A 115,343-nucleotide genomic window follows, 5' to 3' on the forward strand; every position below is an offset into this window, starting at 1 on the left:
TCCTGATTCCACTAATTCCTGTATGGCTTTGTCCAAAATCACGGAGTTACTTGCATCTACTTCACCCAAAAGGGTTAAGATGTCAAATTGAGTTTCTTTTGATTTTTCCAATCGAAGCATGTTCGTGCTTTTCGTTTTCTTTATTACTATTCTTTTTTTCCAAACTTGACTACCATAAGTGAATAATCATCATCAATCATGCCGTCGCCGCCGACAAAAGCGTGAAGTGAATCGATCAAAACTTGTTGAATTTGTCTTGGAGTTTTTTCGCAATTGATTTCAACCAAGCTTTTGATTCGTTCAAAGCCAAATTGGTTCCCTTTTTGGTTTTTCGCTTCCACCACTCCGTCAGTAATCAGTACCAGGATGTCACCGGAATTGAATCCGAAGGTTCTTTCCTGAACGTGATTCTCGTAAAGCTTGTTTCTTAAAATTCCCAAACCCAGTCCGTCAAACATCAGGAATTCAGAATTTTTCTCTTTTGCCCTGTAGAGCAGAGTGGGTACATGCCCTGCCCTGGAATGATTGATAGTTTGGTTTTCGGTATTGATCAGAAAGATCGAAGCAGTGATGAAATGGTTTCTCTCAAGGCATTTGCTAAGTGCCGAATTTGCACGGATCATAAACTCCGCAGGACTCAATTCCAGTTGAATCAAGCTGTGGAAAACCCCCTTCATTTGGGACATGTGAAATGCAGCAGAGGTTCCTTTACCCGATACGTCTCCGATGATTAATACATATCTGTTTTCGTCCAGTTTATAGGTATCGTAGTAGTCCCCCCCAACCTCATCTGCTGCATTGGAATAGGCACAAATGTCAAAGGAATCGGGATGGTCAAGACGGGTCGGCAGTAACGCTTTCTGAACCCTTTGCGCAATTTTTAGCTCTTCTTGGTAGCGTTCATTCTGGATAGCCTGATTGAGTAATCGGTGATTTTCAACGGCTATGCAAGCCTGTCGGGCAAAGGTGCTGATGATGTTGATCATCTCTTTGTTGAAGCCGTCTCGGACTTCTTTACATAGGACCATTCTTCCTATGGCGGATTTATTGATGATCAATGGAACCAATAAGGCGGATTCGTATCTAGGATGCTCCAGTCGAATGGCTAAAGGCAATAGTTGGTCTGGTTTTTCTACAGCAGCCCATTCCTGAGCTGTTTTTTGGGATCGGATCCAATCTGAAATTTCTTTTTTGGTCCATTCATCCAAAAAGCGAAGTTGGTCAATCCCGCCAAGGTGTTCTTCAGGATTCATTTCCAGCCAGGCGGCATCGGAATAGGAAGCACTCATGCAGGAATCCATTAAGATATCCAACACTTGCTCCTCATTTTCTTCAGGCTGTATGGATTGGCTTAATCGTTGAAAATTGATCGCCTCTGTAAGTTTTTGCTCAAATACTGAGGAGGTTGGCAAATTGAATAAAGTGACCAAAAAACTAAAAAGAGCATATACAAAGATGAACCCAAAAAGGGCCATCAAAAACAGGTTGTCGGTCAGATTGATTTGGAATCGATCCTCATTTCCGTAGGCGAGAAGTCGGTTGAAAAGGTATCCCGTGCTAAGCAGAATCAAAGAAAGAAAAAGGAGAGATTTCCATTTTTCTTTGAAGGTCAAATAGGGGATCCATTTTAAATTTCCCGAAAGAACAATGGAAATGATCAACAAGATCACCAGTCCGAAAAGAAAGCTGTAGTCGAAGTTGTTTTTGTTGAAAAACACAAAAAACGTAGCTACCAGCATGGCAAATTCAAATGCCTGCCATTGCTTTACCACCTGTTTGTTTTTCTGATAAAGAATCAAATGTTTCCAAAGAATGGTCGTGGAAATCAAAAAGAGGGTAGTAAGAGCAAAATTGACGTGGTAGAAAAAGTTTTTCAAAAAGGGCTCTGAGCCAATTTTGGTTTCTGCAAGAGAGGTATAAAAGAGTTGGGTAAGCAATCCGAATGCGGTGGCAAAAAGACCGGTGGAAGCCCCTCTCCAAATGAGATTTAAAAAGTCTCCCTGAATATTTTTTCCGATGGAATAGCTGTAAAAACCATAGAGCGTAAAGAAGAAAAGAATTTCCAAAATCCAGGTTATCTCTTCAGAAATGCCCGAATCAAGCTCATTAATTATTCCGAAGATCCTGACCAAATCAACAAATAACAGAGCTAACCATACGAATATGGAGAGCAGTAAACTGAGTTTGCCGATATGGATTGTGGGGATCTTTACCATCGGGATGCTTTCGCAATAATACTCAAAGTCAACCAATCCTGACCCTATGCCAAATCAAGCTGCTCGGAGAATAGTTGTTAAAAATTATCAAAATAAAACTAAAGGAATATCAAGTCGTCTACGATTCCTTTTCCGATTTTTTCTTCTATCAGAGAAAGTACTTTGGAGCGGTTTAGCTGAAGTTCTTTTTTGATTGGTCCTGAGGTGATTTTCACCAGCAGCTTTTTTTCTTTGATGAAAATATTGCCCGTACGGTCTGCGATGGTTTTACCCACTAGTTCTGGCCAGGAATTAATCAGAAGCTTTTCCTGAAATTTATCCTCAAGCCGGTAAGTTTTAAGAAGATCTTTGAACGCAGACTCCAGAGGAGCAGCTTCCTTCTTTCTTCCATAATTGGGGTCGTATTTCATCACTTTATAAATTGATTTTCAAAGGTCAAATCTCCGCTCGCTAGCCTTCATATTGCCATGGACCATCCCCCTTCTGTTTGAGAAGAGGTTTTTGTGGGTAATTCACAAGATCAAATGAAAAGTTCTACGGCCAAACTGTCTGCTAATAATTTGCCTTTTCGGGTTAAAGATAGGACTTTGCCTTGGGCTATCAGCCAGCCCTCTGATTCTAATTTTTTAATGGCTTCCGATTTGATTTGCCAGAGATCAACATGATGTCGGTCTAGGATCGACGCTGTGTCCAATCCCCAAATGGTGCGAAGTCCTGTCAAAATCTCTTCATTGATTCGATCTTCCTGCTCCATAGGGTCCAATTCAAATGGGATGGATCCAGAAAGTAATGCTTTCGTGTATTTAGCATTTGAAGAGGGATTATATCCCCTGTTTTTCCCGTCAAATGAATGGGCACTCGGTCCTATACCCAAATAAGGGATTCCCTTCCAATAGTTGGAATTATGCAGAGAAAACTTCCCCGGCTTTCCAAGATTGGAAATCTCATAGTGTATATATCCTGCCTTTTCGGCCTGTTCTTGAAGCCATTCAAATTGTTCGGCAATAAAGTCTTCGTCAGCCGGAACAAACCTCCCCTTGCTGGCCCAATTCCCCAGAGCGGTTTTTGGCTCTACGGTAAGCGCATAGGCCGAAATGTGCCCGGGATCTTGGCGAAGCGCTTCTTCCAGATCCTTTTGCCAAAGACTATGATCCGGGAATGGAAATCCATATATCAGATCGATTGAAAATTTTTCAAATCCCCCTTTTCTTCCCAATCTGATTGCCTTAAGGGCTTCATCCACCGTATGTGTCCGATTGTAGGCTTTAAGGATTTCTTCTTGAAAACTCTGAATTCCCAAGCTAAGCCGATCTATGCCCATGGATTTCCAAGCCGAAATTTTTTGGTCTTTTAAGTCGTCCGGGTTGGCTTCAAGGGTGATTTCTGATTTTTTTCCCGGGAAAAGGTCGAATATTCTTCCCAAGATAGTCTCCAACTGTTTTTCAGGAAGTAAAGAGGGGGTTCCTCCCCCAAAGTAAACCGTATCTACGGGTATTCCATTTAGGTAGTCTTTTCGATACTCTATCTCTCTTAGGATGCATTCCGTCATCTCTTGAATTTTCCCAAGATTGGTAGTAAAATGAAAATCACAATAATGGCATGCCTGCCTGCAAAATGGAATATGTATGTAGATGCCTGCCAAGGTAATTCAATTAACTTGCGAATATAACTATTCCTAATCGCTTACTTTGAGAGCACTGTTCCTACTTTTATTGGTGTGGTTTTCGTTTGGCATCAGGTATTGTCTGAGTCAACAAGTTTTTTGGGTTCAGTGGAAGGAAGGAACAGAAGCACCGTCAAAGTTTTCTTCTTTATCCTCTCGATTGGCCGCCCTACATTTTTCTGACTCGATTCAGAATGCCTTGAAGGATAAGGGTTTTCTTCAACTGGAAGCTAAGGAGTTTTCATCCGAGGACACTTTCAAGATCAACATTGAACCAGGGCTTCTTTTTTTTTGGAAAGAAGTCAGGCGGGGAAATGTGCCTGAAGATCTTTGGCTTAAGTTAGGCGTTCCCGGGAATTCTTACCAGGCGCCTTACCATTGGATGGACCGATTGATCAGCTTGGCGGAGGAAAAGGGATATCCTTTTGCGAAAGTAAGCTTGGATAGTGTCCGTTTGGAAGGCAGTTTTCTTTTCGGTCTTTTTGATTACGAAGAAGGGCCTTGGATTACTTGGGATAGTTTGGAGGTTTCAGGAGACACCAAGACCCAAAGAAGATACCTTCAGCAATTCTCAGGACTTGTCCCAGGAGCCTCGTTTTCCCAAACAGCCTTGGAAAAATCCATCCAGAAGATTCGGAGGTCTCCTTACTTTTCTTTGGCTTCTGTACCACAGCTAAATTTTCAAACTAAAAATGCAAAGCCGTCTTTCGAGCTGAAGGATCGAAAAATCAATGTGTTTGATGGAATTATAGGGCTGATTCCCAATCAAAATCAACCCGGGACCATGTTAATTACCGGAGAGCTTAATTTGGCCTTATACCATTTGGGAGGTAAAGGGCGAGATTTCTCAGTGCAATGGCAAAGACTCAACATTCAGTCTCAAACACTGGAGATTAACGCGAAAGAATCTTTTCTATTCAGATCCCCTCTTGACCTCCAACTGGATTTTTCACTGTTGAAACAAGACAGTTCTTTCGTCAATCGAACCTTCCAGGTGGATTTCGGATATCGGCTTTCAGATACTGGGTATTTAAGATTCTTCAACCGAAGACAATCCGGGGATTTGATTGGGAATAGTGATCAGACTGCCTCTCTGCCTCCGGCATTAGATTACCGATGGAACCAATATGGCCTCGGCGTGATGTTCGATTGGTTGGATGATCCTGTCTTTGCCCGGAAAGGAGTTAAGATCATTTCAGAGTTTTCACTTGGAAATAAGCGAATTGTAGAAAACACCTCCATTCCTGAAGAATTGTATCAAGGTTTGGAATTGGCCTCTCCCCAATATCAGGGATCGCTGAGTGTAGAAAAGCATTTGTATGTAAAGCCATTCTGGGGAATGTGGCTTCGGGGCTATGGATCTTTCATGAAAAATGAAAACCTGTTTCTGAATGAATTTTTCCGATTTGGCGGTTTGAAAACAATCCGTGGGTTCAATGAAAAATTTTTTTTTGCTGACAGGTATGCTTTTCTAAATCTGGAGCAGCGTTTTTATGTGGGTCAGAATTCTTATCTCATGGTTTTTGGAGATTTGGGAGTGTTGCAAAATCCCTACTTTTCCCCGAAAATAGACCGTCCTGCTTCTTTTGGAATGGGGCTTAATTTGGACACTGACGGAGGATTGTTCAGTTTTGTATTCGGCTTGGGGCAGTCAAATGCCCAGCCTTTGTCATTTTCCTATTCCAGAATTCATTTTGGGTATTTGGCTAGGTTCTAGATTGGATGTTTGCTGAGATGTTAAGGTTGATTTTAATTTTCTTTTTTCTGACCGCTGCTACTTTGGGATATTCCCAAGTCTTGGAGAATTATGACCAAGAGTGGACCACTTCGGAAACGAAGTCTTTTGCGAGCAGAAAAGAACAGTATAATCTAAATCTAAACATTGCCACTTTTCCCGAATCCTCGGTAAGGTTTGAGATTCCCGCTCAATCCACCATTTTCTTGGAGGGAAAACTTTGGAGGCTGTTCCAGAAGGATACGATTTTTTCTGTTCCGTTAGCAGACCTCAAGCATGAGTTTGGTAAAGACACCGTGGAAGTAACTCTAGTTAATGATCAAATCAGATCCCGAAGCTTGCCTTTAAAAATTACCAAGGTAATGAATGCTGGCAGGGAGGATATCAGCTCTGTGGTCAAAGCCTCCCAAAGTGGTGAAGTTTCCAGATTTATTCCACAGCCCATTGAGGATTTTTATTTTACCTCTTTGGTGGGGATTTTATTTCTTCTCGCGATATACAGAATGGCTTATCCGTATTTGCTCGGGGTATTGTTACAGCCTTTGGCAGTGATCAACGCAGAAGATTTTTCTGAGAGTGGGAGTTTACAAAAGTTCTTTTCATTTGACATACTCTTCTATCTGCTTATCGTAGGTATGATGATTTCTCAGATTGCAGTGACTGGAATACTTATTTTCAGAAGGGATTGGCTGGAGGGATGGATAGGTTGGGAGTATTCCTCTTTGATTTTACTTTGGCTGGCAGGTGCATTTTTGATTTTGGTATTGACCATACTAAAATTTATTGCGATTCGGATTATCAGCTACCTGTTTGACCTTGGGAAATCCGAATTTGCTCATTTTTTCTATCTATTAAGGCTCATTGTTTTTGGATTTTCAATTATGATATTGGTAGGATCCTATTTCGTTGTCAACAATTTTTCAGGACTTACTACTGTTTTTGAAGGAATGGTTTCCGGTTTCTTCTGGTTTTATGTGATAGGTGTGTCAGGACTCTTTTTGATCATGGTGAATCGGTTGAGTTTTAAGAAATACCATTTATTTACTTACCTTTGCATTGCTGAAATGGTACCTTTTTTAATCCTCTCCAAATGGATAATGGTGCTAGTTCAATGATGTTTTGAACCCACTAATTAAAGGAAAGACTAGCATGAGTGCAGCTCCAAAAGATCGCTTTAAGCCAGTAAAAAGTATCCTAGTTTCCCAACCCAAACCAACAGACGCGAATTCCCCCTATCTGCAGCTTGCAGAAAAGTATAAATTGAAGATAGATTTCAGGCAATTTATCAAAGTTGAGCCTGTGCCGCCAAAGGAGTTTAGAAAGCAAAAAATAGACATCCTAAAGCACACAGCCATCATTTTTACCAGCAGAAATGCTATTGATCACTTTTTCGCGATCTGTAAAGAATTCAAAATAGAAATGCCCGCTGAGATGAAATATTTCTGTATTTCTGATCAGACTGCGCATTATCTCCAGAAATATATTGTAATAAGGAAACGCAAGCTATTTGTAGGCCAAAAAACGGCTGAAGATTTGTTCGACTACTTCAAAAAACATAAAAACGAGAAGTATCTTTTTCCTTGTTCGGATATTCGTAAGGATGATATTCCTGGATATTTTGAAAAACACGGTATTTCTTTCACGGAGGCCATTATTTATCACACTGTAGCTGCTGATCTTTCAGATTTGGCAGATGTGAAATATGACATACTTGCTTTCTTTAGTCCTTCTGGTATCAAATCGTTGAAACAGAATTTCCCTGATTTTGTACAAGGTAATACGCGGATTGCTGCATTTGGCCCGACCACAGCCCAAGCAGTCCGAGATATGGGCCTTATTTTGGATATAGAAGCGCCCATGCCCAATGCTCCAAGTATGACCGGTGCACTGGAGCTTTATATCAAAAAAGCCAATAATTTGTAATTCTTAGAATCATTTTCTGTGGTTTTTCAGTTTAAATTCCTACACTAGTTTAAATTTGATCAGACCATAGCCAAATGACTAATAGAAGCCCCTTGGATATTTTTTTCAAACTTACACTGACATTGACTTTGCTTTTTGCTTCAGGGATGGTTTTTGCCCAGCAGGATGCACAGTTTACCCAATACATGTACAATGGAATGTTTTATAATCCAGCCATGGCTGGGAAAGAAGGAGGCTATCGTTTTTCTGCCCTTCATCGATCTCAATGGCTAAATTATACGACGAGTTCTGGTACTGGAGGAGCTCCCATTACTCAATTGATCACTGCGCAAGGAAGATTGGATTCCAAGAATGTGGGCTATGGGTTGACCATTGTCAATGACAATATTGGAGCAACATCTAATTTAGAAATCAATCTTCAGGGCAGTTATCACAAAAAAATTAAGCGTGCAACCCTCAGTATTGGAGGATACGTCGGGATGTTTTCAAGTTCTCTTGACTATGGAGAGCTTATAGTTGTCAATCCGGAACCGAATCTCCCTCAATCAGGAAAAGAAAATCAAATGGCACTTGATTTTGGAGCAGGGGCCTTATTGGACAGGGGGAATTTTTATTTGGGGTTGAGTGCCAAGCACCTAAATCAGCCAACTTTTGACTTTGGGGATGCTTCTTATGAAAACCAGTTGAGAAACCATAGTTACTTGCTTTTTGGTTACAGAGTCAGGCCGATAGGTCAATTGAGAATTGAACCAAGTTTCTTATTAAAAGCCGTAGGATTTAATAATTTTTCCTATGACTTGAGCGTTATGGCTACTCACCAGAATAGGATTAATGGAGGCCTTGCTTATAGAGGAGAGGAATCGGTATCGCTGATTTTAGGATACAGTTTGCTAAAAGATAATTCCTTGAAACTGGGGTATGCCTTCGATCTGGTAGTAGGAGGTTTAGAAGCGAAATCTCCTACCTCTCATGAACTGATGCTTCGGTATACATTGGTAGATGTAAGTCGAGAAGTAGAAAGAGTGATTCAAAGGACACCGAGATTCAGGTATTAAACCTTTAAGATAGAAGGTTAGGATGGTTAAGGGTCTCTTCTACGTTTGATTTACAAAAAGGTTTAAAATTGGCAGGTTATTTGCTTTGTTGGCCTTAATTCTGTTAAATTTCGAGTTCTAGATTATTTTAGATTGGGGAAAAATTTGATGATTTAAAAAACGTCATTTATGTATAAAAAAATGAAACTCCGTTCAGTTCCACTCATTTTGAGCCTCGCAATAATAATATTATTGCCGGGTTGTGGACTTTTTAATAAGAAGGGTTCGGCCAGTGAAAAGGCAAACAGAAGGGGCGAAGTGACCGGAGTTCCGAAGAGAGCGAGCTGGCAACAGAACCTTCCTATCGATATGGTTCCTGTGAAGGCTGGTACTTTTTGGATGGGACAATCTGATGAAGATATTGCTTACACTCAGTCTTCCATGAACAAGCAGATCACTATCTCTGAATTTTTCATGGATAAATATGAGGTCTCCAACAACAAGTACAGACAATTTTTGGAGGCAGTGAAAAATGGAGAGCTTGCCACAGGTACTCCAACGACGCTTAAAGATCCTCCTACTTTAAATTATGATGAATTAAGGCCAGACACCACAGTTTGGTCTACGAGCTTTTCTTACCACTATGGAGATCCACTAATGGAGTTTTATTTTGATCATCCGGCTTTCGACAATTATCCGGTTGTTGGGGTTTCCTGGGATCAGGCTAAAAAATATTGTGAATGGAGAACCTACCACCTTAGGGCAAATGATGAATCTGACTTCGATGTTCCTGCCTTCAGATTACCTACTGAAGCCGAATGGGAATATGCTGCCAAAGGAGGAAAAGATGTCGCAAAATACCCATGGGGTGGTCCTTATTTGAAAAATAAGAGAGGATGCTTGATGGCAAACTTTAAGCCCGGAAGAGGTAATTACATTGATGATGGCTTTGCTTACACAGCTCCAGTAGATGTTTTCGCCCCTAACGGCTTCGGCCTTTATAATATGTCAGGTAATGTTGCGGAATGGGTGTTGGATGCTTATAAAGCAACGGCTAGAGTTGATACTTGGGATCTTGATCCAGTATATGATGATCCAAATGAGCCTAGAAAGCTTGTTCGCGGAGGAAGCTGGAAAGATATTGCCCATTATCTAGAAACTTCAACAAGAGCCTATGAATATCAGGATGTAGCTCAGGCACATATCGGTTTCCGAACTGCAATGACCTTCATCGGAAGATCCGGCTCTATGGATGTAAAGTCCTCCAAGAGAACAAGAAGATAAAATCAAAACAAAAACCTTAACCTTAATTCTACAATTACAAAAATGGCTAGCAAAGGCAACTTCTTTTATTCCAGCGTCATGCCCAAAATCTACGGTATTGGTGCAGCTGTCGTTATTCTTGGTGCAATGTTTAAAATCCTTGATTGGCAAGGTGCAAACCTCATGATCGGTGTAGGTTTGACAACCGAAGCGATCATTTTCTTCCTTTCTGCATTTGAACCAAGACAAGAAGAAATGGATTGGAGCAAAATCTATCCTGAGCTAGCAGAAGGTGCCCCTGCTAAGAAGTCCAAAGGCGATGACGTATCTGCCAAATTGGACGATATGCTTTCTAAGGCTAAGATTGGACCTGAATTGATTGAAAGCCTTGGCAAAGGAATGCAAAACTTGGCTACATCGGCTGAAAAAATGGGTAACTTGGCAGATGCTGCCGTGGCTACCAACGAATATGCAAGTAACGTGAAATCTGCCGCCAAGACCTTGGCGGATATGAACGTGTCTTATGGCAAAACAGCTGCTGCATTGACAGAGATGTCTTCAGCTTCTCAGGATGCCAAAGCTTACCATACTCAAATCCAAACTGTGACTAAGAATCTTTCTGCGCTGAATGCAGTGTATGAAATGGAGCTTCAGGATGCCAATAGTCATGTGAAGACACTAAACAAATTCTACAGCAGCATGTCCACGGCAATGGCTGGAATCACTGAGGCTGGAAAAGAGACTGAAGCCTTTAAAAATGAATTGGCTAAGTTGAATCAAAATGTAAGCTCTCTTAACAAAATCTATGGTGGAATGCTTTCTGCCATGAAAGGTTAATCCCAATCTCTCACATCTAGAAAAGAACAAACAGTAAGATGGCAGGAGCTAAAGAGACACCTAGACAGCGGATGATCGGGATGATGTACTTGGTTTTGACGGCCCTATTGGCCCTCCAGGTAAGTAATCAGATCCTCCAAAAGTTCGTCCTTCTCAATGACGGGATGGAGCGGACTTCAAGAAACTATATTCTGAAAAATGAATCCACAGTAGGTTCTATCGAATATACCGTGCAGCAACAAGGCAACAATGAGAAAGATGTGCCTAAAGTAGCCGCTGCTAAAAAAGTAAGAGAAGCTACCAAAGAAATCTATGATTATTTGGAGCAACTCAAGCAAGATCTCATTGTGCAGTCAAATGCTAAAAATGAGGAAGGTAACTTTGTTAATGCCTCCCTTAAAAATACCGAAGTTCCAGGCAATATGTTTGCGAACAATGGAAAGGGAGAAGAAATGAAGCAGAAGCTCAACGAATATCCTCAAACTATTCAAGGGATTCTTTCAGGTATCGGCATTACCGATTTAACCTTCCGACCAATAGCTAGAGATGCCGCTGAGATTGATCTTTTTGCCAATGATAGAGAAGCAAGAAATAAAAGCTTTGTGGCTTTGAACTTTGTGAAATCTCCTGTTGGTGCTGTGATCGCTTTGATTTCTCAATACCAGAATGAAGTACTGAATATTGAAAGTGAGTCCTTGACCACAATAGCCAATACTATCGGATCGTTCTATTTCAAAGCTGATATTACAGAAGCAAAGATTTCTGCCGTATCTAATGTAGTTGCAGCAGGTACCAAGTTTGAGGGTACCATGTTCATTGCTTCTTCTTCCTCATCTGCTGTCCCTACGATGACCTTGGATGGTCGTGCAGTTCCGGTAGACGAAAAGGGCTTTGGTAAAATTGAATTCACTGCTACTCCTGCAGGCCAATACGATGATAAAGGTTTGGCCCGTAAGGTCCTGAAAGGTGAGATTGTCACCAATGTAGGTGGTGAAGACAAGGTATTACCTGTAGAATATGAATATTTCGTTGCTCAGCCTGTAATCAAAGTATCCTCTGAAGTTGTTCAGCAGCTTTATGCAGATTGCGCTAATGAATTGATGATTGAAGTACCTGCTCTAGGAAACACTTATTCTCCTGAATTTAATGTTTCCAACGGTCAGCCTATCAAGGGCAATAGACCTGGACAGGTGACTATCATCCCTGGTGCTTCCGGTAAAGTAACCATCGGTGTAAGCAGCGGTGGTAACAAAATCGGTGATGTAGCCTTTGATATCAAGCCTGTACCTGCACCTACTATCAGAGCGGTAGGTTCCAATGGTTCAGAACTAGACATGAGCCAAGCTCAACCTATTAATGTGTTGAGCGGGATGAAGATTGTGGCTAAACCTGAACCTACTTTTGCCAGAACAATGGCAAAAGATGCAAACTTTGAAGTAACAGGTGGAGAATTGATCCTGTTGAGAAGTGAAGTTCCAAGAGCAACTGTTCCTATTGGATCAGGTATGAGATCCTTGTTGGAAAGTGCTAGACCTGGTGATGACATCGTGGTTAGGGTTACACAAGTGACACGTACCAACTTCAGAGGGAATAAGATCAACTCAGAACAAAGAGAAATCCTTCGAATTCCAATTAAATAAAAGGGGTTCGATATAAATAAACTTCCTATGAAACGATTTGTGCGACACATCTTTTTGGTAATGCTAATTGCCTTCGGAATTAGCGACCTGTCTATTGCACAGGTAGCCACTTCTGTGAATCCTTCCGGATTTGGGGATCGTCAATTTGCAATAGACACCGTATTATCTGCCAAGCGGATCCGTGAAGATGATAAGATGTATCAAATCTCGGTTTGGAGACGAATAGACTTGAGAGAAAAATATAATCTTTCGCTATACGGTTCAGGTGATAATAAAGCCAATGGAATCGTCAGTCACATCTATAAAGCTGTCGTTGACGAAAATGCACTTGAAGTGTTTGCGGATGAAAACTTTACCAAGCCTCTTTCAATTGCTGAGTTCCAAGACAATTACTGGATTTCTGCGAATGGGGATTCCATATTTGTAAAGCAGCTGTATTACATCGATTTCAAGGAAGATTTTGTTTTTGACCGTCATCACTCTGATTTGGTTTTTGATATCAAATACATTGAACTGGTGATGCCTTCTGTTACCAATGCCAATGCAGGTCAGAAGACTATCGCTTACATCCGATATAAGGACTTTGTCAATTACTTCAAAAATCATCCTGAGGCACGCTGGATCAATTTTCAAAATATATCCAAAAGCTTGACCTATGATGAAGCATTTGAATCAAGGCTCTTCCGATCGGTCGTAAGGAGGTTTACTAATCCTGACGAAGCGCTTATAGCTGATTTGGTGAAAGCAGACCATCCAAGTCCGGAAATGCAAGCCTACATAGATGCGTTGGCTTTTGAATACAAATTGTTAGAATTCGAAAATTCCCTTTGGGAATGGTAAAAATAAAAGGGGCTTAGGCCCCTTTATTTTTTTCCTTCCAATCGATCAGGGCTTTTGCCCTAGCGCTTCCTATCACTTCTGCGAGTTGCTCTTCGGTTGCTTCTTTAATTTTTTTTACGGATTTAAAATGTTTCAGCAGTCGGTCTGCGGTATTCTCACCGATTCCCGGTATGGCAGTAAGCTGAGTCCCAAAAGCATTTTTGCTTCGGACCTTTCGATGGAAGGTGATCGCAAAACGGTGTGCTTCATCGCGTATTCTTTGGAGAAGCTTTAAGCTTTCCGACTTTTTATCGATGTGAATAGGATAGGAATCCCCAGGAAAATAAATTTCTTCCAATCGCTTTGCTATTCCGATAATGGGCATCTTGCCATAAATTCCGAGCTCCTGTAAAGCTTCTACCGCCGAGGAAAGTTGTCCTTTTCCCCCATCTATGACCACAAGTTTGGGCAGTGTTTTTTCTTCTTCCAGTAGTCTTTTATATCGCCTAGTTACGATTTCCTTCATGCTAGCAAAGTCATTTGGCCCTTCCACCGTTTTGATATGGAAATGCCTGTATTCTTTTATTGCTGGCTTACCGTTGAGAAAGCATACCATGCTTGCCACAGGACTTGTCCCTTGAATGTTGGAGTTGTCAAAACATTCGATATGATCCGGAATTTCCTGTAGGCTCAGGTCTTGTTGGAGCTGCCTGATAACTCTGTCTTTTTTATCCTGATTCAGTCCCTGTAGAAGTGCCTTTTCTTTTTTGTAATAAAGAGCATTTTTCAGAGACAACTCAATTAGTTTCTTTTTATCTCCGATTTTTGGAACGGTCAAGTTCAATCCTTCTATTGGGTTTTCAGGTTCGATGTTGACGAGGATTTCTTCCGCATCACTTTGAAATTGATCTTGCAACCTGATTAATGCGGTGATCAAAAGTTCTTCTTCGGTTTCATCCAATCTTTTTTTCAATTCCACATTTTTTGAGGTGATCATTGCCCCATTTTTAACCCTCATGTAATTGACGTAGGCATTTTTTTCGTCTGAAACCACCGTGCAGACATCCAGATTGGCAATAGAAGGATTGGTAATGAGAGATTTAGCTTGGTATTTTTCCAGCAAATCCAGCTTTTCTTTCATTTTTTGAGCCTTTTCAAATTCCAGGTTTTCTGCAAAGGCCTGCATTTCTTGCCTGAAGTAGGATTTGGCTAATCCCAAATTCCCTTTTAGGATATGTTTGGCATGTTCCAGATCTCGTAGATAGGCCGATTCCATCTGTTTTCCTACACAGGGACCTTGACAATTACCGATGTGGTATTCCAAACAGACCTTATATTTCCCCTCATTGATTTTCAAATATGAAAGATCCAGGTTGCAGGTACGGATGGTGAAGAGTTCCCTGATCAAATCAAGGACATTATTCATCGCTTTGACGTTTGCGAAAGGTCCAAAGTAAGTCCCCCTTTTTGGGATCAGTTTTCTGGTCGGAAAGATCCTTGGAAAGCTTTCTTTGGTGATAAGGAGGTAAGGGTAGGTCTTGTCATCCCGAAGTAAGATGTTGTATTTAGGCTGGATTTTTTTGATCAGATTGTTTTCCAGAAGCAATGCATCCAATTCTGAATCTACAAGTGTGATTTCGATTCGGACGATTTCCTTAACCATTCTTCTGGTTTTAAGATTCACTCCCGTGTTTTTGTTGAAATAACTGCTGACTCGTTTTCTTAGGCTCTTTGCCTTGCCAACATAGATCAGTTCATTTTCTGAATTGAAATATTTATACACTCCCGGATGGTCGGGTAGGGATAAGTGATCTTCCGGTAGAAAAGAGGAGGATTGCATGGCCTAAAATTAGAAAAATAGATTTTTTGCTTTGCAGATACTGCTTTTAGATTTTAGACACAAGACACAAGACACAAGACACAAGACACAAGATTTTTTTTTGGTAAACTGTAAAAAAACAGCCCAATAGTTGGGCTGCTTAGGATGGGTTCAGTATGAGGCTTGTTGATTAAAAATCATTCTTTTTGGCATCATAATCAAAGTCTGCAAAACGCTGACTTTCCTGCTCGTATTTATCGCAGTTGATCTCGATACTTAGAGGTCTTTCAGGTCTTGGAAATGGACCTTTAGTATAGCCAAGGCTTGGGTCTGCATATACTTTGGCCATGTACTTCACCCATATGGGTCTGGCAGTCCTTGACCCTTGACCAGCAATCCAGCTTCGGAAGTGGATCGCACGATCGTCACCTCCTACCCAAGTTCCGGATACCAAATCTTTGCTGATACCCATATACCAACCGTCAGAGGCATTTTGGGTGGTTCCTGTTTTTCCTCCCAGTTCATTTCCTTCTCTCAACGTCCAAGGTACCCCTTGGCTGGTTCCATCTTCTTCTTCAAAACCACCTCTTAGCATATACGTCATCAGGTAGGCGTGTTCTTCGCTCATGGCCGGTTTTTTCCTAGGTGTAAACTGTTGGATGACGTTCCCGTTTTTGTCTTCGATTCGGTCAATGTAGTATGGCGTGGTATGTTCGCCTTTATTAACGAAGGTTCCGAAAGCACCCACCATTTCGAAAATGGAAACGTCGTTTACACCCAATGCCAAGGAAGGTACTTCTTCCAAATCACTGGTGACTCCCAGTCTTCTTGCTGTTTCAATAACAATTTTTGGACTCAATTTTTTCATCATGTAGGCAGTGACGGAGTTGACCGATTGAGCCATTGCCTTTCTGATGGTCATTTTTTCATAGGAAAATTTCCCGTCTGCATTGGAAGGGCTCCAGGCTGGCTGTCCGGGGATGTAAACTTCTACGGGCTGATCGATCACCGAATAACAAGGGCTGTATCCATTCTCTATGGCAGCTGCATAGACAAAAGGTTTGAAGGTGGAACCTGGCTGACGTTTCCCTTGCTTGACATGGTCAAACTTGAAATACTTGTGGTCAATGCCTCCTACCCAAGCCTTTACATGGCCGGTATGTGGGTCCATACTCATAAAGCCTGTCCTGAGAAATCTTTTATAATATCTCATGGAGTCCATCGTACTCATGAGCGTATCCCGTTCTCCTTCCCAGGAAAAAACCCTCATTTTTTTCTTCTCATTCAGTTTGATATTGATCGAGTCGGTATTGTCTCCATATCGGGCTTTTAGAAGGCGATAGGCTTCGGTTCGTTTTACAGCATCCTCAATAAAGTTTGGAATGACCTGCCAATTTTCATCGATCCAAGGATCTCTGTTCCCCATGTCTCTATAGAATGCCTTTTGGAGTTCAGACATGTGCTCCCGTACTGCTTCTTCTGCATAGCGCTGCATTCTGCTGTCCAGAGTCACATAAATTTTTAATCCATCCCCAAATAGGTCATAGGAAGATCCGTCGGATTTCAGATTTTCTTTTGTCCATTTCAGCAGATCTGCTTTTACAATCTCTCTGAAGTAGGTGGCCAAACCTTGGTTTTGGTTTTGCACCCGATAATCGAGTTCTATGGGTAGCTTAGAAATAGAGTCATATTCCTCTTCAGTAAGCAATTCGCTTTTGAGCATTTGACCCAATACTGTATTTCTTCTTCTTAAGGAATTGTCCGGATTGAAAACTGGGCTGTAATAGGTCGGGGCTTTGAAAAGGCCCACTAAAACGGCTGATTCTTGGATGTTTAGTTCTGCCGGGGTTTTATTAAAGAAGGTCGCAGCAGCAGTCTTGATACCGTAAGCATTTGAACCAAACTCTGAGGTATTGAGATAGAGGGTCAGAATTTCATTTTTGGTGTAGGCACGCTCCAGTTGGGTAGCCACGATCCATTCTTTTGTTTTGATGATCAGCATCCGTAGACCAGGCACTGAACTTAGAATCCCCTGACTGGCATCGTTACGTGTTTTGAACAGGTTTTTTGCCGTCTGTTGGCTTAGGGTGGAACCTCCGCCCGCATCTTGGCCCAATAAAATGGACTTGACAAAAACGCGAAGCATGGCCGTCATGTCTATTCCCGAATGATCTTCAAATCGTACATCTTCGGTTGCAATCAAGGCATTGACCAAGTTTGGAGATAGTTCTTCAAAGTTGACAGGGCTTCTGTTTTCTCGGAAATAGGTTCCCAAAAGCACTCCGTCTGCAGAGTAAAGTTCGGATGCTAATTCACTTTCGGGGTTTTCAAGAGCTTTGAAATCTGGAAGTGCTCCGAAAAGCCCCAGGAAATTGATACTAACCATCCAAACAAACAGGATGAACAGCGCCAAGCCTCCGAAGAATGCGATCCAGAGGTATTTGATTGTTTTACCGGCCCAAGAAGCTATGGAGGGTTTGGTATTTTTGGACATAAATTACTGATAAATAGTCCTGAAGAAGAGTAGGTATTCCTCCAGGTTTTTGGTTTTGTTTAGGGTTTGAAAGTTCTCGATCGAGATAAAGAAGGATTTAGATTTTGCTTCTTCAGTAAGACCTGTGGACTTAAACTCTTCCGAAAATTTCTTATAGTATTCCAATGCTTTTTCTGAATTGGCAAATGGACTGATGATATAGATGGAGTTTTCCTGATTCATGTTCATATTTCCAGTCCGCAGGCGGGCATTGCTAAAAGCTTGCGCATGGAAATTCTCCAGATCACCCAGCAAATTTTTGGCCGCTTCTACTTCTGATGGAGTCAAAGCGATGACAAAAATATGCGTTTGTGATTCATTAATCTTATAAGGTGAATCTGCGGGGACCTCCGGTCTTTTTTCTTCGATAATATTTTCGTTTACCGCAAGGGCAGAATCCCCTTCAGCCTTATCCTCTTTTTCCAAAGAAGCCAACTCTTCTTCACTCAGTAGGGGGCGAAGCATAATTCTTGCCAAATTTACTAATTCAGGATCTTTGGTGTTTTGGATATAAGCCTCGAGCTTGGATTTGTATCTATCCCTACTCTCGATTTTTCCGGTGACCATAATATCCAAAAGGAGCAATTTTTCGGTATTTCTTGTCAAAGGATATTCTTCGAGTGTGGTGATGATCAGCTTTCTTGCCTGATCATATTGCCCTCCATAATAGGCTTGATACGCCTCTTCGTATCTTTTAGAAGATTCAAGGTAGGCCAAATTACCCGAGGCCGCATCCGGATTATTAACCGAAAAAGTATAAGGTGACTCTGGATATTCCCGGTTTAATCGCCCCACATATTGCTGGCTATTCCCCCCTACTTCCTTTTGTCCCAAATAGAGTAAATAATAAGCTTCTGGCTTTTTTATGGTATTGGGGTAAAGAATGATAAGGGTTTCCAGATTATCGATGCTGGATTGAGTATCCTTTAGGTCAAAGTAGAGCAATTTTCCCAACTCGAAATACGAATCTTCCAATTGATTATTGATCAAATCGAGCTGTTCGGGAGAGTTTGGTATTTGGGCAAGCAGGCTTTCCAAGGAAGGAAGACTGGCCAAAATCGAGCTTTCTGACATCGAGGAAGAATCAGGCTTAGTGGCCTGTGGAGAGCTTTGTCCTGAAGTTTGAAACAAGGCAGACCGCCTTCTCCAGTTATCTTGCAGGGGGCGGTTTCCCCATGTTCTGCTGAATTCAATCGCCCCTTGTTGCATAGCGGCCCCATTGTCAAAATAAAAACTGGATCCGGTGTTTTTTCCGCTGAATGCCAGCAAATTATCAAAAATATTGGCGCTTTTGGGCTGAGACTTTTGTGCGGATTCTTTGATCAATCGTTCCTCTTCAGAGGCTAAATAGGCTTCCATCCGCATCCGTTGCTCCATCTCACCGAGAGAGGCTAGGTTAACCAAGCTATCATTGAGTTGGATTCGCTCATAATGAAACACAAATTGGTCCAACGTGCTCTTTTGATCCTTTATTTGAATTGCTACAGGATCTTCCTCTTTGATAAAGGTAAGTGCACTGTCGAGATAGTATTTGGTAGCCCGGTAATCTTTAAATTCATTGAGGTTAATCTCTGCGAGTTTCTGATAGATGTAGCCCTTTAGCCTCGGGTTTGACCCCGGTTCTTTGGCCGCTTGGTGGAGAAGCTGAACTGTGAGCGGAGTATCTCCCTGTTTTTCTTCAAAAAGGGCCTTTTCGTATACGACCACATCTTTTAGATCCTTGTTTTTGGGATCTTTATACAGATCATCGTAGTAATTCCTGACTTTTCGAAGATCTTTGGAGGCATTGAGCTCGGCTACTTGCTGTGCGTATAAAGTGGCAAAGAAGCTACGTTCATAAGGAGGATTTCCATCGAGGGCCTTTTTATAGTAATCGTAAGCTAAGGCATCCAAACCTTCTTTCTGATAACGCTGGGCAAGGATAAAATGAATTCTTGACAAGTCTTTTTTGTCTGTTGCATATTCCGAAGCCCGATCCAAAGCACCGATGACACCGTTTTGATCGGAGCGCATTTCGTAGTAATAAGCTAAGGTTTTGAAAAGCTCAAATCGGTTTTCCTCATTGATCTCTGTCTCCTTCGATAAGTAATCAATCGTAAAATTCGCATCCTCAGTGGCTCTTTGGTCCACGTAGAGGCGAAGCAGGCTGATAAGGGCTTTGTGCCTCAAGTCTTTGTCTTTGCTTTGGCTATTGACATAGCGGAAAGCATTTTTTGAATCGTCAACTTGAGCTTGGAGGTAATCGATTTTTCCGATGAGGTAGTAGCTGTCGTCCACCCATTTGGATATACGGTGCCAGTCGATTGCCTTGGATGAAAGCTCTCGGGCAGAATCCAGTTTGGCCTTATTTTGTCGGATGGTGGCCGAATCAATTGGAATAAATACAGGCAATACCTGCGTATAATCCTCTTTGTAATTCGACTTTACCTGATTTTCTACTTCTTTGATTTTAACATCTGCCAAGTAATAGGCATTGAAATGAGAGGTGAGATTGTGAAATGCCCGATTGGTAAAGGTGTTTCGCTCGGAGGAACATGCTCCTAAAAAAATGAATATTCCTATTCCAAGTAGGACGGCTGTTTTTCTCATTTATGAATTTTCCTTATCAAGGTACCAAAATAGGGCTTTTACTGTACTTACCGAACGAATTGCCCGAGGGATTATTCTTCAATAGAAAAAGGCGAAGACTATTTTGAAAAATTTAACTTTGAAAATCATGACTTCACCTCGCTCTCCCAAATCCCCCAAAGAAAATGGTACTCCAACTTGGGCAAAGTACATGGGGCTTTCTTTTCAGCTGTTTGCAGTGATTGGAGGTGGTACGGCATTGGGTTGGTGGATTCAGCAGAAGAGTGCCATGAAGTTCCCCTTGTGGTTGCTTTTGTTTTGTTTCGGATCTATTCTATTGGCATTTTATCAGCTTTGGAAGTCGATGCAGCAGGATAACTAGCTCAAATTCAAAAAAGGAAGTACTTTTGAGCTTTCATAAAAGCCGGGATAATGAAAATGCGAAACAACTTTCATGTCAGATTTTTTCTGTTCACACTTTTGGTCGTTGGAGTGGTATTGGTCTTCCAAGAATTGCTGCCGAAAACTATCCATAAGGATATTTTTATCATTCTGGGATTCATCGTGGGCTTATCCTACTTGGTCAGTGCATTTGCTCTTTGGCTATACAAAAAATCTCCAGAAAATTTCCTTCAAATCAAGCTTCTCGGAATGGTTATCAGGATTCTGAGCTCTTTGGGCTTCATCGCTATCCTGGTAGTTATGGGTGTGGAAAATATTATTTTGTTTATTGCCAATTTCTTTATTCTTTTTTTGTTCTACCTGATTTTTGATATCTACACCTTTATTTCTAACTTGCGCCCGATTTCGAAGTAGCCCTCAAAAAAACGAGTTGATGACGCGCAAAATTCTGGTTCTAAGTCTTTTACTTTCAGCATTTTTGCTGAACTTTTCGGCTGTAGCTTTCGCGGCTGGTTCTGAGACTGAGGAAGGTAAAGAAGATCCTACCGGTTTCATCATGCACCATATCAAGGATTCGCATGAATGGCATTTTTTCAACATCGGTCATACGCACATCACCCTTCCTTTGCCGGTAATTACGTATGCTTCTGACAGAGGTTTGGAATTTTACAAATCTTCGGACTTTCAAAATCACGAGACGCACAAATTTGGCAAAGAATACGCGCACAATGGCATTTACATCGACGAGCACGAGCATTTAGGCCGGGTGGATGGAGGTTCTATCTTGGACTTCTCCATTACGAAGAATGTCGCTATGATGCTGATCGTAATTGCCTTAGTACTGTACTTGGTGCTGTCTGCTGCAAATCACTACAAGAAAAACGGGGCTGTGGCACCGAAAGGTGCTGCTTCAATTATCGAACCAATCGTGATTTTCGTCCGTGATGAAATCGCTCAGAAAGCCATCGGTCCAAAATACATGAAGTTTGTGCCATACTTGTTGACACTATTCTTCTTCATCTGGATTGGTAACTTGTTGGGACTACTCCCGGGCGCAGCTAACTTGACCGGAAACATTGCCGTGACCTTCACTTTGGCAATGCTGACGTTTATCATTGTCAATGTAAACGGAAATAAGGACTACTGGAAGCACGTGTTTGCTACTCCCGGGGTACCTGTGGCTTTGTTGCCGATCATTGTGGTGGTAGAATTTATCGGCTTGTTTACTAAGCCTTTTGCCTTGATGGTTCGTCTTTTTGTGGCGATCACTGCCGGTCACATTGTGATTTTGGCTTTCATTGCTCTGGTCTTCATTTTCGAGTCTTACGCGATCGGGGTGGTATCCACGCTGATGGTGACCTTTATCAATATGATCGAATTGTTGGTGGCCACGATTCAGGCGTATGTATTCACGCTGTTTACAGCGATGTACATCGGCGGTGCAGTGGCTGAGCATCACCATGACGATCATCATTAATTAGAAATTTCTTTGTTCAATTTATAAATCTAACGTTTATGTTAACTTCTATCTTGTTGTCTGCTGGATTGGCTCTTATGGGTGCTGGTATCGGTGCAGGAATTGTTGCGATTGGCGCAGGTCTTGGTATCGGTCGTATCGGTGGCCAGGCAATGGAATCAATTGCTCGTCAGCCAGAGGCTGCCGGTAAGGTTCAGACTGCCATGTTGATCATCGCGGCTTTGATCGAGGTAGTTTCCCTGTTTGCAGTAGTAGTTTGTCTACTTATTGCATTGAACGCAGGTGGTCTTACCTTCTAAGAACAAATGAATGGGGATTGGCGCTAGGCCAATCCCCTCACTTTTGAACAAAAACGAAATTAATCCTCCCTACCATGGATCTGATTATACCTAGTGCCGGTCTGATTTTCTGGCAACTCTTCGGCTTCTTAGCCCTTTTGTTTATCCTGATCAAATTTGCCTGGAAGCCTATGTTGGCCACCTTGGCGGAACGTGAGGCAAGCATTGATGGAGCGCTGAAGGCAGCTGAGCAGGCTAGAAATGAAATGGCAAACTTGAAGGCAGAAAATGAAAAACTCCTTCAGGAAGCAAGACTGGAGCGAGATACCATTTTGAAAAAAGCTCAAGAGGCTTCTGCCAAAATGATCGAAGACGCCAAGATTGAAGCGGGCAAGCAAGGTGCTCAAATGATCGAGACTGCTAAAGCAGTCATCGAGACTGAGAAAAAGGCTGCCTTGACTGAAGTCAAAAATCAAGTAGCTGCCTTGACTTTGGAAGTAACTGAGAAATTACTTCGCAAGAAATTGGCTGACGAAAAGGCTCAGAAAGAGCTTGTGGATGAATTCGTAAAAGATATTAAGCTTAACTAAGCCCTCATGTCAAACCAAAGAGTTGCATATGCTTATGCCAAATCTCTGATGGAATTGGCCATCGAAAGAGGTCAGTTGGAAGAAGTCTATCAGGACTTTCTTCACCTGGCTAAAATGGCCCGTTCAAACAGAGACCTTGAACTTGCCATGAGAAATCCCATCGTGAGTTCAGACAAAAAGCTAAAGATTCTAAAGACTCTCTATGAAAAAAGAGGGGCTACTCAGGCGACCTTGTCTTTCTTCGAAATTATCTGCCGCAAGAACAGAGAAGTAATTTTGGCGGATATCGCAAGAGAATTTCAGGTTCAGTATCAGATTCATAGCAACATCCAAGTGGCTGAGGTGACTACTACTTTTCCTTTGGATGATAAGCTTAGAGCGGAGTTTTCCAAGATTGTGTTGGAGATCACCGGAATGAAAGAAGTGAAGCTTACAGAAAAAATAAATCCAGAATTGATCGGTGGCTTCATCTTAAGAGTTAATGACCGTCAGCTGGATGAATCCTTAAGCAGTAAATTGAAAGCGCTTAGAGTTCAATTTGCCGAAAATCAATACCAAAGTAAAATCTAAAAAGCATTAATAGACGATAACATGGCAGAAGTAAGACCTGATGAAGTTTCGGCAATCCTGAGAGAACAACTCGCGGGTGTCAGAACTGAAGCCGAACTTGAAGAAGTAGGTACAGTCCTCCAAGTAGGGGACGGTGTAGCTCGAATCTATGGACTTTCCAAAGCCCAAGCTGGTGAATTGCTCGAATTCGACAATGGAATGAAGGCAATGGTACTCAACTTGGAAGAGGACAATGTAGGTGCCGTATTGTTTGGAGATTCCAAAGAAATCAAAGAAGGCGATACTGTAAAGAGAACTAAGAAAATTGCTTCTATCAATGTAGGCGAAGGCATGCTTGGTCGAGTAGTGGATACCTTGGGTAACCCAATCGATGGCAAAGGCCCTATCACAGGAGAGCTTTATGAAATGCCTTTGGAGCGTAAAGCACCTGGGGTAATCTATCGTCAGCCTGTAAACGAGCCGCTTCAGACAGGTATCAAGTCTATCGATGCGATGATTCCAATCGGTCGTGGTCAGCGTGAACTTGTCATCGGTGACCGTCAGACAGGTAAGACTGCTGTGGTAATCGACACGATCATCAACCAAAAAGAATTTTACGATAAAGGCGAGCCTGTATTCTGTATTTATGTAGCCATCGGACAGAAGGCTTCTACAGTGGCAGGTATCGTTTCTGCCTTGGAAAAAGGCGGAGCTCTCCCTTACACCGTAGTCGTAGCTGCCCCTGCTTCTGACCCTGCACCTATGCAGTTCTTCGCTCCGTTTGCAGGTGCTGCGATCGGTGAATTCTTCCGTGACACCGGACGTCCTGCTTTGGTGGTTTATGATGACCTTTCCAAGCAGGCTGTTGCGTATCGTGAAGTGTCTCTTTTGTTGAGAAGACCTCCGGGACGTGAAGCTTATCCGGGTGACGTATTCTACTTGCACTCAAGATTGCTCGAAAGAGCTGCTAAAATCAATAAATCTGATGCCATTGCCCAGCAGATGAACGATCTTCCTGAATCTATTCGTCCTCTGGTTAAAGGTGGTGGATCTTTGACTGCACTCCCTATCATCGAAACTCAGGCAGGTGACGTTTCTGCCTACATCCCGACTAACGTAATCTCTATTACCGATGGTCAGATCTTTTTGGAGACCAACCTCTTCAACTCCGGTATCCGTCCTGCGATCAACGTAGGTATCTCCGTATCCCGAGTAGGTGGTAACGCGCAGATCAAATCGATGAAGAAAGTAGCGGGTACTCTGAAGTTGGATCAGGCACAATTCCGTGAATTGGAAGCGTTTGCTAAGTTCGGTTCTGACCTAGATGCTTCTACGAAGCGAACCATCGAAAGAGGTCGCCGTAATCAAGAAATCCTGAAGCAGCCTCAATATGCTCCGGTTTCCGTAGCCCATCAGGTAGCGATCATCTACGCTTCTACCAGAGGCTTGATGGACAGCGTTCCTGTGGAGAAAGCAAGAGCATTTGAGAAAGAATTTTACCACCTTCTTGATTCTACTTATCCAGAAGCACTTCAGTTGATTCTGAAAGGAGATATCGACGGTGCCGGAAAAATCCTGGCGACAGCAGCTGCTGAATTGGCTCCGAAATACGCTAAATAATCGAAAAGTACCGGTGAGGTCATCCTCACCGGATATCTATAAGTACAAAGCAATCACTGATGGCTAACCTCAAGGAAGTAAAGCAAAGGATCAACTCGGTGGTCTCCACACAGCAGATCACCAAGGCCATGAAAATGGTGTCTGCCGCCAAGCTGAGAAGAGCTCAGGACAAAATCATTCAGATGCGTCCTTTTTCTCAGAAGTTGACCGCTATTCTTAACAATGTATCGGCTGCTTCCGAAGGAGCAACTGATCTCGTGTATGCCCAAAAGCGGGAAGTGAAGAAGGTGCTTTTGATTCCGGTCACTTCTGATAAAGGTCTTTGTGGGGCTTTCAATACCAATGTGATCAAGGCAACCAACTCTGCGATTCGAGAGCAATTTTCAGGGGTAGAAGTATCGATCATGCCGATCGGTAAAAAGTCTTTTGAATACTTCAAGAAGACAAAATATCCGATCATAGATCAGTTTTCCAACCTCTTCCACGACCTTGCCATCGACAATATCCGAGAGGCAGCCAATCATGTGATGGATGCTTTCGTGGCCGGAGATTTTGATCAGGTGTTTTTGGTGTTCAACGAATTTAAAAACGTGGCCACCCAAATTATCCGTACCGAGCAGTTTTTGCCGATGAGCGCTGAGGAGTCTGTGGTGAAGACCACCACTGAAACGGACTATATTCTGGAGCCATCCCGTGAGTTTATCATTCAGGAATTGGTGCCCAAGGCCTTGAGAGTGCAGTTTTACAAGGCTATACTGGAAAGCAACGCTTCCGAGCACGGTGCCCGTATGACTGCTATGGACAAGGCTACCGAAAATGCCGGTGATTTGCTGAAAGAATTGAAATTGATGTACAACCGTACCCGTCAGGCAGCCATCACCAACGAGATCCTGGAGATCGTCGCAGGTGCCGAAGCCCTAGGCGGAAAGTAACCAACAATAGATCCCAAAAGAAGACCACGGCTCAAAAGGCTGTGGTTTTTTTGTGGGGTTTTTCTAAATTGATCTAAAGGTTTTAATAGAATGGTCAATTTACCCGAGGATAGTTTACTTCCTATTCAATTTTTATCGGCAACATTTAAGAAGACGTCTGCCACTTATAAGTATTATTGGTTCCTTTCTTTGCTTCAATTGTTGGAGGAAGAAGGGTTGAGAATTGAGAAAAGAAAAATTTTTTCTCGAATGTTATCCAATGCTTGGTATACTGTCAATTACTTCAAAGTTTCTTTTGGAAAACAAGACAAGATTCAGGAATCAATTTCTTTCTTCCATCGGGAAAGAGGAATTCCAGTGGATTTAAATCAGAATCAGGTATGGAATCTTCTTCTTTCTCTAAAGGATTTCAAATCGGCATCGACGCTTTCCCATTTCGATAATCAAGTTCCTCATTGGTTCCTTTCACCTTGGTTTCCAAACTTGAAAAGAAATCAGATTTATTTATACACACGTGATCCAAAAAGAAAGAGCCTATACTTTTTGGATTCTGAACACATCGAGATTAATCCTGATTGGGTTGATTATCTATTGAAAAATTCAGCAATTCTGAAAAGCTTCTGCTTTTGGAATTTGAGTCTTTTTTTGCAAAAGCACAATCCCAATGTTCCTGATATTCCGAATAAGCTTATTAAGCCGATCAACAGGAGTAATCTCAATAAAAACAAAGTGGAGTTTTGGAATCTCTATTTTGATGAGGTAGAAGAGCACAGGTGTATTTATTCCAATTTGACACTTACCAAAGAAAACTATGTTTTAGATCACTTTGTGCCCTATAACTTTGTTTCCCATAATTTAAACTGGAATTTAGTTCCAGCTCATTCATCCACCAATTCGTCCAAAAGTGATAAGCTTCCAAGGCTGGAGCGATTTTCGATCCTTTTTTTGAAATTCAAAAGAGAAGCTTCGAAATCGTTTTGAAGGCATCCCCAAAATCTAAGTTTATTGAGGAATACCTCACCATTTTTCCATCAATTGATGGTTTTCTTGATGAGAAGCATGGAAAACAAAGATTCAGAGAAACACTTCAACCATTGATTACCATTGCTCACAATAATGGGTTTGAGTTTTATGGGCAAGAATGAAAACCAATTTTCCCACCTAACCGCCAAAGAGCGGGATTCCCTTTCTTTTCCTGCACGAATTGTGAAGGAAAGAGGTCTATTATTGGGCGAAGTGTTGGATTTTGGATGTGGATTTGGGAAAGATGTAGAGATTTTGGGGCAACAGGGAGTTAATATCCTAGGCTATGATAAGCATTATTTCCCCCATTTTCCTGAGCAAAAGTTTGATACCATCATTTGCTTTTATGTACTGAATGTACTCCTTCCTGAGGAGCAAGCATTGGTCTTGATGGAAATTTCTGCCTTACTCAAGCCTTCAGGAAAAGCCTATTTCGCAGTCAGAAGAGATCTTGTCTATGAAGGATTTCGAACGCATAAAATCCATCAAAAACCGACTTTTCAAACCAATGTTGTTTTGCCTTTTCGGTCAATCTTCAAAAATGACAGTTGTGAAATTTACGAGTTTCAGCAATACAACCAAGTTCCAAAATCATATTCAGGTTGTCCATTTTGTAATCCGGAATCCAAGGCTGAATTGATATTGGAATCAGCTCAAGCCTATTCCATTTTGGATAAATTTCCTGTCAACCCCGGACATGCCCTTATTATTCCCAAAAGGCATATTGCTGACTATTTTGAGTTAAGTTTCAAGGAGCAATCCTCCTGCTTGTTTTTGCTCAATGAGGTGAAGAAAAAAATCCAAAAGCGCTTCAATCCTGAGGGGTTTAACATTGGAATCAACATTGGAGAAAAAGCAGGACAGACTGTTTCCCATGTTCATATTCATTTGATTCCACGATATGCTGGTGATGTGGACGATCCAAGAGGAGGAGTGAGGGGCGTGATCCCGGAAAGGAAGATGTATTGACCTGAGAAACTTTTCCAAAGAAAATTCACTGACAGCTACACTTATTTGAACTCGACATTGCAGAACTCTTGAAAATAATTCTGGAAAAGTGAGCTGATTTTATATTCCTAAGAATGCGATTAACCAAAAGTAATTTACTAAAAGTTAATTGAGGCTTAGTTCAAACCTGGCAGGTCTTAAAGACCTGCCAGGTTTTTGACTACGTACCCCATCCCACTTAAAGTCGAATCCTTCTCGCCACTACAGCCGCCATGATGCGGAGGCCTTCGGTGTTCGGGTGGACCCCGTCAGGAAGGAGTTCGGGTTTGTCCATCAGCGGGGTGTAGAGATCAATCAGTTCTGCGCCGGATTTTTGGATGATTTCCATCAGCATCAGGCGCTGTTCGTTGTTCATCACCTCGGGATTGATGCCAAAGTTGACTCGGGTCACAGGCACGGGCATCACGACATAGACTTTTCCATCCTTGGGCATGTGGGCCCGAAATTCTGCGATCAGGTCAAGATAGTCTTTCACAAAATCGGCTTTGTGGGCCCAGTTTTGAGGTTTGGAGTCGTTGGTGCCTAGCTTGATGACGACCACATCGGGTTGGAAGTCTTTGACCTGCTGGAATTGGGGTTCGTTCCAATAAGGATAGTCTCCTTTTTTGAGAAGGGTACGACCGCTGACACCGAAGTTTTTGACCTCGTAGGATTCCCCGAGCAAAGCGGCTACCTGAAGAGGATAGGAATCGGGATTGTCCCGGCCGGGTCCTTGGGTGATGCTGTTGCCAACGAAGGCAACTTTGATGGGTCTTTGGGAAAAAGCAGATAGACTGGCCAAAAGTGCCAGAAAAAGGAGAGAGAGTTTACGCATGGTTTTTTGGGCTTTGAAGGGGGAAATTGGTGAATTTTTAGGATTAAGACTAACCGCTGAAATTTTAACCGCCAAGGTCTCAAAGTAAAAATGAGAGGGCTCGAAGATTTTTTAACCGTGAAGGACAGGAAGGGGAGAGGGATCGAAGGATTCTTTTTTTTACCGCGGAGACACAGAGGGCGCAAAGTAATTTTTTACCACAGAGGAAAAAGAGAATTAGAATAAGACATTTTTTGAACCTCAGTCTTTTACGTTTCATAGACTTTTTTCAAGAATTCAGAGGTAAAGCTGACGTTTTTTGGGGGATAACCTTTGAGGTTTTTATAACCTCGAAGGTTTATGTTTTGACTCATCTAAGTGGCGCAGAAGAATTAATAACCGCCAAGATCTCATAGTAAAATTGAGAGGGCTCAAAGAGTTCTTTTTTTACCGCGGACTTGACTATCGGAGGTTGGGACGCAGAGATAATTTTGCAAAAGACCACCCACGAAGGGGAAAGATGGATTAGAATTGGGATTAATGAAACTTCCATCCTGACTTGTAGGATTTGCCTTTTCGAGTTCACAGAGATAAAAATCTTACGATTTTCTTCAGAATTGAAATCATCATTGGGGCCCCTGTAAGGGTCAAACTTCAAAATGGCCCGGAGTTTCAACCCCGGGATTGAATTAGAAAGTTAGAATGCAGCGCTGGATTCCGATTTTGATTTGGAAAACAAAACTCGATTCCAGCGCAATGAAATGGGAACCTTGGCAATGAACAATCTTCAGATTCAATGATCAAGGAAAAAGGATTATGAGGTATTTGTTTAATAATTGCAGATACGAAAATCCAAAAGAAATATATGTGCATCTCCCTTTTTGGAAGACAAGTCTGTGGCAATCCCTCACTTTTTAAAATTCCCTCGTAATTTCGTCCATGGCCTTTTTGCAAAAGATGCTTCAAAACCTTTCCTGGCTTTCACTTGACGTGGTAGTCGGAGCGATGGCAGGGATGTATTTCTTCATGGAGCTTTTTCACGCCAGTTTACAATGGCCGGCCTATGCACTGCTAGCTTTGGCCGTGTGGAGTATCTATACCCTGGACCATCTGATCGATGTGCGAAACCTTCCCCATACATTAGCACCTCGTCGGGTTTTTCACAAAAAGCTTCAAAAGACCCTCTGGATTTTGCTTGGAGTGGCCACTATTGGTGGTGCTGTCGGAGCTTTTGCTTGGTTTGGATGGGGGAAAGAACTTCAACTGACCATCATTTTAGCGCTTTTGATTGTGGGTAGTCGGGTGATGATCCGAAAAAACGGTCCCGGCTGGATGAAGGAATTTTCGATTGCGGTTTTTTACGTAGTCGGGATTGTTTGGCTGCCACTTCTTAGGGCGGAGTCAGTGGACATTACCTGGGTTTCTCTACTTTTTTTGCCAGGATATATGTTGCTGGCTTTTCTGAATCTGTTGATGCTTTCCTTTTTGGATCGGGACGAGGATATGAAGTCAGGCTTTTTTTCGGTGGCTAGCACGATGCCTACCCTAAAAATCATCCAACTTATCCGTCAGCTATCTTTTGGCCTTATTTTTCTTTCCTTAGGGGCATTTATCCTATTGCCTTCGTTTTATCGCCCGTTTTCTTGTGTCGTGCTCCTGATGGCATTAGTCCATTACCTTACTTTTTTCCAAAATGGCTTAGCTGTTCATCAGAAAAGGCAACGAATGGAATTGGCTTTTTGGATCCCTTGGGTGCTCTTTCTACTTTGAGCTTACCTTTTTTGCGAAGCATCAGGATCAAATCTGACAAAAATGGCCAGCCAAATCGATCGGCTTAACCGATACGTCAGGGGTAAACCCAAGAGTACCACGGCAGTCAATAGACTTAGCAATACCGTCAAAGAGTAATCGGGATAAACAATGGTCAAAGCCACCCAAGCTGCAATAAATAGTGCCGTATTGATCGCATAGCTGACAAACATGGCCCCAAAATAGAATCCGGGTTCGGGTTCGAAAGATTGCTCACAATGAGGACAGTGGGAATGCATCTTAAAGAGACTTCCCGGGCGAAGGATACTTCCGCTTTGAAACAGGTTTCCTTTGCGGCAGCGGGGGCAACGGAAGGTAAATATACTTTTTAGCATGGGGAATTATTTTCCGGCTTTGGTGATGATGGTGCGGATGAGTTGGTCGAAATAGGATCCGTTTCCAGGGCCATACCAGTTCATTTCCCTCACTTCATGAAAGTGTTCGTCATAGAGTTCATCGGGAGTGATGTAGCCGATATAGCCCCCATTGAATACAGTAACGATTAATTTGAGTCCATGCTGGTCGGCAAGCTTTTCCCACTCTTCATAGAAGACTCCGGACAATTCCCCACTGGAGGCGATGAACAAAATCCGTCCCACCTGAGTGATGTCCAAATGTGCGTTGGTGTCACCGACCAGGTAGTTGAATACCCAAGGCCTGATTCTCAACCCGTCCGAGATTCTCAGATGGGGCTCCCGAAGGGAAATGTCACATCTTGAGTGTAGGATTCTCGGAATTTTGTTGGAGGCAAAATTGGTCATACGCAGCCAAATGACAGAGTCCAGTGCCGCAGCGTATTCTTCTACTTTTTCGGGGGTATTTCCTCTGGATTGTGGTCGATGGCTTCCCACTGTACCCGCTGCAAAAAGTGCAAAGTCATAGTCTCGCTCCTCCATCTTTTGGGTGAGGTATTTGGGATAATCTCCCGAAAGTCCCATGAACTTCGAGCTGAGGCAGGTGGCATGGGCGGAATAGGTAAAGAAAACTGCCTTTTTTCCATCCTTTTTGGTGAAGATGACTTGACGCACAAAAGGGTCATACGGTCCGTCTTTGACAAATCGGTTGGAGACGAAATCAGCGGCTTTGGTTTTGCGAAAGCTCATGGAGGCTGAATCCTCAGAAGCCACTGCTTTCTGAAGTGCCAAAACACTTTTATCTACCAAAAGATCTACCATTTTTTGGTCAAATCCCCCAAATGCCAATTCCCCTACAGGTCCGGGCATATAGCCACCCAAGCCTGAATGGGTATGTGTTGCAGTAAAAATGACCTGATCTGTGGGAAGTCCGATTTTCTTGATTCCTGCTTCTACTGCCTCGGCCAAGGCAGGATGTACGATCAGCAATTCAAAATTGAGCCAAGCGATCCGGGTTTTGCCATTGCTTAGGGTGATGGCTTTGACAAAGCTGGAATCTTGGACAAACTCATAAGGTCCTCTCGGGGCGTAGCCCACGAGATCCACAGGTTTGGGTGGGGTGACATTGGCTTTGGCCCAGCCTGCAAGCCAGATTTCTCCTTCCGAACCTTGCCAAGGCGTGGTCGAAAGTCTGTTGAAGGTTTCCCGGTAAAAATCTTGCTCAGCAATCGGACTTCGGTCTACTGTCGTGATCGTGGCTATTGCGATCAAAAGAATCACTCCGAGGAAGTAGGCAAGAAATTTAAGTAGGCGAGACAAGGGATTTACGATTTACGAATGACGATTTTAGATTTAAAACACTTGCTTGTACTTCAGATATTATCGCGGAAATCAAATCTCCTTGAACTTTTAAAAGTGAACTTGAATCTCTAACCTCGGTGCCCTAAGAGTGGCCTAACTCGCGGATATCAACTCGACCCTTGAACGACGAACTCCGAACCTCGAATTCTGAACTCCGAACAGGTCAGTACTCAAACGTCCCATGCGAACTCTGAATCGTGACTTTTTTGCCTTCGTGAGGTTCCACTCGGCCGATGATTTGAGCTTCGACTCCGTAGGATTCGGCGATGTCGATGATTTCCTCTGCGTATCGCTCATCCAGATATACTTCCATACGGTGGCCCATGTTGAAGACTTTGTACATTTCCTTCCAATCCGTGCCGCTTTCTTCCTGAATAATTCGGAACAAAGGAGGAGTCTCGAACAAGTTGTCTTTGATCACATGGACATTGTCTACAAAGTGCAGTACCTTGGTCTGTGCTCCTCCGGAACAGTGTACCAAGCCATGTATATTCGGACGCATGTAATTCAGCACGTCCACCATGATAGGTGCGTAGGTTCGGGTTGGGGACAGGACCAATTTACCCATATTCACCGGTGCGCCTGGTGCAGGGTCGGTAAGGTTGTACTTGCCGGTGTAGACTAGGTGATCCGGAACAGATGGATCGAAGCTTTCGGGATACTTAGTTTTCAAGACCTTGTTGAAAACATCGTGACGGGCCGACGTAAGACCGTTGCTTCCCATGCCGCCGTTGTATTCGGTTTCGTACTTGGCTTGACCAAAAGAAGCAAGTCCTACGATCACATCTCCTGCTTGGATTTTGTCATTGGAGATGACTTCGTCCCTGCGCATGCGGCAGGTCACTGTACTGTCCACGATGATGGTGCGTACTAGGTCACCTACGTCAGCAGTTTCACCTCCTGTCAAGACGACATTTACCCCGTTGTCACGTAGCATTTGGAGGACTTCCTCGGTGCCTTGGATGATGGCGGAAATGACTTCGCCCGGTACGAGATTTTTGTTTCTTCCTATCGTGGATGAAACCAAAATATTATTGATCGCGCCTACGCAGAGCAGGTCATCGGTATTCATGATAATGGCGTCCTGGGCGATGCCTTTCCACACGCTAAGGTCACCGGTTTCTTTCCAATAGAGATAAGCCAAAGAGGATTTGGTACCCGCTCCGTCCGCATGCATAATGTTGCAGAAATCCGGATCGTTGCCAAGGGTGTCTTCGACGATTTTGCAGAAAGCCTTGGGGAAAAGGCCTTTGTCCAGTTTGGAGATCGCGTTGTGGACGTCTTCTTTGGATGCGGAAACACCGCGCTGCATGTAGCGCTCGTTCATAGCGGAGGAAAGATTTGGTTGGGGCAAAGGTAGCCAATTGAGAAATTGAAAGAGGGAAATATTTGAAAATTGTGGGATTGGAGCTTCTTCAAAGACCTTGGACTTTAGAAACAAGATATTACACCAGTCTTCTATGCTATAGTTTGCACAGATTTTTTAATTGAGAATTTCAAAACTTCGAGAACCTTCGAAAGGATCAAATACCCTTTTAATGTGGTAAATCGTCAACCGTAAATTTGTGCACAACAAAGTCGAAGCATTTTAAATCAAAAAAGGCCGGTTGCCCAGCCTTTTCGATCTTTCCAGTATTACTTTTTCCCTACCAAGATCAAATCCTCTTGAGGGCTAATCAGGTATCTTGCGCCATCCGCAGTCACGACGGCCATTTCTTCAACGGAGATGGTTTTTTCTGTACCATCAGGTTGCTTCCAGCAGTGGAATCCATCAAAAGCGAAGACCATTCCTTCTTTGAGCAGTTTTTGTGCTGCTGGTCTAGGTTGAGGAAGTCGTGCGCCTCCCAAGTTTGGACCCACGTCATGGGCCACATAGCCTACCGGATGACCGGTGCTCCATGGTACATAGAGCGAACCTGCTGCATCCATCAGGTCACGCTGTGCACGGTCTACATCTTCGCCTTTGACACCGGGCTTCATCGCACCAAGTGCGGCACGGCTACCGGCTTTTCCATTTTCCCAATACTTCTGAATGTCAGCAGGCGCGGAAGTCTCTCCTTCCTTCAAGACATAGGCAAATCGCTGGATGTCTGACACCCAGATTCCATAGAGCTTTACTCCAAAATCGGTCTGAATGACATCACCGGGCATGATGACTTTGTCTGTGGCATGGGAATGACCACGGTCTGGACCTGAGTTTACGTTGGGATTTTGGTCGGGATGCCAAGCGTCAGTGACACCATACTCCGCCATTTTGGCTTTGAGGAATTTGGCTACGTCCGCGTCGGTAGTTTTTCCGGGTTCAATCATCGCATAAGCTTCATGCTGGAAATCGGAAGCCAATTGGGCAGCTTTGGTTAGGATTTCTACTTCTTCAGGAAGCTTAATGGAGAGCCATTCGTAGACCAATTCATCAGAGGAAATCAACTTTTTTTCATCCGAACCCATCAACGAGGCAAGTTCTTGGTACTGACTGTGAGTAATCCCGTCAGCCATTTCATTGCTGGATGAGGTGTTGATGGCTACTTTCTGGAAGCCTTTGGATTTGATGAAATCCACGGCTTTTGCCAGGGCAGATTCTCCTCTAGGTACTCGCTCTACCTTTTCATGAATGTCCAAGTCATCCAGTGCAGTGGCTTCTCCTTCTGGGGAGAATACTAAGGAGTGGAAGCCACTTTCGTCATTGTAAAATAAAAAAGCAGCCGTGCCGCTGGCATTTTCACCACCTACATGGGTAGCGATAGGATCGTTGTAATTTTCCCTACACACGACCAGCCACACGTCCACTCCCGCGTTTTTCAGCGCTGTGGGAAGGAGTTGGTTGATTCGTTTTTTTCGGATTTCCGGCCAGGGATTTTCCCCCCAATAGGTTACGGGATCAATTTTTTGCTGGGTTTCCGTGTTTGGTGCGGAAGTGGGTTGACAGGCCCAAAGTGCCGCCAAAAGGCTAAAGAGTAGAAGTTTTTTTTGCATAGATAAACTGTAAATCTTCGGTAAATTAAGCAGGATTTTGACATGCAAAAAGCCTGATTCATCCTTGCAACATACTTTCATTCGGAAATCGAAGCATAAAAATCTTTTATTTTGAACAAAAACACGGCTGAAGCGTGTTAGAAGTCGAAACTGCCTTATCCCGGCTATCAATGAAAATAGGTATTGTCTGTTATCCCACCTTTGGTGGGAGTGGTGTAGTGGCCACCGAACTTGGAAAAGGTCTTGCCAAAGTGGGCCACGAGGTTCATTTCATCACCTATAAGCAGCCCATGAGGTTGGATTTTTTTAGCGAAAATCTATTCTATCACGAAGTGGATATCAAAAGCTATCCGCTTTTTGAATTTGCCCCTTACGAGCTTGCCCTGGCCAGTAAAATGGTCAGCGTGGTGAAATATGAAGGCTTAGATCTGCTACATGTTCATTATGCCATTCCACATGCCTCGGCTGCTTACATGGCTAAGCAGATTCTCAAGACTGAAGGGATTCATATCCCTGTGGTGACGACATTACATGGTACCGATATTACTTTGGTTGGGAAAGATCCGAGTTACGAACCCGTGGTGACTTTCTCTATCAATCAATCCGATGGGGTGACAGCCGTTTCTGAAGACTTGAAAAAGGAAACTTTCGAATACTTTGATATCAAAAGGGAGATCGAGGTGATTCCCAACTTCATAGATTTGGAGCGATTTAAAAAGCAACGAAAAGAACATTTCAAGCTTGCTATTTGTCCTCATGGCGAAAAGCTGTTGGTTCATACCTCCAACTTCCGAAAGGTAAAAAGGGTAGAAGATGTCATACAGGTTTTTTACAATATCCGAAAGGAAATACCCGCCAAGCTTCTGTTGGTAGGCGATGGACCTGAACGAGACCGAATGGAACGACTTTGCCGTACTTTGGGCACTTGTGATGACATTCGTTTCCTCGGTAAATTGGAAGCAGTGGAAGAAGTGCTTTCCGTGGCGGATTTGTTTTTAATGCCTTCTGAGAAAGAAAGTTTTGGATTGGCAGCCCTGGAGGCCATGGCCTGTGAGGTTCCTGTTCTCTCTTCCAATGCAGGAGGAATTCCTGAGCTTAACTTGGATGGGATTACCGGATTTGCCTGTGAGGTGGGTGATGTAGAGGCTATGACCCAAAAGGCCAAGTTTATTTTGGCTGATGAAAATCTGCCTGGTTTTAAAGAGCGCGCATTGGCTCGTGCAAAAGAATTTGACATAGATCAAATTCTTCCCAAATACGTCGCATATTATGAGAAAACCATTGCGACTACGTGGAGTACAGTCTGATTTAATGACCTAAATCAGTTGAAAGAATATTCTTTGGTTTTTGTGAAACCCTTACCTTTGCGCTGCAGTTTATCGATGGGAATTAAAATATTGGAAAAATGCAAGCAACTGTTAAACCAACTACGAGCATGAAAAAGATTGGAAGATTGGATAAGCCAGACAACTTTGGTTCTGCCAAGATGTTCTCTAATCCAATACTTGAGAAAATCTCAAGAACCCACATAATGGTTCCGATTACGCTGTTTTTTGCGATATCCTCTGTATCATTTTACTATGCGTTGACCACCACAGCGATAGGTTTGGGTGTAGGATTGTTGGTGTTATTGGCAGGGTTGTTTGCCTTCACCTTTGTAGAGTACATGATGCATAAGCATTTTTTCCACATGGAACCTGATACTCCACTCAAGGATAAACTACAATATACCGTTCATGGAGTACATCATGATTATCCAAAAGACAAAGACCGGTTGGCCATGCCTCCTTTTGTAAGTGCTGCTTATGCTGCGATTTTCTATTTGGTGTTTAATCTGATTATGGGAGATTATGCCTTGTATTTCCTTCCCGGGTTTCTGATAGGCTATGCCGCTTATTTGGGAGTACACTACATCGTACATGCCTACAATCCTCCAAAAAATTTCTTCAAGGCACTTTGGGTAAATCATGCCATCCATCACTACAAAGATCCGGATACCTCCTTTGGGGTGAGCTCTCCACTTTGGGACTACTTGTTGGGCACCATGCCGAAAAAAGACTAAACCAAGCCTCCCTTCGGGGAGGTTTTTTGTTTCCTTTGGGCCACGAAGACTCAAAGACACTAAGAATTCTAGAAAATGGATTTTGAAAGGAATCCTTCGAAATTTATTATTCGATGTTCTTCATCCGAAATTTAAAAACGATGAATATCGAACTTCGAAAGTCGAATATCGAAGATTGACAGAACCCTGAACACCGAACTTCGAACCTCGAACAACTTAAAATCCAGCAGCTTAATAACTAATACCCCATCTTTTTGCCTTAGCGTCTTTGTGGCAAAACTTGAAATATGACAACAGTATCCATCATTGGACTAGGCTGGATAGGGGAGCCTTTGGGGTCTCACCTTCTGGAAAAAGGCTTTCAAGTCCTAGGCTCAACGACTTCTGCCGAAAAACAGGAAAAACTCAGCCAAAAAGGACTCCAAGCCATCCGATTTACCCTCAATCCTCATCCTGAGGGAGTTGGGTTTAATTTACTTTTTCAATCTGAGGTGTTGGTGGTCAATATACCTCCCCGTACCCGCATTGGAAATGGGGCTTTTCACTTGGAGCAAATCAAGTATTTCAAAAACTTAATCGACAATTCCCCTATTCAGAAAGTGATTTTTGTCTCGAGTACAGGAATTTATCCGGAATTGACATCTGAGGAAAAATACGCAGAGGATTTTCCTCTTTCAATTGAAAATACAGGGAACGACACGATTTTTCGTGCGGAGCAACTGATGGAAAAGGACCGAAAATACGACTTGAGCATTGTACGTTTTGGAGGATTGATGGGAGAGGACCGGATTCCGGGGAAGTATTTTTCAGGAAAAGAAAACGTGGCAGGCCATACCCGGGTCAATTTTATCCACCGTCAAGATGCTGTGCGGATGCTGGCTTGGGTGATGGAAAAAGAACTTTGGAATGAGATCTTCAATGGCGTGGCACCTATTCATCCGCTGAGAAAAGAGATTTACGAGAAAAACGCCCTAGATCTCGGCATTGTCCCGCCTGCCAGCTACCAACACGAACCGGAAGGCAAAGACCGATTGATTGATTCCGGAAAGATTTTGAATTCTGGATTTGAGTTTGAATTTCCGGATCCTTTGGAGTTTAAATACAGTTGAAACACGGTTGAAATACTTTTGAAATAAAGCTACCTGCGGTAGCGAAATATTTTTGTCACTAGCTCCTCTGGACTTGAATTTTCTAGGTAGTTATTTCTCTTTTTTCGCCCGACCAAGGAGGGCTTATTTCCACGGTATTTCATTCATCCTGTCTACGTTTTATTTCGCGAAACATCTCTCAACCACACTATCTCCATCCAATCTTGCGACCGCAGGGAGCCTATTTCTATGGTATCTCGTGCAACATATCTCTTTTTCTATTCTGCCAACTGCGACTGCCTACTGCTTACTCTTTTTTCAGCTTTCTGACTTCAACTTTACAGATTAAAAGATAGCTCTGCAGATATTTTTAATGATATCGCCTGCTGGGATATCTCGCGACCGCAGGGAGCTTATTTCTATTGTATCTCGTGCAACCTATCTTTTTACGAATTCTGCCTACTGCGACTGCTATCTGCTTACTCTTTTTTCAGCTTTCTGACTTCATCTTTACCGATTAAAAGAAGCTGTGCAGATATTTTTAATGATATCGCCTGCTGGGGTATCTCGCGACCACAGGGAGCCTATTTCTATGGTATCTCGTGCAACATATCTCTTTTTCTATTCTGCCAACTGTAACTGCTTTCTGATCACTTTTACCTTCTGCCTTCGTGTCTTTGTGGCAACCTTCAAATGCCATCTTGTCACTTTTTTACACTTGGAACGGGCATTGATAGGCTCACTTCGTCAACATTTTGTAACTACTAAACCGATTTATACCATGCAGGAAAAAGGCACGATCTCGATCCATACCGAGAACATTTTCCCGATTATCAAGAAATTCCTCTATTCCGATCACGAGATTTTCCTTCGTGAGCTTGTTTCCAATGCGGTAGACGCTACGCAGAAAATCAAGAGACTGGCCACTCTAGGTCAGTATAAAGGCGAGTTGGGAGACATCACGGTGGATGTTTCTTTTGATGAGAAAAAGAAAACCATCACCATCTCTGACAAAGGTCTTGGGATGACCGCAGAGGAGATCAAAAAGTACATCAATCAAATCGCCTTCTCCGGCGCGACTGAATTTGTGGAGAAATTCAAAGACGCCAAAGACGCCAATGAGATCATCGGCAAGTTTGGTTTGGGTTTCTATTCCGCCTTTATGGTAGCCAAAAACGTGGAAATCCACACGCTTTCCTATCAGGACGGCGCAGAACCAGCCATTTGGACTTGCGATGGCAGCACCGAATTTGAAATCAAGAAAGGAAAGAAAAAGGAGCGTGGTACCGATGTGATTCTCCACATCAACGAAGAATCTGAAGAATTCCTGGACAAGTGGAAGCTTCAGGGCATCTTGGACAAATACTGCAAGTTCCTTCCTGTGCCGATCAAGTTTGGCACCAAAAGCGAATCCGTAGAAGATGGTGTGGACAAGGACGGAAACAAGAAGTGGAAGTCTGTGGAGGTGGACAACATCATCAACACCACTTCCCCAATCTGGACCAAATCTCCGAGCGACCTGAAGGACGAAGATTACCTCGCATTCTACAAGAGTCTGTATCCGATGGGCGAGGATCCGCTTTTCTGGATTCACCTCAATGTGGACTACCCGTTCAACTTGACCGGGGTGCTATATTTCCCGAAAGTGAAGAATGAATTCGAGCTTCAGCGCAATAAAATCAAGCTTTTCAGCCGTCAGGTATTCATCACCGATGAGGTGAAAGACATCGTGCCGGAATTTTTGATGCTGCTTCACGGGGTGATTGATTCTCCGGACATTCCGCTCAACGTATCCCGAAGCTTCCTGCAGGCCGATGGCAACGTGAAGAAAATCAACAACTACATCACCAAGAAAGTAGCCGACAAGCTGTCCGAACTTTTCAAAAAAGACCGCAAGGCCTATGAAGAAAAGTGGAATGACATTGGCCTGTTTGTGAAGTACGGCATGATCTCCGAGGAGAAATTCTACGAAAAAGGAAAAGAATTTACCCTGCTCAAAAACACCAAAAACGAGTATTTCACCCTAGACGAATACCGTGACAAGGTAAAGGCAATTCAGACTGATAAGAACGAACAAACTATTTTCCTTTACGCCACCGACATCAACAAGCAGGATAGCTTCATCGACTCAGCGAATAAAAAGGACTACGATGTACTCGTGCTTGACTCTCCGATCGACAGCCACTTTATTCAGCACATCGAGACTAAGATCGAGAAGACGCAACTCAAGCGTGTGGATGCCGATGTGGTGGAAAAGCTCATCCAAAAAGACTCCACCTATGCCAATCTCCTGACCGAAGATCAGAGCAAATCCGTGAAGGAACTCTTCGAAAAGGCGATCAACAACAAAAACTACAGCGTGGAGATCGAAGGCTTGAGTCCTGAGGAAATGCCCGTGACCATCACCATGGAAGAGTGGATGCGTCGTATGAAAGATATGGCGCAGACCGGAGGCGGACCGATGAGCTTCTACGGCAGCCTGCCCGACAGCTATAAAGTCGCCATCAACGGCAACCATCCCGTCGTGGACAAAATCCTAAAAGCGGAAGGGGAAGAAGCCCAACTGAAACTAGCCAAGCAGGCCTTCGATTTGGCCTTGTTGTCTCAGGGCTTGCTGACCGGCAAGGATCTGACTGCCTTTGTGAAGCGAAGTGTGGAGATGATCTAACTGACCTTTGGGGTTTTAAAAAACCCCAAAGGTCTTATATAACTTTAAACCTTCGAGGCTTCAAAAACCTCAAAGGTTTTCCAAATCCCCGGCGAGCAGTCGGGGATTTTTTTTGTATACAAAAATGCAAGATTTCAAAAGGAAAAAGTGGTCTAATAGACTGATTAATAGATATATAAAAATTAGTTATAGATTTCAAAAAGAAGTTTTCTATTTGAAAATCAGTTAGTTAGTTATGTAAATGAAATTTCTTTAGTTAAAGGTTTGACAATTTGAACTTGGGCAGGTATGTTTAGTTCAAGTTCTACGCGCGGCGGGCTTTTTAATCAATTTGTTAAACTTTAAAAATTTAGAAATCATGAGAAAAATTGCATTCATTGTTTTGGCGTTCGCTTTAGTTACGTCTTCACAAGTTTTTGGTCAAGCCTCTTTACCAGGAGATGAAGGAGGGCCCAGAGAATCACCTGAGCAACGCCGCTGCCCAGATGGAAAGATTAAGACCGTGTGTGAACCACATGATTACCTTGGTTGTGGTGATATTAAAGGTTGTGCATGAATAAGTTGAATTTTAATATTTGGGAGGAATTTAATTCCTCCCAAATTAGACTTTTGCTTCTATCACTGCTGTTATTGATTTCCTGTGAAGTTAAAGATTTAGAAAGAAGGAGAAATGAGGTAATCAATATCGAAATTGATTTGGATTCATTTAAAGAGGGTAAATTATCTGATTTATATGATAGTATTTATTATGTATTATTGAAGCCAGATTCCATCAATTTCTTAGCCGATCCTTATAAAGTTAAATTTTATAAAAATTTAATTTATATTAGAGACGCATTTCATAATTCAATTTTTGCCTATGATCAAAAAGGAAATTTTCAATACCGGATAAATAGTACAGGAAAAGGTCCCAATGAATTCTTTACAATGGACGATTTTTCTATAAACCGTGATACCATTTGGATTAAAGATGGGGTACTAAAAAAAGAGGTGGCCTTTAGTTTAACAGGTCAATTTCTATTGGAAAAAGCTAATGTGTTTAAAAGAGCAATGTTTTATAAGGGAAACAATTTCAATTTATATTATTTAAATAATGATCCTGAATTTGATTTTAGAATATTAAGAAAAACTGCTCACGAGGTAAATCCGTACATTCTACGGCCAGAATACTTGATTAATAACATCTTTAGCGATCCTGTAGGATTTCAATCCAACAAGGATATGGAAGTGTATTTTAATTTGCCTAATGATTATAGTGTTTTGAAATTTGATTCATTGGGATTTCTTGATACCCAATATGTCTTTGATTTTGGAATTAAAAATTTTAAGTTCGAGGATAGATTTAAATTAGGTGAAGGTATTGATCATTTTGATTATTCCGAAGAAAATGGATTAGTTGAGAGTATCACATCCTTTCTTGTTTTAGACAAAAATTATATTATCTATATTAGAAGGAATGACCAAAATAAAGAATATATCCTATTCAATCAAGAGTTTTCTCAGTCCTACAAAGGAAAAAATTTAGTTAATGATTTAGATTTCACTCCTTTGAATGAGATGCCGTGGTCTTCAACTGGAAAAGAAGTAGTTTATTTAATGAATACCAGCAAATTTATGTCGATGAGCAATTTGAATGAGATAAAAAATAAACCTGGGTTGAAATCCAATTTAAATCATTTTTTGAATGAAAACTCATCAAATCTTACAGAAGAAAATTTTATTCTTGCTTTTGCTAAAGTTAAATCAAAGTTTAATAATTGATTTTCTCTAAAGAGAAGATCTACATTTATAATGATTGCCTTGCTGCAATGTCCTGACTTCCTTTGTGAAGCGAAGTGTGGAGATGATTTGATGTGAGAGACCTTTGAAGTCTCAAAGACCTCGAAGGTTTTGATATTTACTTAAACCTTAAGGGTTTTAAAAACCCAAAGATTTTCCAAATCCCCGGCGAACCATCGGGGATTTTTATTTCCCCACTTCCGTACTAGGCTATTCCGATTTTTCGGTTATTTTTGATCATGCTTTCCAAAAAGACCAAGTACGCCCTGCATGCCCTCACTTACCTCGGTAAGCATCGGGAAAATAAGACTGTCCTGATTCAGGACATTGCTGAGGTGTACGGGATTAGTACTCACTTAAAAAGTATTTGACAGTTACAAGTTCGCGATCAACGGTAACCACCGTCTGGTAGATAAAGTACTGAAAGCTGAGTCTGAAGAGGAAAAAGAGCGACTGGCAAAACAGGCATTTGATTTAGACTTGCTTTCTCAAGGTCTTCTGACTGGCAAAGACCTGACTTCCTTTGTGAAGCGAAGTGTGGAGATGATTTGATGTGAGAGACCTTTGAGGTTTCTAATCTGGATAGCCATCGGTACCCGAAAGTCTTTTTTCACCCTGACACTTCGACTCCGCTCAGTGTGACTAGAGTCGAAGGGTTTTATTTGGAAACTTCGATGTTCCCAAAACCTCAAAGGTTTTCCAAATCCCCGGCCTTGGTCGGGGATTTTTTCATTATCTACTAGTGTAGGCAAGATAAAGTTTCACTGCTATTTTTACTTCAACATTATAATCATTCCATTTATATCGGTTGACCCAAAGTATACCTTTTGATTCTCTTTGACTATTAGATGAAAAGCACTTTGCAATTGTTCCTTTGGCTTTTTTGGGGCCTTACTTCCTGCAATTCTCCAGTACCTGAGAATTCAGAAAGAAGCTTGAGCATTTCTATAGAACCCAAATTCATTTCCACAGGAAATTCCCTAGCTCAGTTTTACTTTTTCAACCAAGTCCGAAATGATTCACTTTTGCTGTTTAATGCTTTTCACCATTCGGTAGAGGTGGTGGATTTGGGCGTCGATTCGCTTGTTGGCCGCCTTCATTTGCATAGTGAGGGTCCAAATGCAGTCAATGACATCAGAGCCTTTTATTTTCATAATCGGGATTCCATTTTTCTATCAGAGGAAAATTTTTCTGTAGCGCTGGTCAACTCCAAAGGCGAATTGAAAAATAGGTACACTGACTTCCTGTCAAGCTTTCCTACAGAGGAAAAAGATAAGGTCTATTCCAATAGTCCTTCCTTGGAGTTTGCTTCCCAGATTCTGTATGATCCTTCTCAACAGGAAATACTACTCTATTTCATGCCCTTCGATCAGCCGGAAAAGAAACGAATCTTTGCTGCCTATTCTTTGGAGAGCGGAAAATCCAAATCCTTACCGATTCACCTGCCTGAGCAGTATTGGGATAAAAAATTGGACCTCAGCAAGTTGTTTTTGACTTCAGGCATGGTAGATAAATCGGGATTTACTTACCTCTTTTCCGGTAGTCCGTTTGTTTTCCGATACGATTTCCAAACCCAGAAAGTAACTTCAGCTGAAGTTAATCCTCCTTGGGATAAAGTAAAGGCAGATGATATTCCTTTTGATCCTATGAGCTCAGAGCAAAAACAGGACTTTATGAAGGAGAATCCATTTTACTATAAAATCTACTTTGACCCCTATCGGAATCTGTATTATCGACTGAGTAGCCCACCAAGGCCAAATGCCACAGAGTCGGACTTTCATTATGTCAATTACAATACCATTTGTGTTACTGTTTTGGACAAAGAGCTTCAGGTGTTGGATCATCTTTTTCTCCCTAAAGAAAATGTGTACAACGTCGGATTCTCCTTTGTGACTTCAGAAGGGCTTTGGATCAGCTACAATGGAGCAAATCAAGATGACGAGAACTGGATCAAAGGAGATTTGATCAAATTGGATCAGGGGATGAAATGATTTAAATACTACCTATCTCTCTAAAGATTTTGAACTGTTGGAGGGTTTATCTCCCCACTCCCGTACTAGGCTATTCCGATTTTTCGGCTATTTTTGATCATGCTTTCCAAAAAGACCAAGTACGCCCTGCATGCCCTCACTTACCTCGGTAAGCATCGGGAAAATAAGACTGTCCTGATTCAGGATATTGCTGAAGAACATGGCATTTCGCATAAGTTTCTCGAAAATATCCTCCTAGAACTCCGAAAGGCCGGCTACCTCGGCAGCAAAAAGGGAAAAGGCGGTGGCTACTACCTGATCAAAGAACCCAAAGACATTCCGCTCTCCCGGGTTATTCGACTGCTCGACGGGCCTATTGCCCTGCTTCCCTGCGTCAGTCTCAACTATTACGAACCCTGTGCCGAATGCAAGGATGAGTCCCATTGTGGAATCAACAAAGTTATGGCTCAAGTTCGTGATGAGACTCTTAAAATACTGGAAAACAAAACCCTACAGGATATTTTAGAGGGAGAATAAAAATTTTTGTCTATTTACCCTATAAAAAACATAGGGAATATATACTTTTGCTTTTCCATCCCGTATTAGCCTTTATGATTTTAGATTCATTCGCCAAAAAGCTCTTCTCCTCCAAGCCCGGAAAGGACAGCAATGCTAAAAGCTTGCTGAAGTCGATTTCCTGGAGAATCGTCGGTACCTTCGATACGATTGTGATTTCTTACTTCGTTACAGGACAGTTGGTGATGGCGGTATCCATAGGTTCGGTGGAAGTAGTATCAAAAATCCTTCTTTACTACCTGCACGAGCGGGTTTGGGAAAATGTAACCAAAGAAAAATCTAATGAGCCAGCCACAGAACTTGTTCGATCTTGAATCTCAGCTTGCTAGTGTGAGCGCTGGTGCTGGTTTGGCTTTGATCGCTGAACTATTCCCAGATAAGGTGGTGTTTTCGACCTCTTTGGGCCAGGAGGATCAGGTCATTACGCAATTGATTGCCTCTCAAAACTTGCCTATTCAGATCTTTTCTTTGGACACCGGAAGACTGTTTCCGGAGACCCTGGAGCTATTGTCCAGAACTGAGAGCAAATACAAAACCCGGATCAAGGTTTACTACCCGGAGACGGCTTCGGTTGAAAGATTGGTTGCTGACATCGGGATCAATGGGTTCTATGAGTCAGTTGAAAACCGGAAATCCTGCTGCTTTGTCCGAAAAGTGGAGCCTTTGAAGCGTGCTTTGGCAGGGAATGCCGTTTGGGTAACCGGACTGCGAGCCGAGCAAAGTGCCAACCGGAGTGAGATGAAGCGGATCGAGTGGGATGAGGCCAATCAGATCATTAAATACAATCCGCTATTGGATTGGACCTTTGATCAAATGATCGACTATATTTCCGAGCACAAGATTCCGTACAATCCGCTCCATGATCAGGGATTTATCAGCATCGGATGCGCACCTTGCACACGAGCGATTCTTCCCGGTGAAGATGCCCGAGCCGGCAGATGGTGGTGGGAGGATTCGAAGAAGGAGTGTGGGTTGCATGCCAAATAAGACACAAGATTTTAGACACAAGACATTAGACACAAAGACTTCGAGTTGACGTCACTGCGAGGAGGCACGACGAAGCAGTCTCCAAATCAGGAAAATAGTGGCTGAGATTGCTTCGGGGCCGCTAGAAAATTAAAAATGGATTAAGTATCAGCTTGGCCCCTCGCAATGACGGCCAAGCGCATAAATAAAAATCGTATTTCCTATGAACCTATTTATACCTAACCCCAAAGAGGCAGAATCCATCTACATCCTGAGGGAAGTAGCGGCGCAGTTTGAGCGTCCGGTTCTGCTTTTTTCCGGGGGAAAAGACTCGATTACCTTGGTGAGGCTGGCTCAAAAGGCCTTTTTCCCTGCCAAAATCCCTTTCCCTCTCCTCCATGTGGACACCGGGCACAATTTCCCTGAGACCATTGAATTCAGGGATTGGCTGGTCAAAGAATTGGGACTGGAACTGATCGTGAGAAACGTGCAGGACTCCATCGACCAAGGCAAAGTTCGAGAAGAGCGCGGTCGTTATGCCAGCCGAAATACGCTTCAGACGACTACGCTTCTAGATGCAATCGAAGAGTTTAAGTTTGACGCTTGCATCGGTGGTGCAAGAAGGGATGAGGAGAAAGCCCGAGCCAAAGAGCGCGTGTTTTCCGTCCGAGACGACTTCGGTCAGTGGGATGAAAAAAACCAGCGTCCTGAGCTATTCGACATGCTCAATGGTAAAATCCATGTGGGCCAAAATGTCCGCGTGTTTCCGATTTCAAACTGGACTGAACTGGATGTATGGGAATATATCCGCACCGAAAATATTGCGATTCCAAGTATCTACTTTGCCCATAAGCGTGAGGTCTTTTTCAGGGATGGTTTGATCTGGACTGCGAATGAACATGTCTTCCGCGAAGCCCATGAAGAGGTGGTAGAACGAATGGTCAGATTCCGAACTGTTGGCGACATGACCTGTACTGCAGCTGTACTTTCAGAAGCGACTTCCTTGGATGATGTAGTAGCTGAAATCCGGGAATCTACCATTTCCGAGCGCGGTGCCCGTATCGACGACAAGCGATCGGAGGCAGCGATGGAGACGAGGAAGAAGGTCGGATACTTCTAGGCGTCATTGCGAGGGAGGAACGACCGAAGCAATCTTAATAATTAGGAAATACGATAGAAATAATTCCCGCAAGCGGGACGAAATACTCGGTTAAACTGAGGATAGTATTTCGCCGAACGCAGTGAGGCTTATTTCAACCTATTTCCACCGTATTTCAAAAAGAAGAAAAAATGGACATACAAGGCAGAAAACTCATCAAAATCGCTACCGCTGGTTCGGTGGATGATGGCAAAAGCACCTTGATTGGGCGATTGCTTTACGATACGCATTCCCTGACCACAGATAAGATCGAGGCCATCGAGCGCAGCAGCAAGCAGCGGGGATACGATTACCTGGACTTTTCACTAGCCACTGATGGCCTGGTTGCGGAGCGCGAGCAGGGTATCACCATCGACGTGGCTCATATTTATTTCAATACCGATAAGACCAACTTCATCGTAGCGGATACTCCCGGACATGTGGAGTACACGCGAAACATGGTGACAGGAGCTTCTACTTCGCAGGTAGCCATCATCCTGATCGACGCCCGCAAAGGCGTGATCGAGCAGACTTACCGCCACTTTTTCATCAGCAATCTTCTTCGTATCAGCCATGTGGTGGTTGCGATCAACAAGATGGATTTGGTGGAGTATAGTGAAGATGTGTTTTTGAAAATCAAGGCAGATTTCGATGTCTTGGTCGGTAAAAGTGACTTTACTGAGGAGCAGATCACTTTTATTCCTTTGTCCGCTTTGAAGGGAGAAAATGTGACCCGAAAGTCTGAACACATGCCATGGTATGTGGGAAATACCTTACTGGATCACTTGGAGGTACTGGAGCCTGAGGATTTGCAGGAAAGTGCCGCAGCGAGATTTCCGGTGCAGTTGGTCATCCGTCCCAAAACCGAGGCCTACCATGATTTCAGAGGCTTTTCTGGAAAGCTCTATGGTAACACCCTTCAAGTTGGTGATCGAGTTACAGTGCTGCCATCAGGAAATGAATCCACCATCAAAAGCATCCACTTCTTTGATCAGGAGTTGGAAAGTGCTGCTCCGGGTTCCTCTATCGTACTTACGCTAGCGGATGAAGTAGACTGCAGTCGCGGCGATATGATCGTGAAAAGTGGGGAAGCTCCAAGTAGCGAAAAATCAATTTCAGCCACCATTTGCCAAGTCAACAGCAAAGCCTTGAAAGTCGGAGGGAAATATATCCTGCAGCATGGCATTAACCGGGTTTTGGCCAAAGTCGATCAGATCGAAGCTAAAATCCATACGGATTTCTCAGGAACCGAAGAGGCTGAGCAACTGAAATTAAATGATATTGGCAAGGTGCATTTCAGACTCAGTAAGCCGATTCATTTCGATTCCTATCACCAGTCCAAGTCAAACGGAGCCTTTATCCTGATCGATGAGGGGACTTTTGATACGGTGTCGGTGGGATTTATTGAGTAGATGCTAGAGGCTAGACGCTAGATATAAGACTTCGATAGATACTTATGTAGTTTCTTGATCTTTTCCGTGAGTGAGGACACTCACGGGGGAAAAGAGTAACAAGACTTTAGTATCAAGTATCAAGACTCTAGACTTCGATATTCATTATTCGTTGTTCGACATTCGATATTCTAAATTTTAAAATGTCGAATGTTGAACGCTGAACTTTGAACATCGAACTAAAAAAAACCAGCCCTGACCTTGGTCTTGGCTTTTTCTCATAACCTTAAACCTATTATCCCTATAGGGAAAAAATTAGCCTATGCAAAGCTTTCGAACAGAACTGGAGAATCCCATAGTAGAACGGGATATCATCGAGTTGGAGCGCAAAATCGCCCTTTTCCGGGAAGGAAAAATCGATGAGGAAAAATTCCGAAGTCTTCGCCTTGCTCGTGGAGTTTACGGACAGCGGCAGCAGGGCGTGCAAATGGTGCGAATCAAGCTCCCTTATGGACGGGCTACTTCTGCGCAATTACGGCGCATTTGCAAGGTTTCGGAGGAATATTCCATCGGTCGTCTTCATATCACCACCCGTCAGGACATTCAGATTCACTTTGTGAGCTTGGATAGAACTCCTCAGCTTTGGGCAGAGTTGGAAAAGGATGATGTTACACTTCGAGAGGCCTGTGGAAATACGGTAAGAAATGTCACCGCTTCGGAGACTGCCGGTATCGATCCAAAGGAACCGTTTGATGTAACGCCCTATGCCGATGCGACCTTCCGTTATTTTTTGAGAAATCCGGTCTGCCAAGAGATGGGACGAAAGTTCAAAATGGCTTTTTCTTCCTCCGATGAAGACACCGGTTTGGCTTATATGCACGATTTGGGCTTTATCCCAAAAGTCAAAGAAGTCGATGGAAATCAAATTCGAGGGTTCAAAGTGCTTTTGGGTGGAGGACTGGGTTCGCAGCCACGCCATGCCGATTTGATCACGGAGTTTTTGGAGACCGATCAGCTGATTCCGTTCATCGAATCAGTCTTGCGGATTTTTGACCGACATGGAGAGCGGGCAAGAAGAAACAAGGCTCGGATGAAGTTTTTGATCAAAGAGATCGGCTTGGAGGCGTTTTTGGATTTGGTAGAAAAAGAGAAAAAAGCACTTCCGTTCAAGAGCTTTCCCCTCGATTTTGAAAACTATGAGCTTGGAAAAAGCCTTCCAAATCCACCCTCCGTCGAGATCAATCAAGCTGATTTGGGATTGGATTTCGAACTGTGGAAGCTAACCAATGTGCTGCCGCAAAAGCAGGCTGGGTACGTTTCCATTGGGGTTCGCGTGCCTTTAGGGGATTTTTACCTGGATCAAGCCAGACCTTTGGCTGATTTGGTGGAAAAGTATGCTGCCGGAGAAGTGCGTTTTACCCTTCGACAGAATATTTTGATCCGCGATGTGCGGGAGGACCTGGTGCCCTTTTTTTATCAGGAATTGAAAAAAATCAACCTCGCCAAGCGAGGATACAATTCCCTCGGGGACATCACTGCTTGTCCGGGTACCGATACCTGCAACTTGGGCATTGCGAGCTCGACGGGAATTGCCAAGGAATTGGAAAAAGTCATCGAGCAGGAATATCCACAGTATCTTAAAAACCAAGATTTGGTCATCAAGATTTCCGGGTGCATGAATGCCTGCGGACAGCACAATATGGCGCATATTGGCTTCCAAGGCATGTCCATGAAAGCGGGTAAAACCGTCATTCCTGCCCTTCAAGTACTCTTGGGTGGAGGAAATCTAGGCGATGGCAACGGCCGATTTGCCGACAAAGTGACTAAAGTTCCCAGCCGTCGCGGGCCTCAGGCACTGCGGGTATTGCTTGATGATTTTGAGAAAAATGCAGGTGGAAAAGACTTTCTCAGCTATTACGATCAGCAGGGGCAGATGTATTTCTATGATTTGCTGAAGGATCTCAGCGATGCTTCCACGGTGACGGAGTCGGATTCAGTGGATTGGGGACATCAGGAGGCCTATGAAGTAGCTGTGGGTGTTGGTGAATGTGCCGGAGTGGTTATTGACTTGGTGGCGACTTTGCTTTTGGAAGCTCTGGAAAAACTCGATCATGGTCAGGAAGCCCTCGAACAAGGTCGCTGGTCCGATAGCATCTACCATCACTATGCGGGGTTGATCAATGCCGCAAAGGCCCTTTTGCTCAGCGAAGATGTGAGCACGAATAGCTATGCGAATATTATCAGCTTGTTTGATGAAAAGTTTGTAGAAACCGGCAAAATCCAGCTGGAAGGCACCTTTGCCGAAAAGGTTTATCAGATCAATCAGCACGAACCAACTGAGGAGTTTGCCAAAGCTTACGCTAAAGAGGCCATGGAGATCTATAGCCTGCTGAAAACCTATCGGGAAGAGGAGGTCGAGGCATGAGAACGTCGATTAATCCCAAAGTGACCCTAGTCGGTGCAGGTCCCGGTGATCCGGAACTGATGACTTTGAAAGGAATCCTGGCGCTGAATACCGCCGATGTGGTTTTGTATGACGCCTTGATTGATCCGGTGTTACTGAAGCATGCGCCGGCTACTGCCTTGAAGATTTTCGTGGGAAAACGAGTGGGCAAGCACAGCACTCCTCAGGAAGACACCAATCAACTCTGCGTCGAACTCGCCCGAAAACATGGACACGTGGTTCGCTTGAAAGGTGGAGATCCTTTCGTCTTCGGTCGGGGAGGAGAAGAAATCGAGTACATCGAGGCCTTTGGTATTCCCACGGCCGTGGTTCCCGGAATAACTTCGGCGATAGCTGTTCCGGCCAATGCAGGAATTCCGGTTACGAAACGTGGCATCTCCGAAAGTTTCTGGGTAGTGACAGGGACCACTACAGCGGGTGAACTTTCCCGAGACTTGGCACTTGCGGCTCAGTCGACAGCTACGGTGGTGATCCTGATGGGTACCAAAAAATTGGGAGAAATCGTAGAAACCTATCGAAAGGTAGGTAAGGCCCATTTACCTGTAGCGATCATCCAAAGCGGAACCACCCGAGAAGAAAAAATCACGGCCGGTTTTATCCATGATATCGAGCAAAAGGCATTGGAAAACCAAGTCGAAGCCCCTGCGGTGATCATTGTTGGAGAAGTCGTGAGGGAAAGTATGAGATTGGCCGAGGTGTATCGGGAAGTGGTGAAAATGGAAATGCGGTAGAAAATTTCCTTTGTGAAATACCATGGAAATATACCTCGCGGTGCTCGGTGAAATAGGCCTTTGGTGAAATACGCTTTGCGAAATAAAACTCACTTCGTTCGTCGAAATAGGTGCGGCTACGCCTCACGAGATACAGTCTCAACCAAAATATTTCGGTCGACGAAGTCGAGCTTATTTCTAATGTATTTCAATTGTATCTGAATCAGTCTTGCTTCTTCTCTCTAATTTCTTGACTCTTAAAAAATGAACCATCTCTATCCCATATTCCTCAAAGTTCACGAACTCAACGTCCTCTTGGTCGGTGGGGGTTTTGTGGCAACCGAGAAATTGGAATTTCTGCTTAAATCGAGTCCCAAAGCTCAGGTGACAGTAATCTCCAAGATGTTCAGACCGGAATTTTTGGAATTGGCCGAAGGAAAAGAGACCGTCACGCTGATCGAAGATGTGTATCATGAAAAATATCTGGGCGGAAAGCATATCGTGATTGCTGCGACGGATGATAAAGCCGTCAACCGACAAATCCGCGATGAGGCCAAGGAACGCTTTCTGCTCGTCAATGTAGCCGATACACCAGAACTCTGTGATTTTTACCTCGGAGGTATTGTAACCAAAGGCAATCTGAAAATTGCTATTTCCACCAATGGAAAATCTCCAACTACCGCCAAACGCCTTCGTCAATTGTTGGAAGAAGTGCTGCCGGAGGAAATCGATGATTTGCTTGAAAATCTAAATGCTTACCGGGCTACGCTCAAGGGTGACTTTGAGTACAAAGTGAAGGCGATGAATGAGATTACGGAAGGCTTGGTGAGGAAAGAGGCACAAGATGCAAGACATTAGACACAAGACTTTAGTATCAAGTAGCTAGTATCGAAATCTTGGTGAGGGGTAATTTTCTTCTGGGCAGTTGCGCTTGGTACCAATTCACTCCTATTGAATTTGGCAGAAAATCACAGGTTAAGTTCCGATTATGTGATTTTTTCCACGTTTTCGGAAGATAAAATGTGATTTCCACCATTTCACTATTCCTCGAGAGCCAAAAATACCATTGGATTTTTTTGGTCTTTCATATACAGGTAAAGCTTATTGGACTCGATGGTGTAGGACTCGACCGCCAATAAACTGTTCTTGATTTTATTCTCAAATTCTAAGATGGGAAATGTCTTATTCCCAATTCCAGGATCATAAACCACATTTTCTGGAGAAAAATCAATCCTCAGATTTCCTTCCGAATCAGCCTCATAACAGCCATCAATCTGATGGTCAAACGAACGGAAACTGAATGCAAGCAAATCTTCACATCCAATTAAAGGAGATGATTTTTCCCCAAGTTGAAGGGTAATTTTAAAGACATTTTCATAATCCTCACCACTGAGCGTAAACCTTGCTGTTCTAGCCAAACAGGTCAGATTGTCAAAAGAAGAACCTTTTTCAGCTTGAAAAGCCACAAACTCCCATTTTGAAGTCAGGTTATAGGAACCAATTTTATCCGTCAAGTCAAAACAGCAAATGTCTTTTGGATTGCACTGAATCTTCTTAGCAATCGGCTCGGGTAGTTCCTCCTTGGGTATTTCGAATGCCGTCTCGCAGGAAGCGAGAAAAAGCAAGATCGGGAAGAGGCAAAAAGCGAGTTTCATGATGAAGGAAGTGATCTCGATTTTCATTTTCGGTGGAAAAGGTTACCCACAGAAGACAACTGCATTCCTTAAAGTACTACTAATCCATTATTTATCAACCAGTTTCACAATAGAAATTAATTTTTAAAACGAAAAACCGAACCTCGAAGTATATGGCTGAAGTCCCTTTTCCGGTTTTTTATTTCCCTGAGTTCCTGTAATTTTGGGCTTCCTAAAAAACGCATCAATTATCTAATTTATGGCATATTTATTTACCTCAGAGTCAGTGTCTGAGGGTCATCCTGACAAAATCGCTGACCAAATCTCTGACGCCCTGATCGATAATTTTTTGGCCTTCGATCCCAATTCCAAAGTTGCCTGCGAAACACTCGTGACCACCGGACAGGTAGTCTTGGCAGGAGAAGTGAAATCGGACATCTATCTTGATGTGCAAAAGATCGCCCGCGACGTGATCAATCGAATCGGCTATACCAAAAGTGAATACATGTTTGAAGGCAATTCCTGCGGGGTTCTTTCTGCTATTCATGAACAGTCTGCTGACATCAATCAGGGTGTGGAGCGTAAGAATCCGGAAGACCAAGGTGCCGGAGACCAGGGGATGATGTTTGGATATGCCACCAATGAAACTGAAAATTATATGCCTTTGGCTTTGGATCTGTCTCACATGATCCTTCGCGAATTGGCTGCCCTTCGCAGAGAAAATAAGGAGATTACCTACTTAAGACCTGATTCCAAATCTCAGGTGACCATCGAGTACAGCGATGACAACGTGCCTCAGCGTATCGACGCGATAGTAGTTTCTACCCAGCACGATGACTTCGACGCGGAAGATGCCATGCTGGCAAAAATCAAATCCGATATCATCAACATTTTGATTCCAAGAGTAAAGGCGAAATTGAAGCCTGAGCTTCAGAAACTCTTTACTGACGAGATCACCTACCACATCAATCCAACCGGCAAGTTTGTGATCGGTGGTCCTCATGGCGATACTGGCTTGACCGGCAGAAAAATCATTGTAGATACTTATGGTGGAAAAGGAGCTCACGGTGGAGGAGCCTTCTCCGGAAAAGATCCTTCCAAAGTGGACCGCTCGGCAGCCTACGCTACCCGTCATATTGCCAAAAATATGGTGGCTGCAGGTGTTGCAGATGAGATTTTGGTGCAAGTTTCCTATGCAATCGGTGTGGCTAAGCCCATGGGGATTTATATCAATACCTATGGTACGGCCAAAGTCAATATGACCGACGGCGAAATTGCCAAAAAAGTAGAGTCAATATTCGATATGCGTCCCTATGCGATCGAACAGCGTCTAAAGCTAAGGAATCCTATCTATGAGGAAACTGCTGCTTATGGCCATATGGGAAGAAAGAACGAGATTGTCCGCAAGACTTTCTTCTCACCCTACAGAGAATCTGTGACCAAAGAAGTGGAACTGTTCACTTGGGAAAAGCTAGACTACGTGGATAAAATCAAGGCTGAATTTGGTCTTTAAAATCAAAAGCCCCGGAGAGATTCGGGGCTTTTTTATGAGTAATAAGCCAAACAATAATTTTTTAGGAGGAGATTTTCGAAAATCTCAACCGACTCTGGTTTCTTTCGTTATATTAGGAAAATTCCATTTTTATGAAGGCGCTCTCATTATTGTTTCTGATGGTCATGGCCAATTTTGCCTTTGGACAGGAAATTCGTTTTCGGGACAACTTTTTTAACAATCCGGTATTCTTTGTGGAGGGGGAAAAAGTCAGCAGAGGTTCCGTTTCACAACTCATGAAAGAATATCCCATAGAGAAAAAAGATTTTGATGAGGGTCTAAATCAAATGGTGATTGGTACTTCTCTAAAAGTAGCTGCTTTTGGAGTCTTGTCAGGTGGTCTAGTCTACTACTTGGCAAACATAGATGAACCAAATTCCTGGCAAGTACCTCTAATTACTTCCGCAACTGCATTGGTCCTTAGTCAGGTAGGCCATTCTTTGCGAAAGAAAGGGTATAATCGTGTAAATTCCTCGATTTACCGATATAATTACCTGATTTCAAATGAAGATAAAGCCAAGCTGAGTTTGGTTTTGACAGGAGGAGGACCGAGTTTGGTTTATAGATTTTAAGTTTGGAAATCAAGCCTGAAAAGGAACACCTCCACACAAGAGTTTTAGTGATCATCAGAGCTCTATACATATTTTTCTGATGGATATCCGTGAATAGCCTTTTACAGAAAATTATTGATTCATGAAAAAACACCTTTTTGTTTTCTTCCTTATTGGTTTAGCATGGTCGGCAAGCGCTCAGGACCTGCCTTTTTTAAGAGTGGATGTCAGGCAAAATTTGCTCACACAAAAAATAGATATTTTGGACGGTCCTAGACCACTAAGCAAAAATGAGGTGATCACAATCCTTCAGACAAACCCAGAATCATTGGCGATCTATGAAAAGGCAATGAGAAAGCAACAGATAAACACCGCACTTGCTGTGGTTGATTTGGGTTTATTGGTAGGAACAACGGTGTTGATTTTTACTCCACAGCAGCAGTCATCTACTCTTAGCAATTTGTTTTGGCCCATTGCAATAGGAACTGCTGCCGTAGGAATAGTTTCAGGGGTGTTTAGGCGTGAGGCACGAAATCTTACCCGTGACGCCATTGATACCTACAATTTTGGAAATAAGAATTTCTCCCCTCCTGTTTATTTTGAAGAAAACAGAATGGATCAGCCTATTTTTTCGGTTAAGATTCCATTTCGATAATCACCTTTCCAGCATCAACCAGCCTTTCGGGTCCACCATAGGCGGGTTTTTACTTTTTACCTGGATTGCTTTTTTACCGACAGGTACTCGCTGTGTTCCTTCAGATGTCTCTATTTCCAAGGGTAGCTCGAAATCAATCCCCTGAAGAGAAATCAAAAATCCGTCTTTTCCCTTTTTGCTGACTTTCAATTTGGGGATGGAAGTGGTATAGAGATACAAATCGAAGAATCCCTGAAGGTCTTTTCCAGTGTAGCTTTGAATAAAATCAGTAAAGTCCTTCGTGCTTACCTGATTGAGGTAAGTGAAGCGCTCATCCATCACAAAGGCCTTTATCGCAGGGAAGAACAGCTCATCCCCCAATACACCTCTCAAGGCATGAATGACCAAAGCTCCTTTGGTATAAATCTCGGGGTGATAGGCTTCTTCTTCTGTAGAATTTGGGGGACTGACGACCGGTTTGGCGTGGGGGATATTTCTTGATTCGTTTTTTACCTTGGTAAAATAGGCCTCCGGCCCACCATGCTCCCAATAAAACAGCCAATCCCCATAGGCAGTCAAACCCTCATGAATCCACATATCTGCCCAGTCACTCACCGAGACTTTGTTGCCAAACCATTCATGACCGAGTTCGTGATGAAGTAACCAATCGTAGTTAACCTTGCCCATCGGCACAAACTGGAAGTTATTCCCATAGGCATTGATCGTCTGATGCTCCATGCCCAAATAGGGTGTTTCTACCACGGCGATTTTATCTTTTGGGAAAGGGAAAGGTCCGAAGTATTTCTCCAGCGTTTCTGTGCTGACTTTCAGAATTTCCAGAAGCTCTTTTGCTTTTGCTCTATTCTCCTGCAGTACCCAAACTTGCATGGGGATCACTTCTCCCGCAACGGACTGGAAATTCACTTTTTCCTCATGAAAAATCCCCATGGTAAAATTGATGTTGTAATTGCTGATCGGGTAGTCGGTTTGCCAATGGTAGGTTACTTTTTGTCCTGTCTCTTGGCTATCGATCAGGCGCCCGTTGGAAGCTACAAAATAGGGTTTGGGAGCGGTGAAAATCAGATCCACTCCTTCGCTAGGTTCGCTGGAAGGATGGTCCAAAGCCGGCATAAAGACCTTCGCACCTTCTCCTTGGCAGGAAAGTCCCATCCAATGGTTTTCAAGTTGATCTTTTTCCCAGGTAAAGCCGCCTGTCCAAGGAGGATTTTGGGCGATGGGTGTTTTTCCGCTATAAAAAATTTGGACCTGATCGCAGGTACAATCCACCGGTAGGATATCTAGTAGATCATTTTGATGGATGAATTTGACCTCCTTGCCCTCCATCAAAACTTTGCTAACCTTATACTCATCGATGAGCTGAAAGCGGAGTGTGTCGAGTTTTTCATCGGTTGAAAAAGTGATGGTATTGGAGCCTTGTATGCTTTGAGATTCGGGCAGGAGTTCCAGTTCCAGGCGGTAATGAAGGATTTTCATTTTTGCCTGGAGCGGGTCCATTGGACCTCCCCAATCCCAATTTTGGGCAAAAGCTCCAGACCAACAGCAGATAAAATAGAAAATAAAAGTCAGCTTTTTCATTCTTGCGTTCTTGCTAAAGTTCATAACGGATTTCGTGAAGAGGTACGCCAAAGTCCTCTGAGGCTTTTTCGGATACTTTTTGGAAGCCAAAGTTTTCATACAGATGGACCGCCGGATCCAGACCAGATGTGGTGTATAGATAAGCTTTTGAGTAGCCTTTTTCCAAGAAAAAATCCATCCATTCCTGCATCAGTTTGCGTCCGATTCCCTGTCCCCGATATGCTTTTTCTAGAATAAAATACCGGAGTTGAGCTTGATTTTGAGGCCGGTGCATCAGAAGAAGGAATCCCACCATTTTTCCGGCATTTTCCACCACCCAGACCTTGTCTTTTTCCAGGTCATACTGTCGGTAAAACTCGAGGAGGCTCTCCATTACATAGGCTTCAAACCCTATCCCAAAACCATTTTCTTCAAAATAAATCTTCGCGTGCAGTAATGCCACCTGACTGAGGTCTCCGGGGAGAAGCTGATTACGGATGGAATATTGATTTGCCATCTTGAAAACTAACCCAAAGGATTGAAAAGAAAAAGCCGTCCGGAATACTTTAGGGACGGCTTCAGATCAATCTTCGGAGTAGTTGAAGGAGTCGATTTGCTCCTTAACCCAGTCACAGTACTTTCCTTTTCGATAGTCCACCCACTCATCTTTGTACTTCGTTCCATCGATCAAGAATTTAAATCCCGTGGCGGCTTTCGGCTTACTCAATGCGTTTACCAAATCCTCGGCAAGGTTTCTTTCCTTTACTTTTCGGTCGATAAAGTCCTGCATCATCTGATGCTCTTGTGCGGGTTCCATCTTGGTAAATTCCGCGAAGTTTTCGGGCTGATCCTCGATTTCGTCGAGAATGTCTTCTTCCTCTTCGGTCAGATCATAATTGAAGTAATCTTCATCATCCGGCATGTGATGAATTTTCTTCTTGTCGATTTGATAAAAGCACACATTGCCTTTAAGCAATTGGGAAGCAATGAAGTCTACTTCTTTTTCAGTAAGCGAAAGCATGGATGGGTTTCAAGATTTTTGGAAAAATAATGAAAGTTGAAATTTCATCAATTTGTTTCAAACATAGCAATGTCAGGGCCAAAAATTACCTTAAATTTCATGATTAATGATTTTTTCCAACAACTTGGCCTCAAGTTCGTGGCCTCCTGTAAAAGTTAGGACAGTCAGAGGTTTTCCCAAGGCCCTGACCATCTCCTCCTGCTGCTTGCGGTGTTCCTCTTTAATTAGCTCGTCCTGATCTCCGAAGGCTAAAATCAACTTCGTGTGCTCGAATTTTTCCCTCCCTAAATCAAGTGAAAGGTCATGCGCAAAACCTCCTGCCCAGAGTACCAAGGTTTCGATTTGGCCTTTCCACTGACTGGCCCATCTGGTAGAAGTAGCAGCCCCTTGTGAAAATCCCAAAAGGTGTAATTTGGGCTTAGGGTCATATTTTTCCAGGATTTGCTCCATCAGAAGATTCAAATACCGATGGTTATTTGAAATGGCGACTTCCCGCTCGTGTTTCGTCATCCAGTTGGCCCCGACTCTACCCTGAAATTCCTTCAGATAGTTGTAATTGGTGCCTTCCGGAGCCACGATTAATCTTTCTTCAGAGTCAAATGGAAGGAATTTACGGATAAAAAATTCCGCCAATTGCCCGTACCCATGAAAGACCAACCAAAGTTCATGTTCCTTTCCACTGGGTTCATGGGAAACAGAATAATGTGCTTCGTAAGGGAATTGAATCGACTTTTTCACCGATCAGGTATTGAGATCGTCAAATTTTAACGGGAGTAGGTTGGAGATGCCTTTGATCCGCATCACATTCCCATTGGAGCATAGGATCAGCATGGTAATGGGCTTTTCAAACCGGTTTTCCACTTCATTGATGGTTTGTCTGCAGACACCGCAAGGGGATACTCCTGCCCAAATTTCTTCACCTGCTCTTTGGGCAACAATGGCTAGTAAGGTTGGTGGTGAATCAGGATAATTGGCGCCGGCATAGCCCAGCAGTAATCGCTCGGCGCAGACACCCGTGGGAAAACTCACATTTTCCTGATTGGAAGATTGAAGAATCTCCCCGTTTTCGAGCAGGACAGCAGCGCCTACATGAAATCCCGAATAGGGTGCGTATGCTCTTTTGGACACTTCTTTGGCACGGTCAATCAGGAGCTTCTCCATGGCTTCCAATTCTTCAGGAATCAGTTCTTCTATCTCCGTAGTAAGGTTAATTTTTTTCACAGTCAAAAATCGGTTTGGGAAAATCCTAACGGTCAAAGTAAGGAATTGTTCTCTATTCTTGGGGACTTACCTTTTTCGCTCCGGAAAAAATGGGCATTTTTAGATCAATAAACCCAGTATATGAAGACTATTTTGATCCTTGGAGCGGGCAAATCATCCACTTACCTGATTGATTACCTAGCTGACTCCTGCATAGAAAAAGGGAGAAAGCTCCTCTTAGCAGACCTGGATCTTGCCTTGGCCAATGCCAAGCTAAAAGACAAGCCCAATACCCAAGCGGTTGTACTAGACACTGAGGCTAAAGAATCCAGAAAAGCACTGATCGCCCAAGCCGATTTAGTCATTTCCATGCTACCGGCGTTTTTGCATCCTGTGATAGCAAAAGATTGTCTGGAGCTTGGAAAGCATTTTTTCACTGCATCCTATGAAAGCGATGCCCTTCGGGAAATGGCCTCCGAGATTGAGTCCAAAGGTCTTTTTTTCCTAAATGAATGCGGCCTAGATCCGGGAATCGACCACATGTCTGCCATGAAAATCATCCATGAAGCCAAATCCAAGGGTGAGAAAATTCTTTCTTTCAAATCCTATTGTGGCGGACTTCTGTCTCCAGAGAGTGAGGACAATCCCTGGAAATACAAGTTCACCTGGAATCCAAGAAATGTGGTCTTGGCCGGGCAGGCGACTTCCAGATTTATTGAGAAAGGAGAGCTGAAATACGTGCCCTACCATCAGTTGTTTAAGCGGATTGAGACGATCAAATTCCCGGGATTAGGGGATTTTGATGGCTATCCCAACAGGGATTCGCTGAGTTATCGAAAAGTATATGGACTGGAAGAAATTCCCACCATGCTTCGTGGCACGCTCCGAAGGGCGGGATTTTGTAAGGCGTGGAATGTGCTTGTGCAGTTGGGCCTGACCGATGACAGTTTTCAAATGCAATTGCCTCAGGGAGCTACTTACAGACAGTTTTTGAATGCTTTTTTGCCTTGGTCCGAGACACTCAGTGTGGAAGAAAAACTCTCCGAAATAATTCCTGAATTAGACTTTCCAACTTTCGAAAAGTTGCAGTGGCTTGGATTTTTTGAAAACAGAAAGCTCCCCAAAACCGAAGGCAGCCCCGCTCAGATTCTCCAGGCTATGCTGGAAAAAGACTGGGAACTCCAACCTGAGGACAAAGACATGATTGTGATGCAGCATCAGTTTGAGATCAAGACGGAAAAGGGCATTAAAAAGCTGACCTCGAGTTTGGTTGATTTAGGAAAAGATTGTGTTTACACGGCCATGGCTAAGACAGTAGGATTGCCTTTGGCGATTGCGGTGGATTTGTTTCTGGAAGGGAAAATCCATGGGAAAGGACTGCAACTGCCGGTATCTTCGGAGATTTACACTCCCATTTTGAAGGAATTGGAAAAGCACGGAATCCGATTTATAGAGGAGGAATGGATGTGAAAAAGTCAAGCTGAAAACCAAACGCCCAAGATGTATTGGGCGTTTTTGGTTTTCAAGGATTCCAGTCAGCCGGTGCATCCACAGAAGCACCAGGCACTACTCGGCAGTCATCAGGTATGATCGCTCTGTTTTGTTTGAAGGTCAGGTCATTTTTATCTATGTAAATCCTTCTCGAGGTTTCTCCTGCTGCCATAAAGTATCCCAAGACAACTTCATCCGGATTGTCCAGGCTGATCATATTGCCCCTGATGGTTGCAGGAGGAGGGTCAAAGATCGAACCGCTGATTTCTGCCTGCTGCTTGACAAGTCTAAGGAATCGATAAGCTCCTTGGGAGATGCTGTATTGTTTGAGATCAATCCGGAATTTATTGACAAACCGAAAGCCGTCATCCTCTATGAATGAAGCGGGAATTCGTGTGGTCAGCCCATTGAAATTGTCATCATTGACCACGAAGAGACTTTGATTGTAACTGATTTCATACCGGAAGCACTGAATGCAACAAGCTTTGGGCTGTGGAGTGCGGTTTGGGTTCGCCTCTGTAGGACGTGGAGTAAATAAATCAGGACGGGTTTCCAGAATGTAGACTGCAGGTCCATTTCTCCAATAGTAAAAATTGTTTTGATCTGCAGGATCTCTTACTTCTGCAATCAGCTGAACACCTGATCTAGGGAAATCACTGTTCTTGTTGGGAAGGGTGACAGTTCGGATTTCCACAGACTGGATTTCCGGGACAGATTCTACCTTTTCAGGAGTGGAGGTGTATACCTTGCCTTCAGCCGTCAAAATCTGCAAGGTGTAGGATTTACCGATTTGAGCTCTGAAGTTGGCCGGAGTGGTATAGGTGCCCTTGGCCTCTGTTCCTTCGGTCAGGAAAGTCACATTGCCTTCGTTGTCCCGAATCACTACGGTGGCTAAGGTAACAGGCCGGATCAGTCCCTGGAAAACACTTCCATAGGTGGCACTTCGGGTCAGGGTAATCGAATGGGGGCCCGGACCGGTAGAAATGATACCTTCTACAGTCAGCAGTTGTTCTCCTTCAGGCACATCTACCTGATAGGGGTCAATGCATGACAGGGGAAGGAAAAAGAAAATATAGATCAGTCGTCTCAGCATTTTTTAAAACTTAATAGCATAACTCAAACTGGGTAAAGGAACACCCAAAAGGGCTAAGCGCAGAGCTTGTGGAGGTTCTCCCGGAGCATCGTCAAAGTATATGGAAAAGGGATTTTTCCTCCCAAAAACATTCAATACCGAAAAGGTCCAATTTCCATCAAAAAACTTTCCTTGACCTTTCAGCTTGAAATTTACTGCGAAGTCCAAGCGGTAAAAATCAGGAAGTCTTTGTTGGTTTCGATCGTTGAAATAAGCCAGGTTATTGCCGGAGTAATCAAATTTGGCATCAGGAAAAGTAATAGGTCGACCAGTACTGTACGAAAAAGTCGAAGAAAGAGAGGTATTGGTGCTGACTTTATAGTTTCCGATAAGTGTAAGGTCATGTGGCTTGTCAAAATTGGAAGCATACCATTCACCGTTGTTGATATTTTCTTCTTCAAATGGAGTGATGACCCTTCGCAGTGCTCTTGAATAGGTGTAGGAAATCCATCCCGTCAACCTCCCTAAATTTTTCTTCACGTAGAGTTCTACGCCATAAGATTGCCCTTCAGCAGGAATCAGTTCGGTTTCGATATGATTTTGGAGAATCAGATTCGCCCCGTCTTTGTATTCCACTACATTTTGCAGGTCTTTGTAATACACCTCAATGGATGTTTCAAAAATGTTACCCTTTAGATTTTTATAAAATCCCAGGGATAATTGATCTGCAATCTGAGGCTCGATGAAGTTGTCACTCAATTTCCACACATCAGAAGGGGCGATGGTGGCCGTATTGGAAATCAGGTGAATGAATTGGTACATTTTGTTGTACCCAAGCTTGATAGAACTGGATTTGTTGAATGAATATCTCAGGGAGGCCCTTGGAGCAAATCCGTCATAAGACTGGATAACTTCCCCATTGGAAAAGGAGGTTTCACCGATCGCGCTTCCATCGGAAATTGGTTTGCCTTCCTCGTAGGTCCGAACCGTACGAGGGCCTAAGTATTGGTAAAAATCATACCTTAATCCATAGGAAAGACCGATTTTTTCTCCCAGCTCAAATTCATGCTGAAAATGGGCAGCCATCTCTCTGCCAAATTCATCCTGAACTTTTTTGGGTAATATTTCCTCGTTCCCTGTTGGAATCAGCTCACCGGGTTGGATTTCGAGCTGTTTGTACTCCCCGCCTAGGGTGATTTTATTGGTTGGGGAAAATGCATACGTCAAAAATGTTTTCCCTCCAATGTCCCTGATATCCGAATTTATTTTAAAGTCATTCAATCCGGATTGATTGAAGATGCTGTAATTGTAAACAGTGTAAAAGCCAATTGCTTCCAAACTCAGTTTCTCGCTGAATTTGCTTTTCCATTGAAGTGAATGCGCAGTGTTTTTCCAGGAAATAGTCGTATCAGAAGCGAAAGCAAAATCATCATAGCTGGTGTAATAGCTATAGGTAAACTCATTTTTTTCCGAAAGAGGGGCATTTACCACTATGTTCCCGTCGTAAAAATTGGCATTGGAACTATTGAGTGTAGGATTACTGAGGGATTGAAGTAGCCAGTTGATATACGAAATCCTGAATCCTCCCAAAACAGACACTTTGTTTTTGACTAATGGGCCATTTAGGGAGACCTTACCGGAATAGTTACTCACCATTAGATCTCCGCCCCACTTGTCTATGCTGCCGGCCTTGGGAAGTATATCCAAAATGGCTGAGCTTCGGCCTCCAAATCGTGCTGGTACTACGGCCTTGTACAGGGTAACATCATTGACCATGTCCGGATTGAATGCCGTAAACAAACCAAACATGTGTGAAGGATTATATATAGGAGCACCTGCAAATTGGATCAGGTTTTGGTCCACTCCGCCTCCCCGCACATTCAGTCCTGAAGAAGCCTCACCTACCTGACTTACTCCAGGGAGGGTAGCTAGGGACCTGACGATGTCCACTTCTCCCAAAAATGGAGGCAGTTCGCGCATGGTATTCATGTTAAGGGTAACAGCCCCCATATCCGTAGAACGGATGTTTTTTTCAGGATCCCTGCCAAAGATCACTACATCGTCGAGGGTAAAATCTTCCTGAAGCATTCGAATCGACAGTCTGCCGTCCCCTACGGCAGTGATCGGATAAATTTTTGTCTCATATCCCACATAGCGAAACTCCAAGGTGTATTCTGCCCTGTCGACCACCAATTCAAAGCTCCCATTGTTATCGGTTACGCGGGTGAGGTTCAGTTCTGGTATACTGACCGTGGCCCCTACCAGTGCTTGTCCGGTGATCTCATCTATGATCCTTCCGGAAAGTTTGATTCCTTTCAGCTGGCCAATGTCCCTACCTACGACCTCCCTTTTTACAGGAGAGTTTTGTGCCCAAGCAGAGGAAAGCCCTACAAACAAAAAAGTCAATAATAGAAGTTTTTTCATATAGTCAGGCTTAAATAGCATCGGGATCAAATTTGTATAGCTCCATCGGTAGGTTTCCAAAAACTGATTCTTCGGCAGTTCTCAGGATATAAATGGCTCCGTCTAATTGGAAACTTCCTGCATTGATGCTCTGAGGAAATCCAATGATGGGATTTTTCGCCTTCCAAACCCCTGTTTCTAAGTCTAGTTCCCAGATTTCTTGGGTTCTCCTGAATAAGCCCATATAAGCTTTTTTTCCAAGTATCTGTATCATCGGAAATCCTAGTTGTCCTTTATTTCCAGGATAGGAAGTTTTTAAATTCCAGGAATCTAATGTGGGTAAATATTCCCAGACGTCTCCGGTGTTTGAAAGAAAGATTATTTTGTTTTCAAAGACTGAAATAGCGGAGTTTCCTTCTATGGCAAATGGGGCTGGTTTCCTTTCAGACCATACTTGGGTAGCTGGGTTGAAAATCCGAACTTTAAAGGAATCTCCTGCTCTTCCTCCAAAAAGGAAAAGATTGCTATTCCATTCTACAGCTAAAGGTTCGATACTTTGGAATGGAAGATCTGGAAGACGCTCAAAATCACTTCCGTTTATTTTCCAAAAACTCAAGTCGGGGCTATATATCTCCCGGTCAATTTCGGTGCCTCCGCCCCCCAAAAAGTTGGAAGTTGCAAATCCAAATCTTCTTGGTTCACCTGGGAAATCAATCTTTGTCCAAGTGCGGGAAGTGGGCTCAAATCGCTGGAAACCTGGATAAGGATTCCCTAATCTTATTCTGCCCAAGCCCACATGAAAGCCTGCAGAATTATAAAACGATAGGTTGTCGTAGATCCGGATGGACTCAGGGAATTCGGCAATTTTCGTGAATTTACCTGACTGGTATTCGAAACGGGTGGAAAGGATGATTTCCTTGTCTTGGATCACTATTCTCAGCGGCACGATGATTTGACCTGCAGGCGCCGGTACTCTTACAATCAGCCTACTTTCAAATAGGTTTTGAATTATTTGGGCTTCTTGGTTTCCGAAAAAAACACGGGTTCCGCCCTCTGGAAAGTTTCTGCCTTGGATAGTCAGTTCGGCTCCTTGTAGAGCGTAGGTTGGAAAAAAGGTCTCTACTGCTGGGATAAGGGTTTGTAGCTGTACCACGTCTCCTTCTATTCTTTGGCCTTGCACCTCTGCGTAAGCTTTGGCGAAATAAGTTTGTCCGACTTTAAATCCTTTGGATTCTCCAATAAATCGACCCGGGTTTTTCTTTTCTCCCAAAGAGAGGGTGATGGGGGAAGAAAAGGAAGATTCGGTAGAAAACAAGAATCCATGATCTGTGGCCAAAACCTCCCGGTTGGTTAGTAATCGGCCTGAAATTCGGATTTTATCTCCGCCCACAAACAACAAGTCTTCAGTTGCTACTAGGATGGGGGTTTCATTTTCTTCTGTACATGCACAAAAGACAAGTAGCAAGTAAAAAATAAAAACAGATAACAGTTTTCGCATGAATCGGAATGGTAATGTTTTCAAAAATAAAGGATAAGCAAGGGAAGGAAAAGAATCGGAAAGCGTATTTAACAAAAATCAAAAGATAAATAGGGGTATTTTTTCAATAACCCAATAAAAATCCAGAAATAAGGAAGGAGTAAGCTTCTGAAAAGTCTCCGTTCTCATTTTTCAGAAATATTTCATTAGGCTCCAATGCTCCACTTTTTTGTGAAAACCCTACAATTTCCCGGATAATAGGTTTGAAGGGTCTATCTCTTACCAAAATTCTATGGATGGGGAAAAGTCCCCGTTTTAGAGCCAAGGCAGAAAAATCCTCCATCTGCCTAGGTGGCAAAATAATCCAAATTTGCCCATTAGTTTTTAACAGCCTTGTTGCCTGTTCAATCAATTCTTCAAAAGAAAGAGCATCCGTATGTAAGGCCTGGTTTCGTTTGGAATCCTTGGGTTTGAGATGGTCGGGAAAATACGGCGGATTGCTCACGATGAGATCAAAGTGCTGATCTTCAGGGTAATCCTGAAACTTCCCCTGTATGATCCGAAGCCTTTCTGAAAATGGACTTTCCTGGAAATTTTCTTCGGCTTGTCCGGCTGCATCAGGATCGATTTCTATCGCTGTAATCAAACTATCAGGAAATCGCTGCGCGAGCATCAACGAAATTACACCCGTGCCAGTCCCGATGTCCAGAATATTTTGGGGAGAATCTGCTTTGGCAAGTGCGCCAAGGAGTACCGCATCCGTGCTGATTTTCATCGCACAGCGGTCCTGATGGATTCTGAACTGTTGAAACTGAAACCAAGAGTTTCCCATCAGGTTCTTGCCCGGCTGAAAAATCTGGAACGGAAACTGGTTTTGTCTTCCATCACGTTCAATTCCTCTTCGGAAACTCGTTTTACGCTTTCTATGGTGTAGAAGGCCTTTTCATCGATTTCTTTCACTTTGGAAATAAATTCGTGAAGCTGGTCCCGCTTCATCACGGTAAAAAGGAGATTCACTTTTCCATACCTGCCTTCAGCGCCCACGTTGGTGAACCGGTAGTTTTTTTCTTTCATAAACTCCAGCAATAAGGGTAAAGGATGCGGAGTAATGACCCTTACCAGCACCCTACCCAAGGCCAGTTTTTCATCTAAGGTCATGCCCACATAAGTGCCTGTGGCAAAGCCGCCTGCATACGCGATGTAGGAAAGCGGATTGTTGACATTTTGGAAAATCTGCCCGATCGCCAAAAGCCAGATCATCGCTTCGAAAAACCCTAAAATCGGAACAATATTCTTTTTCCCATTCATCATAAACATGATGCGGAGGGTATTGATCGATACGTCTCCGATCCGGGCGATAAAAATCAACAAGGGCATCAACACATAGTTGAGTAAATTGTCAGAGATGCCAAGGGAGTTGAATAGATCTTGCATGATGGTGCAAAAATACCCCATTATTTGGAGAGGAGGGTATAAAAATTGGAGGAATCCGAATTCAGATTTTTCGATCTCTGCCTGCAGGCCACCCAAATGCGATAAACTGCCCGGTCATTGCCAATAAAAACCAGATCAGGATGTTCCAATCGTCAAACAAATCCAGAGAAATCCCAAAGACCAGGGGGCCTAAAGCTGCCAAGACATAACCGGCAGACTGGACCATCCCAGAAAGTTTTGCTGTGGTCAGGTCTTCGGCAGTCCTCATCGAAATCAATGTGTAAGCAATACTCAAACTAGCCCCACTGCCGATTCCGATGACGGTGAGGGCAGCAAAGGTTACGGTTTCATCAGAGATGAAAAGTGCCCCATAGCCGATCAGATATCCGATTCCCACTAGGAGTACGACCCCTGATTGTTGCTTGAGTCGCATCAATAGATTGGGAGCAAAAAAGGTCCCGATCAGTGAAATCAATTGCATATAGGAAAGCGCTATTCCTGCATTGACAGGACTCATTCCTCTGGCGATAAGCATGTCAGGCAGCCAGGTGATCATGGTAAAATACATCACCGACTGGGCCCCCATAAATAGGGTGACTTGCCAGGCTAAGCGGGACTTCCAGACATTTTTTGCCTGGGTGATCAATTGAGATTGCGGTGTAGCTTGGGGCTTCAATTGGGGAATCCAGATAAGCAGGGCTATAACCATCAAAACCACCCAAGACACCAAGGATCCTCTCCAGCCCAGACCCAAATCCTCTGCAAGCGGAACACTCACTCCTGAGGCGATCGCTGCAAAAAGAGACATTCCTGTGGAAAGCAGGGCAGTCATTAAACCGATATTCTCTGGAATTCGAGCTTTGAAAAAAGGGATCATCAGCACATTTGCGATCACAATGCCTATTCCTGTCAGTGCAGTCCCAATATAAAGCAGCTCGATTCCTCCCAAAACTCGGATCACTACTCCTACAGAAAGAAGCACTATCCCCAAAAAAATCGCTTTCCCATGGCCCAATTTTTTTCCCAAACTCGGAGCAAACAGTGAAAAAATGGCAAAGGTGATCAGACTCAAGGTCGTCAGAAATCCAGCCAAGCCATTGGAAATCCCCAAATCCTCCCGGATAAACGGAATCAAAGGTCCCACCGAAGCAATCGAAGTCCTCAAGTTGATCGAAATCAAAATGATGCCGAGGATCAGCAGGGCTTTGTTGGATGGTTTGGACATGAAAGATTTACGAATTTTGAATTACGATTTACGACATTTATCTGAACCTCAATTCTACTTCTCACGGCTATAACTATTGGAAAGAACCGTTGAAGTCAAACATGACGTCGTCAATCGTCATTCGTATATCGTACTTACAAATATCAATTTTGGAGTAATGAAGAGAGGGTTCTATCAAGCCCTGGATTCCACCAAATCCTTCACACAATCCACCCAGGTATCATTCGAATTCAGGCTTGGTACCAAATCCCAATGTTCGCCCCCGAGTTCTTCAAATTGTTCCTTGTATTCTTCGCCCACTTCTACAGTAGTTTCCAGACAGTCGGCAACAAAAGCAGGTGAGAACACCAGCACTTTCTTCACTCCTTCTTTTGCCAGTTCCTCGATCATATCCTCGGTGTAAGGTTTGATCCAAGGATCTTTACCCAATCGGGATTGGAAACAGGTGACGACTTTATCTTCAGGCAATCCGAGCTTTTTTGCCACCAGTCGGGTCGTCTGAAAGCACTGTGCCCGATAGCAAAACTGATTTTTCAATCCGTATTTATTGCAGCAAGCGCCCAACTGACAGTAGCCTTCTACACTACCTTTTCGGATTTGTCTTTCGGGTAAGCCGTGGTAAGAGAACAGGTAGCGGTCGTATTCCTGCTTTTGCATAGCCTCCCTTCCGAGTTCGGCCCAAGCTTCCAAAAACAGGGGATGATCCACATAGTTGCTGATGAATGTAATTTCCGGAATAATCTGCCAAGTTCGGGCAATTTCCATCACCTTATCTATCACAGAGCCATTGGTGGCTGAAGCATATTGCGGGAACAGCGGCAACACAATGATTTTTTTTACCTTGGCCTTCATCAGTTCCTCCAAGCCTTTTTCGATGCTTGGATTTTGATAGCGCATGGCCATGGCTACCAGATACTTCTCAGGATCCAGCTTTTTAATTAGCTTCTCTTTGAGATCTTGGGTATGAAACAGCAAGGGAGATCCGCGTTCAGTCCAGAGTTTACGGTATTCACCGGCAGATTTTGGAGCTCTGAAAGGTGCAATAATCAAATTGACCAGCATCCAGCGCGGAATAAAGGGGAAGTCAATGACCCGCCCGTCCATCAGAAATTCCCTTAGGTATTTTCTTACGTCGCCTGTTTTGGTACTGTCTGGCGTGCCTAGATTCACGAGAAGGACGCCGATTTTTGCTTTATTCTTGGCCATGGATTGAATTCAATTTCCTTAGGGAAGCCCAAAATTAGCCTCTTTGTTCGATTTCTGTAATTGATGTTTTCTAAGTGGAATAGGCACAGGGATTTGGAGAAAAAAAATCCCAGGCTTCAATTCCTCCCAAGGATCCCGGGAAATCACCAAAGAGGGAATTTATTCCATTCCTTTATCTCTCATCTTGGCAAACTCATCAAATCTGCGGAAAATAGCCACTGTGAAGCCTATCAGCATAATGATTGTACCAATCCAAAGCACATTGATATAGGGCTTCACGATCGCTTTCATCACCACATAGTCCTTTTGGTATTGATTGACTTTGAACACAAATTTGTTTTGCTCAGGAAGGATGTTTTCCAAGCTAACTTTTAATCCGAGTTCAGTGTCGACCACAGGAAGCTTTCCAACCTGATTATTTCGAATGATAAAGGTCGGCTCGAGCAATTTTTCCACATCGTAATCAAGCACTCTGAGCTTGGCTTTTACAGCGACGTCACCTTCTTGCAGCGTGTATCCTTCGATTTCCTTGAGTACTTCAGCTCCGTCGAAATAAGTGACAAAGTCAGCGATGTGAAACTGCTCACCTGGAGACACCTCGTAATTTTCGTCTTCCTTCCAATCTGGGTCTGCATAGTCATTCATGGCAGCCACATAGGTGTAAAGGTCCCGATTCAGGTAGATTTTAGAGTCAGGGGAAGAAATCAGCCCGCCCATGCTTTCATTAAACTGAGACATGGGAGCAAGAGAAAACTTCAGTGTTTCATTCTGGTAATAGTCGATCTTGAAATAGTCGTTTTCTTCCAAAACCAATTTCACTATATCCCCTTTTTTGAAATAGTCCTTGTAATCCGCTAAGGCAAGGGCTTCGTTCACATTGCCTGTGGATTCGAGAAGTTTGGCAGGAACATACTCCGGCACACCCACCACCTTCTTCTGACGGCCCCGGTAGATGACTGTGTAATCCTTCATTTGCGTGGGCTTGTTGATCCAAAGCAGCACATGCTCTTTGTTCATCTCGTCCTCCCAGCTGTTGCTGTAGGTCAGCCCGGACATATTGATTGAAATGACATCTGAGTAGCCGGAACTAAACATGATCCCGATCAAAATCATTCCTAAGCCGATGTGAGCCAAAGACCCACCCGCAAGCTTAAAGGTGGACTTTTTGAGAAGTCTGGCCAAAATCACCGAGTTTGCCACGATGGTAAACATTCCAGCCAAAACGATAATGATATATTTCCAGTCGTAGACTTTTGCAAGGACGATTACCCCTGCTGATAGCAATACTGAGATCACATATGGGGTAACCAAAGCCTCTTTTAGAGCCTTCTTGTCCATTTTTTGCCACCAAAAAAACTGACCTACCGCTGTCAATAAGGCGATCACAACCGCAAACCAAAGCTGGAACTTGGTATAAAACTCCACCTGATCTGCAGGAGGAGCCATATTGGAAATTCCCCCAAAGCTCTCCACCAAAGCATTCCAAGCGGGTATAGAAGTAGGAAGAATCACCTGGAATGACATCAATCCCAAGGTGACCGCTCCAAGGAAAATCCAGAATTCACGGGAATAGACTGAGGCTTCTTTTTCGGAAGAAGGAATGTGTTTCCATGCTCTTGCTGCCAGGAAAATGGCAATGACCATGAAAAATAGCATGTACACTAGCAACTGACCTGAAAGTCCAAGATCTGTAAAAGAGTGAACAGATGCATCGCCAAGAACACCTGATCGGACCAAAAAAGTAGCATAAAGCACCAGGATAAAGCTTAGGATTACCAAGACGATAGAAGTCTTGAGTGCAGTGGCACTTTTCTTAAAGGTAATCATGGTGTGAATCGCCGCCACCAAAATTAACCAAGGCACATATACCGCATTTTCTACAGGGTCCCAGTTCCAATATCCTCCAAAGTTAAGCGTCACATAAGCCCAATAGGCACCCATAATGATACCCATCCCCAGAATCATGGCTGAGAAAATTGCCCAAGGCAAGGCGGGTCGAATCCATTCGGAATATCTTTTGGTCACCAATCCACCAATCAAAAAAGCAAATGGAATCAACGTCGAAGCATAACCCATGAACAAGGTGGGAGGGTGAATGACCATCCAGATGTTTTGTAAAAGCGGGTTGAGTCCGGTGCCGTCTTCCGGTACGAAATCAGGATTCAGCTCAAAAATTGGTGCCTGAGTTGCATCTCTCAAAAGAATAAAGGGAGAGCTTCCAATCTTCAAATCACCTATGACCACCCCGAGAATCATGGAGACCAAAAAGGCCTGAACCAAGGCAAAAACCACCATCACGGGAGCTTCCCAAAACTTATTGGTATGAATCAGAATCACTCCCAAGACCACATTCCAAAATGCCCAAAGGATAAATGCCCCTTCCTGACCTTCCCAAAAACTGGAGATCATGTAGTGGACCGGAAGTGCTTTGGAGCTGTGCGAATAGGCGTAGAAATACTCGTAGCGATGATTGTAAATAATCTCAAATAGGGAGAAAGCAATCAATGCAGTCGACACTGCATGGATGTAAAAACTGATTCTGCTGAATCTCCTCCAACTTGCCTTATCTATTTCATTAGCCTGGAAATATTGGATATAGGCAAAAGCCGAAACCAGTGCACTGACAAAGGCCACGATGGTCATCAAATGGCCCAAATTACCCACAAAGGTATTGATCATGATTTTTTACTTAGGATAAGACTCAACCTCACATTCCTGCCGCCTGTACATCGGTTTCCTGATACTTCGAAGGACACTTCATCAGGATTTTGTCTGCCACGAAAATATCTTTGTCACGGTATGACCCGATCACGACTACTTGTTCAGAACGCTGAAAATCGGCAGGTACAGGCTCATTATAAAATACTTTTTGCTCAGTGCCCTCATTGTCCACAAGCATAAAGGTGAAGGAAGTTTTGTCCTCTCGGACTTCAATTCCGGTCACTTGACCGGCTCCGTCTTTTTTTAGCTGCCCCACCACGTGGATGGCTTTATCTTCCCCATCTTCCTTCATTTCCCAGGCCGTGTTGAAGCTTTCGTAGCTGCTGGCATCGCCTATCGAAGTCATTATAATGACGATGGCGATTGCAATGATACCTAGTCCGATGATATGTCCTTTTTTCATGGGAGTTTGAAATTAAGAAGGAAGATTTTTTTCAAGCCTGCTGATCTTGCGATCGGTATTGATCACGTATACTGTAATCCCCGCAAAAATGATTGCGATAATACCTACCAACACATAGATTTTTCCGTCGGCACGCATCCGGTCTGCCATTTCAACCGAATTATTCGAATAGTCGGCATCAGTGACTGGGATTTTCTCTTGCGCCAAGGCACTTAGCGAAAAAACCAACAAGGCTATGGTCAATATTTTTTTCATGTGTTTTTGAATGGTTTTACTAGGCCACATGGAATCTCGCATGGTTAAAAACCATTTCCTATTTATAACATCTGTCATGCTCGATTTCATCAATTAAGAATTAATCAATTTGTCTTCAAGTAATCGCTCTACCCTACGGATTCTTACCCGGACTGTTGCAATCCAGGTGCCCAAAAGTGTCCAGCCGATGATGGCAGGATAGAAAACCATCCTTAGCTTGGAATCTAAGTCGTAGGCGTTGAACCCTGGATTTCCGCCATTTCCTGGATGTAGGCTGTCTGTCAATCGGGGTAAAACGAAAATCAATGGAATAAAAGCGGCAAACGCAAAAATGTTGTAAACCGCTCCGATTCTTCCACGCTGCTGTTGATCTGTTATTGAACCTCTCAAAATCAGATAGGCGAAATACATCAGTAGACCAATCGCAGAAGCATTCTGCTTGGGATCGCCGCTCCAGTAGTCACCCCAGGTAAATCTCGCCCAAAGCATTCCTGTCACAATACCCAAGACACCAAACAAAATGGCCGCATTGGTAAACTCCAGAGCCATATCGTCATGCTTCAGGTCATTGCTGCGAAGATATTTGATGCTGTAAACAACCGCTACCACCAGCATAAGGATCATTCCAAACCACATCGTCACATGAAAATGCAACGCTCGGATAGTCTCATTGAGAATGGGAAGCCTAGGTACGTCCATCAATAATCCTGCGATCAAGGTATAAAACAAGAGACCGATTGTCAGGATTTTCCACCAGGATTGGCGCATAATTGAAATTTGCTTTTTCAAGCGCAAAAATAGGGTATAAGTTCCTGAATCCCCTTCTTTTTATCATAAAAGGAGACCTGTTATCCATGAAAAGAACTAATTCTCTACTTCCAAAATACATGTTGGTATCGAAGCAGCCTTTTATTAGCCAATTCTCAATGAAATTCATTTTTCCACTTTCCGGAATTCAATCCGTAACTTTGCCCCGTGGAAAATCAAAAAAAGGACATCCGTAGGTTAAGTCTGTCAGACTTGGAAGAGTTTTTCCTGGCCCATGGAGAAAAAAAATTCAGGGCTAAGCAGGTTTATGAGTGGCTTTGGAACAAATCGCTCAAAAACTTTGATGAAATGAGCAACATCTCCCTTTCCACCCGTGAGTTGCTCAAAACTCACTTTTCAATCAATCATATCCAGGTGGATTTGATGCAGCACAGCAGTGACGGAACCATCAAAAATGCCGTCAAACTCTACGACAACAAAATCGTGGAGTCTGTTTTAATCCCTACCTCCAAACGAATTACCGCCTGCGTTTCCTCACAGGTAGGCTGTAGCCTAGATTGTAATTTCTGTGCCACTGCCAGATTGAAGCGGATGAGAAACCTCAATCCGGATGAGATTTATGATCAGGTAGTGGCCATCAAAGATGAGGCGGAAACTTATTTCCAGCGTCCTCTGACCAACATTGTCTTTATGGGAATGGGTGAACCTCTGCTTAATTACAACAATGTGATCGAGGCAATTGACAAAATCACCTCGCCCGAAGGACTCGGCATGGCTCCGCGAAGAATCACCCTTTCTACCGTAGGCATTCCAAAGATGATCCGAAAAATGGCCGATGATGAAGTCAAATTCAATCTGGCTATTTCCCTCCACTCGGCCATCAATGAGACACGCTCCCGACTGATGCCCATCAATGACTCCAATCCACTGGAAGAACTCGGAGAAGCTTTGAAATATTGGTATCAAAAGACCAAGCGGAAAGTCACCTATGAATATGTGATTTGGGAAGGAGTCAATGATGACGAACGACACGCTAAAGCCTTAGCTAAATTCTGCAAAATCATCCCTTCCAAAGTCAATATCATCCAATACAATCCGATCGACGAGGGGGAATTTCGTCAAGCCAAGCAAGAAGCCGTTGACATGTACGTTCGAATTCTCGAGGGGCAGGGAATTATCGCAAAGGTCAGAAAATCAAGAGGTCAGGATATCGATGCGGCCTGCGGACAGCTGGCCAACAAAAATGAAGTGGCTCAGCTAGCTTCCAATTAACATTTTTTATTTATCCGGATTGCAACCTTAGTTTAATTACGGAGTTTATAACCGTGAACTTAAAGCCAATTGTCATCATATGAAGAAAGTTTTTTACTCATTTTTTACCCTGCTTTTTCTTTCTACATCTAGCTACGGTCAGGAAGGGCTGCCAGAAAAAATCCAAACTTATTTTAACAATTACCAGGAGGATTTTCCTGTCGAAAAAGCGTACCTCCACTTGGATAAATTCGCCTATACTTTAGGAGAAGATCTTTGGTTTAGTGCCTATCTCGTGGCAGGGGGCACCCAGGTCCCCTCTCCCTTAAGCAAAACACTTTATGTGGATTTTTTTGATGGGGATGGACTTCTTTTGACTCAGAAGATGATTCAGATAGAGGATGGCAGAGGAGCCGGTGATTTTAGGATTCCGAATTTTGGAAAGCCAGGGATTTACCAGATCAAAGCCTACACCGCCTGGATGAAAAATTTCGGAGAGGACTACTTTTTCACCCAAAGTTTCCAGGTGGTTGATGGTTTGGGTGGGTCTTTTCTTCCTAAAGTTGATTTTTTGGAAGTAAACTCCATGGACGGAAAAATAAGGTATCGAGTAGGTATTTTGGCGGTCAATTCATCAGGGACCCCGTTAAGTGGGAAGAAAATTGGCATTAGAGCCATCGGAGGTGACGAAATTCTTTATTCCCAAGACCTACAGCTAAATCCCCAAGGAGAAGCGGAGTTTGGATTCACCATTGGGGCTATAGGTCATCCCTCCCAGTACCTTGAGTTAACTTATGAGGAGAATGAAAACTATTTTGTGACCCAGAAAGTCAAACTCCCTTATTCCTTCTCCTTGGCAGACATACAGTTTTTGCCTGAGGGAGGAAACTGGATTCTTGGAAAAAAATCAAAGCTGGCATTCAGGGCTGTATATCCTGATGGGACACCTGTGGCACTCACCGGAAAAATTGAAGGGGAATCAGAAATCGAATTCTCTTCCAATTTTGCAGGTTTGGGGAAGGTAGAATTTGCACCGCAGAAGGAAAGCTATGTAGCCTTGGTGAAATCCTCTGATTTCGGCGAAGAGCGAAAAATTTCTCTTCCGAGAGCTGAAAATACAGGGCTAACCATTCAGGTTCAAAACCCGCAGGAAGGGGCTTTCATATCTGCATTTGTTCAGGGGAATGATTATCAAGGGAACCTTTTACTGGTCTCCCATACCCGAGGATTGATCAATTACATGATTCAGGGAAAACTCACCAACGGAGTGTGGGGAGTAAGAATTCCGAAAAAAACGCTCCCTACCGGGATAAACAAAATTGCAGTCTTGGATGAGTCCGGGAAACCACTTTTGGAAAGATTGGTATTTGTTCAAAATGAGGATTTTCTAGACCTGAAATTGGAGTCCAACTCAATGATTGCCTCAAGAGGAAAGATGGAATTAGCCCTTCAAAGTGCCTTCCAGGATACTACGGCTCCCGCTTCCTTTTCTGTGTCAGTGGTGGACGCAGGCCAAGTGACTGATGAAAGCCAGTGGCACGGAACACTCTTTTCGCATTTGCTTCTTGATTCGGATCTAAGAGGGAATCTGTACCGTCCAGGGTATTATTTCCAAAATCAAACCTCAGCCACCTTGGAAGATCTTGACTTGGTCATGTTGACACATGGATGGAGCAGGTTTGCTTGGTCGGATGTCATGGAGGGGAAATACCCGGATAAAGGCCACTACATCGAGCAGGGAATCACCATTCAGGGAAAGATTGTCGAACAAAACCCCACTAAAAAAGGATTGGGAGGCGGTAAAATCAGTGCTTTGCTCGGAGAAGGAATCGAATTGATCACTACCGAATATGGTCCTGACGGGATTTTTCTTCTGACTGACCTTCAGTACCAGGATTCGGTAACGGTCACATTGACAGCTGAGGATCAGCGGGCAAAAAACTTCCTTAATCTTGAATTGAATGAACCCAAGCCGCAATTCTCAAAGCTGGATGGAAAATACCCTGCTGAAATCAACTGGCCGGAAGCCTTGGCGGCTACCGTGCAAGAGCGAAATCTGATGCAGAGGCTTAATGAGGACACTCAAATCATCGATCTGGAGGGTGTCACCATCGGAGCCAAAACGCTTCAAGAAGAACAAACCTCAGGAAGAAAGCTATATGGGTCAGGAGACGCTACCCTTAAGCCTGATGAAATTCCAGGAGGTTCGGGGTATGTGAATATTTTCCAAATGATCCAGGGCCGAGTGGCTGGGGTTAGGGTGAATTTTAACGGTTTGACAGCCAGTGTGCAGATCAGAGGAGCGGGATCTATACAAGCCGGTACAGAACCCTTGTACCTTTTGGACAATATTCCCGTGGATGCTTCTACCCTAGGATTGATCAGTCCTCGGGATGTGGAAAGTATCGAAGTGTTTAAGGATCCTGCTCGAACGGCGATTTTTGGTTCCCAAGGAGCTAATGGGGCTATTGCGGTATACACCAAAACAGGAGCCGGGTTGGCAAGTACGAGCATCGGAGGTACACTGGTCACCAAGTATGGAGGATATGCCGTTCCCCGGGAATTTTATACGCCCAAATATGATGAAAAGAGCCTAGCTACTGCCATTACCGATAAAAGAGCCACTCTTTTTTGGTCCCCATTGGTCAAAACAGATGCCAACGGGATTGCTAAGTTGGAATACTACAATTCCGATTCCGCTCAAAAACACCTGATCGTAATAGAGGGTATAGACCCCTTGGGTAGGATGGGAAGACTGGTCAAAATGCTCGAATAATTTGTTTAAATCAGTAAAGCCTTCTACCTTTTTTTCAAAATGAATCACATGAAGAAGGCTTTACTTTTACTTTTGGTCGTATTCGGAGCTATGGGTGGGCTTAAGGCTCAGGATCAGGGAGATGTGCGAATCCATGTCCTCGGACAGTATGGATTGAAATTTGACGATGCGGGAATTGGGGCGGGCGTAGAATACTTTTTTGCCGAGAAATTCGGCCTGATGCCAAGTTATACCCAGATTTTTCCGGAAGTGGGAAATTCAAGTAATTTCAGCACAGATTTGAGGTATTACCTGTCTACAGGTAAATCCCAAGTCTATCTGATGGCAGGATATAGTCTCACCTTTGAAAACACCCAACCCGGCACCGCCGGAACAAAAAGGCAATTAAGCGGAGCGAATATGGGGGTAGGAGCCGTTATTCCCCTCACGGAATGGGTGGGATTGAGTACCGAATTCAAATTTCAGAGTCAAGGATTCGCTCAGACTTATTTCCGATTTGGCTTAGCGTTTCCTCTATAGACCAGGAAATGCCACCTAAAATCCTTTAAAAATTTCAATACTAGAGATGCTTTGTTCCAGACATTCTAGGCGGTGTCAACGGAATCTTTTTTGATGCTTTCTCATGTGTATTTGGTCAGGATTCGGAAGCCTAACTTATTCCCAAAAAAAGAAGGGAACAGTGATTGAATTGCTGTAGAAGGACCTAGAGCAGAGTTCATTTTTTGAATGAACGTCGGTGTTCAACGAGGCTTCGCCAATAATGACAAATTTTCAAAAGGATCTGATAAACCAAGACCCCTCCTTTGAAGAATTTGAAGAGGATCAGTTGACTATTTTCAATTAAAGTCAGGGACCATTTTTTTTCAAAATATCAGGGGATATCGTTCTGAGGCCTATAACATAAACTTTCGGTGATTTTAGAAAGAAAGGACCGTGATCAAAAAACGGGGTTTCTCAAGTCGAAATATTTCTATTAAGGCCACTTCTAAAGTGGATAAACCCTCCTATCAGTGGATTTTTTCTTTGATGAAATTTCTGTTCAAACCTGATTTTAATCACCCATTTTTCATCTACAATTCTTCAATTTCGGTATTGTGGTTGGAGAAGATTTCATTCCAATGATTGGGTGACGATCTAATCCAATTAACCATTAAGTCTTTTTCTAGCAAAATCAATTACCTCTCTCATGGAATACTAGCAGGCACTTTAACTATCCGTCATATGATTTTTGCACAGTTAGCAGTTGTTTTAATCTGCATTTTTATCGGGGCCCGAATGTCGGGAATCGGATTAGGGGTGATGGGCATGATAGGATTGCTAGTCATGATTTTTGTTTTCGGCTTGGTACCATCAGACCCTCCCCTTGAGGTTATGCTCATTATTATGAGCGTGGTGACAGCAGCAGCTGCCCTTCAGGCAGCAGGAGGAATGGATTACCTCGTGCAGGTAGCTGGAAAGATCTTGAGAAGCAATCCCAAGCAAATCACCTTCCTTGGACCCTTCATTACTTATGCTTTTGTCTTATTCGCTGGCACGGCTCACATTTCCTATTCCATCATGCCCATCATCGCGGAGGTGGCGATCAAAAACAGGATCCGGCCCGAACGGGCCATGAGCATGAGTGTGATTGGGGCATACATGGCCATCACGGCCAGCCCTGTGTCTGCAGCTGCAGCGGCTATGCTTACTGTACTTGGTGCTTCAGGGGTCAAATTGTTTGATATCCTGATGATTGCCATCCCGGCTACGCTGATCGGAATGGTTGTTGGGATTTTGTTTGTATGGAAGCGGGGCAAGGAACTGAGTGAGGATCCAGAGTTTTTGGAAAGGATGAAGGATCCGGTTTTTGTCAAAAATCTGGAAGGGAAAGATCAGGGAACCATCACCTCGCTTGCTCCCGGTGCAGTCAAATCCGTGATCATTTTTGCTTTGGCGGTGGTTTCAGTGGTGGTTTTTGGTTCTTTTCCTCAGCTTCTGCCAGAATTTGGAAACAAAGAGGGATTTCATCCAGGCTTTGCGGTCAATGATGCGGGGCATTTGCTGATGCCTTCCATGATTATGATCCTGATGCTGGCAGCCACTGGACTGATTATTTTATTGGCAGATACCCCGGCTGGAAAAGTCACCAAAGCCAGTCTTTTTTCTTCGGCAGGTCAGGCAACCATTGCAGTGTTTGGGGTAGTGTGGATGAGCAGCACCTTTATGGACAACAACTTTGCAGCCATCCAAAGTACTCTAGGTGACTTGGTGGCATCCTATCCTTGGTCCTTTGCCATTGCGCTCTTTGTCTTGAGTATGCTCTTATACAGTCAGGCATCCACTGCCAAGGCTCTGATGCCTTTAGGACTTTCCCTGGGATTGCCTCCAGCCTACCTGATCGGATTATTTCCCGCCTGCAACGGACATTTCTTTATCCCGGGCTACCCCACTTTGCTGATGGCTATTGAGTTTGACCGCACAGGGACCACGCGGATCGGGAAATATGTACTCAATCACAGCTTCATGCTTCCGGGACTGATTACCACGGCAGTTTCCGTATTGGCAGGGCTTTTACTTCAGTCACTTTTATTATAGATACAGTTCAATGAATCACAAAAAATCAACAAAACACACTACACTTTAAACTCCAAAGATTATGAAAAAGCTATTTTCCTTTTTAGCCTTTCTGGTGTTGACACTTCCAGTTTTCGCCCAGACAGAATTACCCAGGGTAATTATTCTAGCCACAGGTGGCACCATAGCAGGTGCTGGCGCCTCTGCTGATCGAGCAGGATATACAGCGGGCAAAATTCCAATTGACGATTTGATCGGCACGATACCCTCCGTCAAAAAAATTGCCAATATCAGTGGGGAGCAGATCGCATCTGTCGGCAGCCAGGACATGACCATCGACATCTGGAAAAAACTCGCCATCCGGATCAATGAGATCTATGCCAAAAATGAAGCCGATGCCATCGTGGTGACTCACGGCACCGATACTCAGGAAGAAACAGCTTACTTCTTGGATTTGGTTGTTCCTTCCGATAAGCCTGTGGTGCTAACGGGTTCCATGCGTCCAGCCACTGCCATCAGTGCCGATGGCCCCAAAAACCTCTACGATGCCATCACGGTAGCAATCCATCCGGAGACAAAGGGAAGAGGCGTTTTGGTCAGCTTCAACGAAGGCATTTTCGATGCCCGCGAGGTGATGAAAATGAGTACGACCAAGACCAATGCCTTTGACTCCCCCAACACCGGAGCGATAGGTCAGGCCTATGATGGTAGAGTGGAATATTATTCTTCCTCAGTACGGGAAGTAAATCCTCCTAAGCCCCTTCAGCTCACCGCAGATACCAAATTGCCCAGAGTGGATATCGTGTACATGTATGCCGATGCGCCTGGAGACCAGATTGATTTCCTGATCAGTAAAAAAGTAGACGGAATCGTGATTGCGGGTGTGGGTAATGGCAATTTCAACAAAGCCTATATGGAAGCTGTGAAAAGGGCCGTAGCAGCCGGAATTATTGTTTGCCGCGCCAGCCGTGCACCTTCCGGACGGGTGGTACTCCACGATGAAATCAACGATGACGAGTTGGGAACCATCGTTTCGGATGACCTAACTCCTCAGAAAGCCAGAGTTTTATTAATGCTTGCACTTACCCGAACCAAGGATAAGAAGCTGCTACAGGAGGTGTTCTTCACTTATTGATATGGATTTCTGAACAATAGTGGCGCTTGATCATCAGACCAGGCGCCACTTTTCAGAGCATTCCAATTGACACTCTTTAATAAGATCAAAATGAACAGGTTGAAATTTGCCATCATGATCACCTCTCTGATCCTCATCGGAATGCCGGAGGTACATGCCCAACAAACCCGCACCGAAAAAGATCTGATTGGCGAAAAGCAAATCCCCGCGGATGCCTACTATGGAGTCCAAACACTCCGAGCTTTGGAGAATTTCCCCATCAGCGGAGTGAAAACCAATTTTTACCCCGACTACGTGAGGGCCTACGCCATCGTCAAACTTGCTGCTGCAAGGGCCAATACCGAAGTGGGAAGAATGAGTCCAGAAAAATTGGCTGCTATCGAAAAGGCATGCCAAGCGGTAATGGATGGAAAATACCACGATCAGTTTCTTACAGACCTTTACCAAGGAGGGGCAGGTACCTCAGCAAACATGAATGCCAATGAGGTTTTGGCCAACATTGCTTTGGAGATGATGGGGAAGAAGAAAGGGGAATACCAGTTTATCGAGCCTCACGATGATCTGAATATGGGGCAGTCCACCAATGACGTATACCCTACAGCCATTCACATTGCCTTGATTCTTCACAATGATAAGGTGATCAAGGAAGCGGAATTGCTGGCACAGGCCTTTCACAAGAAGGGCGATGAATTCAAAAATCTGGTCAAAATGGGCCGCACCGAAGGTCAGGATGCCGTGCCCATGACCTTGGGACAAGAGTTTCATGCTTTTGGTTCCCAGATAGATGCGGCAATCGAAGCCCTTCGAAAATCAGAAGAATACCTCTATGAGGTCAATATGGGGGCGACAGCGATAGGTACTGGGTTAACAGCTTCTCCGGGGTACGCGGAAAAGTGTGTGGCACAGATTGCCAAGATCACAGGAAAGCCTTTTGTCAATCCCAAGGACCTGATCGCTGCGACCAGCAGCATGCAGGGATTTGTGATGTTTTCCTCAGCTTACCGAAACCTCGCGGTTACCCTCTCCAAAATCAGCAGTGACTTGATCTTCCTGGCATCCGGTCCCCGAAACGGCATTTTTGAAATCAATCTGCCAGCCCTGCAGCCGGGTTCCTCCATCATGCCGGGGAAAGTAAATCCTGTCATGCCTGAGGTGATGAACCAGGTGTGTTATAAGGTGATGGGTAATGATGCTACAGTGGGAATTGCCTCCCGAGACGGTCTATTGCAATTGAATGCCTATGAGCCTGTGGTAGCTACTTCCATCTTTGAATCTCAAGCCCTATTATTCAAGGTTATGCCACTATTCCGGCAAAACTGTATCAATGGAATCACCGCCAATGAGGAGGTTTTGAAGCGATACCTGGAAACGACCATAGGAATTGTGACCGCATTAAACCCTGTGCTTGGCTATGAAAAAACCACCGAACTGGCCAAAGAAGCCTTGGAAAGTGGAAAGGGTATTCTTGAATTGATTCGTGAAAAAAAGCTCTTGACCGAAGACCAGATCAAGAAGCTCTTGGATCCTGCGGCTTTGACAGGTCAAAAGGAGTAGTCTCTTTGATTCATCTGAATTTCAAGTTGACATGTTTAAAATGAAAACCTCATGAACTTCTTAAAAAGTATTCGGTGGATGCTTTTGTTTCTCACGATTCCCTCTTGGGTGTGGGCACAAAAACAGGAACGTCAGGTAGGGGATACTACCTATTACAAAACCCTGATTCCGGAGGAAAAGCAAGGCTTGCTCAAAAATGTAAGCATGATTGCCAACATGAATTATGCCTTCCGAAATGAATTTGTGGATGGGGAGTATGTCCAATCCCGGTTTAGAAACGAGCAATTCCGACTGGAATTTAGGGGACAAGTTCACGACAAAGTGTATTTCCGTTTCCGTGACCGATATACCCGGGCGCAGACTTCCGAGTCTATTGACAACCTGAGTCGATCCGTGGATTTGGCCTATATCCGGGTCGATTTATCTTCGAAATGGAGTATCTCAGCCGGTAAGATGTGTGCCGACTGGGGAGCTTGGGAATTTGATTGGAATCCGATCGACATTTACGAATACTCCGATATTGTGGAGTATGCCGATAACTTCCTTACTGGTGTGGGATTTTCTTACAATGCCAGTCCAAAGAATCAATGGACCTTTCAAATTCTGGATTCCAGAACCAAAAGCTTCAGCGAACTCTATGGGGCACAACCCAATTTCTCAGAATCCAAAGCCCCCTTGGCCTTTGTAGCCAACTGGAGGGGAAGTCTCTTTGATGGGAAAGTAAAGACAATCTGGTCCTATTCTCTTTTCAATGAGGCCCAGGATGCGCAGGGCAACGGTGCTAATATGAACTACATCGCCTTAGGCAATGAGTTTAATTTTACCCCCAAATTCAGGTTTATTTATGATTTCAAGTGGAGTGATGAGGAATTGGACCGAACCGGGATAGTCAGTGAAACAATTCCAAATGACCTGTACAATTACTCAGTTGCCAATACCCAATACATAGGTCATTGGGTGAATCTCCGTTATGTAGTCAGTCCGAAAGTCCACTTGACATTTGTGGGGATGTTGGATATTTCCAATTGGAAAAACAGCTTCAATGATCCTGAAAATACCACCGGCGAGGAACATATCCGAAATGCCTGGGGATTTATTCCGGCTGTGGAAGTATATCCTTGGGATGACCTGAACATGAAGTTTTTTGCCAACTGGGTGGGAAGAAGCTATGATTATTCAGATTATGCACAGGAGCGGTTTGGAGCAAGGAATTACAACACCGGAAGATTTACGGTAGGATTTATTTCTCCGCTTGCCATCTTCTAAGAGGCAGGCAAATAGACTTCTTTGAGAATGGAAACTTCATCATTCTAAAATTTCCACGGGATGGATCAGGTCAATTTACAGAAGCCTGGAAAAGATTTAAGGCCATTAAGGAGCGTTGTCTTAGTTTGCTTAATGGCCCTTTCTTATGGGTTTGAGCCTGTTCTTGCCCAGCAAACCGCCAAGAAAATCATCCCCGATGGAACGATGGGGGAATATTTGGAGCCGATCGATTCTTTGGAGAAAAAGAAATTTCTCCAACACCGCTATCTGTTCACCGGACGACTTAGTAGCTTTCGGGTTGGAATGGGATTCCTGTACGAGTATACAGCTTTTTCACAGGATGTCATCGCCAAACAGCAGCTGGATTCTATTGGATCTCCCCTTGAAAATCAACTGAAAGTCCGGGATTTCAGGATCATGGCCAATGGCCAATTGACCACCAAACGGGTTATCTCTTGGAAAATAGGCCTGATGTACGATGGTCCGAGTCGGGAATGGCTCATGCGCGAGACGGGGGTGACTATTGCCGTTCCAGAGATCTCGGGTCACATTTTTGTAGGACGAACCAAAGAAGGCTATTCACTCAACAAAGTCATGAACGGCTATGCCGGTTGGACCATGGAGCGGCAGATGGTTTTGGATGTGATTCCGATTTTGGCTGATGGAATCAAGTGGATTGGTTTTTGGCCCAAGAAAAAAATCATCTGGAATGTGGGTATTTATGATGATTACTTTTCAAAAAGTCAGGGCTTTTCCACCTACAGCTGGCAAACGGTTGCCAGGGTAGGTTGGCTTCCGATCTTTCTACCTGAAAGCAAAAAGCAGCTTCATTTGGGCGTCAGCTACCGATATGGAAAAGTGGAAGCTGGAGAAATGAGAGTGAGATCCCGGCCGGAATCCAATCCAGCCCCCTTTTTTATTGATACAGAAAACTTTCATGCCGGTCATTCCAATCATATTGGGGCCGAAGTCTATTATACCAATGGACCCCTGATGCTTGCCTCTGAATACCACTGGCACAAGTTCAGTTCTCCGGAAAAAGGAAATCCTCTATTTCATGGAGGAGACGTAGCGATCAGTTACATTTTCACCGGAGCTTCCCGGCCTTACAGCACAGTCAGTGGGGTCTATTCATTTGTTCCCGTGAAAAATCCTGTATTCAAAGGAGGTTGGGGTGAAGTAGAAGGATTGCTTCGAATCTCCAATTTGGATCTGGACTCGGGTCAGCTCCAAGGAGGTAAGCTTTGGAGAGTTACTCCCATGGTCAATTGGTACCTGTCCAAGAGCCTTAGATTGGAATTTGCCTATGGCTATGCAGTTTTGGATCGTTTCAATTTGAAGGGAGTCACACAGATTTTTCAAACCCGACTCCAACTGGCAATACTTTGATTTTGTGATATTTCGATAACACAAAATTATTTTTCTTAAATAATTTCAAAATCAGCCTTTATATTTCAATATTTCGAGAAAAGTAGCCTTGTTATTTTGTCGAGGTAAGGCAAAAATTGGTTAACCATAGTTATGCATTCAAATAATGATTCCAAGAAAAGCTGGATCGACCTAGGTTACGAACTGTTTTCACAGGAAGGGCACGAAGGATTGCAGATCGATCGCCTATCCAGAATCTTGAAAAAAAATAAGTCTGGATACTACCATTACTTCGGGGATAAAGAGGTTTTTTTAACCGCCCTGATGGAAGAACACTTGAAAAAGGTACTATCCTATGCCGATCAAATCAAACTGATTCAAGAATTTGATCCGGAGTACATTCAATTAATGGTAAAAAACAAGATTGCCATTATGTTTCAGATGCAATTGGTAAAGAATCGTGAAGTGCGGCTTTTTTGGGAGACTGCACAAAAAGTCAACAGTATAATAATTCCGGTAATTTCACCTGTATTTGGTCGATATCTTGGGGTGTCAGCTGAGGAAGCGGAAAAGTTATGGGTTTTGCTACGGGATTCTTTTTATTCCAGAGTTACTTCGAAAACTTTTTCAGAGACTTGGATTTCAGCTTTTACAGCAGAGCTCAGAGACACTTTGCATTGGGTGGGCCAAAGGTGAAGTAGGGTCTTTTTCTTCGGGATGGTATTCCACACCTGACTAGAAGAAAAGATTACTCAGGAAACCTTCTTGGCTTTTTGCAGACTGCTTGGGGCGGTCTACATTTTTTTGGTTCCGGATTTTACATTTCTCAATTGACATCTATTCTTCACTTCTGGACGGACCCGTTTTAATTGACTTAAATCCAATTAATTGCTGATTATAGTCATGAATTTTGATTTCAAAACTCTGGAGCTTTATTGGAGTATTGGAGGATTTTTTATCTCCTACAAGATACCAACCACAAAAATCAAGACAAATGGAAAAGTCTCGATTGCAAGAAGCCCGAGAGAAAAAAATTCCCTGGAAAAAATGGGGGCCTTACCTGAGTGAGCGTCAATGGGGCACTGTTCGGGAGGATTATAGCGAAAATGGGGATGCTTGGAATTTTTTCACTCATGACCATTCACGTTCGAGGGCCTATCGATGGGGAGAAGACGGGATTGCCGGGATTTCGGATGATCAGCAATTTCTTTGTTTTGCCCTTGCCCTTTGGAACGGGAAAGATCCGATTCTAAAAGAGCGCCTTTTTGGACTTACCAACAGTCAGGGTAATCACGGTGAAGACGTGAAAGAATACTATTACTACCTCGACAGCACCCCGACTCATTCCTACATGAAATTCCTCTACAAGTATCCTCATTCGGCCTACCCGTATGAGGAATTGGTGAGGGTAAATGGACAGCGAACCCGGGAAGAGATGGAGTATGAGTTGATCGATACGGGAATATTTCAGGAGGATCGCTATTTTGATGTATTTGTAGAATATGCCAAAGGAGAGAGTCCAGAGGATATTCTGGTAAAGATCTCAGCCATCAATAGGGGTCCGGAATCTGCTGAGCTGCATATTCTTCCCACACTTTGGTTTCGAAATGATTGGTCCAAGTGGATCGCCGAGTCTAACAGGTCTGTGTCCAAACCTATCCTTTCCCAAGCCAGGTCAGCTAAAGGAATCAGCAGACTTACAGCCAAACACAGCCAACTCGGAGAATTTACCTTGTCCTGTGATGGAGATGTTCCCTTACTTTTCTGTGAAAACGAAACCAACCATCAACGCCTTTTTCCTGGCACGGCCAACGAAAGTGCTTTTGCAAAAGACGGTATCAATGACTATGTAGTGTATGGTGCAGAGGGTGCTGTGAATCCAGAAAAAAAGGGAACGAAAGCTTCTGCTCACTATACACTGAACATCAGTCCAGGCCAGACTTCCGTGGTTCGACTGAGACTTACCAAAAAAGAGGTCAAGGCCAAGGTGATAGGATTCGGACAAGACTTTGATGCGCTTTTCGAAGAAAGACTCCGTGAAGCGGATGAGTTTTATCAACTGGTCACTCCCCCAGGCGTCAATTCTGACCAAGCCCAAGTCATGCGACAGGCGATCTCGGGCATGCTTTGGAGCAAGCAGTTCTTCTACTTCGACGGGGATAACTGGCTGGATGAGCATCACTCCAACCCGCTGCATACAGGTTTTAAAAACTCCAGGAACTCTGACTGGTACCACATGCTCAACAGGGACATCATCTCTATGCCCGACAAGTGGGAGTACCCCTGGTATGCAGCTTGGGATCTGGCTTTTCATGCATTACCGCTTTCTATTGTTGATCCTGATTTTGCCAAAGATCAGATGGAACTGATGCTCCGACCGATCTACCTCCATCCCAATGGACAGATGCCGGCCTATGAGTGGAACTTCAGTGATGTGAACCCGCCTGTTCATGCTTGGGCAAGTTTGTTTCTTCATCGGGTCGATACTGCTTTTCATGGCAAACCCGATATCAAATTCCTGAAGGCTACTTTCAATAAGCTGCTTATCAATTTTACCTGGTGGGTCAACCGAAAAGACCGCTCAGGAAAAAATGTGTTTGAAGGTGGATTCTTGGGCCTGGACAATATCGGGATCTTTGACCGAAGCGCACCGTTGCCCACAGGAGGCAATTTGGAACAGGCAGACGGAACCGCCTGGATGGCCTTGTTCAGCCAGAATATGTTGGAGCTTGCCGGAGAATTGGCTATGGATGATGATTCCTATGAAGAAATGGTTCTCAAATTTGTCCAGCATTTTCAGTTTATCGCAGCCGCTATGAACAAGAAGGGAAACGACGGCATGTGGGACGAAGAAGATGGATTTTATTATGACCTCCTCCGATTTCCTGACGGAAGAGCCGAAAAGCTGAAAGTCCGGTCACTGGTAGGACTCTTACCGCTTTGCGCTACCACCATTATTGAAAAATCTCAAAGAGAAAAAGTACCCGTGGCGATGGAAGCGATCAAGGAAAATCGCCGGAGAATGCCTGAGCTCAAGGAAGCCATGCATGTGACCGGGGAAGGACATTACGGAGTAAACGAGCGGGGGATAATGGCTTTGGTTGATACAGGCAAACTTCGAAGAATTTTATCGAGAATGCTGGATGAGGAAGAGTTTTTCAGCCCGCATGGAATCCGTTCTATTTCCAAATACCACGAGAAGCATCCCTATGTTTTGAATGTCGGGGGGCAGGAGTTTCGCGTTGACTACCTGCCAGCCGAATCCAACACCGGCATGTTTGGAGGTAATTCCAATTGGAGAGGGCCGGTATGGATGCCTGTCAATGTCATGCTGATCCGGGCCCTTCAACAGTTCTACCTCTATTATGGAGATAGTTTCAAGGTAGAATGCCCAACCGGTTCCGGTAAGATGATGAATCTGTTTGAAGTCAGCAAAGAGCTATCCAACCGAATCATTTCCATTTTCACCAAGGGTGAAAACGGTAAACGGCCTGTTTTTGGCGGAAATGAGAAATTCCAAAACGATCCCCATTGGAAGGATCACCTTCTGTTTTATGAATATTTCCACGGAGATAATGGTGCAGGATTGGGGGCAAGCCATCAGACAGGTTGGACGGGTGCCATAGCTAAGCTCATTCAGATTTATGGATTGATCGATCCGGAGAAGTTCCTCAGTGGAGGTATAAAATCGGCATTTCAAAAAGGAGAGGATATTCTCAAGGCACAAAAAAAGCAAGCAAAAAAGATTTCATGAAAGAAGGGAAAGTTTCATAACTCCAAAGAATTATTGACCATGGCAAATCCCACCTATCCCTCATTGTACCAAATCAACACTCGGGTTTATTTGACCGAGTTGTCTCAAGGTTTGGGCCGGCCAGCCACGTTGGATGATATACCCGATAGTGATCTGGTTAAGATCGCCGAAAAAGGCTTTGATTGGGTCTGGTTTCTGAGTGTATGGAAAACAGGCGAAAAGGGAAGAAAAATTTCTCTCAACAACCCCGAGTGGAGAGAGGAATTCCAAAAGACACTGCCTGATTTGAAAGATCAGGACATTGGTGGTTCCGGTTTTTCCATCGCAGGGTACCAAGTTCATCCTGCCTTGGGTGGTGATGCCGCACTGAAGCGGCTTCGAAAAAGGCTTTCTAAACTTGGGCTAAAGCTGATGCTAGATTTTGTTCCAAATCATATGGGACCGGATCATCCATGGGTGGAGAGACATCTGGAATTTTTTGTCTCCGGTACCGAGGAAGACCTCCAAAGATCCCCTCAAAATTATACCAAAGTAAAGGCAGGAAAGAAAGAATGGATAGTAGGTTATGGACGTGATCCCTACTTCGAAGGTTGGCCGGATACCCTTCAGCTCGATTATAGCAATCCTGCCGTTGTGGAAGCTATGATCGCTGAGCTCCGTAAAGTTTCCACCCAATGTGATGGGGTACGTTGCGATATGGCTATGCTGATCTTGCCTGAGGTTTTTGAAAAAACCTGGGGTCGAAGAGCACTGTCATTCTGGCCCGAGGCTATCTCTGAAATCCGTAAAACGCTACCGGAATTCTGCTTTATGGCGGAAGTATATTGGGATTTGGAGTGGACACTGCAGCAAGCAGGCTTTAATTATACTTACGATAAGCGACTCTATGATAGACTGCTGGATGCATGTGTGCGTGATATCAGAGGCCACTTAAGAGCAGAAATGGCGTTTCAGAATAAGCTTGCCCGATTTATGGAAAATCACGACGAACCAAGGGCAGCATCGATGTTTTCGGACATTGCCCACCACCAAGCCGCAGCCGTGATTACCTACCTTACGCCAGGCCTTAGGTTTTTCCATCAGGGACAGCTGGAAGGTAAGACCAAGCGGATTTCTCCGCATTTGGTCCGTGGTCCCAAGGAGCCTGTCCACAAAGTACTTCAGAAGTTTTATGATGCACTCTTGAAAATTTTGAACCTCCAGGAGGTGCGGGATGGCAAGTGGATGTTGCTGGAATGTGTACCGGCTTGGGAAGGCAACAGTAGTTGGGATGCCTTTGTGGCCTTTGGATGGGTCGGACCCAATCCCGGTCAAAAATGGGTAGTCGTGGTCAATTACAGGCCTTACCGTTCCCAATGTTATTTGAAGCTCCCCTGTCCTGAATTTGCCGGCTCGGATTGGAAACTGCAAGATTTAATGAGCAAAGCAAGTTATGAGCGGAATGGCTATGATTTGCAATCCGGAGGTCTTTACCTTGATTTGGATGCTTGGGGGTACCACGTATTTGACATGAAGAAAATCAAGTCTAAATCCAAAAACTCCAAATAAGTAAGGAGAGATACCAAGTCTTTCCCTCCTTTATCGTTGCCTTTCCCAAATCGAGTTTTTCTAGCCGTGGAAAACCAACACTATTTCACCAGATATTGGAGGGCCTATTTGTCGGAGATGGCCGGCACGGCGCTGCTCTTGCTGATTGGGCTTTCCATTGTCATTTTTCTTTTTGCAGCGGAAACTCCCATGGCGGAAATCATTCCAAATGTAACTCATCGAAGGATGCTTTCCGGCTTTTTGTTTGGCGCCACGGGGGGTATCATTTCTATGACCGCCATCGGACGGGAGAGCGGTGCCCATATCAATCCTGCAGTGACCATGGTGTTTTTTCTGTTTGGAAAGATTGAAAAGCGGGCAGCATTGGCCTATGTCATTTCCCAGCTAATGGGGGCTGTGATCGGCTGTCTTCCGCTTTTTATTTGGGGAGCTTGGGGTGATAGCATCGATTTTGGGGCGACTTATCCCGGAGTGGGCTATACGGTTTCCGAAGCGTTTTGGGGAGAGGTAAGTACCACCTTTATCATGGTTTCTTTACTGATCGTGTTTATAGGTTTTCGGTCCATCCGTCCTTTCACGCCGATGCTTTTCCCGTTTTTATATTCCATCATGGTACCCATTGAGGCGGCTATATCGGGCACCAGTACCAATCCAGCACGAAGTTTTGGTCCGGCTGTGGTGACAGGGATTTGGGATAGTTGGTGGATCTATTGGGCAGGTCCAATCCTTGGGGCACTGTTGGCATCCTTAGTATTCAGTGCTTTGGCAAAACGAATCACCGTGGCCAAGCTATACCATTTTGACACCGACCGGGACGGCTTGTTTCGTAGAAAGGGAACTTCGGTGCCGAGTGGAAAGGGAGGGGGTTGATATGAGATGGTTATTGTAAATGGCGTCCTTGACTCGTTGATCAGCCATGTATCGCTACTTTGGGAGGGTAGATTTTCAAAGAATATTCGAGCAATTTCTTCAAATAATACAGTAAAGATTTACCTCTTTTTTTAAGAATAATTGGCTTGCAGACCTCTCAACCCACAAAAGTCATAGGTATGATCTCGCGATTTTCATTATTTTGATTTGATGGCTTCCAAACCGAATCGGACTCAACTAGAACATTTCATTTCGGGTCTATCTGTTATGAAAAAGACACTGCTTATTCTATTAGTCCTCTTGGCCTTTGCCAATCTTGGGATTGCCCAAGAATCAGCTTCCGAAGGTCACCGCCCCAAAATTCGGGCAGCTATCCTCATGGCAAACAGCCGGGTACCTCACAGCTATGAAGGGGAAAAGAAACTGCTGATTTTGCCAACTTGGGGGATGGATGTGGATTATTTTTTTCATCCCAGATGGTCTGTGGCCTTTCAGGCAGATATCAAGGTCCAGAGTTTTGAAGTGGAAAAGAATGAGGCAAGTCTGGAAAGGAGCTATCCGGTGGCTCTGGCGGGGGTGATTCACTTTCATGCCCTACGGCATTGGTCCTTTTATGCAGGACCGGGCTATGAGTTGGAGAAAAGCGAAAACCTTTTCCTGGTCAAACTTGGCACAGAGTACAGTTTTGAGATCACCGAAGACTTTGAAATCGCACTCAATCTGGCCTATGAAAACAAAAATGAAGTGTATGATTCCTGGACTTTTGGAGTGGCTTTCAATAAAAAGATCTGGGAAAAAAAGTAAATCATGGATCATGCCCTCCTCTGAACTGCCAAAAAAATGAAAACATACATTCTTGCTTTTTTTCTGTTGATGAATTTCTCCCATCTCCGGGCCCAGGATATACCTTCCTCTGACACCCTCTGTATCCAAAAAGACCTTCCCCAACTGATCCGGGAGGCGCTTCACAAATCACCTAAGGTAAAGGAAGAAGGATCGGGATCACTGCTGCTTGTCCCTATCATCGGATCCAATCCTGCCACCGGATTTATGTTTGGTGTCGGGGGACAATATGCCTTCAAGATGAAAGGGAGCGAGCAATTTTCCCTGCTCAGCGGGAGTCTGCAGGCGACCACCAAAAACCAATATTTATTTCTGGTAAAAAATAACGTGTACTCCAAAAATGAACGCTTTTTCTACACTGGGGATTGGCGATTTTTGATCTTTTCTCAGCCTACGTATGGTTTGGGTACCAATTCTCCGGAGGGCGGGGCATTAGATTATCAGTTTGCTCTTGCCGGACAAGAGACAAGCATCGACTCCTTGGCGCAGCCCATGGAATTTAATTTCATCCGTTTTCACCAAACGGTAGGATACAAAATCAAAGAAGATATGTATCTGGGAATAGGTTACAATTACGATTCATATTTCAAAATCAATGATCAACGGCTCAGTTTGGTACCAGGAGACAGTGTCCTTACCTCCCACTACCTCTACAATAAGCGGTATGGATTTGATACAGAAAAGTATTACTCCTCTGCCATTCTTGCCAGTTTTATGATCGATAAGCGGGACAATATGATTCAGCCATACAAGGGGTATTTTCTCTCTTTGGGATTCAGAGGGGCGTATCGGATCACCGGCAATGAGAATAATTCCGAAATGATTACCATGGAATGGAGAAGTTACCACGGTGTTTCCAAAAAGAATCCCAGCCATCTGATCGCATTTTGGGTAATGGGGACTTTCACTCCGGAAGGTGGGTTTCCATACATGACTCTTCCGGCTACTGCGTATGACCAGCGTGGGCGAAGTGCTAGGGGATATACTCAAGGCAGATTCCGGGGTAAAGATTACGTCTATACCGAAGCTGAATATCGCTTCCCCATCTCCCGCTGCAGCGGAATCTTGGGAGGAGTCCTGTTTGTGAATGCTACCACCTCCAATAATCTCGCTCAGGATTTGGATTTGTTCGAATCTATCAAGCCGGGCTATGGCTTGGGTCTCCGGGTGATGATAGATAAATCCTCCCGTACCAACTTGACCCTGGATTATGGTTTTGGAGAGCGGTCCAGCGGATTTTACCTCGCTGTTTCTGAGACTTTTTAACTGGGTAGAATTTCCTTTAACTGTCTAACAGGCAGGATGAAATCCTTTTTTGAAAACCTGATAAATATCAGCTCTAGAGTGGCGTCTATTAATCAATTTTAAAGGATAATCCAGTTTCAATCCTTTTCTTTTTCTATGAAAAAACCTTGGAGAACCATTCTAGTCTTCGCCGGATTCGTGGCGTTTTGGGCCTGCGAATCCAAAAGCCCCGAAGAAAGTACCGCGTCCGTTCCTTCTGGTGAAGGGATTGACCGAACCGTCTTACCTATCGTCGAACCGGCCCGTCCATCCTACAGTGAGCTGGATGTGAGGAATGCAACCCCTCCGCCCCGTTTCGAGGTGAAAGCACCCAAGGGTGCGCCAAACGTCCTGGTCATTTTGATTGACGACATGGGATTCGGTGTATCGGAGGCCTTTGGAGGTCCGGTTTCCATGCCTAACATGGCTAAGCTTGCCCAAAATGGTTTGCGCTACAACAGGTTCCATACCACGGCACTTTGCGCTCCAACCCGTGCCGCCTTGCTGACTGGGTATAATCACCATTCTAACAACATGGGGGTGATTACCGAACTGGCCAGTACCTATCCGGGCTATACTTCTGTCCGTCCCCAAAGTATCACTCCTTTGGCCGAAGTGCTTAGGCAGAACGGATTCAATACTGCCCAATTTGGAAAGTGCCACGAGGTGCCACCATGGGAGCTTTCGGCATCTGGACCACAGGACAGATGGCCGACTCGTTCAGGGTTTGAGAAATTCTATGGATTTCTGGGAGGAGAGACCAATCAGTGGCAGCCTTTGATCTATGACGGAGTCACTCAGGTGGAGACACCGGATGATCCGGATTACCACTTTACTACAGACATGACCAATCAGGCCATTTCCTGGATGAATTTCACCAATGCGCTCAATCCGGAGAAGCCCTTTTTCATGTATTATGCGCCCGGTGCCACCCATGCCCCCCATCATGCTCCTAAGGACTTTATTGCCAAGTATAAAGGCAAATTTGATCAGGGATGGGATAAGCTGAGGGAGGAGACCCTAGCAAGACAAAAGCAAATGGGGATTGTTCCGGCGAATACTCAGCTTGCACCTAAGCCCAAGGAAATCAAGGATTGGGATGCACTTTCCTCGGATGAGAAAAAACTCTTTACTCGTCAAATGGAAGTGTACGCAGGTTTTGCAGAGCATACCGATTACGAAATTGGACGGTTGATAACCTCGTTGGAGGAAATGGGTGAGTTGGACAATACGATGATTGTTTTCATCGCCGGAGACAACGGTTCCAGTGCAGAAGGTCAAATGAACGGGATGTTTAGCGAAATGACCTATTTCAACCAGGTGCCTGAAACGGTGGAAGACATGCTCAAACACTACGATGAATGGGGCTCAGCCAATACGTATCCTCATATGGCGGCCGGTTGGGCTGTGGCGACGGATGTGCCATTTACCTGGACCAAGCAGGTGGCATCTGATTTCGGAGGAACACGAAACGGCATGATTATTCACTGGCCCAAAGGAATCAAAGCAAAAGGCGAAATTCGATCGCAATTTGGTCACGTGATTGACATCGCTCCTACTGTATATGAGGTGACAGGGGTACCTGCACCCAGACTGGTCAATGGAATAGCTCAGGATCCGGTGGAAGGAACCAGCCTTTCCTATTCTTTCAACGAAGCGGGTGCAGCTGAAAAACACACCGTCCAATACTTCGAGATGTTTGGCAACCGGGCGATTTATCAGGACGGTTGGTATGCCCGCACCATTCATAAGGCACCGTATCTCGCTCAGCCCTACGCTACCTTACAGGAAGATCAGTGGGAATTGTTCAATACCCTGGAGGACTTCAGCTTGAGTAATAACCTGGCAGCAAAAGATCCGGAGAAGCTGAAGGCGATGCAGGACCTTTTTATGGCTGAGGCTCAGAAGTACCATGCATTGCCCCTTGATGATCGAACCATTGAACGGATGAGTGCCTCGGCTGTGGGAAGGCCTACCATCATGGAAGGAAGAAACTCCGTCACCTATGGAGAAGGGATGAGAGGCATGGGCGTGGACGTGTTTATTGATTTGAGAAACACTGCCTATACCATGACCGCAGAGGTCGAGGTTGGAGCCAATGCCAATGGGGTAATCGTCTGTCAGGGAGGAAAGTTTGGAGGTCTTAGCTTCTATGTGAAAAACGGGAAGCCTACGTTCAGTTATAACTTCCTGGGATTACAAACCACTACCCTTGCCTCCAATCAAACCCTCAAACCGGGAAGATATACTTTAGTCTATGACTTCAAGTACGACGGTGGCGGCCCTGGAAAAGGCGGAGTAGGAACTTTCCTGATCAACGGAGAAAAAGCAGGGGAAGGCCGATTGGAAAAAACCCAGCCCGGAATCTTCTCTGTAGATGACTTGGCAGATGTGGGAATAGATGAAGGACCTTGGGTGGCAGACTATGGTGCTTCCTCCAAGTTTAGCGGTAAAATCAAGAAAGTCACGATCGAAACGAAAAAGTGAAAATTCCAATCCGGTCCAGTTAGTGGACCGGATTTTAATTTTTGATTGAGCCTAATCAATTTCTATTTTGACCTTAATGAAAGCCTGATTTCTTGCTAAACGAAAAGGACTAACTCATTGGCCTGCCCGAAGAAATCCCTTACCTTGTTTATATTTTGAGCCTTGTTTGCCATGAAAAAGACCTTCCTTGCTTTCTTTTCTGCCTTTTTGCTTTCCTTTTCTTCTCAGGCCCAAGTGCTGATTGTGGCGATATTCGGAGATGAGTTGAATTCAGGGAAAATTGAATTTGGACTGGACGGTGGCTTCAATCGTTCCTGGTTTCTGAATAAAACAGGGGCTGAAGGCCTGAACAATTTCAACTTGGGCTTCTTCTTCCATATCAAAATGACTGAAAGCAGTACCGGATTTATTTCCACTGGAGTTCATGTCAAGTCCAATGTGGGGGCCAGCGGGATGCCGGTATATGCCATCGGAGATCCGGCCTTTGATCAGTTGTATGCTGATGGGGAATTGACGACCAAAGTCAATGTCTTTTATGTACCTATGATGTGGCAACAACGCATCGGAAAGGTCTTTGTGGAAGGGGGAATTCAACCGGGTCTAAGATCCAAGGCTAATGACTATTTCAAGGTGGAGGATTTAGGTGGTGAGTTGGAGTACAAGAGGGATGTTCGGGATGATTATACCCGATTGGACTTTGGGATGGTGGGTGGATTGGGCTATCGGTTTAAAAAAGGACCGGTAAGCACCAGTGTAGGATTAAATTATTACTACGGGGTAGTGGATGTCTATAAGCCGGAAACCGAAAATCTGAAAAACTCCAGCCTGTATGTCTATGCAAGGATTCCGATCGGGGCGGGGGGGAAGAGTGGAAAATAGGCAGATTTCACTTTTCAGTACTTTGAGAATGAATATGGATATAAATGTCCTCTTTTTTTTCTAGGTTTAGCCGATCGTTTACATCCTTGAGCAAAGTGATGAAAGCAGGATAAATTCCAAGAGTATTATTTTTAGTTTTCATCTGAAAGTTTTCAAAGCCAATCCCTTATCCCATTGATTACGACGATTTCCTCTTTTCTTGAATTGCTATCCCAGACTTTTGGAAAAAGTCCTTGCTATGTCGCTGCATGGAGTTTAGGTAACAGGTTATTGGAATCCGGTGTTGGTATTGCTCACCTGGAAACAGTCAGAAATTCTATAGAAGGCCATTTTTCAAACGAAGATTCAAAAATTGAAAATAGACCGTTTGAAGGAGCTCTTTTTCTTTCTTCCGACCATCCTAAAGCGAAGTACCAAGGGTGGAGTTTTGAAATTCCAAGCCATGACGTGACGGGGGTATTGGTTGTTTTTGAAAACCCCAAATTTAATTCCGATAGAATTGGGGTAGCAGAAATCTATCCTTGGATCCAGCATTTAACGACAGTCATCCAATCTCATCTGGAGGAAATTTTCGCTCTGGAGGCCGAAGTTTTAAAAGCTGTCTTGGATACCTCCTCAGAAATGGTGGTATTGATTGCGCAGGATCACCGAGTTTTTGGGTTTAATCAGGTGGCTCAAAAATTACTCAAGCAATATTTCAATAAAGAAATTCAGAAGGGGGATGATTACCGTGAGTATGTTTTACCTCATATCATGGAATTGTATAAGGAAGGATTTGGGATGGCGATAGTCGGTAAGGATTTTTTTGTAGAAAACCACACGGTAGCCGACTCTGCAGACTATTGGTTTGAGTATAGATTGAGCCCCATCTATAATCCAGGAAAGAGATTGATCGGAGTTTGCCTTCGGGGAAAGGATATTACCAACGAAAAGGTCTCCATATTGAGGCTGAAAGAACTGGCGGAAACATTCAATGCCTTAAATGAAAACCTCAATGAGGAAGTGGTCATTTTAGATAAAGACTTCAGAATTCTAAGGTTTAATTCCAGAATCAAAGAAAGGCTGGAGCTAAATACCGAAAAGATTATCTCTGAAGGAATGGATTTTCGGGAGGTCTTGTACTTTGGTAGTGAGGAAGTGTTTGAAAAAAACTTCAAAAAGGCATTAAAGGGAGAATTGACAGAAACAGAGGGGACATTTTCAAGTAAACACCGAGAAAAAATTTGGATTCGTACTCGCTTTATTCCCATTTTTTTGGAAAACAGAAAAGTTGCCGCCGTAGGTATCCTGATCAAAAATATTCAGGAAGAAAAGATGTTGGAGTTCGCACTGAAGGAGAGCGAGGAGAAATTCCGAAAGATCGTCAATTCGGCAGCGATGGCCATTTTAATCACGGATCAACAACAGAATATTACCATGGTAAATCCTGAAGTTTTTCGGGTGTTCGGGCATAGTGAGGAAGAATTGATTGGCCAATCTATTCAGATATTGATTCCTCAAAGATTTCATGAAAACCACACCCATCACCAACGTCGGTATGTAAAGTCCCCGGTTCCGATGCGGATGATGGAAAACCGAAACACCAAGGCCTTGAAGAAAAACGGAGATGAAATTGACGTGGAGGTAAGTCTGAATTCATTTTCCTTGGGTGAAAAGATCTATTTCATGGCCATGATTTTGGACGTTACTGAAAGAAATAGACTTGCAAAATTATTTAATGATGCCAGCGAGTTGTCCCTTACCGGAAACTGGGAATATACCCTCCTTGGAACTGGAGAGGAATCGCTGTATTGGTCTCCTATGACTAAGAGGATAATTGAGGTAGAGCAAGATTTTAAACCCCAATTTTCGGACCTGAAAAAGTTCTTTGTTGGAGAAAGTTATTCTATTCTTGAAAATAAAATAAACCGGCTAATAGACACCGGTGAGAGCTATGATCTCGAATTGATGATCCAAACTCGCTTGGGAAAAACCAAATGGGTAAGATCCATCGGAACGATAGAATCCATAAATGGTAATGGAAAAAAGCTCTTTGGTAGTATTCAAGACATTACCGACAAAAAGTTGAAGGAAATCGAACTGATCCAATCCCTTCAGTCAAATAAAAATTATCGGGTTGCCCTAGAGCAATCCAATCTTTTAATGGTAACCGGATTGGATGGAAACATAATCGATGTCAATGAAAGTTGGTGTCAGCTGACTGAGTACAGCAGAGAGGAACTCATAGGAGCAAGTGCCAATATCACCAAATCGGATTACCATCCTGAGTCCTTTTTTGATGAATTGTGGGAGACAATCAGGTCAGGACAAATCTGGAAAGGGGAAATAAAAGACATCTCCAAAAACGGGAATTATTTCTGGGTAGACACGACCATTATCCCCATGAAAAATGAAAAAGAAGAAGTTTATCAATATCTCACTCTAAGAAATAATATTACCGATAAGAAAAGTGCTACGGAGGAACTGGAGATTAGAGCAAAGGAACTGGCCAGATCCAACGCCGAATTGGAACAGTTTGCTTATGTGGCTTCGCATGACCTTCAGGAACCTCTTCGGATGGTCACAAGTTTTCTGACCCAGCTCAAAAGAAAGTACGCAGGTGACCTGGACGATACAGCGAAAAGGTACATTGATTTTGCAATCGAAGGCGGGCATCGGATGAGAAGCACTATCCTTGATCTTCTGGAGTTTTCACGTGTAGGAAAAAGCTGGGAAGAAAAAGAAGAAATAAAGCTTAACAAGATTATAGATATAGTCATCTCCCAAAACAGGAAGCTGATAGAGGAGTCTCAGGCCCAAATCATCGTTGATGAATTGCCTGTTTTGTTGAGCTACAGCGCACAACTTTTGCTGGTTTTTGGGAATCTGATCAACAATGCTATCAAATACCGAAAGCCGGGATCTTCACCTTTGATCAAAATCTCAGTAGAAGACAAGCAGGATCATTGGCAGTTTTCGGTAAGTGATGATGGAATAGGCTTTAGTATGGATTATGCAGAAAAAGTATTTGTGATCTTCCAAAGACTTCATACCCGGGAAAATTACAACGGTAATGGCATAGGCTTGGCCATCGTCAAAAAAGTGATCGATAATCTTCAAGGAAAGATCTGGGTGGAGTCCAAAGAAAATGTAGGGACAACATTCTATTTCACCCTACCCAAATAACCCCAAATGAAGTCAAGGTGGATTTGTTGCTGATCACTTATTTTTTGCTGAATTCAAACAGTTTTCTTTTTTCCTCTCCAGTAAGACCATCGTAGCCTTTCTCTGCGATTTTATCCAAAATCCGATCGATCTCATCCTGAGTAATGCTTTCCTTCTTGGGCGTATCGGTATTTGCTGAAGATTTAAATCCTCCATAACTGCCTCCCGAAGAGGTCGTCTTGGCCTTCCGATAGGTTACTTTCACTTTGCTTTTCCTGCCACTGAATAGGTTTTCGAAAAACATGCCGACCTTCTGAACAGGCAAGCCCAAATCTGTTCCTTTGCGAAGCTGAACGATATAAAGGTAACCTAACAATGCTCCGCCCAAGTGGGCAATTTCACCACCTGCATTGGCTCCGATCGAATTGGCAAAGGAAAGAATCACGTAAAAAGCGGCAATGTAGACGATCTTGACTGGCCCCAACAGCAACAGGAAGAAAGTCGTATTTGGAGTCAGCGTGGCTGCACCGACTACTACTGCAAACACCCCTGCGCTTGCCCCAAGCATCATCGAAGAGTCTACTGAAGCGCTGAAATAAGGGGCTAGATTGTAGATCAACACATAAAACACTGCCCCGAAAATGCCTCCAAGGATGTACAGGTTAGCCAATTTTCGGCTTCCCAGATACTGATGGATCAACAGTCCAAACCAGTACAGGAAAAGCATGTTGAAAAGAATATGGAATAATCCCTCATGTAAAAACATGTAGGTGAAAATCGTCCAGGGCTGAGTAGCTAACTTGGGCAAGGAAGCAGGCATCATCAGGTACTTCAAGCCTGCCTGATACCACTCTCCAAAGCCGCTGATGGTCATGAATACTCTGACTATCAAGACCACAAAAAAGACAAGGATATTGATGGCAATCAGCTTATAAAGGCTGTTGTCTCCACGCGTGAATGCATTTTTCAGGTTGTCCCAAAAGCTACCGTACATATCAATAAAAACTGTTTCTGTCTTTTTTCCAGTTATAAACCAGCACTGCTCCGATGAGCAATCCACTCAGATGCGCAAAGTGGGCCACATTGTCAGTCGGACTGTTAAGTAATACGTTGTAAACGGTGTAAAGACCATAAAACAACACCAAATATTTTGCCTTGACCGGCATAGGTGGGAAAAGCAAAAAGAGCTGGGTATTGGGAAAAAGCATGGCAAAAGCCACCAATATCCCAAAAAGCGCACCTGAAGCTCCCACCATGGGCTGATTGGCCTGAAGTCTTAGGATTGCACTCAAGGTCTTTTCTGCCCGCTCGATATACATCGGGTCTTCAGGGTTTCGGCTGTATTGATCCACAAAATCAAACACTTCCGGGGAGAAATATCCTCTGTTTTCGATCACTAGCCGATTGAAATATTCAGGATCAGGAGAAGCTTCGAAAGTCTGTACTTTTTCTTCAAGGGATTTGTATTGGTAGATGGAGTATCCGGAATAGAGTACCCCGGCGCCCACCCCACAGACCATCCAAAGCGTAAAAAGCTTTTTCGGACCTAGAAATTGCTCCAAGAGAGGACCAAAAATCAACAAGCCAAACATGTTGCTGAACAAGTGCCAAAAATCGGCATGCATGAACATGTAGGTCAAAAATTGGAATGGCTTGAAGTAAATGCTTTGAATATTGTATAAAGCAAACCATTCATTGAGAACCGGCAGTACAAAGCTGGCTACCAGAAATACGATCACGTTGATCAGGAGCAGATTTTGGACGACCGGAGTGATATTTCTAAACATGTTATTTTCCGAAGAATGCGTGAATGCTAGTTAAATCCAATTTCACAAAGGTTTTGTTCCCTGATGGTGAATAGTTTGGGTTTTGGCAGGCAAAAAGCTGACCAACCAAAGTTTCCATTTCTTGAGCTGTAAGCTTTTGTCCTTTTTTTAAGGAAGACTTACGGGAAAGAGATCGCGCAAGATTTTCTCTTTTATCCAAAGACAATTCGTTTTTGAAATTTTTAAACTGCTCGATCAAGCCCTCAAACAACTCTTTTTCATTTTTCACTTGCACATCTGCAGGCACTCCCTGAATCAGAACAGTGTCTTTTCCAAATTCTTCCACCACAAAACCTAAGCTATGCAATTCAGGCAGCATATCCATCACCAGAGAAAAATCTGCGGGATTGAGGTAAAGGGTAGGAGGAAATAGGCATTGTTGTGATGCCCCTTGTGAGGTCTGTAATTGTTTGAAATATCGCTCATATAAGATCCGCTCATGAGCCATTTGTTGATCCACGATCAGCAGCCCGGTAGACATTTGGGCTACGATATAGCTGAGTTCTACCTGAAAGGTAGCGCCTGTGGCCTCTGGTTCTGGAGACGGGATCATCAACCGAGGTTCGTCCACCGAAGCTCTGCTCGGAAAAGTAAGAATCTCCTGATCTTCATCAGGTGAGGGTCGGTCAGGCTGTCCTTTTGGGATTTCGAAATTTCCTTCAAACAACCTTTCCCAGCCGGAAACCGAGGATTTTTTGAATTCTGGAGTATTGAATGTCTTGTAGCTATATTCCCGGTCTACCTGCACAGCTGTGTCCGGATTTTTGGTCCAATTTTCCTGAAAATTGACATCTACGCTGAAATCCAAGGCTGGCATCACATGGTGCGCACCCAAAGCCTGTTTGACTGCCGATCGGATGACCGCATAGACCGTACGTTCGTCGTCAAATTTGATTTCGGTCTTGGTAGGATGCACATTGATATCGATGTGGGCAGGGTCAATCTCCAAGAATAGAACATAAAATGGGTGTTGATCGGCGGGGATCAATCCCTCAAAGGCAGAGCTGACCGCATGGTGTAGGTAGCTGCTTTTGATATACCGGTTGTTGACAAAGAAAAACTGCTCCCCTCGGGTTTTCTTGGCATGTTCAGGTTTTCCGATATACCCTCTGACGTTGACATGCGGAGTCAGTTCTTCACAGGGAACGAGCTGACCTTGGTAGGATTTTCCGAAGAGTCCGACTATTCTCTGGCTGAGTTTTCCCGGAGCGAGAGTATAGGTTTCAAGATCTTGTTGGTAGAGGGTAAATCCGATTTCTGGATAAGAAAGTGCTACCCGTTGAAACTCGTCCACGATATGGCGCATTTCCACAGGGTTGGACTTGAGGAAGTTTCTTCTTGCCGGCACATTGAAAAACAAGTTTTTCATCGCCACTGAGGTGCCGACTGGGGCAGAGACCGGCTCTTGTCTTTTCACTTCTGATCCTTCGATCTGAATAAGGGTCCCCAGCTCTGAATGAGTTTGTCGGGTTTTCAATTCCACCTGAGCTACCGCCGCTATCGAGGCCAATGCTTCACCACGGAATCCAAAGGTCCGGATTGCAAATAGATCTTGAGAAGTGCGGATTTTGGAGGTGGCATGGCGCTCAAAACTCATTCGGGCATCAGTGGGAGACATGCCTTTGCCATTGTCAATGACCTGAATTAATTGCTTGCCGGCATCCTTTACAATCACTTGTACTTGGGTTGCGCCCGCATCAACGGCATTTTCCAAAAGCTCTTTGAGGGCCGAAGCGGGCCGCTGTACCACTTCTCCTGCTGCAATCTGATTGGCGATTGCGTCGGGGAGAAGCTGGATGATATCACTCATTTTTTCCCTTTCTTTTTGAATCTAAAAAAGAAATACACCCCTCCCACGATCAAAGCAAAATAAGTCAGGTAGGTAAAAATCTCCGGGCCTATATAGATGTAGCCAAAAGCTGCCGAGATCATCCCAAAAAACAAAAGCGTCCGAATCATTGCGGTAGAATTGAACACAGACGTGTCGCGTGGCTTTATTCCCCGGTAGGATGAAAACGAACCCCGGATAGATGCTCCATATCCTTGGGAATTTTCCCCACTGAGTAGCCCTTCCTCCTCAAGCTCCTTCTTAATTCTCGACGTACGCTCCTCGATCTCCTCCTTGACTGGATCGTAATACCTCGGCTTGATGGCAAATCGCTGGGGTGAAGAAGTTTTAAATATCGAAGGGAATTTCATAACTGATTCAAATTTTTCGGAAAGGAGCACGTTTTCATCAAACGAAATTGACTTGGGCGATCACCAACCGATCATCAGATTTCTTGGCAATTTAACCCCCTTAAACGATTAATGTTACCCAATCTTTAGTATCTTGTTTAGCAATGATCCCATTTCCAATGCATTTTCGGCGACTAGGGACATTGATTTTGGCAGAAAAAGCCTAATCGTCGCTTGGACAAATTTACTTCAAAAGTTAAGGAATTAAAACCATTCTCGGTCATGAGTACAAAGCATTGGAGAATCTTATCCTTGGTCCTGTTAATCGGTCTTTTTTCTTCGGGAAAATCCGACCCTTTTGTGGCCAATGAGGATCCATTGGAAAGTAAAGATGACCAATTACAGCTCAATTGGGTAGACAGTGTATTCAATGCCCTTACTTTTGAAGACAGGTTGGGACAACTTTTCATGGTTGCTGCGTATTCCAACAAAGACCAAAAGCATGTGGATGAAATCAGTAAGTTGGTCAGAGAGGAAAATCTCGGAGGACTCATCTTTTTCCAAGGCGGTCCCAATCGGCAAGCCCGGCTTACTAATTATTACCAAGCCCAAGCCAAGACTCCGCTGATGATAGCCATGGATGCGGAGTGGGGAATAGGGATGCGTTTGGACTCGGTGTGGAATTTCCCAAAGGCAATGACCCTTGGAGCCATTCAGGATCCTAAGTTGATTTATGAAATGGGAAGCGAAATCGCCAGGCAGTTTAAGGAGCTTGGGATGCATGTCAATTTTGCTCCAGTCGTGGATGTCAACTCCAACCCGCAGAATCCGGTGATTGGTTATCGGGCTTTTGGTGAAAACAAAGATATGGTCACCCAACGTGCTGTAGCCTATATGAAAGGGCTCCAAGACAATGGAATCATTGCCAATGCCAAGCATTTTCCTGGCCATGGGGATACCGAGAGTGACAGCCATTACACCCTTCCGGTCATCAAGCATGCCGAGAAAAGGATCTGGGATGTGGACCTGTATCCTTATCAGGAGCTTTTCAGAGAAAATCTGATGTCCGTAATGGTCGCTCATCTCAATGTGCCCAGCCTGGACAATGGATCCAATATCCCTACGAGTCTATCTAAACCAGTGGTGACAGACCTGCTTCAAAACCGGATGAATTTCCAGGGATTGATTTTCACAGATGCGCTGAACATGAAAGGGGTGGCAAATTTCAGCCGTCCTGGAGAAGTGGATCTAAAAGCCCTTCTTGCAGGTAATGACGTGCTGCTTTATTCACAGGATGTCCCTAAGGCAAAAGCCTTGATCAAAGATGCAGTGGCTCAAGGCGTAATCAGTGAAAACGAGATCAACCGAAGGGTAAAAAAAGTCCTTAAAGCAAAGTATTGGGCAGGATTAAATGAGTATAAGCCAATTGATACCTACAAGATTTCGGAACGTCTCAATACAGAAAAGACCAAGGAAGTAATCGAAAAATTGTATGCGGATGCCCTTACCGTTGCCTCCAATAAGGATGATTTGCTCCCATTCAAGCATCTTGACTTGACTAGATTTGCCAGTCTGACCATTGGAGACGAGGGTAGAGACTTCAGCCAATACCTGAATAAATACACCAAGGTGGATCATTTCAGTATTCCTAAAGCTTCGGGAGAATCGGCGCATTATAATCTGATGAAGCAGTTGGAAGATTACGATGTAGTGATCGTAGGACTGATGGGAGTAACCAATAGTCCGCAACGTGCTTTTGGAATAGCTCCCGGTGACATCCAATTGATCCAGAATCTGGAGAAAAGGCAAAAAGTGGCTACCGTTCTTTTTGGCAATGCCTACGCTGCCAAAGCCTTGGAAGGATTTGGCAATGTGGTTTTGGCCTATGAAAACACCGCAATGACTCAGCAACTCGCTCCACAGATTCTATTTGGTGGCAGGCCCGGAAAAGGGATTTTGCCGGTAACGGTTAGTGGGCAATTTTCTCACGGTGTCGGAGGTTATTTGGCTGGCCTAAACCGTCTCTCCTACGGGGTAGCCGAAAGTGTAGGACTGGACAGTAAAAAGCTGGATAAAATCGACGAAGTGGCTGAGAAAATGATGCAAATTCAGGCCGCTCCTGGTGCCAATGTGTTAGTAGTCAAAAATGGAAAGGTAGTTTTTGAGCGATCCTATGGTTATTTGGATTACAGGAAGTCTGCTCCAGTTACTCCGGAAACAGTCTATGACCTTGCCTCTATTACCAAAGTTTTGGCTACAACACAAGCGGCTATGTTCCTACACAGTCGTGGGGAATTGGACATGAATAAAACCTTGGGTGACTATCTGCCGGAATTGAAGGGAACCAATAAAGCCAATTTGGTCCTGAAAGATGTCATGGCCCACGAAGCAGGGCTCAAGGCATTTATCCCGCACTACGTCAACACCGTTCAGTCCGGACAATGGAAACCAAGTTACTATCAAGCCAGCCAAAACCCCGGTTTTAGCAGACCTGTGTCCAATGATATGTATGCCATGGATGGTCTCAGAGACAGCATTTGGCATTGGACGGTGAAATCCGAACTGCTGCCCAAGCCCAACAAATATGTCTACTCTGACCTGACCATGTACTTTATGCAGGCAGTGATCGAGCGCATTGTCCGTCAGCCTTTGGATGAGTTTTTGGATCAAAACTTCTATGCTCCATTGGGGCTGAACACACTGACCTTCAATCCTTTCCAGAAAATGCCGTTGGAACGGATCGCCCCTACAGAGAATGATGTGGCTTTCAGAAAAAGACAAATACAGGGATATGTCCACGATCCCGGGGCAGCGATGTACGGAGGAGTGGCCGGTCACGCAGGACTGTTCGGTACGGCTAATGACCTGGCTGTCATGATGCAGCTGATGCTCAATAAAGGGGCTTATGGGGAAATCTCACTCATCAAACCGGAAACTATTGAAGCCTTCACCAAACGTCAGTCTCATATGAGCAGAAGGGGCTGGGGATGGGATAAACCCGAACCGGAAAAAGGAAAAGGAGGCTCAGCCGGAAAATTAGCCCCAAAAAGTACTTTTGGGCACACCGGATTTACGGGCACCTGCGTCTGGGCTGATCCTGAAAATGACCTGATCTATGTTTTCCTCTCCAATCGGGTTTATCCAGATGGGGGAAATAACAAACTTCTTGACGCCGGAATCCGCACTCAAATCCATGATTTGATCTACGAGGCGATGGAGAATTGAGAATTGTCTCCATTATTGTTAAAATCGTAATTTTCATGGTTTTGCCAGGGATTAGAACTAAATTTTGGTGGAGGCAAGGAAGTTAGGAGGTAAGGAAGTTTGGAAGCTATTTGTCCCAAAACAATCAAGTTTCCTTTCAGAATTTGAGAAATTAAAAATGCCATTTAGATCAAGCATCTAAATGGCATTTTTAATTTAATCAGCTATTTCTTTCTGCAAAAGAATCTTTCTTTCAGGAATCTTTTGTCTTGCATCTAGCCTCTTGATTCTAATTTTTATTCCTTGATCTCGATCACCTTAAACTCGGTTCGTCGGTTCACCTGATGCTCCTCCTCGGTCTTGGCATCTTTGATGATCAGCTGGGTTTCTCCATAGCCTTTGGCCACCAATCGCTCGGCAGCTATACCTTGGGACACGATGTAATCCACGGCGGATTGGGCTCTTCTCTGGGAGAGACTTAGGTTGTAGGCATCACTCGATCTGGCGTCTGTATGTGAGCTGAGTTCGATTCGGATGGCAGGGTTGTCTTTCAGGATTTTCACCAGTTTATCCAATTCCAGGGCTGCATCAGGACGAATATCCGCTTTGTCCAAGTCGTAATAAATGTTGTCCAACACAATCGCTTTTTCCAAGATCAGCTGATCCAAGATAATCGTAGTATCCAAGGTTACGTTGGTTACATCCTGGATAAGCGTAGTGGGATCCGGGGTTTTGCCTTTGGTGGTATAAGGGATAGACTTGGAGAAATAGCCACTTTTGGAAGCGATGATCGTATAATCCTGATCAGGCGCCATGGTGAATCGTACCCTTCCCTGTGCATTGGAGAAATCGCCCCCTTGTTGCTTATTGTCAGCCCCGTAGAGTACCACTCTAGTTTGAGGTAATACCGCCTCGCTTCCATCTGCTTTTTCTTCTTTGGTAAAGACATTCAACAGAACATTTACGATTTTCGGCTTAGGAGTTTTGTCCTCGAAAAAGTAAATGTCATCATCTCCGACACCACCTTCACGGTTGGAGGAAATGAATCCTGCTTTGGGATATTCTGTAAAGAAGATCCCGAAGTCATCGTCTTTGCTATTGAAGTTTTGACCCAGATTTTTGATCACTTGAGTTCCTGACTCATCTTTTTCAGCCACGAAGAGGTCAAGTTTCCCATATCCCGGATGACCATCTGAGGCAAAAAAGAATTTTCCGTCTCGGGTAGGTCTTGGAAACATCTCGTTTCCGGGAGTATTAATGGTAGGGCCCAGATTTACCGCATTCCCAAAATCACCATTCGCTAATTTGGTTGCTTTATATAGATCTATTCCTCCAAATCCTCCAGGTCTATTGGAAGCAAAGTAAAGTTCAGATCCATCAGGGCTAAAGGCAGGGGTGGAATTCCACCAAAATTCATCCTCATTTACAGGCATCCATATAGGTTGCGTAAATCCCGCACCTCGGAAATAGGACACGAAAAGAGCCACATCCGGAAGATCCTTGGAAGAAGTGGAGTTTCCTCGAGCATAAATGATCGTATTCCCATCAGGACTGATGGCGATAGCTGCCTGATTCAAACCTTCCTCATTTTTAAATTCGGGTAATGCCTGCACACCCGACACGTCTACTTTCAATCCATCCGCTCTTGTCCGGAAGAGCTTGTGGTAAGGTGTCCCAGTAGCGGGATAGATTCCGGAAGCCTGTCTTCCTGACGTGAAATAAAGAAAATCCTCACTCAATACCGGTGCATAATCTGCTCCCTGTGTATTCAGTTCCTTAAAGTTGACCAAAACATGATTTGGCCAATAGTCAGCAATTCCTTCGGCAAGTTTGATGGATTCGATTTCTCGCTGGACTCTTGCCAGAAGGGCTTCGTCTGAAGTATATTGTTTTGAAGCTTCAAAGGCCTTTTGAGCTTCCTCATTTTTTTGTTGGGCTTTTAAGCTTTGTCCCAAAAAGAAGTATGTATTGAAACTAGGCTCTTGCTCGACCACTTGGCGATAGTAGGGTTCAGCTTTTTCGATCCTGTTGGAAAGTCGGTAGCTTTCCGCTACTACCTGATTGGCTTTTAAATCGGTGGAGTCCTGAGCCAAAATCTGTCCAAAAGTGTAGATGGCATACTGATATTGCCCTGAGAGAAATTGATCATTTCCTTTTTCCAATAGGCTTTTGCAACTGCCTAGGAAGAGTAGAAGTAAAACTGCTATCGGCAAAAAAGTCTGTTTCATCGGGCACTGGTTGAAGTCTGTCTGTGAATATTACTAATTAATTTGGAAAATATTTGTTTAGCCAACTATTTCGAACAGGCTGCCATAAATTTTGAAGATCGGCTTTAATACGAATCATGGGGTTGATAACCTCCTGCTCTTGGTTAAGTTCTCCTGTCTGTACTTTGCTCCTCAGTCCCAAGGCCGGAAACACTTTCAAGTCTCCCTCAGAATTTCGCACACTTATTTTTCCTTGGTCTGTGAGGTTTACGCCCAGGAGGGATTCTAATTCCCGAAGAGCCTTGACCGAACTATCGATAGAGCAACCGCTGGCACCAAGCCCACTTTCATCCACAGCCAGTACCAGAATTTGCTCATTTAGAATGTCAAATGAGGTAGGCATTCCATTGCCATGGGTATTCCAGCCTTCACAAAACCTTTCTAACCGTTTTCTGACAAGTTCGATCTCTTTCTCAGTAAGCTTACGCTCAGACTGATACACCCATACTCTCGAATTCTCTGGTAATTGCTCAAATGGAAGGTACATAGTTTGAAATAATGGTTCAAAGAAAAACCCTTTCTGCATAACGGCAAAAAGGGTCGATTTGATTCAATTACATGGAAGTTAAATACCCATGTCCTTGGCAATCATCTCTGCCAGGTCATAGACTTTGACCTCAGCTTCTCGTTCCTTGTTTTTGACCCCATCGGTCATCATGGTCAGGCAGAAGGGACATCCCACTGCAATCGCCTGAGCCCCGGTAGCCAAAGCCTCTTCGGTTCGTTCGATATTGATGTCTTTTTTTCCTGCTTCCGGCTCTTTAAACATTTGAGCGCCGCCCGCCCCACAGCACAGACCTTTGGTTCGGCATCTTTTCATTTCGACCAACTCTACATCAAGTGCTTTGATGACTTCACGGGGAGCCTCATATACATCATTGGCACGTCCGAGGTAGCAGGAATCATGGAAGGTGATTTTTTTACCTTTAAACTCACCTCCGCCTTGAAGTCGGACTTTTCCTTCGTTGATGAGCTGCTGCAGAAACTGGGAATGGTGGATTACCTCATAATTCCCTCCTAATGCTGGGTATTCGTTTTTGATGGTATTGAAGCAGTGAGGGCAAGCGGTCACGACTTTTTTGACCTCGTAGCCATTCATCACCTGAATATTGGCTACCGCTTGCATCTGGAAAAGAAACTCATTCCCTGCACGTCTGGCAGGATCACCGGTACAAGTCTCTTCAGGCCCAAGCACCGCAAAGCTGACGCCGACTTTATTCAATATTTTTACAAAAGCCTGGGTGACTGCTTTGTAGCGCTCATCAAAAGAGCCGGCGCAACCCACCCAAAAAAGCACTTCGGGAGTTTGGCCATTTGAGGCCATTTCGGCCATTGTGGGAACTTTATAGGTAGACATTTTTTAGATTTTAGACGTTAGACACAAGACGCTAGAGACAAGAAAAAGAGAAGGTATTTCCATCGGATTTCCGTCATCTGGCATCTGACATTTTCTTACTTCATTTCCTCTTCTTTTACTTTATCTGCCCAATTGAATCGGTCAGAAGGACTGAATTTCCAGGGAGAGAAGCTGGTTTCCATGTTTTGGAACATCGCATTCCATTGTGCGGGAGTGCCGGATTCCTCCATGGCCACGTATCGACGAAGCTGAAGAATGATGGATAGCGGGTCGATATTTACCGGGCAGGCTTCCACGCAGGCATTGCAGCTGGTGCAGGCATTGATCTCCTCTTTGGTGATGTAATCTCCCAAGAGGGACTTGCCATCTGCCAACCCAGGGCCACCTGCATCGATACTTTTTCCCACTTCTTCTGCACGGTCACGCACATCCATCATGATTTTTCGGGGAGAAAGTTTTTTGCCAGTCAGATTGGCAGGGCATTCAGATGTACAACGGCCGCACTCAGTGCAGGAGTAGGCATTGAGTACATTGATCCAGCTAAGGTCATTGATATCCTTGGCACCAAATCGTCCGATTTCCGCAGGAGGTTCGGCAGGATTTTCTACAGGGATACCCAGCATCATATTCACTTCATTGGTAACCTCAGGCATATTTTGCATTTCACCCTTTGGCTTCAGATTGGAATACCAAGTATTGGGGAAAGCCAAGAAAATATGCAGGTGCTTAGAATAGGTCACATAAATGGCGAAAGCCAAAATACCTACAATATGAAACCACCAAGCGAATCGCTCGATCGCCACCAAGGCCCCATCAGAAAACCCGTCGAACAATGGCTGCAAAAAGCTGCTGAAAAACAAGGTGCCCAAAGCCACGTAGTGCTCGTCTCCTCTACCAGCCAAGATCTGGTCCGTGGCATTCATTGTCAGAATGGCAAACATCAGGATAATTTCAATGACCAAAATCAGATTGGCATCCATAGCCGGCCATCCTTTGAGTTCAGGCTTGGTGAATCGCTCTACCTTCATCACATTTCTGCGGATCAGAAAAGCCACACAGGAAACCAATACTGCCACTGCGAGGAATTCGAAGATATTAATCGCTAACGTATAGGCTCCTCCCAAAATCGGGGCGAATAGCCGATGAGTACCTAGGATTCCGTCCAGAACAAACTCCAGCACCTCCAGATTGATCACCAAAAATCCCACATAGATTAAAAGGTGTAGGAAGGCCGGAACAATCCGCTTAAACATTTTCTGCTGACCGAATGCTACCAAAAGCATGGTCTTCCAACGGTTTTCGGACTGGTCATTTCGGGTCTCAGCCTTACCGAGCAGGATATTCCTTCGAAGAAATTGAATCCTTTTGCTCAAAATATATCCCGCTACACCTAAAATCAGGAGAAAAGCGAGTTGGGGTAAAATGCTCATATTGATCTGATTAGCTAGTTTTATGAAAATTTGGGCTTATTTTTTTCTGAAAAGGGTTTGTGTGGAATATTCAATTTTCTACCTTTGCAACACTTTAAACGACGGTGATGTAGCTCAGCTGGTAGAGCATCGGACTGAAAATCCGTGAGTCGGTGGTTCGAGTCCACTCATCACCACGGTCCCGATCCCACAAGGATCGGGATTTTTTTTGCCCTTCCCCCACGTTTGCTGCTCGTATCATTCCTTGGTTTTTCATGCCTGCCAAAATATAAAATAGTCTGCATGCATACTATCTTTCAATTTAATTTAAAATGAATCTACTTTTTTTAAGCCAAAATCCATAGATAAGCCTGTCCTTGTAACCTCAGGCTTTCGGAAATGGTTTTTTTGAAAAAAAGCCAAAAAAATCTTCAATCCCCTGTAACTTTTTGTTTGTTACTGCATCATCTTCCCGAATGAAGTCATTTTTCGAAGCGCACATCTGGCCCCTGAGAGGTAGGTTGTATCGGATGGTCTACCTCTGGACCAAAGATCGTGACCTGTCCGAGGACTTGCTTCAAAATGTCTTCGCCAAAACTGTGGAGCGTCAGACGGAACTCCAAGTTCATCCAAATCTCGGTGGCTGGCTGGTCAAGAGCCTAAAAAACGAGACGCTGATGCATTTTCGAAAGACAAACAGGATGACTGGGTTGGAAGGAACAGATGATATCCCTCAGTATGAATCCCACAGTTTGGAAAGTAGAGAACAGCATCAACTGATTTTCGCCTTAGTCGATCAGCTTCCTCAAAAGCAAAAAGAGATCTTTCTGTTACGGGAAGTGGAAGAATTAAGCTACGAAGAGATTTCCCAGCAACTGGAAATCAGCCTGGATCAAGTCAAAATCAACCTGCACCGGGCGAGAAAAAGTGTCCGGGAAAAATTAATCAACCAAGGAATTACCCGATGAAAAGCAGAATCGAAGAGTTAATCGAAAAATATTGGGAAGCAGAAACCAGCCTGGAGGAGGAAAGGGAGCTTAAAGCCCTTCTAAAAGATGCAGAAGGATATGAAGCGGAAAAAGCTCTTTTTGGAATTCTTGAGGATTTCCAAAAAGAAATGCCTCAAAAAGTCAGCATCCCAAGACAACTACGAGGCCGAACCATCCGAATCCAGTGGTTGGGTTGGGCTGCCTCGATCGCGTTGCTGGTCAGTTCGGTCTGGATTTGGCAGGATTATGAGAGACGAAGGCAGGAAGAAATTGCTTATCAGCAAGTCATGGAGGCCTTAGCCTTAATCCAAAATAACCTCTCCAAAGGTCAGGAACAGCTGCAGCCGCTCAATGATCTAAGATACCTAAATACTACGAATCAGCTATTTCAAACAGTGCCTCAAAAATGAAAAAGATAATCATATTGTCCTTATTGGTCTTCGGAGTTGGAATTAATGCTTTCGCTCAAGATGATGCAATCCAACGTTTCTTCTCCAAATACATGGAGGACGAGCGGTTTTCCAGAGTGTACATTTCGCCCAAAATGATGCAGATGGCCGGAGGTTTCCTAAAAAACAATGCAGAAGGAGATAAAGACGCAGAACAACTTGGGGTATTGATCGCAAAAATTAAAGGCATTCGAATCCTTTCGTCCGAGGAAGTGAATGGGAAATCTCTATATACTGAGGCCTTGGGGACATTGACCAGAAACAAGTACGAAGAACTTATGGATGTGCAGGACAAAGGC

General features: G+C 44.0%; 96 protein-coding genes, 1 tRNA gene and 2 pseudogenes (2 of these 99 cut by a window edge). 62 read left to right on the plus strand and 37 right to left on the minus strand.

Translation table 11 applies throughout. The features are described from left to right. From DDT91_RS05855 to hemW, 4 genes are all read right to left on the minus strand, one after another. Positions 1 to 120, minus strand: partial view of an STAS domain-containing protein gene (locus DDT91_RS05855; protein WP_187175217.1) — the beginning only. 225 nt of this gene lie to the left of the window's left edge; 120 of the gene's 345 nt are visible here — the first part of the coding sequence; it begins with the start codon at positions 118 to 120; its stop codon lies off the left edge, out of view. Between the two features lie 26 nt (positions 121 to 146). Then, positions 147 to 2,216, minus strand: coding sequence for a GAF domain-containing SpoIIE family protein phosphatase (locus DDT91_RS05860; protein ID WP_187175218.1), 2,070 nt, complete (start codon positions 2,214 to 2,216; stop codon positions 147 to 149). A gap of 98 nt (positions 2,217 to 2,314) precedes the next feature. After that, the gene (locus tag DDT91_RS05865) at positions 2,315 to 2,626 is read right to left on the minus strand and encodes a DUF721 domain-containing protein (RefSeq protein WP_187175219.1); all 312 of its coding nucleotides are present in this window, start codon (positions 2,624 to 2,626) and stop codon (positions 2,315 to 2,317) included. 110 nt (positions 2,627 to 2,736) lie between these two features. Then, positions 2,737 to 3,858: a radical SAM family heme chaperone HemW gene (hemW, locus tag DDT91_RS05870; RefSeq protein ID WP_187175220.1), complete on the minus strand. Its 1,122-nt coding sequence runs from the start codon at positions 3,856 to 3,858 to the stop codon at positions 2,737 to 2,739. A gap of 46 nt (positions 3,859 to 3,904) precedes the next feature. Between hemW and DDT91_RS05875 the strand changes: the two genes are divergently transcribed. The 8 genes from DDT91_RS05875 to gldN all read left to right on the plus strand — a co-directional run bounded on the left by DDT91_RS05875 (position 3,905) and on the right by gldN (position 13,151). Further along, the gene (locus DDT91_RS05875) at positions 3,905 to 5,596 is read left to right on the plus strand and encodes a hypothetical protein (RefSeq protein ID WP_187175221.1); all 1,692 of its coding nucleotides are present in this window, start codon (positions 3,905 to 3,907) and stop codon (positions 5,594 to 5,596) included. Between the two features lie 17 nt (positions 5,597 to 5,613). Next, entirely contained in the window at positions 5,614 to 6,729 is a 1,116-nt protein-coding gene (locus DDT91_RS05880) for a DUF4271 domain-containing protein (protein WP_187175222.1), read from the plus strand. Positions 6,730 to 6,763: 34 nt separating this feature from the next. Then, positions 6,764 to 7,537 (plus strand): uroporphyrinogen-III synthase, encoded by a 774-nt coding sequence (locus DDT91_RS05885; RefSeq protein WP_187175223.1) that lies wholly within the window; start codon positions 6,764 to 6,766, stop codon positions 7,535 to 7,537. A 74-nt stretch (positions 7,538 to 7,611) separates the two neighbouring features. After that, positions 7,612 to 8,592, plus strand: a complete 981-nt coding sequence (locus DDT91_RS05890; protein ID WP_187175224.1) for a type IX secretion system membrane protein PorP/SprF — start codon at positions 7,612 to 7,614, stop codon at positions 8,590 to 8,592. Between the two features lie 168 nt (positions 8,593 to 8,760). Further along, a complete protein-coding gene (gene gldK / locus DDT91_RS05895) occupies positions 8,761 to 9,855 on the plus strand; it encodes a gliding motility lipoprotein GldK (protein WP_187175225.1) in 1,095 nt (364 codons plus the stop codon). Between the two features lie 42 nt (positions 9,856 to 9,897). Further along, entirely contained in the window at positions 9,898 to 10,671 is a 774-nt protein-coding gene (gene gldL / locus DDT91_RS05900; protein ID WP_187175226.1) for a gliding motility protein GldL, read from the plus strand. 38 nt (positions 10,672 to 10,709) lie between these two features. Then, positions 10,710 to 12,311, plus strand: a complete 1,602-nt coding sequence (gene gldM / locus DDT91_RS05905; RefSeq protein WP_187175227.1) for a gliding motility protein GldM — start codon at positions 10,710 to 10,712, stop codon at positions 12,309 to 12,311. A gap of 60 nt (positions 12,312 to 12,371) precedes the next feature. Continuing rightward, positions 12,372 to 13,151 carry a gliding motility protein GldN gene (gene gldN, locus DDT91_RS05910; RefSeq protein WP_370539296.1) on the plus strand — a complete coding sequence of 260 codons (780 nt, stop codon included), beginning with the start codon at positions 12,372 to 12,374 and terminating at the stop codon, positions 13,149 to 13,151. Positions 13,152 to 13,164: 13 nt separating this feature from the next. Here the strand turns inward: gldN and uvrC are convergent, their stop codons facing one another. The 3 genes from uvrC to DDT91_RS05925 form a co-directional block, all read right to left on the minus strand. Continuing rightward, positions 13,165 to 14,970, minus strand: a complete 1,806-nt coding sequence (gene uvrC / locus DDT91_RS05915; RefSeq protein ID WP_187175229.1) for an excinuclease ABC subunit UvrC — start codon at positions 14,968 to 14,970, stop codon at positions 13,165 to 13,167. A gap of 169 nt (positions 14,971 to 15,139) precedes the next feature. Continuing rightward, positions 15,140 to 17,443 carry a penicillin-binding protein 1A gene (locus tag DDT91_RS05920; protein WP_187175230.1) on the minus strand — a complete coding sequence of 768 codons (2,304 nt, stop codon included), beginning with the start codon at positions 17,441 to 17,443 and terminating at the stop codon, positions 15,140 to 15,142. 3 nt (positions 17,444 to 17,446) lie between these two features. Continuing rightward, positions 17,447 to 20,071 carry a gliding motility protein gene (locus tag DDT91_RS05925; RefSeq protein WP_187175231.1) on the minus strand — a complete coding sequence of 875 codons (2,625 nt, stop codon included), beginning with the start codon at positions 20,069 to 20,071 and terminating at the stop codon, positions 17,447 to 17,449. A 127-nt stretch (positions 20,072 to 20,198) separates the two neighbouring features. On the opposite strand from DDT91_RS05925, the gene DDT91_RS05930 reads away from it, so the two are divergent. From DDT91_RS05930 to DDT91_RS05975, 10 genes are all read left to right on the plus strand, one after another. Next, on the plus strand, positions 20,199 to 20,432 hold the full coding sequence (locus tag DDT91_RS05930) for an AtpZ/AtpI family protein (protein ID WP_187175232.1): 234 nt from the start codon (positions 20,199 to 20,201) through the stop codon (positions 20,430 to 20,432). Between the two features lie 56 nt (positions 20,433 to 20,488). Beyond that, a complete protein-coding gene (locus DDT91_RS05935; RefSeq protein ID WP_187175233.1) occupies positions 20,489 to 20,866 on the plus strand; it encodes a hypothetical protein in 378 nt (125 codons plus the stop codon). A gap of 19 nt (positions 20,867 to 20,885) precedes the next feature. Continuing rightward, the gene (gene atpB, locus DDT91_RS05940; protein ID WP_187175234.1) at positions 20,886 to 21,929 is read left to right on the plus strand and encodes a F0F1 ATP synthase subunit A; all 1,044 of its coding nucleotides are present in this window, start codon (positions 20,886 to 20,888) and stop codon (positions 21,927 to 21,929) included. A 38-nt stretch (positions 21,930 to 21,967) separates the two neighbouring features. Next, complete coding sequence (gene atpE, locus DDT91_RS05945) at positions 21,968 to 22,228, plus strand: ATP synthase F0 subunit C (protein ID WP_026955099.1); 261 nt, start codon at positions 21,968 to 21,970, stop codon at positions 22,226 to 22,228. A 74-nt stretch (positions 22,229 to 22,302) separates the two neighbouring features. Continuing rightward, a complete protein-coding gene (locus tag DDT91_RS05950; protein ID WP_187175235.1) occupies positions 22,303 to 22,797 on the plus strand; it encodes a F0F1 ATP synthase subunit B in 495 nt (164 codons plus the stop codon). Positions 22,798 to 22,803: 6 nt separating this feature from the next. Continuing rightward, positions 22,804 to 23,367 (plus strand): ATP synthase F1 subunit delta, encoded by a 564-nt coding sequence (atpH, locus tag DDT91_RS05955; RefSeq protein WP_187175236.1) that lies wholly within the window; start codon positions 22,804 to 22,806, stop codon positions 23,365 to 23,367. A 21-nt stretch (positions 23,368 to 23,388) separates the two neighbouring features. Beyond that, on the plus strand, positions 23,389 to 24,966 hold the full coding sequence (gene atpA, locus DDT91_RS05960) for a F0F1 ATP synthase subunit alpha (RefSeq protein WP_187175237.1): 1,578 nt from the start codon (positions 23,389 to 23,391) through the stop codon (positions 24,964 to 24,966). A gap of 59 nt (positions 24,967 to 25,025) precedes the next feature. Next, complete coding sequence (gene atpG / locus DDT91_RS05965) at positions 25,026 to 25,898, plus strand: ATP synthase F1 subunit gamma (protein ID WP_187175238.1); 873 nt, start codon at positions 25,026 to 25,028, stop codon at positions 25,896 to 25,898. A gap of 249 nt (positions 25,899 to 26,147) precedes the next feature. Further along, on the plus strand, positions 26,148 to 26,879 hold the full coding sequence (locus tag DDT91_RS05970; RefSeq protein WP_187175239.1) for an HNH endonuclease domain-containing protein: 732 nt from the start codon (positions 26,148 to 26,150) through the stop codon (positions 26,877 to 26,879). Positions 26,880 to 27,014: 135 nt separating this feature from the next. After that, positions 27,015 to 27,890 (plus strand): HIT domain-containing protein, encoded by an 876-nt coding sequence (locus DDT91_RS05975; protein ID WP_255502035.1) that lies wholly within the window; start codon positions 27,015 to 27,017, stop codon positions 27,888 to 27,890. A gap of 217 nt (positions 27,891 to 28,107) precedes the next feature. Here DDT91_RS05975 and DDT91_RS05980 read toward each other — a convergent pair whose 3' ends face one another. After that, entirely contained in the window at positions 28,108 to 28,743 is a 636-nt protein-coding gene (locus tag DDT91_RS05980) for a GDSL-type esterase/lipase family protein (protein WP_187175240.1), read from the minus strand. Positions 28,744 to 29,661: 918 nt separating this feature from the next. On the opposite strand from DDT91_RS05980, the gene DDT91_RS05985 reads away from it, so the two are divergent. Further along, positions 29,662 to 30,492: a hypothetical protein gene (locus tag DDT91_RS05985; protein ID WP_187175241.1), complete on the plus strand. Its 831-nt coding sequence runs from the start codon at positions 29,662 to 29,664 to the stop codon at positions 30,490 to 30,492. 2 nt (positions 30,493 to 30,494) lie between these two features. On the opposite strand, the gene DDT91_RS05990 is transcribed toward DDT91_RS05985, so the two are convergent. The 4 genes from DDT91_RS05990 to DDT91_RS06005 form a co-directional block, all read right to left on the minus strand. Continuing rightward, entirely contained in the window at positions 30,495 to 30,866 is a 372-nt protein-coding gene (locus tag DDT91_RS05990) for a DUF983 domain-containing protein (protein ID WP_187175242.1), read from the minus strand. Positions 30,867 to 30,872: 6 nt separating this feature from the next. Continuing rightward, on the minus strand, positions 30,873 to 32,204 hold the full coding sequence (locus tag DDT91_RS05995; RefSeq protein WP_222718608.1) for a neutral/alkaline non-lysosomal ceramidase N-terminal domain-containing protein: 1,332 nt from the start codon (positions 32,202 to 32,204) through the stop codon (positions 30,873 to 30,875). A gap of 205 nt (positions 32,205 to 32,409) precedes the next feature. After that, positions 32,410 to 33,573, minus strand: coding sequence for an AIR synthase related protein (locus DDT91_RS06000; protein ID WP_187175243.1), 1,164 nt, complete (start codon positions 33,571 to 33,573; stop codon positions 32,410 to 32,412). Between the two features lie 308 nt (positions 33,574 to 33,881). Then, positions 33,882 to 35,219, minus strand: coding sequence for a Xaa-Pro peptidase family protein (locus DDT91_RS06005; protein WP_187175244.1), 1,338 nt, complete (start codon positions 35,217 to 35,219; stop codon positions 33,882 to 33,884). A gap of 170 nt (positions 35,220 to 35,389) precedes the next feature. Here DDT91_RS06005 and bshA point away from each other — a divergent pair, with 170 nt between their 5' ends. The 17 genes and pseudogenes from bshA (at position 35,390) to DDT91_RS06085 (ending at position 52,889) form a co-directional block, all read left to right on the plus strand. Continuing rightward, positions 35,390 to 36,526, plus strand: a complete 1,137-nt coding sequence (bshA, locus tag DDT91_RS06010) for an N-acetyl-alpha-D-glucosaminyl L-malate synthase BshA (protein ID WP_187175245.1) — start codon at positions 35,390 to 35,392, stop codon at positions 36,524 to 36,526. A gap of 128 nt (positions 36,527 to 36,654) precedes the next feature. Beyond that, positions 36,655 to 37,281, plus strand: a complete 627-nt coding sequence (locus DDT91_RS06015) for a sterol desaturase family protein (protein ID WP_187175246.1) — start codon at positions 36,655 to 36,657, stop codon at positions 37,279 to 37,281. A gap of 287 nt (positions 37,282 to 37,568) precedes the next feature. Then, positions 37,569 to 38,390 carry an NAD(P)-binding domain-containing protein gene (locus DDT91_RS06020; protein ID WP_187175247.1) on the plus strand — a complete coding sequence of 274 codons (822 nt, stop codon included), beginning with the start codon at positions 37,569 to 37,571 and terminating at the stop codon, positions 38,388 to 38,390. Between the two features lie 760 nt (positions 38,391 to 39,150). Further along, positions 39,151 to 41,037, plus strand: a complete 1,887-nt coding sequence (gene htpG, locus DDT91_RS06025; RefSeq protein ID WP_187175248.1) for a molecular chaperone HtpG — start codon at positions 39,151 to 39,153, stop codon at positions 41,035 to 41,037. Between the two features lie 358 nt (positions 41,038 to 41,395). Further along, on the plus strand, positions 41,396 to 41,593 hold the full coding sequence (locus DDT91_RS06030; RefSeq protein ID WP_187175249.1) for a hypothetical protein: 198 nt from the start codon (positions 41,396 to 41,398) through the stop codon (positions 41,591 to 41,593). Then, positions 41,590 to 42,798, plus strand: coding sequence for a 6-bladed beta-propeller (locus DDT91_RS06035; RefSeq protein WP_187175250.1), 1,209 nt, complete (start codon positions 41,590 to 41,592; stop codon positions 42,796 to 42,798). Before DDT91_RS06030 ends, DDT91_RS06035 begins: the two co-directional genes overlap by 4 nt. Before the next feature lie 257 nt (positions 42,799 to 43,055). Further along, positions 43,056 to 43,166: pseudogene (locus tag DDT91_RS06040) on the plus strand (Rrf2 family transcriptional regulator); the annotation flags it as partial. Positions 43,167 to 43,185: 19 nt separating this feature from the next. Further along, positions 43,186 to 43,368, plus strand: a pseudogene (locus DDT91_RS20785) (hypothetical protein); the annotation flags it as partial. A gap of 296 nt (positions 43,369 to 43,664) precedes the next feature. Continuing rightward, complete coding sequence (locus DDT91_RS06045; RefSeq protein WP_187175251.1) at positions 43,665 to 44,807, plus strand: DUF4221 family protein; 1,143 nt, start codon at positions 43,665 to 43,667, stop codon at positions 44,805 to 44,807. Positions 44,808 to 44,906: 99 nt separating this feature from the next. Continuing rightward, positions 44,907 to 45,323 carry an Rrf2 family transcriptional regulator gene (locus DDT91_RS06050; protein WP_111394751.1) on the plus strand — a complete coding sequence of 139 codons (417 nt, stop codon included), beginning with the start codon at positions 44,907 to 44,909 and terminating at the stop codon, positions 45,321 to 45,323. Positions 45,324 to 45,397: 74 nt separating this feature from the next. Then, entirely contained in the window at positions 45,398 to 45,676 is a 279-nt protein-coding gene (locus DDT91_RS06055; RefSeq protein WP_187175252.1) for a DUF2061 domain-containing protein, read from the plus strand. Further along, entirely contained in the window at positions 45,645 to 46,349 is a 705-nt protein-coding gene (locus tag DDT91_RS06060; protein ID WP_187175253.1) for a phosphoadenylyl-sulfate reductase, read from the plus strand. The genes DDT91_RS06055 and DDT91_RS06060 overlap by 32 nt, the downstream gene beginning before the upstream one ends. A gap of 202 nt (positions 46,350 to 46,551) precedes the next feature. Next, on the plus strand, positions 46,552 to 47,448 hold the full coding sequence (gene cysD / locus DDT91_RS06065) for a sulfate adenylyltransferase subunit CysD (protein ID WP_187175254.1): 897 nt from the start codon (positions 46,552 to 46,554) through the stop codon (positions 47,446 to 47,448). A 170-nt stretch (positions 47,449 to 47,618) separates the two neighbouring features. Next, entirely contained in the window at positions 47,619 to 48,878 is a 1,260-nt protein-coding gene (locus DDT91_RS06070) for a sulfate adenylyltransferase subunit 1 (protein ID WP_187175255.1), read from the plus strand. A gap of 301 nt (positions 48,879 to 49,179) precedes the next feature. Beyond that, entirely contained in the window at positions 49,180 to 51,282 is a 2,103-nt protein-coding gene (locus tag DDT91_RS06075; protein WP_187175256.1) for a HEPN domain-containing protein, read from the plus strand. After that, the gene (gene cobA, locus DDT91_RS06080; RefSeq protein ID WP_187175257.1) at positions 51,279 to 52,052 is read left to right on the plus strand and encodes a uroporphyrinogen-III C-methyltransferase; all 774 of its coding nucleotides are present in this window, start codon (positions 51,279 to 51,281) and stop codon (positions 52,050 to 52,052) included. The genes DDT91_RS06075 and cobA overlap by 4 nt, the downstream gene beginning before the upstream one ends. A 243-nt stretch (positions 52,053 to 52,295) precedes the next feature. After that, positions 52,296 to 52,889, plus strand: a complete 594-nt coding sequence (locus DDT91_RS06085; RefSeq protein WP_187175258.1) for a bifunctional precorrin-2 dehydrogenase/sirohydrochlorin ferrochelatase — start codon at positions 52,296 to 52,298, stop codon at positions 52,887 to 52,889. Positions 52,890 to 53,071: 182 nt separating this feature from the next. On the opposite strand, the gene DDT91_RS06090 is transcribed toward DDT91_RS06085, so the two are convergent. Continuing rightward, positions 53,072 to 53,713: a hypothetical protein gene (locus DDT91_RS06090; protein WP_187175259.1), complete on the minus strand. Its 642-nt coding sequence runs from the start codon at positions 53,711 to 53,713 to the stop codon at positions 53,072 to 53,074. Positions 53,714 to 53,924: 211 nt separating this feature from the next. Between DDT91_RS06090 and metK the strand changes: the two genes are divergently transcribed. From metK to DDT91_RS06105, 3 genes are all read left to right on the plus strand, one after another. Further along, the gene (gene metK, locus DDT91_RS06095) at positions 53,925 to 55,178 is read left to right on the plus strand and encodes a methionine adenosyltransferase (protein ID WP_187175260.1); all 1,254 of its coding nucleotides are present in this window, start codon (positions 53,925 to 53,927) and stop codon (positions 55,176 to 55,178) included. Between the two features lie 131 nt (positions 55,179 to 55,309). Next, positions 55,310 to 55,789 (plus strand): hypothetical protein, encoded by a 480-nt coding sequence (locus tag DDT91_RS06100; RefSeq protein WP_187175261.1) that lies wholly within the window; start codon positions 55,310 to 55,312, stop codon positions 55,787 to 55,789. A 121-nt stretch (positions 55,790 to 55,910) separates the two neighbouring features. Then, the gene (locus DDT91_RS06105; RefSeq protein WP_187175262.1) at positions 55,911 to 56,423 is read left to right on the plus strand and encodes a hypothetical protein; all 513 of its coding nucleotides are present in this window, start codon (positions 55,911 to 55,913) and stop codon (positions 56,421 to 56,423) included. On the opposite strand, the gene DDT91_RS06110 is transcribed toward DDT91_RS06105, so the two are convergent. The 5 genes from DDT91_RS06110 to DDT91_RS06130 all read right to left on the minus strand — a co-directional run bounded on the left by DDT91_RS06110 (position 56,424) and on the right by DDT91_RS06130 (position 60,219). Then, positions 56,424 to 57,998, minus strand: a complete 1,575-nt coding sequence (locus DDT91_RS06110; protein ID WP_187175263.1) for a M1 family metallopeptidase — start codon at positions 57,996 to 57,998, stop codon at positions 56,424 to 56,426. It abuts the gene before it with no gap. 13 nt (positions 57,999 to 58,011) lie between these two features. Further along, positions 58,012 to 58,494: a GNAT family N-acetyltransferase gene (locus tag DDT91_RS06115; RefSeq protein WP_187175264.1), complete on the minus strand. Its 483-nt coding sequence runs from the start codon at positions 58,492 to 58,494 to the stop codon at positions 58,012 to 58,014. A gap of 66 nt (positions 58,495 to 58,560) precedes the next feature. Continuing rightward, a complete protein-coding gene (locus DDT91_RS06120) occupies positions 58,561 to 58,998 on the minus strand; it encodes a UPF0158 family protein (RefSeq protein ID WP_187175265.1) in 438 nt (145 codons plus the stop codon). A 90-nt stretch (positions 58,999 to 59,088) separates the two neighbouring features. Continuing rightward, positions 59,089 to 59,736, minus strand: coding sequence for an alpha/beta hydrolase (locus DDT91_RS06125; protein ID WP_187175266.1), 648 nt, complete (start codon positions 59,734 to 59,736; stop codon positions 59,089 to 59,091). A gap of 3 nt (positions 59,737 to 59,739) precedes the next feature. Further along, the gene (locus tag DDT91_RS06130) at positions 59,740 to 60,219 is read right to left on the minus strand and encodes a cytidine deaminase (protein ID WP_370539294.1); all 480 of its coding nucleotides are present in this window, start codon (positions 60,217 to 60,219) and stop codon (positions 59,740 to 59,742) included. Positions 60,220 to 60,339: 120 nt separating this feature from the next. Between DDT91_RS06130 and DDT91_RS06135 the strand changes: the two genes are divergently transcribed. Beyond that, the gene (locus DDT91_RS06135) at positions 60,340 to 61,668 is read left to right on the plus strand and encodes a saccharopine dehydrogenase C-terminal domain-containing protein (protein WP_187175267.1); all 1,329 of its coding nucleotides are present in this window, start codon (positions 60,340 to 60,342) and stop codon (positions 61,666 to 61,668) included. 52 nt (positions 61,669 to 61,720) lie between these two features. Here DDT91_RS06135 and DDT91_RS06140 read toward each other — a convergent pair whose 3' ends face one another. From DDT91_RS06140 to ccsA (DDT91_RS06190), 11 genes are all read right to left on the minus strand, one after another. Further along, the gene (locus DDT91_RS06140) at positions 61,721 to 62,782 is read right to left on the minus strand and encodes a DUF4249 domain-containing protein (RefSeq protein WP_187175268.1); all 1,062 of its coding nucleotides are present in this window, start codon (positions 62,780 to 62,782) and stop codon (positions 61,721 to 61,723) included. A gap of 3 nt (positions 62,783 to 62,785) precedes the next feature. After that, positions 62,786 to 65,185 (minus strand): TonB-dependent receptor, encoded by a 2,400-nt coding sequence (locus DDT91_RS06145; RefSeq protein WP_187175269.1) that lies wholly within the window; start codon positions 65,183 to 65,185, stop codon positions 62,786 to 62,788. A 10-nt stretch (positions 65,186 to 65,195) separates the two neighbouring features. Further along, entirely contained in the window at positions 65,196 to 66,662 is a 1,467-nt protein-coding gene (locus tag DDT91_RS06150; RefSeq protein ID WP_187175270.1) for an IPT/TIG domain-containing protein, read from the minus strand. Between the two features lie 103 nt (positions 66,663 to 66,765). Then, a complete protein-coding gene (locus DDT91_RS06155; RefSeq protein ID WP_187175271.1) occupies positions 66,766 to 67,473 on the minus strand; it encodes a tRNA1(Val) (adenine(37)-N6)-methyltransferase in 708 nt (235 codons plus the stop codon). After that, entirely contained in the window at positions 67,473 to 68,075 is a 603-nt protein-coding gene (locus tag DDT91_RS06160) for a DUF2179 domain-containing protein (protein ID WP_187175272.1), read from the minus strand. Before DDT91_RS06160 ends, DDT91_RS06155 begins: the two co-directional genes overlap by 1 nt. A gap of 61 nt (positions 68,076 to 68,136) precedes the next feature. Next, complete coding sequence (locus DDT91_RS06165) at positions 68,137 to 69,300, minus strand: MFS transporter (RefSeq protein ID WP_187175273.1); 1,164 nt, start codon at positions 69,298 to 69,300, stop codon at positions 68,137 to 68,139. A 174-nt stretch (positions 69,301 to 69,474) separates the two neighbouring features. Then, the gene (gene hemH, locus DDT91_RS06170; RefSeq protein ID WP_187175274.1) at positions 69,475 to 70,506 is read right to left on the minus strand and encodes a ferrochelatase; all 1,032 of its coding nucleotides are present in this window, start codon (positions 70,504 to 70,506) and stop codon (positions 69,475 to 69,477) included. Positions 70,507 to 70,665: 159 nt separating this feature from the next. Continuing rightward, positions 70,666 to 73,185 (minus strand): cytochrome c biogenesis protein CcsA, encoded by a 2,520-nt coding sequence (gene ccsA / locus DDT91_RS06175; protein ID WP_187175275.1) that lies wholly within the window; start codon positions 73,183 to 73,185, stop codon positions 70,666 to 70,668. A 28-nt stretch (positions 73,186 to 73,213) separates the two neighbouring features. Beyond that, positions 73,214 to 73,630, minus strand: coding sequence for a cytochrome c maturation protein CcmE (locus DDT91_RS06180; protein WP_187175276.1), 417 nt, complete (start codon positions 73,628 to 73,630; stop codon positions 73,214 to 73,216). Positions 73,631 to 73,642: 12 nt separating this feature from the next. Continuing rightward, a complete protein-coding gene (locus DDT91_RS06185; RefSeq protein WP_187175277.1) occupies positions 73,643 to 73,885 on the minus strand; it encodes a CcmD family protein in 243 nt (80 codons plus the stop codon). Positions 73,886 to 73,978: 93 nt separating this feature from the next. Next, entirely contained in the window at positions 73,979 to 74,680 is a 702-nt protein-coding gene (ccsA, locus tag DDT91_RS06190; RefSeq protein ID WP_255502036.1) for a cytochrome c biogenesis protein CcsA, read from the minus strand. Between the two features lie 180 nt (positions 74,681 to 74,860). Between ccsA (DDT91_RS06190) and rlmN the strand changes: the two genes are divergently transcribed. From rlmN to DDT91_RS06275, 17 genes are all read left to right on the plus strand, one after another. Next, entirely contained in the window at positions 74,861 to 75,925 is a 1,065-nt protein-coding gene (rlmN, locus tag DDT91_RS06195) for a 23S rRNA (adenine(2503)-C(2))-methyltransferase RlmN (protein ID WP_187175279.1), read from the plus strand. 79 nt (positions 75,926 to 76,004) lie between these two features. Continuing rightward, positions 76,005 to 78,680: a TonB-dependent receptor plug domain-containing protein gene (locus tag DDT91_RS06200; RefSeq protein WP_187175280.1), complete on the plus strand. Its 2,676-nt coding sequence runs from the start codon at positions 76,005 to 76,007 to the stop codon at positions 78,678 to 78,680. 48 nt (positions 78,681 to 78,728) lie between these two features. Further along, the gene (locus tag DDT91_RS06205; RefSeq protein ID WP_187175281.1) at positions 78,729 to 79,199 is read left to right on the plus strand and encodes a hypothetical protein; all 471 of its coding nucleotides are present in this window, start codon (positions 78,729 to 78,731) and stop codon (positions 79,197 to 79,199) included. Between the two features lie 702 nt (positions 79,200 to 79,901). Beyond that, entirely contained in the window at positions 79,902 to 81,254 is a 1,353-nt protein-coding gene (locus DDT91_RS06210) for an anaerobic C4-dicarboxylate transporter family protein (protein WP_187175282.1), read from the plus strand. Positions 81,255 to 81,315: 61 nt separating this feature from the next. Next, the gene (locus tag DDT91_RS06215) at positions 81,316 to 82,368 is read left to right on the plus strand and encodes an asparaginase (RefSeq protein WP_187175283.1); all 1,053 of its coding nucleotides are present in this window, start codon (positions 81,316 to 81,318) and stop codon (positions 82,366 to 82,368) included. Positions 82,369 to 82,458: 90 nt separating this feature from the next. After that, positions 82,459 to 83,922 (plus strand): aspartate ammonia-lyase, encoded by a 1,464-nt coding sequence (locus DDT91_RS06220; protein ID WP_222718610.1) that lies wholly within the window; start codon positions 82,459 to 82,461, stop codon positions 83,920 to 83,922. Between the two features lie 51 nt (positions 83,923 to 83,973). Next, positions 83,974 to 85,188, plus strand: coding sequence for a porin (locus tag DDT91_RS06225; protein WP_187175284.1), 1,215 nt, complete (start codon positions 83,974 to 83,976; stop codon positions 85,186 to 85,188). Positions 85,189 to 85,320: 132 nt separating this feature from the next. After that, positions 85,321 to 86,577, plus strand: a complete 1,257-nt coding sequence (locus tag DDT91_RS06230) for an OprO/OprP family phosphate-selective porin (RefSeq protein WP_255502037.1) — start codon at positions 85,321 to 85,323, stop codon at positions 86,575 to 86,577. 132 nt (positions 86,578 to 86,709) lie between these two features. Next, entirely contained in the window at positions 86,710 to 87,252 is a 543-nt protein-coding gene (locus DDT91_RS06235) for a TetR/AcrR family transcriptional regulator (protein ID WP_187175286.1), read from the plus strand. Positions 87,253 to 87,550: 298 nt separating this feature from the next. Next, entirely contained in the window at positions 87,551 to 90,310 is a 2,760-nt protein-coding gene (locus DDT91_RS06240; protein ID WP_187175287.1) for a glucosidase, read from the plus strand. Between the two features lie 39 nt (positions 90,311 to 90,349). Further along, positions 90,350 to 91,858, plus strand: a complete 1,509-nt coding sequence (locus DDT91_RS06245; RefSeq protein WP_187175288.1) for an alpha-amylase family glycosyl hydrolase — start codon at positions 90,350 to 90,352, stop codon at positions 91,856 to 91,858. A gap of 66 nt (positions 91,859 to 91,924) precedes the next feature. Continuing rightward, entirely contained in the window at positions 91,925 to 92,728 is an 804-nt protein-coding gene (locus DDT91_RS06250) for an aquaporin (RefSeq protein WP_187175289.1), read from the plus strand. Between the two features lie 267 nt (positions 92,729 to 92,995). Next, a complete protein-coding gene (locus tag DDT91_RS06255; protein ID WP_187175290.1) occupies positions 92,996 to 93,532 on the plus strand; it encodes a hypothetical protein in 537 nt (178 codons plus the stop codon). A gap of 36 nt (positions 93,533 to 93,568) precedes the next feature. Continuing rightward, positions 93,569 to 94,837, plus strand: coding sequence for a BamA/TamA family outer membrane protein (locus DDT91_RS06260; RefSeq protein WP_187175291.1), 1,269 nt, complete (start codon positions 93,569 to 93,571; stop codon positions 94,835 to 94,837). Positions 94,838 to 94,972: 135 nt separating this feature from the next. Beyond that, positions 94,973 to 97,342: an arylsulfatase gene (locus DDT91_RS06265; RefSeq protein ID WP_187175292.1), complete on the plus strand. Its 2,370-nt coding sequence runs from the start codon at positions 94,973 to 94,975 to the stop codon at positions 97,340 to 97,342. A gap of 171 nt (positions 97,343 to 97,513) precedes the next feature. After that, positions 97,514 to 98,221 carry an outer membrane beta-barrel protein gene (locus DDT91_RS06270; RefSeq protein WP_187175293.1) on the plus strand — a complete coding sequence of 236 codons (708 nt, stop codon included), beginning with the start codon at positions 97,514 to 97,516 and terminating at the stop codon, positions 98,219 to 98,221. Between the two features lie 174 nt (positions 98,222 to 98,395). Beyond that, a complete protein-coding gene (locus DDT91_RS06275; protein ID WP_187175294.1) occupies positions 98,396 to 101,386 on the plus strand; it encodes a PAS domain S-box protein in 2,991 nt (996 codons plus the stop codon). Between the two features lie 37 nt (positions 101,387 to 101,423). Here the strand turns inward: DDT91_RS06275 and DDT91_RS06280 are convergent, their stop codons facing one another. From DDT91_RS06280 to DDT91_RS06295, 4 genes are read right to left on the minus strand one after another with little or no spacing between them, the layout of a single operon-like run. Continuing rightward, positions 101,424 to 102,359, minus strand: a complete 936-nt coding sequence (locus tag DDT91_RS06280) for a rhomboid family intramembrane serine protease (RefSeq protein ID WP_187175295.1) — start codon at positions 102,357 to 102,359, stop codon at positions 101,424 to 101,426. A gap of 1 nt (position 102,360) precedes the next feature. Then, positions 102,361 to 103,152 carry a rhomboid family intramembrane serine protease gene (locus DDT91_RS06285; RefSeq protein WP_187175296.1) on the minus strand — a complete coding sequence of 264 codons (792 nt, stop codon included), beginning with the start codon at positions 103,150 to 103,152 and terminating at the stop codon, positions 102,361 to 102,363. 1 nt (position 103,153) lies between these two features. Then, positions 103,154 to 105,001 carry a DNA mismatch repair endonuclease MutL gene (gene mutL, locus DDT91_RS06290; RefSeq protein ID WP_187175297.1) on the minus strand — a complete coding sequence of 616 codons (1,848 nt, stop codon included), beginning with the start codon at positions 104,999 to 105,001 and terminating at the stop codon, positions 103,154 to 103,156. Next, the gene (locus DDT91_RS06295) at positions 104,998 to 105,390 is read right to left on the minus strand and encodes a hypothetical protein (RefSeq protein ID WP_187175298.1); all 393 of its coding nucleotides are present in this window, start codon (positions 105,388 to 105,390) and stop codon (positions 104,998 to 105,000) included. The genes mutL and DDT91_RS06295 overlap by 4 nt, the downstream gene beginning before the upstream one ends. Positions 105,391 to 105,651: 261 nt before the next feature. Between DDT91_RS06295 and DDT91_RS06300 the strand changes: the two genes are divergently transcribed. Continuing rightward, positions 105,652 to 108,594: a glycoside hydrolase family 3 N-terminal domain-containing protein gene (locus DDT91_RS06300; protein ID WP_187175299.1), complete on the plus strand. Its 2,943-nt coding sequence runs from the start codon at positions 105,652 to 105,654 to the stop codon at positions 108,592 to 108,594. A gap of 275 nt (positions 108,595 to 108,869) precedes the next feature. Here the strand turns inward: DDT91_RS06300 and DDT91_RS06305 are convergent, their stop codons facing one another. From DDT91_RS06305 to DDT91_RS06320, 4 genes are all read right to left on the minus strand, one after another. Further along, positions 108,870 to 110,801 (minus strand): OmpA family protein, encoded by a 1,932-nt coding sequence (locus DDT91_RS06305; RefSeq protein WP_187175300.1) that lies wholly within the window; start codon positions 110,799 to 110,801, stop codon positions 108,870 to 108,872. 37 nt (positions 110,802 to 110,838) lie between these two features. Beyond that, positions 110,839 to 111,327, minus strand: coding sequence for a hypothetical protein (locus DDT91_RS06310; protein WP_187175301.1), 489 nt, complete (start codon positions 111,325 to 111,327; stop codon positions 110,839 to 110,841). Positions 111,328 to 111,405: 78 nt separating this feature from the next. Beyond that, positions 111,406 to 112,197 carry a (Fe-S)-binding protein gene (locus tag DDT91_RS06315; protein ID WP_187175302.1) on the minus strand — a complete coding sequence of 264 codons (792 nt, stop codon included), beginning with the start codon at positions 112,195 to 112,197 and terminating at the stop codon, positions 111,406 to 111,408. Positions 112,198 to 112,292: 95 nt separating this feature from the next. Continuing rightward, positions 112,293 to 113,627, minus strand: coding sequence for a 4Fe-4S dicluster domain-containing protein (locus DDT91_RS06320; protein WP_187175303.1), 1,335 nt, complete (start codon positions 113,625 to 113,627; stop codon positions 112,293 to 112,295). Between the two features lie 103 nt (positions 113,628 to 113,730). Here DDT91_RS06320 and DDT91_RS06325 point away from each other — a divergent pair. From DDT91_RS06325 to DDT91_RS06340, 4 genes are all read left to right on the plus strand, one after another. Further along, positions 113,731 to 113,803, plus strand: a tRNA-Phe gene (locus DDT91_RS06325). Between the two features lie 279 nt (positions 113,804 to 114,082). Beyond that, positions 114,083 to 114,574, plus strand: a complete 492-nt coding sequence (locus tag DDT91_RS06330) for an RNA polymerase sigma factor (protein ID WP_187175304.1) — start codon at positions 114,083 to 114,085, stop codon at positions 114,572 to 114,574. Beyond that, complete coding sequence (locus tag DDT91_RS06335) at positions 114,571 to 115,005, plus strand: hypothetical protein (protein WP_187175305.1); 435 nt, start codon at positions 114,571 to 114,573, stop codon at positions 115,003 to 115,005. Before DDT91_RS06330 ends, DDT91_RS06335 begins: the two co-directional genes overlap by 4 nt. Beyond that, positions 115,002 to 115,343: the 5' portion of a DUF4252 domain-containing protein gene (locus DDT91_RS06340; RefSeq protein ID WP_187175306.1), read on the plus strand. Its footprint extends 204 nt past the window's final position; the window shows 342 of its 546 coding nt (coding positions 1-342); the start codon lies at positions 115,002 to 115,004; its stop codon lies beyond the right edge, outside the window. Before DDT91_RS06335 ends, DDT91_RS06340 begins: the two co-directional genes overlap by 4 nt.

Origin of the sequence: Algoriphagus sp. AK58 (assembly GCF_014324365.1) — a bacterium.
Lineage (GTDB): Bacteria > Bacteroidota > Bacteroidia > Cytophagales > Cyclobacteriaceae > Algoriphagus.

Excerpts from the sequence above, each read along its gene's own strand:
- DDT91_RS05860 (WP_187175218.1), bottom strand. The coding sequence starts at position 2,216 with ATGGTAAAGATCCCCACAATCCATATCGGCAAACTCAGTTTACTGCTC.
- DDT91_RS05865 (WP_187175219.1), bottom strand. The coding sequence starts at position 2,626 with ATGAAATACGACCCCAATTATGGAAGAAAGAAGGAAGCTGCTCCTCTG.
- DDT91_RS05880 (WP_187175222.1), top strand. The coding sequence starts at position 5,614 with ATGTTAAGGTTGATTTTAATTTTCTTTTTTCTGACCGCTGCTACTTTG.
- DDT91_RS05885 (WP_187175223.1), top strand. The coding sequence starts at position 6,764 with ATGAGTGCAGCTCCAAAAGATCGCTTTAAGCCAGTAAAAAGTATCCTA.
- DDT91_RS05890 (WP_187175224.1), top strand. The coding sequence starts at position 7,612 with ATGACTAATAGAAGCCCCTTGGATATTTTTTTCAAACTTACACTGACA.
- gldK (WP_187175225.1), top strand. The coding sequence starts at position 8,761 with ATGTATAAAAAAATGAAACTCCGTTCAGTTCCACTCATTTTGAGCCTC.
- gldL (WP_187175226.1), top strand. The coding sequence starts at position 9,898 with ATGGCTAGCAAAGGCAACTTCTTTTATTCCAGCGTCATGCCCAAAATC.
- gldM (WP_187175227.1), top strand. The coding sequence starts at position 10,710 with ATGGCAGGAGCTAAAGAGACACCTAGACAGCGGATGATCGGGATGATG.
- gldN (WP_370539296.1), top strand. The coding sequence starts at position 12,372 with ATGCTAATTGCCTTCGGAATTAGCGACCTGTCTATTGCACAGGTAGCC.
- uvrC (WP_187175229.1), bottom strand. The coding sequence starts at position 14,970 with ATGCAATCCTCCTCTTTTCTACCGGAAGATCACTTATCCCTACCCGAC.
- DDT91_RS05920 (WP_187175230.1), bottom strand. The coding sequence starts at position 17,443 with ATGTCCAAAAATACCAAACCCTCCATAGCTTCTTGGGCCGGTAAAACA.
- DDT91_RS05925 (WP_187175231.1), bottom strand. The coding sequence starts at position 20,071 with ATGAGAAAAACAGCCGTCCTACTTGGAATAGGAATATTCATTTTTTTA.
- DDT91_RS05930 (WP_187175232.1), top strand. The coding sequence starts at position 20,199 with ATGACTTCACCTCGCTCTCCCAAATCCCCCAAAGAAAATGGTACTCCA.
- DDT91_RS05935 (WP_187175233.1), top strand. The coding sequence starts at position 20,489 with ATGCGAAACAACTTTCATGTCAGATTTTTTCTGTTCACACTTTTGGTC.
- atpB (WP_187175234.1), top strand. The coding sequence starts at position 20,886 with ATGACGCGCAAAATTCTGGTTCTAAGTCTTTTACTTTCAGCATTTTTG.
- atpE (WP_026955099.1), top strand. The coding sequence starts at position 21,968 with ATGTTAACTTCTATCTTGTTGTCTGCTGGATTGGCTCTTATGGGTGCT.
- DDT91_RS05950 (WP_187175235.1), top strand. The coding sequence starts at position 22,303 with ATGGATCTGATTATACCTAGTGCCGGTCTGATTTTCTGGCAACTCTTC.
- atpH (WP_187175236.1), top strand. The coding sequence starts at position 22,804 with ATGTCAAACCAAAGAGTTGCATATGCTTATGCCAAATCTCTGATGGAA.
- atpA (WP_187175237.1), top strand. The coding sequence starts at position 23,389 with ATGGCAGAAGTAAGACCTGATGAAGTTTCGGCAATCCTGAGAGAACAA.
- atpG (WP_187175238.1), top strand. The coding sequence starts at position 25,026 with ATGGCTAACCTCAAGGAAGTAAAGCAAAGGATCAACTCGGTGGTCTCC.
- DDT91_RS05970 (WP_187175239.1), top strand. The coding sequence starts at position 26,148 with ATGTTATCCAATGCTTGGTATACTGTCAATTACTTCAAAGTTTCTTTT.
- DDT91_RS05975 (WP_255502035.1), top strand. The coding sequence starts at position 27,015 with ATGGGTTTGAGTTTTATGGGCAAGAATGAAAACCAATTTTCCCACCTA.
- DDT91_RS05980 (WP_187175240.1), bottom strand. The coding sequence starts at position 28,743 with ATGCGTAAACTCTCTCTCCTTTTTCTGGCACTTTTGGCCAGTCTATCT.
- DDT91_RS05985 (WP_187175241.1), top strand. The coding sequence starts at position 29,662 with ATGGCCTTTTTGCAAAAGATGCTTCAAAACCTTTCCTGGCTTTCACTT.
- DDT91_RS05990 (WP_187175242.1), bottom strand. The coding sequence starts at position 30,866 with ATGCTAAAAAGTATATTTACCTTCCGTTGCCCCCGCTGCCGCAAAGGA.
- DDT91_RS06000 (WP_187175243.1), bottom strand. The coding sequence starts at position 33,573 with ATGAACGAGCGCTACATGCAGCGCGGTGTTTCCGCATCCAAAGAAGAC.
- DDT91_RS06005 (WP_187175244.1), bottom strand. The coding sequence starts at position 35,219 with ATGCAAAAAAAACTTCTACTCTTTAGCCTTTTGGCGGCACTTTGGGCC.
- bshA (WP_187175245.1), top strand. The coding sequence starts at position 35,390 with ATGAAAATAGGTATTGTCTGTTATCCCACCTTTGGTGGGAGTGGTGTA.
- DDT91_RS06015 (WP_187175246.1), top strand. The coding sequence starts at position 36,655 with ATGAAAAAGATTGGAAGATTGGATAAGCCAGACAACTTTGGTTCTGCC.
- DDT91_RS06020 (WP_187175247.1), top strand. The coding sequence starts at position 37,569 with ATGACAACAGTATCCATCATTGGACTAGGCTGGATAGGGGAGCCTTTG.
- htpG (WP_187175248.1), top strand. The coding sequence starts at position 39,151 with ATGCAGGAAAAAGGCACGATCTCGATCCATACCGAGAACATTTTCCCG.
- DDT91_RS06030 (WP_187175249.1), top strand. The coding sequence starts at position 41,396 with ATGAGAAAAATTGCATTCATTGTTTTGGCGTTCGCTTTAGTTACGTCT.
- DDT91_RS06035 (WP_187175250.1), top strand. The coding sequence starts at position 41,590 with ATGAATAAGTTGAATTTTAATATTTGGGAGGAATTTAATTCCTCCCAA.
- DDT91_RS06045 (WP_187175251.1), top strand. The coding sequence starts at position 43,665 with ATGAAAAGCACTTTGCAATTGTTCCTTTGGCTTTTTTGGGGCCTTACT.
- DDT91_RS06050 (WP_111394751.1), top strand. The coding sequence starts at position 44,907 with ATGCTTTCCAAAAAGACCAAGTACGCCCTGCATGCCCTCACTTACCTC.
- DDT91_RS06055 (WP_187175252.1), top strand. The coding sequence starts at position 45,398 with ATGATTTTAGATTCATTCGCCAAAAAGCTCTTCTCCTCCAAGCCCGGA.
- DDT91_RS06060 (WP_187175253.1), top strand. The coding sequence starts at position 45,645 with ATGAGCCAGCCACAGAACTTGTTCGATCTTGAATCTCAGCTTGCTAGT.
- cysD (WP_187175254.1), top strand. The coding sequence starts at position 46,552 with ATGAACCTATTTATACCTAACCCCAAAGAGGCAGAATCCATCTACATC.
- DDT91_RS06070 (WP_187175255.1), top strand. The coding sequence starts at position 47,619 with ATGGACATACAAGGCAGAAAACTCATCAAAATCGCTACCGCTGGTTCG.
- DDT91_RS06075 (WP_187175256.1), top strand. The coding sequence starts at position 49,180 with ATGCAAAGCTTTCGAACAGAACTGGAGAATCCCATAGTAGAACGGGAT.
- cobA (WP_187175257.1), top strand. The coding sequence starts at position 51,279 with ATGAGAACGTCGATTAATCCCAAAGTGACCCTAGTCGGTGCAGGTCCC.
- DDT91_RS06085 (WP_187175258.1), top strand. The coding sequence starts at position 52,296 with ATGAACCATCTCTATCCCATATTCCTCAAAGTTCACGAACTCAACGTC.
- DDT91_RS06090 (WP_187175259.1), bottom strand. The coding sequence starts at position 53,713 with ATGAAAATCGAGATCACTTCCTTCATCATGAAACTCGCTTTTTGCCTC.
- metK (WP_187175260.1), top strand. The coding sequence starts at position 53,925 with ATGGCATATTTATTTACCTCAGAGTCAGTGTCTGAGGGTCATCCTGAC.
- DDT91_RS06100 (WP_187175261.1), top strand. The coding sequence starts at position 55,310 with ATGAAGGCGCTCTCATTATTGTTTCTGATGGTCATGGCCAATTTTGCC.
- DDT91_RS06105 (WP_187175262.1), top strand. The coding sequence starts at position 55,911 with ATGAAAAAACACCTTTTTGTTTTCTTCCTTATTGGTTTAGCATGGTCG.
- DDT91_RS06110 (WP_187175263.1), bottom strand. The coding sequence starts at position 57,998 with ATGAAAAAGCTGACTTTTATTTTCTATTTTATCTGCTGTTGGTCTGGA.
- DDT91_RS06115 (WP_187175264.1), bottom strand. The coding sequence starts at position 58,494 with ATGGCAAATCAATATTCCATCCGTAATCAGCTTCTCCCCGGAGACCTC.
- DDT91_RS06120 (WP_187175265.1), bottom strand. The coding sequence starts at position 58,998 with ATGCTTTCGCTTACTGAAAAAGAAGTAGACTTCATTGCTTCCCAATTG.
- DDT91_RS06135 (WP_187175267.1), top strand. The coding sequence starts at position 60,340 with ATGAAGACTATTTTGATCCTTGGAGCGGGCAAATCATCCACTTACCTG.
- DDT91_RS06140 (WP_187175268.1), bottom strand. The coding sequence starts at position 62,782 with ATGCTGAGACGACTGATCTATATTTTCTTTTTCCTTCCCCTGTCATGC.
- DDT91_RS06145 (WP_187175269.1), bottom strand. The coding sequence starts at position 65,185 with ATGAAAAAACTTCTATTATTGACTTTTTTGTTTGTAGGGCTTTCCTCT.
- DDT91_RS06150 (WP_187175270.1), bottom strand. The coding sequence starts at position 66,662 with ATGCGAAAACTGTTATCTGTTTTTATTTTTTACTTGCTACTTGTCTTT.
- DDT91_RS06155 (WP_187175271.1), bottom strand. The coding sequence starts at position 67,473 with ATGGGAAACTCTTGGTTTCAGTTTCAACAGTTCAGAATCCATCAGGAC.
- DDT91_RS06160 (WP_187175272.1), bottom strand. The coding sequence starts at position 68,075 with ATGCAAGATCTATTCAACTCCCTTGGCATCTCTGACAATTTACTCAAC.
- DDT91_RS06165 (WP_187175273.1), bottom strand. The coding sequence starts at position 69,300 with ATGTCCAAACCATCCAACAAAGCCCTGCTGATCCTCGGCATCATTTTG.
- hemH (WP_187175274.1), bottom strand. The coding sequence starts at position 70,506 with ATGGCCAAGAATAAAGCAAAAATCGGCGTCCTTCTCGTGAATCTAGGC.
- ccsA (WP_187175275.1), bottom strand. The coding sequence starts at position 73,185 with ATGATCAATACCTTTGTGGGTAATTTGGGCCATTTGATGACCATCGTG.
- DDT91_RS06180 (WP_187175276.1), bottom strand. The coding sequence starts at position 73,630 with ATGAAAAAAGGACATATCATCGGACTAGGTATCATTGCAATCGCCATC.
- DDT91_RS06185 (WP_187175277.1), bottom strand. The coding sequence starts at position 73,885 with ATGAAAAAAATATTGACCATAGCCTTGTTGGTTTTTTCGCTAAGTGCC.
- DDT91_RS06200 (WP_187175280.1), top strand. The coding sequence starts at position 76,005 with ATGAAGAAAGTTTTTTACTCATTTTTTACCCTGCTTTTTCTTTCTACA.
- DDT91_RS06205 (WP_187175281.1), top strand. The coding sequence starts at position 78,729 with ATGAAGAAGGCTTTACTTTTACTTTTGGTCGTATTCGGAGCTATGGGT.
- DDT91_RS06210 (WP_187175282.1), top strand. The coding sequence starts at position 79,902 with ATGATTTTTGCACAGTTAGCAGTTGTTTTAATCTGCATTTTTATCGGG.
- DDT91_RS06215 (WP_187175283.1), top strand. The coding sequence starts at position 81,316 with ATGAAAAAGCTATTTTCCTTTTTAGCCTTTCTGGTGTTGACACTTCCA.
- DDT91_RS06220 (WP_222718610.1), top strand. The coding sequence starts at position 82,459 with ATGAACAGGTTGAAATTTGCCATCATGATCACCTCTCTGATCCTCATC.
- DDT91_RS06225 (WP_187175284.1), top strand. The coding sequence starts at position 83,974 with ATGAACTTCTTAAAAAGTATTCGGTGGATGCTTTTGTTTCTCACGATT.
- DDT91_RS06230 (WP_255502037.1), top strand. The coding sequence starts at position 85,321 with ATGGCCCTTTCTTATGGGTTTGAGCCTGTTCTTGCCCAGCAAACCGCC.
- DDT91_RS06235 (WP_187175286.1), top strand. The coding sequence starts at position 86,710 with ATGCATTCAAATAATGATTCCAAGAAAAGCTGGATCGACCTAGGTTAC.
- DDT91_RS06240 (WP_187175287.1), top strand. The coding sequence starts at position 87,551 with ATGGAAAAGTCTCGATTGCAAGAAGCCCGAGAGAAAAAAATTCCCTGG.
- DDT91_RS06245 (WP_187175288.1), top strand. The coding sequence starts at position 90,350 with ATGGCAAATCCCACCTATCCCTCATTGTACCAAATCAACACTCGGGTT.
- DDT91_RS06255 (WP_187175290.1), top strand. The coding sequence starts at position 92,996 with ATGAAAAAGACACTGCTTATTCTATTAGTCCTCTTGGCCTTTGCCAAT.
- DDT91_RS06260 (WP_187175291.1), top strand. The coding sequence starts at position 93,569 with ATGAAAACATACATTCTTGCTTTTTTTCTGTTGATGAATTTCTCCCAT.
- DDT91_RS06265 (WP_187175292.1), top strand. The coding sequence starts at position 94,973 with ATGAAAAAACCTTGGAGAACCATTCTAGTCTTCGCCGGATTCGTGGCG.
- DDT91_RS06270 (WP_187175293.1), top strand. The coding sequence starts at position 97,514 with ATGAAAAAGACCTTCCTTGCTTTCTTTTCTGCCTTTTTGCTTTCCTTT.
- DDT91_RS06280 (WP_187175295.1), bottom strand. The coding sequence starts at position 102,359 with ATGTACGGTAGCTTTTGGGACAACCTGAAAAATGCATTCACGCGTGGA.
- DDT91_RS06285 (WP_187175296.1), bottom strand. The coding sequence starts at position 103,152 with ATGTTTAGAAATATCACTCCGGTCGTCCAAAATCTGCTCCTGATCAAC.
- mutL (WP_187175297.1), bottom strand. The coding sequence starts at position 105,001 with ATGAGTGATATCATCCAGCTTCTCCCCGACGCAATCGCCAATCAGATT.
- DDT91_RS06295 (WP_187175298.1), bottom strand. The coding sequence starts at position 105,390 with ATGAAATTCCCTTCGATATTTAAAACTTCTTCACCCCAGCGATTTGCC.
- DDT91_RS06300 (WP_187175299.1), top strand. The coding sequence starts at position 105,652 with ATGAGTACAAAGCATTGGAGAATCTTATCCTTGGTCCTGTTAATCGGT.
- DDT91_RS06305 (WP_187175300.1), bottom strand. The coding sequence starts at position 110,801 with ATGAAACAGACTTTTTTGCCGATAGCAGTTTTACTTCTACTCTTCCTA.
- DDT91_RS06310 (WP_187175301.1), bottom strand. The coding sequence starts at position 111,327 with ATGTACCTTCCATTTGAGCAATTACCAGAGAATTCGAGAGTATGGGTG.
- DDT91_RS06315 (WP_187175302.1), bottom strand. The coding sequence starts at position 112,197 with ATGTCTACCTATAAAGTTCCCACAATGGCCGAAATGGCCTCAAATGGC.
- DDT91_RS06320 (WP_187175303.1), bottom strand. The coding sequence starts at position 113,627 with ATGAGCATTTTACCCCAACTCGCTTTTCTCCTGATTTTAGGTGTAGCG.
- DDT91_RS06330 (WP_187175304.1), top strand. The coding sequence starts at position 114,083 with ATGAAGTCATTTTTCGAAGCGCACATCTGGCCCCTGAGAGGTAGGTTG.
- DDT91_RS06335 (WP_187175305.1), top strand. The coding sequence starts at position 114,571 with ATGAAAAGCAGAATCGAAGAGTTAATCGAAAAATATTGGGAAGCAGAA.